A 112,313-nucleotide genomic window follows, 5' to 3' on the forward strand; every position below is an offset into this window, starting at 1 on the left:
ACCCTCCTCTCCTTCTTAGAACAAATACCTCGGGGGTCCGGGGGCAGCGCCCCCGGCCGTCGCGGGACGCAAATAACCGGCATCGCCACCTCAATGCGGCGCTCTGAAATGGCGATGATTGCCCGATCCGGTCAACAGCCGGGCAGTCATCGGAAAGATGGTGGCACAGGGCGATTTTCGGCGGCTATTCCGCGATTGCCCAGCCGGTCGCGGCTAGCGGGCCAGTCCAAGATTGCTCAGGTAAGCGACCGCGGGCAAAATCCCCGCCTTGTCGCGCAACTCCAGAATAAGCCGCGGGTTGGATGTCAGTTCGGCAAGGCTACGGAAGACCTCGTGCCACCGGATCGTTCCCTCGCCGATGGTCCAGTGCCGGTCGGCGTAACCATCCGCATCCTGAAGATGGATATGCTCCAGCCGGTTGCCCGCCCGCCGGATATAGTAATCGACCGGAGGCGCACCGGTCGAGCCATGGGCGTAATGCGCATGCCCGGTATCGATGGACACGGCCATGGCGCGCGAATTGAAGCTGTCGGCAAGGATGCGGCGGATATCGGGATCCTTGTCCTCGATATTCTCGATCACCATCGTGACGCCAATCGACTCGGCGCGGTGAACCACCTCACCCATGGTCTTGTGGCAGTTCTCCAATACGCGGTCATAGGCGCCACGCGCCGGGAAATTGTCGAGATTGTTGTAATCCCATGTCGTATAGGGCGAATGGATCACCATCTGCGTCGCGCCCAGATATTCGCAGACTTCCAATCCCTGCAAGAACCGGCGGGTCACGACGGCGCGGATATCATAGTCGGGATTCGCGATATTCAATCCCCAGAACGGCCCGTGAATACCCAGACGGCCGGTATGACCGTCAAGCAGTTTCCGGGTCTGATCGGCGACGGATTTCCAGTCGCCGTCCAGAAGTTCGGCCTCGATGAAATCCTGAATCTCAAGGTCACGATTCTCGCCAAGGATGAAGTCCTGCATCCCGGCAAGATCCCGGGTCATCATGGCTGCGCCAAGCAAGGGAAGATCGGGCATTTTCAGGTTCCTTATGTCAGGCTGCGGCAGGCAGCGAAAGTTTCGTCAGAAGCGCGTGAAGCTCGGTCATGCCGTGAACGACGTGATCCGCTCCGGCATCCCGCAGAGCGCTGGCATGATCCTTGCGCCGCTCGGACGGGCCGATGAACCCTATGGAAAGGCAGCCCGCATCAAGCCCGCAGCGGAGGCCATGAGGATTATCATCGATGAAGATCGCCTCACCCGGGGAAACGCCCAGCTGGGCCGCGGCAAAGAATGCGAGATCCGGCGCGGGTTTCGCGGCGGGCACATGTTCGGCCGAGTAGATATGCCCGTCAAAACGTTTGGCCAGCGGGCTGCGCGCGATCGAACGGTCAAGGCGGCGGATCATCGAATTCGAACAGACCGCCATCGGCACGTCGAAATCCCACAGGACCCGCTCGATCCCATCGATCAGCGGAATGTGCTGATCGAACATCTCGAAAAGGATCCGGTCCGCATGTTCGAAAACCGTATAGGCATCCAGCCCCGCCCGTTCCATGACGGTAAAGCTTGCTTCGGCAGAGCTGCCGCAAAAGAGCGTGACGGCCTCGTCCACGGTTATGTCCACCCCGGCGGCGGTCATTGCCCTCGCGACGGCGGCGCAACCAAGAGGTTCGCTGTCAAGAAGCACGCCATCGCAGTCGAAAAGGATCGCTTTGAACCGGCTCATGCGGTGACACCTTCGTCCATCAGCTGGCGGAGGAGCACAGGATTATCCGAGACGAGGTAACCCGGCGCGCGGGCAATCCAGTGGCGCATCATCTCGGGCTCGTTGATCGTCCAGACCGAGCAGCACTCGCGTAATCCGAGACCTTCAATCAGGCCGAGTTCCGCTTCGAAAAGCTCGTGATGAATGCCGATGATATCGACCAGATCCCTGACTTCCGACAGGAATGGCTCAAACCCGCCCTGCTTGTCGGCCCAATCCCGGTTGACGGAGATGAGGCGACGAAATTCGGGGGCGAGGTCGCGTATCCGGCGGAGGACATCGATATCGAAGGCGTGGAGAACGGACCGGTCTTCAAGCCCGCGGCGACGCAGGGCATCGGCGGTCATCGCGATCATGCGCGGATCGGTGAAGCCGGTTTCGTCCGATTTCAGTTCGACATAAAGATCGGCCTTGCCCGGTGCGAGAATGTCCAGCGCTTCGTCAAGACTTGGGACGCCTTCGTCGATCAGCGTATCGTCGGGCGCTTTCAGGCGCAGCGCCTTGCGGCTTTCGGGGGTCAGGTCACGAACCCGCCCCGCGCCATTCGTCGTCCGTTCAAGGGTCGGGTCATGGATCACCACCAATTCGCCCGCATCGGTCAGATGCAGGTCGAATTCGATCCCGTGGAAATCGTGTTTTGCCGTTTCCCGAAAACCTGGAAGCGAATTTTCCGCCCAGATATTGCGTGCGCCGCGATGGGCGATGATCTGTGTCATGGTCTTCCTTTTTCAGGTTAGCGAATTGTCGGGTCCAGCCTGTCGCGCAGCCAGTCTCCGAGAAGCGAGATGGAAAGCGTGGTCAGAACAATGACGAGCGAGGGGGCAAGCATGATCCAGGGCGCGCGGGTCAGGTATTCGCGGCCGAAACCAACCATATTGCCAAGCGAGGATTCCGGCGGCTGGACACCAAGTCCAAGGAAGCTGAGGCCGGATTCCATCAGGATGATTTCCGGGAAGGTCAGCGTCATCGAGACGATCAGTGTCGAGGCGACATTTGGCAGGATATGCCGCAGATAAACGCGCGACGGCCTTGCCCCGAGTTGCACCACCGCCGCGGCATAGCCCTGCGCCGAGGCGGAAATGGCGAGTCCGCGGGCGATCCGCGCATAGCGTTCCCATCCGTAAAACCCCATGAGACAGACCAGCAGCCAGATGGAGGTGCCAAAGAAGGCCAGCACCGCCAGCGACATGATCATGAAAGGCAGCGCCGCCTGAAAATCGGCAAGCGCGACGACCAGATGTTCGACCCATCCACGGAATTGCGCGGCAAGGAAGCCCAGCGTGGTCCCGAAGACGGCCGAGATGATGGTTGCGCAGAAGGCAATGACCAGCGATACGCGGATCGATTGCAGCAGGCGCGAGAAAACGTCGCGCCCGAGTTCGTCGGTGCCAAGCAGATGACCCGGCGTTCCCATGGGAACCAGACGCGCGCCGAGATCCATCGCCGTGATGTCATAGGGGCGCAGCAGGTCGGCGAAGATTGCGACGAAGATCATCAGACCCAGCCAGCTCATGGCAAGCATGACCAGAAATGGCGCTTTCAGGCGAATGCGGCTGATGAAGTGCTGCGCGGGAATCGTTGCGGTGTCCGACATGATCGCCTCTCTAATGCGCCCCGTGGCCGTGACGCAGGCGGGGGTCCAGCACGCCATAGGCGAAATCCACCAGCAGATTTGCCATGACCATGCTTGCGGCGATGACCAGAAGAACACACTGGACCACCGCAAGATCGCGGTTCGCCACCGAAACCACGATCAGCCGTCCTATTCCGGGCCAAGAAAAGATGCTTTCGACAACGATCGCGCCGGCGATCAATGCACCGACCATGAAGCCGAGAAGCGTGACGATGGGAACAGCGGCATTTGGCAAGGCGTGCTTCCAGACCACCTCGCGCCACGGTAGTCCCTTGGCCATGGCGGTGCGGATATAGGGCTGGCCCAGCACCTCGATCATCGCTGATCGGGTAAACCGTGCGAAAATGCCGATCCCGCCGATGGACATCGTGGCTATGGGCAGGATCGCATATTCCCATCCGTCCTGTCCGCCCGCGGGCAGCCAGCCAAGATTCACCGCGAAGATCAGGACCAGCACCAGCCCAAGCACGAAAGAGGGAATCGTGAACCCGAAAATCGCGAACATGATCACACCCCGGTCCGCGATCGATTCCCGGTGCAGCGCGGCATAGATACCCGCCGGGATCCCGATGGCGATCTTCAGCAGCAGCGCCGGGATCGTCAGGGCCAGCGTCGCCGGAACCCGCTCCAGCACAAGATCGATGGCGGGGGACTGGTCGCGCATCGAAATACCGAAATCGAAGGTCATGATCTGCTTGAGATAGGCCAGATATTGCTGCCAGAGAGGATCATCGAGACCCCAGCGGGCGCGGAAGGCGTCAACGGCATCCTGGGGCGCATCCGGGCCAAGCATGATCTGCGCGGGATCCCCCGAGAGCCGCAGGACGATGAAGGCGAAGCTCATGACCAGCAGGATGGTCAGCAGGGCCCTTGCAAGTTTTGCCAGCGTGAATTTCAGCATCGGGACCTCAGGCGGCGGAGCGCAGCGTGTGACGCAGCTTCCGGCAGGCGGCCAACCGCCCGTCATGGAGTTCAAGTTCGGGAATCGTGGCAGCGCAATCGGCATCGGCAAAGCGGCAGCGCGGATGGAAGGCACAGCCCGATGGCCGCGCGGCAGGGTTCGGGGGCTCGCCCTGCAGGATGATGCGCCCATGAAGCCCGGCGCCGATTTTCGGAACCGAGGACACCAGCGCCCGTGTATAGGGATGCCGGGGATCCGAGAAAATCGCGTCCGACGACGCTTCTTCGACGATCCGGCCCAGATACATGACAGCGACCCGGTCGCAGATGTTCCGCACGACCTTGAGGTCATGGCTGATGAAGACCATCGTCAGTCCCTCGCGGTCCTGCAGGTCGCGCAACAGGTTTACGACCTGCGCCTGAATCGAGACGTCGAGAGCGGAAACCGGCTCGTCGCAAACCAGAAAACGCGGGTTGCTTGCCAGTGCCCGCGCGATGACCACGCGCTGCCGCTGGCCGCCCGAAAGCTCATGCGGGTAACTTCCCGCCTGATCCTGACGAAGCCCGACCTTCGCGATCAGTTCGGCGACGCGTTCGTCCCGTTCGGATCCTGCTGCTGCCAGACCATGGATTTCCAACGGCTCGCCAATCTGCGCCGAGACGGTCAGGCGGCGGTCAAGCGCGGAGAGCGGATCCTGAAAGATCAGCTGCATCTCGGCCCGAAGCCTGCGCCAGGCCGGGGTGCGCGGTTCGGGCATGGGATGGCCGCGATAAAGTATTTCCCCCGCGAAAGGGGGTTCTAGCCCAAGAAGCAGACGGCCAAGCGTGGATTTTCCCGAACCGGATTCACCCACGATGCCAAGGATCTCACCCTCGCGGACGGTCAGGTCTATCCCGTCCACCGCCCGCATGGTGCTGGTCTTGCCAAGGAAAGTTTTCGCGGTTCTGTATTGCTGGATCAGCCCTTTGGCCTGCAAAAGCGTGCTCATGCGAAAACCTCCTGCCGGTTGGCCGACCCGATCGGGATCGGGTGGAAACAGGCGGTCAGCCCGGTGCTTGTCTGTTCTTTCAGCTCTGGCTGGTATTCCCGGCACAGATCACCTGCCCTTGCGCAGCGCGGTGCAAAGGCGCAGCCTTGGGGCAAACGTTTCGGATCGGGAACCGTGCCCGGGATCAGACTCAGCCGGGCGCGTCCGGCATCAAGATCGGGGATCGCGTCGAAAAGTCCGCGCGTATAGGGGTGGCGGGGTGCGGCGAAAAGCTGCTTGATATCGTTGGCCTCGATAATCCTGCCCGCATACATCACCGCCGCGCGGTCGCAGACTGTCGAGACTGCGCCGAGATCGTGGCTGATAAAGACCATCGCCATGCCGGTCTGGCGACGCAGATTGGACAGCAGGTCCAGAATTTGCGCCTGTATCGTGGCATCCAGCGCCGTGGTCGGTTCATCGGCGATCAGCAGATCCGGCGCGCCCGCCAGCGCCATCGCGATCAGCACCCGCTGGCATTGCCCGCCCGAGAATTCATGCGGATAAAGATCGAAGCGCGTATTGGCCGAGGGAATGCCGACGATGTCCATCAGGCGGATGGCCTCGGTGCGGGCGGCATCTCCGCGCAAGCCGCGATGCAGGCGCAGGTTTTCGCAAATCTGACGGCCGACGCGATGGACCGGATTGAGAGCGGAGGACGGATCCTGAAAGATCATCGCGATCTTCGCGCCGCGCACGGCCTCGATCCTTCGCGGCGAGGCGCCGATCAGTTCCTGACCGTCGACGGTCACGGAGCCCGAAACCTTTGCCTTGCCCGGCAACAGCCCAAGCGCGGCAAGCCAGGTCACGGATTTTCCGCAGCCGCTTTCGCCGACAAGGCCGACAGCCTCGCCGCGCCTGACATCCAGATTTATCCCGTGGAGCACCTGCACGCCGTCAAAGGCGACTTTCAGGTCACGGACGGAGACAAAGGACATATGCCATTTCTCCTTTCATTGGTGGGTGAGGGCGAACCCATGCAGTTCGCCCCGCCTTTCATCAGGCCGTCCAGTTGGAGGCGCGGAAATCCATGGCGAATGCCGGAGCGGCTTTCCATTTCAGGTCGGATTTCAGTCCGGTGAAGACAGCGTTCTGGTGCAGTACCGTATAGGCCGGGTCTTCGCGTTCGGTGATCTCCAGAAGGCGGGTGATGGCGCGCTTGCGCTCGGCCTTGTCGACCGAGGTTTCCATGACCGAACAGAGCTGGTTGACCTCGTCATTCGCGTAATCGCGTTTCTGTTGCGCTTCGCCATTCGGGCCGAACTGCACGACCAGCGGGGTGATCGGATCGTTGATAAGGTTCGAGGCCGACCAGTCGCGCACGCCCTTGTCGCCTTCGGGGTCGTGGATCTGATCCCAGTTTTCCTTCATCTGGATCTCGACATTCAGCCCGACCTGCTTCCACATTTCGACCAGCACCTGCGCCGTCGGAGTCTGGTTGGTGTAGTAATTGTTAAGCAGTCGATAAGGGATCGCGTCGCCCTTGTAATTGGCCTGCGCCAGAAGATCGCGGGCAAGGTCGGGATCGTATTCCGGGACATTCCAGCCCTCGACGAACATGTCCGAGGCACTGAAGCTGTCGAATTGGAGCCCGGCCGGTATCGCGGTTTCACCTCCCCACAAAGCCTCGACAATCGCCTGGCGGTCGATCGCATGGGAAAAGGCGCGACGGACCAGCGGGTCGGCGAGTATCTCGTTTTGCGTGTTGAAGACGGTAATGCGGTGGTTCCAGATGGTCGAGCTTTGAACCTCGAGACCCGGGGTGCCGTTGACCGCGCCGATCTGATCGGGGGGCAGGTCGCAGGCAAAGTCATATTCGCCCGACAAAAGCCCGTTCACGCGGCTGGCCACTTCCGGAACCTCGACAAAGCGGATGCGTTCCAGCGGAGGCCGGCCATTCCAGTAGTCGTCATAGGCGACAAGCGTCAGCGAAACGTCCGGGCGGAAATCCTCGACCATATAGGGATCGGTGGTGATCGGCTTGGCCGCCCATTCGGCATAGCTTGCAGCCTCATCCCAGGCGCGTCTGTTGGCTATCTGAGAGCCGAATGCGTAAAGGCGTCCTTCCAGCGTGATATCCGGCGTGGCGTTGTGGAACCGGACGGTGTATTTGTCGACGGCTTCGACCCCGCGCAATGCCGGCCAGAGGCGGCGGGCAACGCCCGGAATGCCCGCCGGCAATTCCTTGGCGTTCTGCGGCTTGAAATCTTCCGCATACAGCGTCTTGCCGCCTGCCGGTTCGGTCCCTGCGAACAGCCGCTCATCCGAGAAGGAGAAGACGACATCATCGGCGGTCAACTCGTCGCCATTGTGGAACTTCACTCCCTGACGGAGTTTCAGCTCGATGGTTTTATCGTCGAGACGCTGCCATTCTGTCGCAAGTCCCGGCACGGGTCCCTGATTGCCCATCCAGTCGCGCAGGATCAGCCCCTCCCACAAATTCGGGAAAAAGACCCGCTCGCCGACATTCGACTGTTCGTTCCAGATGTCGAGCGTATTGTTGTTGGTGATCTTCTGCACCGCAATGGTGACGGAACGGCGCTTCCCCTGCGCCATGATATGCCGCGGCAGGATCAACGACCCCGCCGTGGCGCCGAAAAGGCCAAGTGTGTGACGACGTGTGATGGGCATTTCCGTCTCCTGTCAGCTCGGGCATCGCTTTGATCCGTTTGGACCGCGTTGTGATCCCGCGATGTGACTGATGGGTGTCGGATCGATGAAGGAAACGTAAATTCCCACTCCGTGATGAAGTGGCGCCTGCTTGGCGGAAAACGGGAAGGAATTCCGGTTTTCGGGCAGATTTTTCGTTGTAAATAGAAGTGGTTGCCGGTGAGGGTGCAATTGCCTTGACCGGCAACCGGCGCAAGTCGGGCGGTTCTCTGCGCCTCGCCTCGCCTGGCGGCGACGGCTTCATCTTCCGCCCCCTGTATCCGGGACGGATCATACCGATAGAAATCAAGGAATATCCGGGGCTCAGACCCCCGGCTGGCAACCGGTTTCTACAGGATAAGGAAAGCGCTTTGACCGTCCTGATAGGTGTCGACGACGGGGGAGGTCTGTCCTGGTCCCACGATCACGCCGAAATTCAGCACGGTCCACATGTCATTGGCCTTGACCGTTATCAGATGGTGCTGAAACGACCTGCCCATGCCACCGCCATCTTTCGGATCGCATCGCGACGAACCTACGCCGCGGGTCATGTAATTGGCTGGCGTCAGTTCAAGGAGGGTCTTTCCGGTAACCTTGTTCTGCCCGACAAGACTGGCGCAATTCGCGTCATGGTGGAAATTCAGGAAATTTTTGTCCTGACCGTTATTGTCGGGAGCCTGAGTCTCGTTGACGACAAGACCGCACCCGTTCATCGCGCCGGTGACCACGATCGTGCCGTTGGGCGCATCCTTGGGCACCGTGACCGAACCTACGCCGTTGGGCTGGAACGGGAAATAATAGTCGGGATTGGCACCCTCCTGAACCGCGCCCCAGTTCAAACGGATCACACCATCTTCCCGGCTGGTCGAGAAAAGCCTGCATGGGCCGGCGGACTGGCCAGCGAATGAAAGCGCATCAACCACGAATTTGGTTGAAGATAAAACCTGTGCAGGATTGGCACGCAATGAAGCCAGATTGGTCATGTGGGATTTCCTGAAGCAATAAGGTCAATAATGATTCCGGCGCGAGCCGCAGCAACAGAAAACACCTTTTACGGATTCGGGACAACCGCGAAATCCGCGCTTTGCAAGACGCTTTCGATCCGGTTCCGGTCTTGTGGAACCGGCAATACCGATTGCGGGTGCCGACGAGGAATTCGCGGGCGGATCGGAGCAGGCCCGGGAGCGCAAACTGTCGCGGGGGGTAATGTGATGGCGGTCGGCCGGGGCCGCTTTCCTGCAGACCCGGCCGCTGTCCTGATCCCTCAGGTCTGCCGCTGGCCGGAGGTGGTTTCGCGCATCAGCAGGGCATGGAATCCTCCGCCCAGCACCGCGCCGATGATCCATCCAAAGCCGGACAGGCTTGCGAGGGCGGGCACCCAGACCGTCGCGACCGAGAAGAGCGCGGCGACAGCGAAGGCGATGATGGCTTTGCGATTCCATCCGCCTTCGTAGTGATAGACCGCATTCGGATCGGTGCTGAACAATGCGTTCACGTCCAGCTTCTGCTTATGGATCAGATAGTAATCGGCAATCAGGATGCCATAAAGCGGCGCCAGCACCGCGCCCAGCGTATCGACGAAAGCCGCAATCCCGACATTCGAGATGAAGGACACCCACAGCGCGCCGATGAAGAACGCAATCACCGCGGTGATGATCCCGCCCGTCCTGGCCGAGATCAGCTTGGGGGCGAGATTGGCGATATCATAGGCGGGCGGGATGAAATTGGCGACCAGATTGATGCCGACCGTGGCGGCAAAAAAGGTGATCGCGGCAATCAGCGTCAACCAGGTATTGCCCACGCGATCCACGATATCGGCCGGGTTGATCAGCTTCTCGCCGAACAGCACCACGGTCCCCGCCGTCACGAACAGGGCAATGAACGAGAACAGCGCGATCGAGACCGGCAGGCCCCAGAAATTGCCGCGCCGCATCGCATGCTCATTCGAGACAAAACGCGAGAAGTCGCCGAAATTGATCACCACGGCGGCGAAATAGGCGATCATCGTCCCGACCACGGTGATAAAGCCGATGACAGGGCCACGCGGATCGGTCGCGTCATCGCCCTCGAAGATCGATCCAAGCGCCGTAAAGATGCCATTCCCGGCTTTCCACCAGATCACGAACATCAATGCGATCATCACCGCATAGACGAAGGGACCGGCCCAGTTCAGGAACCGCCCGACCCATTCGATGCCCATCATGAACAACCCAAGCTGGAAGACACAGACGATGACATAGGACAGCCAGTCGATGCCGTTCATCCCCAGAAAGCCCGGCCCGCTTTCGCCTCCGAACAATGTATGCAGCAGAAGCGCGACAGCCGTCGAGGCGAAATAGGTCTGGACGCCATACCAGAAGATCGCGACGATCCCCCGGATCGTTGCCGGGAAACGCGCGCCGTAAATCCCCATCGCCGCGCGCGCGATGACGGGATAGGGCACACCGTAGCGCACCGAGGGGCGACCACTGAGATTGACCAGCCCCATGACGATGAACCCTGCCAGAACGATGCCGGCAAACACGGCCCAGCCGTTGAGCCCATAGGTGATGAAAAGCGATGCGGCGAGCGTATAGCCGAACAGGCTCTGGATGTCGTTGTTCCAGACGTTGAAAATCTCGAACGCGCCCCATTGCCGCTTATCCGCGGGAATAGGGGCCAGATCCTCGTTGTAAAGCGCGCCGTCCAGCGGCGGCTGGCTGTGTGATTGTGCCAAGGCAAACCTCCTTCTGCGTGGTAGGGGCCGCTTCGCCATCAACATGACCGCGCCGGCCTTCTGGATTGTTTCGTAACATGTTAGTAGATATTTTAGATATTAACGTAGATATCGTATCAGAAAACACGTTACGGGATATACTGAAAATTCGCTGGCCGTGATTCGTATCAGGTTGGATCCGGGAAGGGGTGCCATGAGTGACGACAAGATGCTGAACAGGCGGGCACAAGTGTCTTTGACCGAGGCATTGCGGCGCGGCGATCTGCGCTCGGGTCAGTTCCTCTCCATGCCGCAGCTTGTGCAGATCCTCGGTTATCCCATGGCCGCTGTGCGCGATGCCGCGCGCTATGCGAGCGTGTCCGGCTGGATGGATATCATTCCCAAGCGCGGGGTGCAGGTGCTGGAGGCGCGTTCCGATACGATCAGGGAAAGTCTGGACGCGCGGATGGTGCTGGATCAGGAAGGCGCGCGACGGCGGATCCGCCTGGATCTGCTTGCGGAACTGCCGGAATTGCGTCACCGGCACGAACAGATGCTGGCCGAGGCGTCGCGCGAAAGCACACCGGATTTCTCGGCGCGGGCGGTGGCGGTCGATTTGTCACTGCATGACTATCTGGCCGAGGGGCTGGGCAACTCGGTCCTACGCAGCGGCTATGATGCGAATCGGGTCCGCATCGCCATCATCCAGCGCGTCCGCCCCTTCGTACAAGAGCGGATCCGGTCTTCGATGCAGGAACATCTGCGCATTATCGAGGCAATGGAACGCCGCGACCTGCGCGCCGCCATTGACGCGATCTCGCTTCATTGCGAGCGGACGCAATACTGGTGGGGCGCCAAGACCTGACACCGTTACCGATCAAAGCCTGTCGCGCCCGCCCAGCTCCCCCTCCCTCTGCTTCTTCTTTGTCCAAATACCTCGGGGGTCGCCGGCGGGTCGCGCCATTGGCTCAAAAGACCTGCCGGCGACGGGCAGCGCCCCGGCCATCGCGGGACGCAAATGACCGGCGGCTCCGGTTCAATGCAACACGCTCCAGGCTCGATTGCCATTCCCTGCATCGTCGAACCACGCGATCAGTATGATCTGCAAATCGCGTGGATTTCAAGTGAAGGAGCCAGTCAGATCAGGCTCTCCGGATGGATCGGAAAGCGCTTTGGCCGTATGCCGGTGGCGTGCCAGACGGCATTGGCGATCGCGCCGACGGTTCCCGTAACGCCCAGCTCTCCCACGCCCTTGATGCCAAGCGAGTTCACGAAGGGATCGTCCTCATGCACCGTCAGGGCTTCGATCATGGGCACATCGGCATTGACGGGGATATGGTAGCCGGCAAGATCGGCATTGGTGAAACGCCCGGTCCGGACGTCGTGGATCGCCTCTTCCTGCAGGGCGAAGCCGATGCCCCAGATCATGCCGCCCAAAAGCTGACTGCGGGCCAGATGCGGGTTGACGATCCGTCCCGCCGCAAAGGCCCCGATCAGGCGGCTTACGCGGACCTGTCCCAGATCCGGATCGACCAGCACTTCGGCAAAGACACCGCCATGCGAGAACATGGCCCGTTCCGGCTCGCCTTCCCGTGCGCCCTTGCCTTCGCCCCGCAGAAGGTCAAGACCCGCGCGGGCCAGGATGTCTTCATAGGCTTCGGATCGGGTATCGTCGTCGTTGCGGTAAAGCCTGCCGCCGCGTGCCGTTACGCCTGCGTTATCCGCGCCGAACAGGGGCGAGGCGGGATCGTTTAACGCAAGCTCTGCCAGTTGGCGTATCGTGTCGGCGCCCGCATTGAACAGCGCGGTTCCCGCCGTGGCGGTATGCCCCGAGCCTCCTGCCACTCCGGCATCCGGCAGATTGGACTGCCCCGAGCGGAATTCCAGCCGGTCGATATCGATGCCAAGCCCGTCCGCCGCAATCTGCGCCAGCGAGGTCCATGCGCCCTGACCCATATCCGCGGCAGATGTCTCGACCACGGCGGAACCGTCGGCGCGCAATGTCGCATGGGCCGCGGCCTGAAACATCGGGCACGGGAATTGTGCCGTGCCCATGCCCCAGCCTTTCAGCAATCGGCCCTGTTTCATACTGCCGGGTTCCAGCGGCCGGTCCTGCCATCCGAACGCCTCGGCGGCCTGTGCGTAGCATTCGCGCAAAGCCTTCGACGAGAATTGCATGCCGGTCGCGGGGTCCGTCTCGGCGTAGTTCCTAAGCCGGAATTCCAGCGGGTCGAAACCCAAGGCATAGGCAGCATCATCGATCGCCACCTCCAGCGCGGCTGATCCGGTCGCTTCACCCGGTGCACGCATCGGGCCGGGCGTGCCGGTATCTGCGCGGATGCCCGCATGGGTGGTGCGAAGTGCGGTTGTGGCATAGACGCTGTGCGAGGCATTCGAGGCGTTTTCGATGAAGTCATCGAAACTGGAGGCCACAGCAATGGTGTGATGTTCCAATGCCGCGATATGTCCCCTGGTATCCACATCCAGTTTCAATGTCTGGCGCGTCGCAGGACGGTGGCCGACCGGCCCATACATCTGATCGCGACGCAGGGCGAGTTTGATGGGACGATCCAGATCCTTCGCCGCAAGCGCGACCAGAAGTTGCGCGCCGAACAGGATCGCTTTTGACCCAAAGCCGCCACCCAGAAACGGGCTGCGGATCAGGATATGCGCGGGATTGACCCCCAGATAGGCGGCGAAGCTTTGCTTTGCCAGACCGATCGCCTGGTTCGGGGTATCGATTTCAAGCCTGTCCCCGGTCCATTGGGCCGTGATTGCGTGGGGCTCAAGCGCATTGTGATACTGGGCGGGCGTTTCGATCACCGTTTCGAAATGCCGCGCCGCACCGGTACGGGCAGCATCGATATCGCCGACCTCCAGCGATGGCGGGCGGCCTATACTGATCGTTTCGGGCTGGAACGGAACCCCGCCATCAAGACCGATGCGCGGAGTGTCGGCGTCATAGCGCGGCGCAAGCAGATGCGAGCCTTCGGTTGCCGCCTCCAGCGTTTCGGCCACGACAAGCGCGATCGGCTGCCCGGCATAGCGGACGGTATCATCCTGAAGCGCCTCGGTCCGCCATGCGAAACCGTGGATCTTCTCGTCCGGGCTGACGGCAAGGTCGGGGCGGTTCGCGGGCGTATAGACCTTTACCACGCCGGGATGCGCTTCCGCCGCCGCCGTGTCCAGATGCGTCACGCGGCCCCGCGCGATGCCTGCTGTGGCGGTGACGGCATGCAGCACGCCCTCGGGGCGATTGTCGGCGGCATAGGTCGCGCGGCCCGTGACCTTCAGCACCCCGTCGCGGCGGGTCATGGACTGCCCGGCATTGGAGCCAAGGCGAACATGGCCCTGAATATTCATGACATCAGCCATTGCAATCTCCTTCGAAAACCGAGGCGGGCAAAGCGGGCAGCCGGTCCGGCGTGCCTGCCGCCGCGCGGGTCAATGCGCGGATTGCGATACGGCGGGCCAGCGTGATCTTGGCGCGATTGTCGCCAGAGGGTGCAGCGCCTTCGAGAGCAAGATCGGCAGCGCGGGCAAAGGCTTCCTCGGTCGGGGATTGGTCCGCCAGCGCTTTTTCCGCAGTGCGGGCGCGCCACGGACGGGCGGCGACACCGCCAAGCGCCAGACGGGCCTGCACGATCCTGCCATCCTGTATTTCCAGCGCCGCTGCGGCGGAGACGATGGCAAAGGCGAAAGAGGTCCGTTCCCGCAGTTTCACGTAACGGGCGTTGCGCGCCATGCCGCCGGAATCCGGCAGGCGGATATGGGTGATGATTTCACCCGATTGCAGGGGCGCCGGACCCGTGCCATTTGCGTCGGGCAGGGGATGAAAGCTTTCCATTGGCACTTCGCGCAGGCCATCGGGGCCGGTGATCTCGACCACCGCGTCATAGGCCGCCAGCGCCACGCACAGATCCGACGGATGCGTGGCGATGCAGGCTTCTGTCCAGCCCAGAACCGCGTGATTGCGCGTTTCGCCGCCGATGGCAGCGCAGCCGCTGCCGGGCTCGCGCCGGTTGCAGGGCGACAGCGGATCCTGAAAATAGCTGCACCGCGTCTGCTGCATGATGTTGCCGCCGGTGCTGGCCGCGTTCCGAAGCTGCGCCGAAGCGCCGGACAGCAGCGCCTCGGCCACTGCCGGGAATCGCGACAGGATAACAGGGTGCCGCGCCAGATCGGCGTTGCGGACCATCGCGCCGATCCGCAACCCGCCGTCATGTTCCTCGATATCATGAAGGGGCAGGCGCGTGATGTCGATCAACCGGGTGGGATTGACCACCCCGATCTTCATCAGATCCAGCAGATTCGTGCCTCCGGCGAGGATCGCGCCATCCTCGGTTGCGGCGCTCATCGCGGCATCCAGCGTCTCGGCCCGCGTATATTCGAACAGATTCATGCCGCGTCCTCCCGGTTCATGGCACGGGTGGCCTTTAACACCGCCTCGGTGATGCCGGCATAGGCGGCGCAGCGGCAAAGATTCCCGCTCATGCCTTCGCGCACGCGTTCGGGGTCAAGGCCGGCTTCGCCTTCGGCGATCAGTGCCACGGCCGACATGATCTGACCGGGCGTGCAATAACCGCATTGGAAACCGTCGGCTTCGATGAAGGCGGCCTGCACGGGATGCAGAAGCTCGCCCTGTGCCAGCCCTTCCACTGTGGTGATTTCGGCCCCGTCATAGGACAACGCCAGGGCGAGGCAGGAATTGATGCGCCGGCCGTCGATCAGCACGGTGCAGGCGCCGCATTGACCGCGATCGCAGCCCTTCTTCGTGCCGGTAAGACCGATCCGTTCTCTCAGGACATCCAGAAGTGTGGCGCGGGGGTCGTCTATCGGAATATCCTGCGATGTTCCGTTTATGGTCAGGTTCAGTATTTGTGTCATCTTTCCCTCTTTGGCGATAAGCTGGTGGGGAAGTCCGGCCGGTACGGCCACGGAGATGAATATACGGAGGGAGCCTCCGTTTTGCAAGAACGAAGGAAGCGCAGACGAGAAAATGTGCAAGCTGACGCCGAAACCAAGGAAACCACGTGCCGATCAGATTCGCAATCGCGAGCGGTTGCTGGAGGCCGCGCGCAAGGTATTCCGTTCCGACAACGGCAGCCTTGAGGCCGTGGCGCGGCAGGCAGAGGTCGGCATCGGCACGCTTTATCGTCATTTCCCGACGCGCGAGGCACTGTTCCAGGCCGTCTATGCCCGCGAGGTCGCGGCGCTGGAGGCGCAGGCGCAGCTGGGCGAACTGGCGGCCTGGATGAAGGCGGCGCTAGAGATGATGGCGACCAAGGGCGGCATGGTCGCGGCGCTTGAACCCGTGCTGGACAAGGACGCGCCGTTTTTTACCGAGCAATCGGCACGGATGGGCGCCGCAGTGGGCCGTCTGCGCGATCAGGCGGTGGCGGCCGGAGAATTACGGCCCGATGTCACTGCCGAGGATCTGATGCGCGTGCTTCTTGGCCTCAGCTATGGCCCCGGTGCGGATGCATCGCGTTCGGGGCTGCTGCTGGAGGTGTTTCTCGACGGGCTCAAACCGGAGTGAAAGCCTGGAAAATTGGCAGCTTGAAACCTCATGCCCTCTGGGCCGCTGTGGATTTTTAATCCGATCATGGATGTGATCCGAAACCCGACAGCAGCAGGTGATTTTTCCGAAGTGAACAAGTTTTCGGCGCAGTGCCCGATATTTCGGCAGCAGCTCAAGTTCTGACAGAAAAGGATATTTACTGTCACGAAAGTTTTTAGCGGAACGGGCTTTCCATAGGATGGTCTGGCGACAGCTTCCAACAAGGATGACGCCATGAACCTCATGAAAGCCTCTGCGGCCGTCTTGCTCGCAATGCTTCCCGCCGCTGTGCAGGCTCAGGAAGCCGCGCCCGATCTGAGCGCCGGCGATACGGCATTTGTCGCCACCTGCGCTCTGATCGTCATGCTGATGATGCTGCCGGGGCTTGGACTTTTTTATGCCGGAATGACGCGCAGCAAGAATGTGCTGTCCGTATTGACCCAGATATTCGCTACGATCGCATTGGTTTGTGTGCTGTGGATCGTCTTTGGCTATTCGCTTGCCTTTGACACCGACACCTCGTTGAACCCGGTGATAGGCGGTACGGCCAAGCTGTTTCTGGCGGCAGTGACTCAGAACGATATGGTGGGTACAATCCCCGAATATCTTTACATCCTGTTCATGATGATGTTCGCGGCCATCACACCGGCGATCATTGTCGGCGCTTTCGCCGAACGGATGAAATTTTCGGCCGTTCTGATCTTCATGGCTCTCTGGCTGACGATTAACTACGTTCCCATGGCCCATATGGCATGGGGTGGCGGATGGGTGTTCGATATTGGCGTCCAGGATTTCGCGGGCGGCAATGTGGTGCATCTGAACGCCGGCATGGCGGCCCTTGTCTGCGCATTGATCATCGGCCCGCGCAAGGGTTACGGCACAGCGATGATGGCGCCTCACAACATGACGATGACCTATGCCGGCGGCGCGATGCTATGGGTCGGCTGGCTTGCCTTTTGCGGCGGTTGCGCATTGGCGGCGAATGGCTACAGCACGCTGATCATGCTGAATACGATGCTGGGTGGCGCAGGTGGCGCGCTTGGATGGATGGCGGTCGAATGGGTTCACCGCAGGAAGCCAAGCACTTTCGGCCTGCTGTCCGGCTGTATCAGCGGATTGGTGGCCATCACGCCGGCCTGTGGTTTCGTCGGCCCCGCGGGTGCCGTCGCCGTCGGCTTGCTGGCCGCGCCGGTCTGTGTCTATGCGGTTGAAAGCGTCAAGCATCGTTTCGGCTATGACGATTCCTTCGATGTCTTTGGCGTGCATGGTGTCGCCGCGGTGGTCGGAGGCGTCCTGACCGTGATTTTCGCCGCCCCCGGCCTTGGCGGTCTCGGCTATCCCGAGGGTCGCGGCATGATGACCCAGATGGTGCCGCAGGTGCTGATCATGGGCTTCAGTATCCTGTTTTCACTGATGACGACATGGGTCGCGCTGAAGATTGCCGATGCGCTGGTCGGTTTGCGTGTCAGCGAAGATGACGAACTCGAAGGTCTGGATACGGCTACCCACGGAGAGGTCGGTTACCGGCTGGGCGATGGCGTCTATGCGGGTGCGGCTGTTCAGCCTTTGACTGATGATCATAGCCGCGTGACGACTTCCTCGGTGGTTACGCAGACCGTCTGATCCGGGTTGCAGACAGAGAGGCAGGGCCGGGCGGTTACCGTCCGGCCCTTCGGTATTCATAAGGCTTTTTCCGACCTTGCAGGCTGAACGCGGATCTGCCGCGGGGCCTGATCTTTCTTGCGGATATCGTGCCGGTTTTCGATATCTCGCACCGCCGGGATTTCCACCTGCCCGACGCCACGCAGGCATGATCCGGGTCATCCTGAAAAATCGCATCCACTGTTTTTCTGACGCGCCATAGGAAAAACTTCTCTCCGTGTCGTGATCTTTAGAATGGTCAGTCCCGGATCGATGGACAATAATAACGACCAATTTAGTCGTGATATATTTCACTCGAATAAACCCCATTGAAAGGAGAAGCGATGACCATCGAATTGCTGAACCGGGAAGCCCTGAAGCCTGCCGTTCAGGAGCATATTCCGCGCCCGGCAGCAACGGAAGCGCAGCTTCAACTGTTATCCTGGGCCGCGCCGGTGGCGATTCTGCTGGCGTGGGAAGTGGCAAGCCGGGCGGGGCTGATCGCACCGCAGGTATTGCCCGCCCCCAGTTCTGTCGCTGGAACCGCGTGGCGGCTGACCGTATCGGGCGATCTTTTCAAGCATCTGGGGGCCAGCCTTCTGCGCGCGGCCATCGGGTTTGCAATCGGGGGCGCGATCGGCTTTGCGCTGGGGGTTCTTGTCGGCTTCTCACGCGTGGCCGAGGCGTCGCTTGACAGATCCATCCAGATGATCCGGGCGATTCCGTTTCTGGCGCTGCTGCCTCTGGTAATCGTCTGGTTCGGAGTGGACGAAAGCGGCAAGATCTTCCTTGTCTCGCTGGCAGTGCTGTTTCCCATCTATATCAATACCGTGCTGGGCATACGGCAGGTGGATCCAAAACTGCTGGAACTTGGCCGCGTGACCGGGCTTTCCCGGATGAAAACCATCCGCAAGATCATCCTGCCGGGCGCGATGCCGTCGATTCTGACCGGTGTGCGCTATGCGCTGGCAACCGCGTGGCTGGCGCTGGTCGTCGCGGAAACGGTGGCGACAACAAGCGGCATCGGCTTTCTGGCCATGGACGCGCGGGAGTTTCTGCAAACCGACGTCATCGTTCTGGCCATTCTGATCTATGCGGTGATCGGCATCAGTGCCGACGGGCTGGCCCGGTTTCTGGAGCGGAAGCTGCTTGCCTGGCATCCCAATTATGCGAAAGAGGGCCGAAAATGACTACCGACACCGCTGTGATCGTCCGCAACCTGCGCCGCAGCTATGGCGAGCGTGTGGTGATCGACGGATTGGATCTGACGATCCGCAAAGGCGAGTTCGTGGCGCTTCTGGGCGAAAGCGGCTGCGGGAAAACGACATTGCTTCGCGCCCTGGCGGGCCTTGATCCCGTGAATGGCGGGCAAATCGACGGGCCGAAGCAGCCGGCGGTCGTTTTTCAGGAACACAGGCTGCTGCCCTGGGCCAGCCTGTGGGAGAATGTCACGCTTGGGGTGGATACCGCACAGGGCCGCAAACAGGCCGAGGCTGCGCTGGGCGAGGTGGGTCTTGCGGGCCGCGAAGAGGATTGGCCGCGCAACCTGTCGGGCGGTCAGGCGCAGCGGGTGGCGCTGGCCCGCGCTTTGGTGCGGGAGCCGCAGTTGATGCTGCTGGACGAACCCTTCGCCGCCTTGGACGCACTGACCCGGATCAAGATGCATGTCCTGATCCGCGAACTGGTCGCCCGGCACAGGCCCGGGGTGTTGCTGGTCACGCATGACGTGGATGAGGCCATCGCGATCGCCGACCGGATTCTTGTCATGCGGAACGGCGGTATCGCGGCCAGCTATCTGACCGCGGATATTGCTCCGCCGAAGCTGCGTGAAACATTGCTGCAGGAACTTGGCGTCGAAAGCGATAGCCGTGCGGCCTGATTTGAACCGGATTCATTGAATAATTGCAGGACGCCCCCGGGGCGTTTGCCTGCAGTTCGCCAAAACTCAAGGAGACTGACATGGCCTTCACCCTGAACCGCCGTCACCTGATCGGGGCCGGTGCTGCGCTTGGCGCGGCCTCGGTCCTGCCCGGCTTATCCCTTGCCCGCGCCACCGACACGGTCCGGGTGGGCTGGGGCAAGGGCAGCATCACCCAGATTTCCCTTCAACGGGGCGAGTTCGAGAAGAACCTGAAGGACAAGGGGATCAAAGTGGAATGGGTCGGCCCCTTTCCAAACCACGCCCCATCCCTGCAGGCCGTAGTCGGCGGCAGTGCCGATTTTGGCTTCTGGGGATCCACCACGCCCGCGCTTGCCGCGATCATCGCGGGTTCGCCGCTGGTTTTCACCCAATTCCTGGTTTACGGGCCGCGTTCGACCGCGATCATCGTGAAAAAGGACAGCGGCATCGACAATGTTCAGGATCTGGCGGGCAAGCGCATTGCCGTCAATCGCTCGGGGCTGGGCGAATTCCTTGCGGTCGCGGCACTGGAGCAGAACAACGTTCCGCGCGACAGCGTCGAGTTCGTCTATCTGAACCCGCCGGATGCCGCGCCTGCTTTTGGGCAGGGAAAGGTTGACGCCTGGTCGATGTGGTCGCCCGGCGTCGATATCGCGCGGGATAAATTCGACGCCAAGGATATCTTCTTTGAAGGAACCGATCTCGATTACCTGATCGACTATTCGTCGCTCGTGTCGCTGCGCAGCTTTGCCGAGGAGAATGGCGAACTGGTCCGCGAAGTCATCGATGCCTTCAAGATCGAAGGCGATTGGATGTCCGAGAACCCCGAGGAATCCGAAAAGATGATCCAGAAAGAGGCGGGCTATAACGACGCCGTGCGCGATCACCTTGCCGCGCTGAAGCGTCGCAATGTCTTTTACGAAGCCGACGACCCGGCCTTTCTGAGCGATTTCCAACGCGCCGCGGATTGGCTGGTCGAGCGTAAAATTCTGCCGCAACCGATTTCCGTCGCCGATCATGTCGTGCGCGTTCCAGGAGTGTGAACCATGAAAAAACATGTCCGACTGGGCGTAAACGTGCTGGCCTCGGGCAGGCATGACGCCGCATGGAAGAAACTGCCCGATGCGGCGCAGCTTTCCACCGATATCGACACATTCGCCCGCATCGCAAAGATCGCCGAGCGGGGCAGGATCGATGCGCTGTTCCTTGCGGATGGCCCCGGCGGGCTGGTCGAGGAAAGCTTCACCCGCCCCTGGCGCGCGCTGGATCCGGTGGCGCTGCTTTCGGCGCTTAGTCAGCAGACACAGTCTATCGGGCTGGTCGCGACCACATCAACCATTTTCGGCCATCCCTATGTGGTTGCGCGTCAGATCGCTTCACTCGATCATGTCTCCAGAGGGCGGGCGGCCTGGAACATCATCACCAGCCAGACGCCCGTGGCGCTCGCGGCTTATGGGATAGACAAGGGCTTCGGTCAGGATGAGCGCTATATCCGCGCCGATGAATTCGCGCAGATCGTCACCGGCCTCTGGTCCTCGCTTCCGCAAGAGGCGATCCTGTGCGATGCCGACCGCAATATCTTTGTTGATGTGGACCGAACGCGGCCCATCGATGTGCAGGGGCGGCACTTCCGCAGCCGCGGCAGCCTGTCGGCGCCGGTGGGGCCGCAGGGGCGGCCGGTCATTTTTCAGGCCGGGCAATCCGAAGACAGCAAAGCCTTCGGGGCAAAATGGGCCGACGCCCTGTTCACCGGGCAGCGGACCATCGACGGCGCGCAGAAATTCTATGGCGATGTCAAGGCGCTGGCGCGGGCAAACGGCCGCGATCCATCGCAGCTTCTGGTGATGCCCGGGCTGTTTCCGATCCTTGGCGGCACCGAGGAAGAGGCGCTTCGCCGCAAGGATGATCTTGATGCGGGGCTGGATATCGCCTTTCTGCATAGTGAACTTGCGCGTCACTTCGCGCTGGATCCCGATGATCTTCCGCTGGACCGGGTTCTGCCTTTCCACCTGATCGATACGCGCGAACCGCATGTCCCCATCGCGTCGCGCTGGCCGCGCAAGCAGATCCTGTCCGAAGCCCGCCCTGCCAACTGGACGGCGCGGCAGGCAGCATTGTCGAACATTATCGGCGGGCACCGAATGATCGTCGGCACGCCCGAGCAGGTGGCCGAAAATATTCTGCATTGGATCGACAATGGCGCGGCGGACGGGTTCAATCTGAACATAGATATCCAGACCTCGGGCCTTGAAGACCTTGTGGACGGGCTGATTCCCGTGCTGCAGCGCGCGGGCCGCTTCCGCACCGAATATGAAGGGCAGACCCTGCGGGATCACCTTGGCCTTGCGCCATTTGTCGACCAGCGCGACCTGCCCCCCATCCGCGTCAGAACGGAGGTCTGAGATGCTGCGCGAAACCTTCCCCCGAACCGAGGCCGTGCCTGCCTCTGTGCCTGACTGGTCATCGGTGACCCATCATCTGGGATTCGCACCGGTCTTTGACCGCTTCGCCGCAGGCGCGGCAGAGCGCGATACCGGTCGTCATCTGATCTTCGACGAAACGAAAGAGCTGAAACGTCTGGGCTTCGGCGCTTTGCGGATCGATCTGGAGGACCGCGCTTCCCTGACGCTGCCCGAATTTTTCCCTGTCGTGCGCGATCTCGCGGCGGCCGATCCGAATATCGCCCATGTGTTCCGCAATCACTTCTTTGCCGTCGAAACCCATCGCCGGACCCCTCGCGCGCGGTTTTCCAACCGGGTTCTGGGACTGGCTCGCGAAGGTGCGATGTTCGGTGTGGCCTTTAACGAGGTCAGCAAGAATCCGGCAGGAGGCGTGAACTATCTTCCATCTGCCGGGCTTGAACCGGATGGCGACGGTTTCCGCATTTCGGGCACCAAGATCTATTCGACCGGCAATATCTATGCCGATTTCCTGTTCGCATCGGCGGTCGATGCCGATGGCGAGGCCCGGCAATTCTTCATTCCAACCAGTGCGGAAGGTGTGCTGCTGGAAGATGACTGGGATGGTTTCGGCCAGAAGCTGACCGGGTCGGGCAAGACGGTGTTCGACCGGGTCCGGGTCGACAGCTCTGATCTTTACGACCTTTCGCAGCGTGGCCCCGATGAACCGTTTCTTTACGGCTATACGTTCCATCAGATCTATCTGACCACGATCATCTCGGGGATCGTCGACCGTATCCTGCGTGACGCGGTGGACCTGATCCGGGCCCGCAAGCGGAATTTCTATCATGCGCTGCACGACCATCCTTCGGAAGAGCCCGAATTGCAGTCCGTCGTCGGCCGGATCGCGGCATACCGGGCGGCCATCGGTGCAGTAACCGAGCGTGCCGCCGCTGCGTTGGACCGCGCATGGGCAGGGGCCGAGGGGCCGGATGCCGGGGAGCTGTCGATATCCGCCTCGATCGCCGCTGCCGAAGCCAAGGTCGTCACCGATGAGACCGCGGCGGTGCTGGCCAGCCTGCTGATCGATGTGTCCAGCGGAAGCGGAGTCAGCGCTTCACGCGCGCTGGACCGGCACTGGCGCAATATCAAGGTCATCTCGGCGCATAATCCGCGTGTCTATAAAGAGCGTATTCTCGGAGACCATTACCTGAACGGCACGGCACCCCCGACCGGGGCCTTCTTCTGAGAAATTGCAGATCGCATGATGCCCCTCGCTGCAGCATCACCTTGCCGGGGCGAGGGGATCGGATTTGCACCGCCCATCCGCACGCGGTAAGCACTTGTGCCGATATGCCTTTCGTCATTCGCCGGATCGCCCCGGCGGATGAGGTTTCCGTAACTCCAGCCAGATCACGAGCCGTTCATGACCAGAACAATCACTCCCGAAGCCCTGCGTTCCCATTGGTTGAACAACCGCGAGATCGCTCTGATCGATGTCCGGGAGGAATATCCCTATTCGCGGGGCCATGCTTTTTTCGCCCTTTCCGTTCCTCTGAGCGAAATCGAAACCCGGTTGCCTGCCTTGATTCCGCGTCTCGCGGCGCCGGTCGCGGTCATCGACAATGGCGAAGGTTACGCGGAACCCGCCGCCGCGCGGATCGAGGCCCTGGGATATGAGGATGTCGCCATAGTCGACGGCGGGTTGGCCGCTTATGCTGAGCTGGGCGAGATATATATCGACGTGAACGTGCCGTCCAAAGCCTTTGGCGAGCTGGTCGAAACCATCCGGCACACGCCATCGCTTCCCGCCGAAGAGGTCAAACGCATTCTCGAAACCGAAAAGGATATCGTCGTCCTGGATGTCCGGCGGTTCGAGGAGTTCAATACCATGTCGATTCCCGGCGGACAGAGCGCGCCGGGCGGGGAACTGGTCTATCGGGTGAATGATCTGGTCGCGTCGGATGATACCACGGTGATCGTCAACTGCGCGGGACGGACGCGATCGATTATCGGGACCCAAAGTCTGATCAATTCCGGATTGAAGAACCCTGTATATGCATTGCGCAATGGCACGATCGGCTGGACCCTGGCCGGGCAGGAGCTTGCGCATGGCCGGACGGAACGTGCCCGCGCCCCGTCGGCGGCCGGACATGACGTGGCCCGGCGGCAGGCCCGGCAATGGGCGGCGCATGTCGGCGTTCCCGAAATCCCGGCGGCGACGCTTCTGTCCTATCGGGCCGAGGCGGAAAGCCGCACGCTTTATCAGTTCGATGTCCGCACCCCGGAAGAATATGCCGAAGGCCATCCGGCCGGGTTTGCGTCGGCGCCGGGCGGGCAGCTTGTGCAGGCGACGGATGAATGGGTCGGCGTGCGTGGCGCGCGTATCGTGCTTTACGATTCCGATGGGGTCCGCGCGCGCATGACCGCAAGCTGGTTGCATCAGATGGGTTGGGACGTATCGGTTCTGGCGGAAGGCGAAACCCCACCCGCCACCGATGACAGGCCGGTTGTGCCGGATTGGTCGCCTGTCCTGGCGGCGGGGGATCTTGTGACCGCCGACACGGATCTGACGGATGCGGTTTTTGCCGATCTGGCGCGATATGCGGTTTATTCGCGCGGTCATGTTCCCGGAGCCTGGTACATCTCGGGTAATGAACTGGCACGGGATCTGGCGCGGCTGCCGGGGACGGGGCCGATTATCCTGACCTCGCCGGATGGAAACAAGGCCGCCGCCAATCTGGCGGCCGCCCGCGCGGTCACGTCGCGCCCCGTACGGGTTCTGAAAGGTGGAACCGCTGCGTGGAAAGCGCAGGGGTATCCGTTCGAGACCGAAGCCCGGCATGCCTCGGATCCCATCGATGCCTATACGCGCCCCTATGAGGGAACCGATAGTCCCAAAGAGAATATGCGGGCCTATATCGAGTGGGAATTACAGCTGAACGCCCAGATGGCGAATGATGGCGGAATTTCGCGCTTCCGCGTGGTGCGAGGCGAGCCGTCCGATCAGGGCGGGATTGCCGGATAAGCTTTGACGGATCGCACCCTCTGCTGCCTGTTGGCGACATTCCGCAAGGCGATGACGTAAGGTGAGCGGCGTATGGTTGAAATTGCATTTCCTGTGTAGGGGTCATAATGCAGATCGTGGAACTCGATCTTGCCATGCCTCCTCACAGGTTGTTGGCGCTTGTGCAAAAGCCGGCAGCCGGAAAGCGTCGCCATGCATATGAACAGCTCATCTCTCAATGCTCCCCGGATCCATGCGACGGCGGGGTCATCCGGGCGGGCGTGGAAAGCGGTCATCGTCCTCTTGATGGTCCTGTCGGCCTGCGGAGGGCGTCCGGGGCCAGAGACACTTATCCCTGTTGCCAATCCCGGCGCGGGAACCCAGCGCATAACGCTGCTTGCAGTGACGAACCGGACAAAATCCGCCTCGGTGCCCCCTGTTGTCGGCAATGGACGAGGCGTGCCAAGCTACGAGGAATTCACGCTTCAGAACCGTGCTTCGGCTCAGCCCAGCGAAGACGAGCTCCGTCATCCCTCCAAGGACCCGTCCGAGGATTTCGTTACGGTCGGCCGCCGGCTGATGGACAAGCCGCGATTCGAAGCCGAGGTTGCGCAAATGGCCGGCACGGATGACCGGATGATCGCCGTCTTCGTGCATGGTTATAATTACAGCTATCAGGAAGCGGTGTTTCGCCTTGCCCAGTTAAGCGCCGACAGTGACGGCACATCCGTGCCCATCCTCTTTTCCTGGCCATCCGACGGCCGGACGGCCGGCTATCTTTCAGATCGTGATGCCGCCACCTATGCGCGAGACGATCTTGCCGGGCTTCTGACCTCGCTGACCGGCGTCGATCCGGGCCGGCGGGTCGTTGTCATCGGCCACAGCATGGGCGCATGGCTGGTGATGGAGACGCTTCGGCAGTTACGGCTAAAGGGCAGCAACGGCGTGCTTGGACAATTGGAGGTCGTGCTGGCGGCGCCCGATATCGATATGGATGTGTTCCGCAAACAGGCCGATATCGTCGGCCCCATGTCCGCCCCTCTGACTTTGCTCGTTTCGCCCGATGATCGCGTTCTTGCCGCGTCGGGCAGATTGTCGGGCAATCGCATGCGGCTGGGGCGGGCGTCGCTGAACGACCCGGAACTGATTGCGCTTGCCGAGCGGAACGGGATGCGGGTCATGGATATCTCTGCCGCGCCGGGCAGCGATGGGCTGAACCATGATCGCTATGTCGGCTTCGCCGCACGTTATGCGCGACTGGAACAGGATCAGCAGCAGGGGGATGAATTGCGCCGTGCGGGGGTCTATGTTCTGGATACCACGGGCAAGATCCTGTCCGCGCCGTTCAGTGCGGCGGCTACTGTGCTGGGCGGACCATGAAGCCCCGGCGACCGATCGCCCGGCGCGGCTAGGCCAGCGTCACCCTGTAGCTCAGCCTGTCTGTCCGGTAGATGCTGTGGCGTCGTTCGATGGGCCGGCCAAGGATGTCATGCGCAAGCCGTTCCACCTGCAGAAGTGGTGTGCCTTCCACGACCCCGAGGATTTTTGCCTCTTCAGGACCGGCCGGGACGGCGATGATCGTCTCGTCGGCATGCAGCACGATGCAGCCATAAGCCTGCTGGTACAGAACGTATAATGCGCTTGGTAAAGGCGCGCGGCGTTCGAGCCCGGAAAACAGATCCGCCGGCACGACCGCAGTCTCGATTGCGCTGGCGACGCCCTGAAGGCTGCGCACACGGTTGATTTCGATCACCGTCAGGGGTGCGCCCTGCAATGTCTCGCGCTCGACATCGGTTGCCGGACGTTCAAGAAGCCGCTCATCGATCAGTTCGGGCCGGATGACGTCGCCGTTCCGGTTGCGCAGGCGGAAAAAGTTGAACAGCGAACTGTCCGGCGTCCGTGCCGTGACGAAGGTGCCGCGGCCCTGTTCGCGACGCACGATGCCATGCTGCTCCAGCATCATCAGTGCCTTGCGCGCCGTTCCCTGCGAGACGCCGGTTTCGCTGGCAAGCTGGGTTTCGCTTGGAAGCATGCCCCCCGGAAGCACCTCTCCCGAAGCGATTCGCGCGACGATCGTATCGATGACTTTCTGATAGAGCGGAGAACCCATTGGCGATGCCGTCCTTTGTCATTTTTTCCAGTCTAGCATGAGCCTGCCCGGCAGGAAATAACATATATAATTATTCTTGTATAAGACTTAATATATATGTTATCTCGGCTCCAAGGATTTCATGCCATCATCGAAAGGGAGGATCCTTTGAGCATTCCGCAACTTCTGGTCCACGATCACGAGGACAATGTCGGCGTTGTCGTCGTCGAAAATCTTGGCGCGGGCACCGATATGCTATGTGTCGTTACGGCCGATAATTCCGATTTCCGGCTGACTGCGAAGGCCGATATTCCGATCGGTCACAAGGTCGCGCTCAAGCCGCTGAAGGCGGGCGATACCGTGATCAAATATGGCGAGGATATCGGCAAGATGGTCGGCGACGCCGAGGTCGGCGGCCATGTCCACGTCCACAACTGCAAAACGAAACGGTGGTAAGTCATGGCTCTTGATTTCAGCAATATGACCGTAAAGGCATGGCGTCGCGAGAACGGCCGGGTCGGCGTGCGCAACCATGTCCTGATCCTGCCGGTTGACGATATCTCGAATGCGGCCTGCGAGGCGGTGGCCAATAACGTCAAGGGAACGCTGGCCATCCCGCATGCATATGGGCGCCTGCAATTCGGCGAGGATCTGGAACTGCATTTCCGCACCATGATCGGCACGGGCGCGAATCCCAATGTCGCGGCGGTCGTCGTCATCGGGATCGAGCCGGAATGGACTCAGGTGATCGTCGATGGCATCGCAAAGACCGGCAAGCCCGTCACCGGTTTCTCGATCGAACAGAAGGGCGATTTCGAGACCATCCGGCAGGCAAGCTGGAAGGCCAAGGAATATGTCCATTGGTCGACCGAATTGCAGAAAGAGGATTGTCCGCTTTCGGATCTGTGGGTTTCGACGAAATGCGGCGAAAGCGATACCACGACCGGCCTGTCCTCCTGTCCGACGGTCGGAAACATGTATGACAAGCTGCTGCCGCATGGCCTGTATGGCTGCTTCGGCGAAACATCCGAGATCACCGGGGCCGAGCATATCTGCGAAAAACGCGCCGCGAATCCCGAGACTGCGGCCAAGTTCAGGAAGATCTGGCAGGCCTATCAGGATGATGTGATCGAAGCCTACAAGACCTCGGACCTGTCGGACAGCCAGCCGACCAAGGGCAATATCCTTGGCGGGCTGACGACGATCGAGGAAAAGGCGCTTGGGAACCTTGAAAAGATCGGCCGCACCTCGACCTATATCGATGCGGTCGGCCCTGCGGAATCCCCCGAAAAGGGGCCGGGGCTGTATTTCATGGACAGTTCCTCGGCGGCTGCGGAATGCGTGACGCTGATGGCGGCGGGTGGCTTTGTCATCCACACTTTCCCGACCGGACAGGGCAATGTGGTTGGCAATCCGATCGTGCCGGTCATCAAGATCTCGGGGAACCCGCGCACCCTGCGCACCATGTCCGAACATATCGACGTGGATGTGACCGGCGTGCTGACCCGTGAAATGACCATCGACGAGGCCGGCGATTCCCTGATCGACATGATCGTCCGCACCGCCAATGGCCGCGCGACAGCAGCCGAGGCCCTTGGTCACCGCGAATTCTCGATGACCAAACTCTATCGCAGCGCCTGATCGCGCTGCCGTTCCGCCGCCCTCTCTGAAGGAGAAGGCGGCGGGCGGGATCGCACCCGGGGCTGCAAGGCAAAACGGGCGGGAAGACGACATGTCCGGCGCCATCCTCCTTGCTGGTGGTGCGGGTGCTGAATCTTCCCGTGCCCGCCGGCCTGCTGTTCTGACTTATGGAAAGGAAGCGGATGTCACGCGTCGTCATCACCGAATTCATGGATGAAAGCGCCGTTCAGCGGCTGTCTGCGGTCGCCCCGACACGATACGAACCCGATCTGGTCGACCGTCGCGACGATCTGCTTGCAGCGGTGGCCGATGCCGAGGTGCTGGTGGTTCGCAACCGCACCCGTGTTGACGCGGCGCTGCTGGAGGCCGGAAGCGGGCTGCGCGTCGTCGGGCGATTGGGGGTCGGGCTGGACAATATCGATCTGGATGCCTGCAAGGCCCGGGACGTGCAGGTCTGGCCCGCAACCGGGGCGAATGATCTGGCGGTGGCGGAATATGTCATCACCACCGCCCTGATGCTGCTTCGGGGCGCTTATCTGAGTTCGCATCAGGTGGCGGCGGGCGACTGGCCGCGGCAGCGACTTATCGGCGGGGAACTGTCGGGCCGCGTGATGGGGCTGCTTGGCTTCGGCGCCATCGCGCGTGAAGTTGCGGCAAGAGCCGGGGCGCTTGGCATGACGATCATCGCGCATGATCCTCATCTCGATGCGTCCGATCCGGCATGGACCATGGCGGAACCTGTCTCTCTGGATGATCTTCTGGCGCGATCTGACGTGCTTAGCCTGCATGTTCCGCTGACATCGCAAACGCGGCATGTCATCAATGCCGAATCCCTGTCGGGGATGCGGGCATCTGCGGTGCTGATCAACGCGGCGCGTGGCGGCGTGGTGGATGAGGATGCGCTGGCCGATGCACTGAAAGCCGGTCGGCTCGCCGGTGCCGCGCTGGACGTCTTCGAGGCAGAGCCGCTGACGGCCGAGGCAGGCGCACGGTTTGCCGGGCTTGCGAATGTCATCCTCACGCCGCATATCGCCGGGGTTACCGAGGAATCGAATATCCGCGTCAGCAGTCTGATCGCGGACAAGGTACTGGATTATCTGAAGGAAAAGGTTTCGTAGATGCCGCGTCTTACCCTGCCGCAAACCCATCGGCTTGTCACCGAAACCCTGATGCGCTGCCGGACTTCGGGGCCGAATGCCGAAGCCGTGGCCGACGCGCTTGTCGCCGCGGAACAGGTCGGCCAGGCCGGTCACGGGCTGCGGCGCGTACCCTCTTATGCCGCGCAGGCGCTGAGCGGCAAGGTTGACGGACATGCAACCCCCGTCACCCGACAGGGACGGCCGGGCCTGCTGACCGTGGATGCCTGTCACGGCTTCGCCTATCCGGCAATCGATCTGGCCGTGGACTGGCTGACTACCGCGACCCGGCAACAGGGCATCGCCGTCGCCGGTATCACCCGTTCGCATCATTGCGGGGTTGCGGGTGTTACGGTGGAGCGTCTGGCCGATGCCGGGCTTGTCGGGATCATGTTCGCGAATTCCCCGGCTGCGATGGCGCCCTGGGGTGGGCGCAGGGCGTTGTTCGGCACCAATCCGATCGCCTTCGCCGCGCCTCGTCCGGATGGGCATCCTGCCATCGTGGTCGATGTGTCGCTGTCGAAGGTAGCACGAGGCAAGATCATGGCAGCCGAGCAGCGGGGCGATATGATCCCGGCAGGCTGGGCCCTTGACGCCGAGGGACAGGAGACCACCGATCCCAGGGCCGCTTTGGCGGGAACCATGGTCCCGATGGGGGATGCCAAGGGCACGGCGCTTGCGCTGATGGTCGAGTTGCTGTCCGCGGGGCTGGTTGGTGCGCATTTCGGTTATGAGGCCTCGTCCTTCTTCAGTGCCGAGGGGCCCGCCCCCGGAGTCGGACAGATGATCCTTGCCATTGATCCGGCCGCCTTTGCCGGGCCGGGGGAGGGTCAAGGTTCGGCTGCGGCGCTGGACCGTATCGATGAACTGGCAAAAGCAATCGAGGCGGAATCCGGTGCGCGCGTACCCGGCGCCCGCCGGGCCGAGCTGAAACGGCAGGCAGCGGCGGAAGGAATATCCGTCGACGACGCCCTGCTATCCGAAATCGAGGCCCTTGGGGCGTCATGACTCCGCATAGGGCGAAAAACCGGTACTGAATCAGTCTTTCGCAGGTGGGGCGGTGGACTCGCGGATGATGAAAGAGAAATTCACCTGCTGATGTTTTATCGGCGTCTGCCCGGCAAGAAGATCGACCAGATAGCGTCCCGCGCGCACCCAGATCTCGTTGGTCGGGATCTGGATTGTGGTCAGGCTGGGAATCAGATGGCGGCTCCAGTCCAGATCGTCAAAGCCGACTACGGACAGATCACGCGGCACGTCGCATCCCATACGGATCGCTGCAAGCATGACACCATAGGCGATGACGTCATTGCCGCAGATGATCGCGGTCGGCCGGGATTCCCCCTGCAGCAAGGTTCTGGCGGCATCTCCGGCATCCGCCAGACTGTAATCGACCTGCAGCAGCCAGTCTGGCCCCGGTGCGCATCCCTGCTGATCGAGGATCTCCATGATTCCCCTTAACCGGGCCTGTGCGCGGTCGTTATTGCGCTGATGCGCCGCCACTACCGCGATCTTCCTGTGACCAAGCCCGGCGATATAGCGGGCAACCACGCGCCCCGCCTCGTAATTGTCCACGCCGACAGAGGGGTAGGGCTTGGCCGGTTCGCAAAGGCCGACATTCACGAATGGGATACCGTTGGTCTCAAGCAGACGGCGCAGGATCGCGTGACGTTCATCACCGCGCAGGATCAGGGCATCAATCCCCCGCGCCACGAGATTCCGGGCCTGCTGCAACTCGACATCGATATCATATTCGTTCGTCGCAAGAAGCAGAAGATAATCCTTCGTCGCCAGATAGCTTTGCAATGCCTGAAGTCCCTGGGCGAACATCGCGTTGTCCACGGTAGGAACGATGGCCCCGATCGTGCGCGTGCGCCGCGACGACAATGCCCGCGCCGAAGCGTGCGGTATGTAACCGGTTTCATCTATCACCCGACTGATCTTGTCGCGCAGATCCGCGCCAACCGATTCGGGCTTGTTCAGGAAACGCGATACCGTAGCGGTAGAGACCCCGGCGCGGCGTGCGATGTCCCGAATGCCTATGGAGCGCGCCTGAACAGCCGATTTATCGGGATTTTCTTTTCTCATTTATACCTCCAGGACCTTTCTACCCGGCATTTTGCCGGCAAGACAACACTGATTGCCGAGATCCGGCCGGCGGGAATCGTTGACGCCTCAATTCACAGATGATATGTAACCGGTTACAGGCTTCGAGAGAAGCAGGCAGGGAGGAGAACCGATGTATATCACGCGCAGGGGAGTCGCCTGTCTGACGGCGGCACTGGCCACGGTCTGGGTGACTTCCGCGGCCGCCCAGGAATTCGACTGGAAGGCGCATTCGGGCGAGACGATCACATTTCTCGCCAACAGCAACCCATTGGGGCAATTGCTGATCGATCATGCCGATGAATTCGAGGAGTTGACCGGCATCACACTTGAGGTCGACAGCTATCAGGAACAGCAAATGCGCCAGCGCCTGATGACGGTCATGAATGCGCGCAGCGATGAGGTGGATGTCTTCATGACACTTCCGTCGCGCGAGGGGATGCAGTTCGCCTCAGCGGGCTGGTATGCGGATCTGACGCCGTATATTCAGGACAGCGTTTCGCCAGATTACGACGCAGACGGTTTCGGCAAGGCGCTTATGGACGCGGCGACCTTTGACGGGCAATTGACCGCGGTGCCGCTGAATATCGAGGGGCCGCTGCTTTATTACAGAACGGATGTCTTCGAGGAATGCGGTCTCGATGCGCCCTCTTCGCTGGAAGGGCTTGCGGATACCGCTGCCAAGCTGAAGGAATGCACCGATCTTACGCCTTTCGCATCCCGCGGCCTTGCTCCGGCGGCACCTTATTCTTTCTCGGCCTTCATGCATAACATGGGCGGCCAGTATATCGTCGACGGCGAATCCGCGATGTGCTCGCCCGAGGCAAAACAGGCGCTGACTCTCTATTCCGATCTTCTGAAGAATTATGGACCTCCGGGTGTGGTCAATTACAGCTTCCAGCAACTGACCGCGCTGTATAGCGCCGGGCGTTCGGCGATGTCTTTCGAATCCTCGAATGAATTCGGCCTGATCATGGAAAGCGGCGACCGGCTGGAAGATACCGCCATCGTTCCGTTGCCCGAGGGTCCGGGCGGATCGCATCCCACAGTGATCGGCTGGGGGATGGCGATCTCGGCCAATTCGGCCAATCCCGATGCCGCATGGTATTTCCTGCAATGGGCGTCCAGCCCCGAGATGCAGGCCAAATTCGCGCTGGAGGGTATCGCCCCCCCGCGCGCAGCCGTCGCGGATTCCGCCGATTACAAGGCCTGGCTGGAAGAAAGCCCGGTGCGCCAGCAATGGCATGATGCGCTGGCCATTCTGGCGGAAACCGGCACGTCGGAAATCGGCTATCCGATCATCGCAAATCCGGAATCGCGGGAACATATCGGTCAGGCGATTGGCGATATGCTGCTTGGGACCGCCTCGGTCGATCAGGCCTGCGCCAAGGCGGATACGGCGTTGAACGAATTGATCGCCCGCGACTGAACGACCTGTGAATGCAGATGCGACCGGCGGGGTGCCGCCGGTCGATCCCGAGGCCATGACCGAATGAGGGGATCAGCTCCGTGTCATCGGAATCTTTCCAATTGCCATCGTCTTTCCGGGTTGCCGTGATCGGTGGAACCGGCGGTATCGGATCCGCCATTACCAGCGAATTTCTTGACCTTGGTGTGAATGTCACTGCCACGGGCGCGACCGAGGCCGAACTGGCCCAATGCCCGCTGGCCGGTCACGACCGCCTGACGCTTGCTGCAGTTGACGTGACGGACGCGTCGTCGGTGCAGGCATTCGCCGCGGGTTTCGACCGGCTGGATGCATTGATCAACGCCGCCGGCATCCTGCGGCGCGACGCCGAATTCGATCTGGAGGTCTTCCAGAAGGTGATCGATGTCAATCTGACAGGCGTCATGCGCTGTTGCACGGCATTCCGGGGGGCGTTGGCCGCTGCGGGTGGAAGTATCGTCAATATCGCCTCGATGAATGCGTTCGCGGCCCTGCCGCGGCTGCCCGCCTATTGCGCCTCGAAGGGTGGGGTGGTGATGCTGACCCGCGCGCTGGCCCATGCCTGGGCGGCCGATGGGATCCGCGTTAACGCCGTGGCGCCCGGCTATATCGAGACGCCGCTGAATGCCGAGGGCCGCAAGGATCGCGCCCATTACGACCGGATCGCCGGGCGAACCGCGTTCAAACGCTGGGGCCAGCCGGAAGAAGTCGCCGGAACCGTCGCCTATCTGTGCATGCCCGCCGCCCGCTATGTGACGGGCAGCGTGGCGGCGGTTGATGGCGGCTTTCTGGCGGGCTGAGGGGAGATGTCATGAGGGTCGAACAAAATCATCGCGGACAGATGGCGGCGATGTCGATGCCGGCGCTGGTCTTCACGGTCGGCATGATCGCGTTTCCGTTCCTTTACACGATCTGGATGAGCTTTCAGACTTACTCTTCGACCGGGCAGGTCACCGGATGGGGCGGCGACAATTATCTGCGCATGGCCGTGGACGGGCAATTCTGGAACGGTATCTGGATCACCCTTTATCTTTACGTGCTGTCGCTGGTCATGCAGCTTGTGCTGGGCACCGGGCTTGCGCTTTTGCTGTTCCGGGCCAAGCGTTTGCCCGGCATCGTCCGGTCGCTGTTCATCTCGCCCTTCATGATGCCGCCGGTGGTGGCGGGGATGATGTGGCTGGTGATCCTCGATCCGTCCCTTGGTGCGGCGAACTGGATCCTTACATCGCTGGGGCTGCCGCCATCGGCATGGCTTGCCTCGCCTGTTCTGGTGGTGCCGACGCTGGCGATGATCGATACATGGCAATGGACGCCCTATGTCGCATTGATCGTGCTGGGCGGGCTGCAATCCCTGCCGCCCTCGGTCTATGAGGCCGCCGAGATCGACGGCGCCTCGCGCAGGGCGGTGTTTTTCCGGATCACCCTGCCGCTGCTGTTGCCTACGCTGGTGACGGCGATGATCCTGCGCTCGGTCGATCTGCTGCGCTTCTTCGATCTGATCTACATCACCACGCAGGGCGGGCCGTCGAACCATTCGATGACGCTGAACATCTATGGTTTCCGCGTCGGTTTCGAGTTCTTCCAGCTGGGCTATGCCGGCGCATTGATGGTCACCCTGTCGGTTCTTGTTCTGGGCGCGGTGATGGCCTTCAACCGCCTGCGCGCCGCGGTGGAGTGGTAATATGGCGATGAAACCTTCGGATTCCCGCTGGCTCGACTGGATCAATGTGGTTTTGCTGGTGCTGGCCGGCATGATCGTGATGACGCCGACCGCCTGGATGATCCTGTCATCGTTCAAGCCGTCCTATGAAGTCATCGCCTTTCCGCCGAAGCTGGTCTTCACTCCGGTGATCGAGAACTATGTGACGCTAAGCAAGCAGACACCGTTCCTCAGCTATGGGATCAACTCTCTGATCGTCACCTTCGGCTCGACAGTGTTCGGTCTGCTGCTGGGTGCGCCCGCGGCCTTCGTTGCGTCATGGACGCGGATCACATGGCCCGCCGTGGTTGCCCTGATGGCGCGGATGGCGCCGGGCACGCTGTTCCTGTTGCCGTGGTATGTGATGTTCCGGCAGGTGGACATGATCGGCAGCTACTGGGCCCTGATCCTGACCCATGCGGTCATCACCCTGCCGATCGTGATCTGGGTCCTGCTGCCCTATTTCGACAATATTCCACGCTCGATCTTCGAGGCGGCGCAGGTCGATGGCTGTTCGCCCTTCCGCATTTTCCGGCGGATCGCCCTTCCGCTGGTGTCGTCGGGGCTGGCCGTATCGGCGATTCTGGCCTTTGTCTTTTCGTGGAATTTCTTTCTGTTTTCGCTGGTGCTCAGCAACTCGCAGACAAAAACGCTGATCGCGGCCTCGTTCAATTTCATCGGCGAGGGCTCGACCAATTGGGGTGGCCTGATGGCCGCGGCGACGATCATCGCGCTGCCGCCGCTGATTCTGGCGGCTATCGTGCAGCGCTGGCTGATTTCGGGCCTGACCCTGGGGGCGGTGAAAGGATGAACATGATACTGAACGAGAAAACCATGCAGGCCGCCGATTTTCTGGGTGAAGACCGGATCGAGATCGTCTCGCGCCCCTTGCCGGAACCCGCTGAAGGCGAAGTTCTGCTGCGGGTCGCGGCGAATGCCCTTTGCGGCTCGGATCTGAAATTGTGGCATGCGGGTGCGCAGCACATTGCCGGGCACGAGATCGCGGGATGGGTTCAGCAGCCGGGACATCCGCTGAACGGGCAGCTTTGCGCCGTCTATATTCCGCTGCATTGCGGTGAATGCGCGGTCTGTCTGCGGGGCGATACGCAAAGCTGCGTCACCGTCTCGTCGCTGATCGGCTGGAACCGGGATGGCGGCTATGCGCAATATCTGACCGTGCCGGAAAACTGCCTTCTGCCGGTGCCGGGTGATATAGATGCCGCGCTGGCCCCGCTGTTGCTGGATACGATCGGCACATCCGCCCATGCCCTGCGCGAGGCGGCGCGCCATCTTGCCACTGACGCGCCCTCGGTTCTGGTGACCGGGGCGGGGCCGGTCGGTCTGGGCGTGGTGCTGGCCGCTGCGGCGCTGGGGCATGCGCAGGTGGATGTGGCCGAGCCGAATCCCGCCCGTGCCGCGATTGCCCGGGAATTCGGCGCGAATATCGTGCCGGTGGGCAGCCATGACCGCCGCTATGATCTGATCGTCGAATGTTCCGGCAATCACGCGGCGCGTGATCTGGCCATTCATCTGGTTCTGCCGAAAGGCGTCATCGTTCTTGTCGGCGAAAACGCAGCGCCGTGGAGTGTCACCGAAGACAAGGTGTTCCGGCGCAAGGATTTCGCCCTGCTGCGGACATTCTATTTCCCCAAGGACGATTTCGCCGCGAATGTCGAATTGCTGCGTGCCAACCGCGAGAAATATGCCCGGCTGGTCGATGACGCATTCCCGATAGCGGAACTGCCGCAGAAATTCGCGGATTTCGCGGAAGGCAAATCCATCAAACCCATTCTGTCTTTCATCGGAGAGCAATGATGGCGTCCATCACCATACGCAATCTGGTCAAGAATTACGGCGGTGTGACGGTCATTCCCGGTCTCGATCTGGAAATCGCGGACGAGGAATTCATCGTTCTGGTCGGCCCGTCCGGCTGCGGCAAATCCACCCTGCTGCGCGTTCTTGCCGGGCTGGAGGCGATCGACGGCGGCGAGTTGATGATCGGTGACCGGCGGGTGAACGAGGTTCCCGCCGCAAAGCGCGACATCGCCATGGTGTTTCAGGATTATGCGCTTTACCCGCATATGACCGTGCGCCAGAACATGGCGTTTGCATTGGAGATGCGCGGCGCCGAGTCCGCCGAGATCGCCTCGAAGATCGAGGAAGCCGCGAGGTTGCTGGACATTCAACCCTATCTGGACCGGCGTCCCAAGGCGTTGTCGGGCGGTCAAAGGCAGCGGGTCGCGATGGGCCGGGCCATCGTGCGCGACCCTCAGGTGTTCCTGTTCGACGAGCCGCTGTCGAATCTGGATGCGAAGCTGCGCGGGCAGGTTCGCGCCGAGATCAAGATGTTGTCGAAGAAGCTGAAGACAACGATGGTCTTCGTGACCCATGACCAGATCGAGGCGATGACCATGGCCGACCGGATCGTGGTGATGAAAGCGGGGGTCATCCAACAGGTCGGCACGCCCGAACAGGTTTACGAGAATCCGGCCAATCTGTTCGTCGCCAGCTTCATCGGCTCGCCATCGATGAATTTCCTGCCCGTCGATATTCAGGCGGACGGGCTTCGTCTGGCCGATGGCAGCCTGCTGCCGGAATCGCTGATCGCCCGGCCCTCCGGCGATCATGGCAAGCTGACACTGGGCATCCGGCCGGAGCATTTCGAACTGGTGCAGGAAGGTCAGGGTTTGGCCGCCGATATCGAACTGGTCGAGCCGCTGGGATCGGACACGCTGGTTCACGTCTCTGCCGCCGGGCAAGAGGTGATCGTGCGGGTATCGCCCGACCTTCGCCCGAAGGCCGGCCAGCGGATCTGGCTCTCGCCTGCCGCGGGAAAGGCGCATCTCTTTGATCCGGAAACCGAAATCCGGATTGACGGAACTGGAAAGGCTGATTGAATGGAATGTGCCCGGATAAAGACGCGCCACGGCACGGCGGAACATGCGGGGACCATGCGTCTCTGCATCTCAGGGTTATGACCGCGCTTCCCCCGGGCTGGACCCGGAAAGACCCGGTGGTGATCTGTCTTGGCCTGACCGCGATGGATCACGTCTGGATGGTCGAAAGCCTGCCTCATCAGGCAGGTAAGACCCGCGCCGGCGATTATGGTTCGGGTGGCGGCGGGATGGCCGCGACGGCCGCTGTCGCAGTTTCGCAGCTGGGCGGTCAGGCGCGGTTCTGGGGCCGGGCGGGCAAGGATGCGGCGGGGCTGGCCATGCGCCGGGAACTGGCGCTGGAAGGGGTGGATGCCGAGCATTTGCGCCTGTTCCCCCACGCCCGGTCCTCGGTGTCCTGCGTACTGGTCGATCCCGCCGGTGAGCGCCTGATCGTCAATTTCCGCGGCGCGGATCTGCCGGAAAAGGCCGATTGGCTGCCGCTGGATCAGGTCGCCGGTGCAGGGGCCGTGCTGGCCGATCCGCGTTGGGTCGAGGGCGCCGCGACCGCCTTTGAGGCGGCGCGCAAGGTAGGGGTGCCGACGGTTCTGGATGCGGATGTGGCCGAGGCCGCCGTGTTCGAAAAGCTGTTGCCGCTGACCGATCACGCGATCTTTTCCGAACAGGCGCTGCAGGCCTTTGCCGGTTCCGGAAACGGCTTGGAGCGTGTTGCCGAATATGGATGTGCGGTTTCGGCGGTCACGCGCGGCGGCGATGGGGTCGACTGGATCGAGAACGGCAACCATCACCACCGCCCGGCCTTCCCGGTCGAGACCGTCGACACCAATGGCGCGGGCGATGTTTTTCACGGCGCATGGGCCATGGCGGTCGCGGCTGGCGCGGATACAGGATCAGCCGCCGAATTCGCGTCCGCAGCCGCCGCCCTGAAATGCACCCGCCGCAATGGCCGTGCCGGAATCCCCGATTTTACCGAGACCTTGGAACTATGGAGACCTACAGGATGACAAGCATTGGAAAACAGCGTGGATTGGCTCGTCTCGCCGATGAGGACGGGCATTTCACCATGGTCGCTCTGGATCAGCGGCCGCCCTTGCTGCAGGCGCTTGCCAAGGCGCGGGGGATACCGGCTGATCAGGTGAAGTTCGCCGATATGCTTGCCGCGAAGCGTCTGCTGGTCGAGGCATTGGCGCATGATGCATCGTCAATGCTGCTGGACCCGAATTTCGCCATGCCGGCGGCGATCGACGTGCTGCCTGCCCGGACCGGGCTGATCGTGACGCTGGAAGAGCATCGCTTTCAGGATACGCCGGGTGGCCGCAAATCGCGTTCCATCGACAATTGGAGCGTCGAGAAGATCCGCCGCGTGGGCGGGGATGCCGTCAAGGTGCTGGCATGGTATCGCCCGGATGCCTCGGACGAGGTCTTGCAGCATCAGAAGGATTACGTCCGCACCATTGGCGCGGAATGCCGCCGCCACGATATCCCCTATGTTCTGGAATTGCTGGTCTACCCCTTCCCGGACAGCGACCGGCATACGACCGATTACGTCGAAAGCGCCGACAAACGTGCCGATCTGGTGATCGAGAGCGTCCGCGAATTCGCCAAGCCGGAATATGGCGTCGATCTTTACAAGCTTGAAACGCCGCTGCCTGCCGCCTCTCTGCCGCCAATGGATGACAGCGCCGAATCCCGGGCCGCCGCCGCTCAATTCGCCGAACTGGGCAGCATTTGCGCGGATGCCGGGATTCCGTGGGTGCTGTTGTCGGGCGGTGCCGCGCCTGAACAGTTCGAACGCGTGCTAAGCTATTCCTATGCCGCGGGCGCGCAGGGCTTTCTGGCCGGGCGGACGATCTGGCTGGATGCGGTCCAGAACCATTTCCCCGACCGCGACGCCGTGCTGACGGCCCTGAAGGGCGACGGGATGAAAATCCTGAAGGATCTTGGCCGTCTGACCCGTGAAAAAGCGCAGCCGTGGAAACCGGATTTCAGGCTGGAGCAGGTCGACCGCGAGGGCGCATTCTCCTGCGCCTATGCCTGAGACCGCGATGCCCTTTCGCATCGCCCGCATTCAGGCATGGTCGCTTCGGGTTCCGGTCAGGACGCCGGTCGCCACCTCTTTCGGGGTGATGCATAACCGGCCTGCGGTTTTCCTGCGCATCGAGGATGCCGCCGGAGCCGCCGGCTGGGGAGAGGTCTTCGCCAACTGGCCCGCAGCGGGCGCCGAGCATCGCGTCAATCTGCTGATCGACGATATCGCCGATCTGGTTCTTGGCCGCGAATGGAACGATCCCGCAGAGATGTTCGGCGAATTAAGCCGGGCGACCCATATCCGCGCGCTTCAATGCGGCGAGCCCGGGCCGTTCCGGCAGGTGATCGCCGGGCTGGATATCGCGGCATGGGACATGGCGGCGCGGCGACACGGTCTGCCTCTGGCGAAGCTTCTGTCGTCAGAGGCAGCTGACCGGGTGCCGGTCTATGCCAGCGGGATTCACATCGATGCCGCCGCCGCTGTGATTGCTGCGGCGCGGGCTGCCGGGTTTCGGGGCTTCAAGGTGAAGGTCGGTTTCGATCGGACGTCGGATCCGGCCAAGGTGATCGAATGTTCGCGGCAATTGCTGCCCGGAGAAAGCCTTTACGCCGACGCGAATCAGGCCTGGACCCGCGAAGAGGCGAGGCACTTCCTGAAAGCGGTCACCGAAGCCGGCCTTGGCTGGATCGAGGAGCCGATCGCCTGCGATGCCCCGGATGGCGACTGGATCGATCTCGCCCGTCTGAACGTGCCGCTTGCGGCGGGCGAGAATATCGCCGGAACGGATGATTTCGACCACGTTCTGTCGCTTGGCGCCCTGCGTTTCGTGCAGCCGGATGTCTGCAAATGGGGCGGTGTTTCGGGCAATCTTGCAGTGGCGCGCGATACCCTGCGGCGGGGCCATATTTATTGCCCGCATTTTCTGGGCGGAGGAATCGGGCTGATCGCATCTGCCCATGTCCTTGCCGCGGCGGGCGGGGCCGGGTTGCTGGAGGTGGATGTGAACCCGAACCCCCTTCGCGATGCGCTGGCCAGCAGCAGTGATTTCGTCCGGGACGGATATTGGCACCTGTCTCCCAGGCCGGGCCTTGGAATAGACGGCATTCCGGCAGAGCTGCATGATCATGTGACTCTGTGGCGCGAGACGGGCTGAAACGCCGGTTATTTATCTCTCGCGACGGCTGGGAGCGATACGCCTTGTTTCCGATGGGCGGATCGGTTCAGTCGGCGGGACTAAGCGTTGCCAGCCATGCTTCATAGTCTTTCTGGCTGTTCTGGATATGGGTCGTCAGTGCGGCGCGGAATTCTTCCGCTTCCGCGTTTTCTAGAAGTGCGAGCAATCTCTGATGAAAGGCGAATGACTTGTGGACGACATAAGGATCCAGAAGTCCACGGTTGCGCAAGACATTGATCTTGGATGATAACGGCCGGTAGGTTTCGGAAATCAGCCCGTTGCCCGCGCCATCGATGATGGTCTGGTGGAAGTCGGAATCCAGCGCGCGATAGCCCCTGTAATCTTCGCGCTCGACGGCGCGCTGCATGCGCTCGACCACGGCGCGCATCAGGCCGGCGGATTGCTCTCTGTTCCTTTGATACATGCGTTCGGCGGCGCCGGTCTCAAGCAGGACACGCATATCGAACAATTCCGAAAGTTGTTGTGAATCGGGTTTGAACACCGTGGTTCTTTTTCTGGGGTCGATCTGAACCAGACCTTCGCGCCGCAATTCCTGCAATGCTTCGCGTACCGGTGTCTTGCTGATGCCCAGCTGTTCCGAGATCCGGGTTTCGGAAATCTGCTCGCCGATCTCGATCGTGCCGTCGACGATGGAAGAGCGGATGCCGTCCAGAGCCATGTCGAATAATGAGACGGGACGTTTAAGTTTTTGAAGTGTCATGATTATTCGCCAGAGTCCCAAATAGATACGAATATATTGTGAACCACAACTTCAGGTGAGTGTAAAGAATTGACATCTAAGATATGATGTTCAATATATCAGATCTGAGTCTCTGAAACTTGCAATCGGCTTGGAGGGCAGCATGGGGAAGAGAATGGATTTCCGGAAAAGACTCGCATCTGCGGCAATGGTTGCTTTCGTCGGGCTTTCCGGCCCGGTGCATGCAGAGCAGGTCACATTGACCTTTGCCAACTGGGCAACGGCGGAAGGTGCGACGCGCGACGGGATGGAAAAGGTGATCAGTGCCTTCGAGGCGGAGAACCCGGATATCAAGATCGAAAGCGAAAGCATCGCCTTTGCGGAAATGGCGCGCCAACTGGTCCTGCGGCTGAGATCCGGCAATCCGCCCGATGTCGCGCAGGTCGCGGGCAACGATACTTTCGCGCTGGCCCTGACCAAGGGGCTGGAGCCGTTGCAGGGCTATGCCGATGCGGAATTTCTCGGCACGCTGACGCCGGGTGCCTACGAACCGCTGATGATGGGCGAGGATCTGATCGCCTTTCCCTGGAACCAGGCGCCGGCCGGGCTTTGGTATAACAAGAAACTGATGGCCGATGCAGGGCTTGATCCCGAAAATCCGCCCAAGACCATCGACGAATTGAACAGCGCCATGGCCGCTATCAAGGAGGCCAATCCCCAGGTGATCGTTCTGGGGATCGACACCACCAACCGCGCTTTCGCGCTTCAGTCGAACTGGCCGTGGATTCGGGCTTTCGGCGCGGATCCGGTTGCCGAAGGCGGTGCGGAAGGCGAGGAGATGCAAGCCTATCTGGGGTGGCTGCGGGATATCTCGGAAAAAGGCTATGTCGATCCGGGCCGCAAGATCGGCGAGTTCCGGCCGCTATTCGCGCAGGATCAGGTCGCGTTCCTGTGGGATCAGGTGCTGGTTCAGGGGGTGATCCAGTCGACAAACGGCATGAGCGCCGAGGAATTCAACCAGAATTACGGTGTTATCCCGATGCCGGCGGGGCCGGGGGGTGAAGGATATTCATTCGACGGCGGGCACCAGCTGGTGATGTTCGGGGATTCCGAACACAAGGAGGCCGCCTGGAAATTCATGGAATATCTCGGCACCAACGAAGCCGCGATCAAGACCTACACGATCGAGACCAATCGCTCGATCCCTCCGGTCAAATCCATCGAGGATCCCGCCGTGGCCGAACTGCTTGATACGCCGGTCATCGAAACCTTCAAGAACGATATCATACCAACCATCTCGCCCATGCCATTCGGTCCCGAATTCGCCGAATATGCGACGGTGATCATGGCCGGCGTTCAGGAGGCGGTCACCAGCGATCGTCCGGTCGCGGATATTGCAGCGGAAATCCAGAACCAGATCGGCAACTGATCCATGCCGGCGCTTTCGAAACCATTCCTGCACTGGATGGTCCTTCCGACCCTGCTGGTTCTTCTGGCCATTATCGGCTATCCGGTGGTTTCGACGGTCTATCTGTCGTTTTTCGGCTATAATCTGCTTGATTTCACGCCGCCGGAATATCTGGGGCTGGGCAATTTCAAGGATATGGCGAATGACCGGATATTCTGGATTTCGCTGAAGAATACCCTTTACTACACCGGCGGAACGGTTCTCGTCTCGATGCTGATCGGGACCGCTGTCGCCCTGCTTCTGGAAAACCTGAAAGGCCCTGTCTGGTCCTGTGTCCGCGCGCTTGTCGTGTCGCCCTGGGCGGTGCCATTCGTGGTCGTCGCGTTTCTGTTCCGCTTCATGTATATGCAGAACGGCGGCATCGTGAACGATATCCTGCTTGATCTGGGCGTGATCGCCAGTCCGGTTTCATGGCTGAACCGGGCCGATATCTCGCTTGGCGCGATCATCGTTGCGAATATCTGGGCGACGATACCGTTCTTCTTCCTTCTGGTGTCATCCGCGCTGTCCGGTATCCCGGATGCGGTTCTGGAAAGCGCACGGGTGGATCGCGCCGGCCTGTGGTCGACCATCTTTCACATCAAGCTGCCATTCCTGCGAAACCCGCTGGTGGTCGGCAGCCTGCTGATGGTGATCTCGAATTTCAACGATTTCGCCAAGGTCTGGGTGATGACCCAGGGCGGCCCCGGATATGCGACGACCACGCTCGTCGTCTATGTCTACCGGGTGGCCTTCGAGCGTTTCGAGATCGGATATGCCTCGGCGCTGGGGCTGATCTGGTTGCTGTTGCTGCTGCTGGTTTCGGTCTTTTACATCCGCTTGCTGTGGAACAGGCAAAATGACTGACAGATCGCACCACGCCCGCGGGAACAGCAACGCGACCCGCAGAATCCTTGGCAAGGCGTTTCAATACGTGTTCATCGCCATCGCGCTGTTCTGGACCATTGCGCCGATATACTGGATGCTCAGCACCTCGCTCAAGACCGAGCTGGAAGCGACCCGGCTTGATCCGAGCCTTGTCCCCGAGAACGTGACCCTCGACAATTACGTCAGGCTGTTTCAGGGCGATCTGCCTTTCGTCTCGTTTTTCGTGAATTCGGTGATCACCTGTTTTCTGGCCGCGATCGTTTCGGTGGTGATCGCGGTTCCGGCGGCCTATGCGCTGTCGCGCCGGAATTTCCGCACTGCCGAGCAGACGGGCTATCTGGTCCTTGTGGTGCGGATGTTTCCGATGATCGTCCTGCTGGCTCCGCTTTATCTGGTTCTGATGAATACCGGCCTGCTGGATACGATGTTCGGCCTGATCCTTGGCTACACGACCTTCGGCCTGCCTTTCGCCGTCTGGATGCTGAAGGGCTTCATCGATGCGGTGCCCGTCGAGATCGAAGAGGCCGCGCGCGTTGATGGCTACCCGCAATGGGAAATCCTGCTGAAGATCATCGTTCCGCTGATCTATCCGGGCGTCGTGACCACCGGCATCTTCGTGCTGATGGAGGCATGGAACAACCTGATCTACCCGCTGACCTTCATCACCAGCATCGAGAAGCAATCGCTGCCCGCCGCATTGGTGCTGACCTTCACCGGCCAGTTCAAGACCGATTGGGGAGGGATGATGGCCGCATCCGCCATCACGACGCTACCGCTGATGATCGCATTCTTTGCCGTTCAAAGATCGATGGTGCGGGGATTGACGGCCGGATCGGTGACGGGGACCTGAGCATGACGGATATCATCACGGAACCCGGCGTGCTTGTCACCGGTGCCGCCGGTGGGATCGGAAGGGCCGTCGCCGGGCTTTTCGCCGATCAGGGTCATGCGGTCACGCTGACCGACCGGGACGCCACCGGTCTGGAGGATATCGGCGGCCGGTTGCGTCATCGCGGCTGCAAGGTGGATATGATCGCACAGGATCTTGCGGATCCGGACGCGCCCGCGATGCTTGTTGCCCGCACGGTCGAGAAATGGGGCGGGATCGGGGTCCTTGTGAACAATGCCGCGCATCACGGCAAGCGCCAGTCGGTGCTGTCCTCGGAACCCGATGAATGGCGGCAGGTTTTCGAGGTCAATGTGATCGCCGCCGCTGCCCTGGCGCGGCATGCCGCGCTGGACATGGCCCGCCGCAAGACGGGGGCAATCGTCAATGTCGGCTCGATTCAACAGGCGCTGCCGGTTTCCAGCTATGCCGCCTATGTCGCAAGCAAAGGGGCGGTCGCGGGCATGACGCGCGCGCTTGCCGTTGAACTCGGCTTGCTGGGCATCCGCGTGAACAGCGTTTCTCCAGGGGTCATCGGTACCGAGAATTTCCGCCGGGAACTGGAAACGCGGCACGATGGAGCATCGGCGATTTCCTATCCGTCGCTTCTGGGGCGGCTTGGAACGCCCGAGGATGTGGCCCATGTCATCGCGTTTCTGGCGGGTCCGCATTCGTCTCATGTGACCGGGGCGGATTACGTGGTGGATGGCGGTAGAGGCATCAGCCGCCGCACCGACCCTTTCCATGCCGAAATCACTCATCCAGTTTCAGGGAAATAGCCGCATGGCACGCATCCAGATCTCCAATGTCGAAAAAGATTACGGCAATGTCACGGTATTGAAGGATTGCAACCTGGACATCGCGCATGGCGAATTTATCGTCCTCGTCGGTCCTTCGGGTTCGGGCAAGACGACGCTTCTGCGCATGATCGCGGGTCTGGAGTCGATCTCGCGCGGGGATATGATGTTTGACGACCGGCGGGTCAACGATGTCGATGTGGGCGACCGCAATATCGCGATGGTCTTCCAGAATTACGGGCTTTATCCGCATATGTCGGTCTATGACAACATGGCGTTCGGCCTCAGGCGCCGCAAGCTGTCGAAAACCGAGATCGACGGGAAGGTGAAACGGATCGCCACGCTTCTCAGCCTTGACGGACTGCTGGAGCGGCGGCCCAAACAGCTTTCGGGCGGTCAGCGGCAGCGGGTTGCGCTTGGCCGCGCAATCATCCGCGACCCCGAGGTTTTCCTGCTGGACGAGCCGCTGTCGAATCTGGATGCGCAGTTGCGGGTGCAGATGCGGTCCGAGATCATGAATGTGCATCGCAGCGTGGATGCGACGGCCGTCTATGTGACCCATGATCAGGTCGAGGCAATGACCATGGGCGACAGGATCGCGGTCATGAACAATGGCGAGATCCAGCAGATCGGCACGCCCGAGGATCTGTATGACCGGCCACAGAACCTGTTCGTGGCGACATTCATCGGCACGCCGTCGATGGGCATCCTGCGTTGCGATGTGGACCGCGATGGCTCCTTGCTGCTTGTCCGGGACACCGAAGACAGAATCGCCATATCCCGCGGCCAGCTTGACCGGATCGGCGACCGCCGCGAGGTTCTGGCCGGCATCCGCCCGGAACATCTGCATCTGCCGCGCAATGGCGCTCCGGCTGTCATCAGGGGTGAGATCGACGTGGTCGAGATGCTGGGATCCGAGCAATATCTTTATCTCAGGAATGGCGCCGCGAATTTTATCGCACGGATGGAGCGGGGGCATCATTTCCGCCCCGGTGAAACGGTCGGCCTGGATATCGACACGGAGGCGCTTCACCTCTTCGACAGCGACACGGAAGAGGCGCTTTGAGATGGACAGGATCGCCGAAATCACAAGCTTCACCGTGCCGCCGCGCTGGATTTTCGTTCGTGTCCGGACCGCCGAAGGTCTGACCGGTTGGGGCGAGGCCATCATCCCGAAGCGCAGGAATGCCGTCATCGGAGCCATCCGGGATCTGACGGAGGTCGTGCTGGGCATGGATCCCGCGCGGATCGAGGATATCGCCTCCTCATTGCGCAAGGGCAGCTTTTTCAGAAACGGCCCGATCCTTGGAACGGCCATTGCCGCGATCGAAATCGCCTTGTGGGATATCAAGGGTCAGCGGGCGGGAATGCCGGTATTCGAGTTTCTGGGCGGCAGGGTGCGCGACAATATCCGGTCCTATACATGGATCGGCGGAGACAGCCCCGCCAATGTGGTGAGCCATGCGAAAGAGCGGGTCGAACAGGGCTTCGATGCCGTCAAGATGAACGCGACCCCTGCTGTCGCGCATCTGGAATGGCGCGAGGCAACCGAAAACCTTGTTCAACGCATGGGCAGCCTGCGGGATGCGTTCGGCGGCAGTATCGATATCGCTCTGGATTTCCATGGCCGCGTGCCGCGTTCCGTGCTGAAACAGATGGTGAAGGAAATCGAGCCGTTCGATCCTCTGTGGATCGAAGAGCCGTTCCTGCCCGAACATGTCGGGGCCGATGAGCTGATGGCGCGGATATGCCCGCATATCCCCGTCGCCACCGGTGAACGGCTGCTGCATCGCTGGGATTTCCAGCGTCTTCTGGCGCGTGGCGGCGTGGATGTCATCCAGCCCGACATTTCCATCACGGGCCTGTTCGAGATGGAAAAGATCGCCCGTCTGGCCGAGATTTACGATGTGGGCGTCGCGCCGCATTGTCCCAATGGTCCGATCTCTCTTGCCGCTTCGCTTCAGGTGGATTTCTGTTGCGCCAATACGGTCATTCAGGAGCAAAGCCTTGGGCTTCACTACAATCAGGGCTATGCCGGACTGCCCCCCGCCGACATTCTGGATTATATCGGGGATCCCGATGTCCTGACGACCAGAAACGGCAGATTCGACTGCCCGGCCGCTCCGGGCCTTGGGCTGATCCTGAAAGGCGATACGATCAAGGCGGCGCATACGGACTGGTCCCTGCCCGATCCCGACTGGCGCCATCGCGACGGGGTTTATGCCGAATGGTGATCCGTGCCGCAGAGCCCCGGCTGGCCGTGGCCTGCCCGGCGATGGTTATCCCCGAACAGATTGGAAAAGACTTATGACAACCCGAAACGATTTCGAAAATCCGTTCCGCCGGGCATTGGCCGGGAAGAAGGTCCTGACCGGTATCTGGTCGATGCTGAATTCCACCAATGCCATCGAGGGCCTTGGCTGGGCCGGCTTCGACTGGCTTGTGATCGATGCCGAACATTCGCCGGTCAGCCTGCATGACGCGATGGCGCATCTGCGTGCGCTAAGCGCGACACCGACGATTCCGGTGGTGCGGCTGCCGTGGAACGATAACGTGCTGATCAAGCATTATCTCGATATCGGAGCACAGACGATCATGCTGCCTCTGATCCAGAACGCCAGCGAAGCGCAGGCCGCGGTCCGCGCCATGCGCTATCCGCCGGGCGGGATGCGCGGCTTCGCGGCCATGCATCGCGCCAGCCGCTACGGTCATCTTCCGCAATATGTGGAACGCGCCGAGGAAACCCTGTTCATGATCGTGCAGGTAGAGACCGTCGAGGCGCTGGAACGGCTGGACGAGATCGCATCCGTCGAAGGGGTGGACGCCGTGTTCTTCGGCCCGGGGGATTTGTCCGCAAGCATGGGTTTGCTGGGCAAGCCGGGGCAGACCGAAGTGTTCGACAGAATCGTCGAGGCCTCGAAGACCGTGCAGAGGCTTGGCAAGAGTACCGGGGTTCTGGCGCCAAGCATCGATCACGCCAAAAGCTATTGCAGCGCGGGCGTGAATTTCGTGTCGGTGATAACGGATTGCGCCCTTCTGTTTCGCAATGCCGACGCATTGGCCGCCGATTTCTCGGCCTTCACGGCCACATAGGCCGGGGTCCGGTGGTGCGCATCATCGATATCTGGCAGGTCGAAAGGCCCGAATTGCCGTGCAGCCTTCTGGGCGAAACTGTCCGGTGGCATGCGCGGTCGGGGCGGGTGATCTATGCCGATATCATGGGTCGGAAACTGCTTGCCTATGATCCGCTGACCGGCCAGCAGGATGATTGGAGCTTCGAGGCCCCCGTGGGCGGCTGGTTTCCGGCCACTTGCGATGAGATCATCATCGCAGTCGGGCAGAATCTCGACTGGTTCGACATGAAAACGGGCGCGCGCCGTCCCATCGCTTCGCTTGTCGGCGAGGATGCCGATATCCGTTTCAATGACGGCCGGTGCGATCCCGCCGGACGGCTGTGGATCTCGACGATGAGCATGTCGGGAAATCCGCCTCCGCCCAGGGGCCGGTTGTTCCGTCTGGACCCGCCCGGCATATTGACCCCGGTCATCGACGGGCTGCGCATTCCCAATACGCTGGCATGGTCGCCGGATGGAAACAGCATGTATTTCGCGGATTCACCGACCCGCGAAACCGGCCGATACGATTATGATCCGCAAAGCGGAGAGTTGGGTACCCGTTCTGTTCTGTTCCGGTTTTCCGATGCGGTAAGCGGCATTCCCGACGGTGCCTGCGTGGATGAGGAAGGGGGGATCTGGATTGCCGTACCTCGCGGATCGCGGGTCGAAAGGCGAATGCCCGACGGTTCTCTGGACACGGTTATCCTGCTGCCCGCCGAAAGACCGACCATGTGCGCTTTTGGCGGCGCTGACCGGGATATCCTGTTCATCACCAGCCAGTCCCTTTTCCTGTCGGAGGAAGAGCGGCGGTTCCGGGTGAATGACGGTGCATTTTTCGCCGTCCGGCCCGGAGTCACCGGATTGCCGGAAGCGCAATTCGACCCCGACACGATCAGGAACTGACCGCCTGAAGCCTGTCGCGCCCGCCCGGATTCGTGTCCTCCCCTTCTTCTTTGCGGTAAATACCTCGGGGGTCCGGGGGCAGCGCCCCCGGCCATCGCGGGACGCAAATAACCGGCGTTTCCGATTCAACACGACAGGCCCTAGAGAAGCCCGCCATCCGCCCGGATGGTTCGTCCGGTAATCCACCCGGCATCGTCAGAGGCAAGAAAGGCCACCAATCCGCTGATATCGCCCGGTTGCCCGATCCGGCGAAGCGGCGTCCGGCTGCGCATCGCATCTCCGCGTTCCCTGACGGCGGCGGCGGTCATGTCGGTTTCGATCAGGCCCGGCGCGATTGCATTGATGGTGATGCCGCGCGGACCCAGTTCCTGGCTCAGGGCAAGCGTCAGTGCCGATACGGCCGCCTTCGAGGCGGCATAGACCGAAGTGCCAGGCATCGGGGATTCAGCGAGCCGGGACGAGAAATGGACGATCCGCCCGGGGGTTTCCATGACGGTTGCGACGGCGCGGGTCACGGACAGGGCGCCGAGGACGTTGGTTGCGAACATCGCATGATAATGATCGGCGTCGGCCTGCTCCAGAGGCCGGTATGTGGCGACCCCGGCCGCATTGACCAGAATATCGAGCCGGCCGAATATCTCGATGCATTCGCGGACAAGCCGTTCGCAATCTTCCGGGCAAGAGATATCCGCCGCGAAGGCACAAGCCCTTGCCCCGGCCGCCTTCAGGTCCTCGACGACCCTGTCGGCAGAAGCCTTGTCGCTGCGATAAGCGATCGCGATTGCTGCGTCCTCAGCCCCAAGACGACGGGCCACTTCCGCGCCGATTCCGCGCGACCCGCCGGTGACCAAAGCCGTTTTTCCAGAAAGCGCCGGCTTGCCGTTCATGTCCTGTCTCCTTGTTCCTGCGCGTAGGCCGGTGTCAGCCCGGCCGCGCCCATGCGGCTTCGGGCGCGGTATCGAGTGCATGCAGGTAATCATTGGTTCGGGTCACGGGTTGCCTTGCCAAAGCAAGCGCGGCGCTGGAAAATCCGGCAAGATGATCCCGCCGCGCGGCCTCGTCGGATCTTGGCACGCCATGCGCGACATAGGGGGGCGCCACCTCGAACCCCATATATTCAAGCGCCAGCTTTTGCAGTGGCATCAGGATGGGACCGATCGGGCCGTAAACGCCAGTTTCGGCGAAACGCTCTGGCGTTCCTCCGGTCGTTACGGAAAGCATCGCGCGGCGTCCCTGAAACAGCCCGCTGTCAAACCGCCGCCCGTCGACATAACCGAACCCATAGGCCAGAACCCGGTCGATCCAGCCCTTGAGGATCGCCGGCGGGCCGCCCCACCATAACGGAAATTGCAGTATGATATTGTCAGCCCTTGCGACCCGCGCCTGTTCCCGGGCGATATCGGGGGCGAAGGCCCCTGCGCGTACCGCCTCTGCCTGCTCGGCCTGAACATGGAAGCGCCCGGCATCCGCGATGCTGGTCATGTCATGGCGCCCGATATCGGCGCGGAAACCCTCGGCGCAGAGATCGGATATGACGACGCTGTGGCCCGCCTGCCGAAGCGCCTGCGCCGCGGCATTGGCCATGGCGTGGTTGAAGGATTGCGGCTCCGGATGGGCGACAACGACAAGGATATGGCGGCGCTCTGTCATGATCAGAAATTCACCTTGTCGCCGCCCTTGAGGTTCAGGATCTCGCGGGCCTCATCGGGAGTCGCGACTTCGAACCCCATATGCTCGACCAGTTCGCGTGCCAGCGTCACCTGTTCCGCATTGCTTTTCGCAAGCCTGCCACGGCCCGCGTAAAGCGAATCCTCAAGACCGACGCGAAGATGACCGCCAAGCAGGATGGACTGCATCGCCACCGGCATCTGGTGCCGGCCTGCGCCCAGAACGGACCAGCGGTATTCATCCCCGAACAGCCGGTTTGCCGTTCGGCGCATGTGCAGTACATCTTCGGAATGCGGGCCGATCCCGCCAAGGATGCCGAAGACCGATTGCACGAAGAAAGGCGGTTTCACGTAACCGCGCCGCACGAAATGTTCCAGCGTGTAAAGATGACCGATATCGTAGCACTCGATCTCGAAACGCGTGTCATTATCGGCGCAGGTCGTAAGAATCCCTTCGATATCGGCGAAGGTGTTGCGGAAAACCCGGTCGCGGGAGCCTTCGATATAGGGTTTCTCCCAATCGTGTTTGAACTCTGTCATCTTGTCGAGGATCGGATAGATGCCGAAATTCATGGACCCCATGTTGAGCGAGGCGACCTCGGGCTTGAAGATGGCGGCGGGTTGCAGTCTTTCCTCGACCCGCATCGTCGGCGCGCCGCCGGTCGTGATATTGACCACCACATCGGAGCGCTGCTTGATGACCCCCAGAAAGGGCTCATAGGCTTCCGGGGTCTGGTCGGGCTGGCCGGTCCGGGGGTCGCGGGCGTGCAGATGAACGATCGCCGCGCCTGCCTCGCGGGCACCAAGAGCGGCGTCGGCGATCTCGGACGGAGTCACGGGAAGGTAGGGCGACATCGACGGCGTGTGTATCGAGCCGGTGACGGCGCATGTGATGATGATCTTGCGAGACATGGATTTCCTCAGAGCAGCATTTTCGGCACAAACAGCGACAGCGCCGGGACAAGTGCGACCAGCGCAAGGATCGCGATGCAGATCGCGATCAGCGGCAACGCCTCGCGGATCACCCGTGTCACCGGCTCGCCCGATATGGCCGATGCGATGAACAGCAGGATCCCGACGGGCGGCGTGGCCATCCCGATCACCACGTTCAGAACCACGACCATCCCGAACTGTACCGGATCCATCCCGATCATTGCCTGGAATTTCAGCAGGATCGGCATTGTCAGGATCAGGATCGAGATGGGTTCAAGGAACATGCCCAGGATCAGCAGAAAGATGTTCAGCAACAGAAGGATCAGAAAGGGATGCTCGGTGATTGTCAGCACCATGTCGCCGATATGCTGCGGCACCTGTTCCAGCGTGAAGACGAAGGACACGATGGAAGCCATCGAGGTGATGAACAGGATCGAGGCCGATACAAGCGTCGTGGCGATCAACGCTTCCCAGACGCGGCGCAGGCTAAGGTCGCGATAGGCGAAACCGATCACCAGCGCATAGGCGACCGCGACCGCCGCCGCTTCGGTCGGGGTGAATATCCCGGCCTTGATGCCGATAAGGATGATCGCGGGCAGAAGCAGCGCGGGCAGGGTGCGCCCCGTTGCCGTCCACCGGTCGCGGCCGCCCATTCGTTCGGTCACCGGGAACCCGTCGCGCTTCGCTCGCCACGACGCATAGATCAGCAAGCCGACGGCAATCGCGATTCCCGGAACGATGCCGGCCAGAAAAAGCTGCCCGATCGAGGTTCCCGACAGAACGCCATAGATGATCATCGTGATCGATGGCGGAATGATCGGCCCCATGATCGATGACACGGCGATCAGGGCTGCGGCATAGGCCGGCGGCATCCCCTGTCTGCTCATCGTCGGAATCAGGATCGAACCAAGCGCGGAGGCCTCTGCCGTCGCGCTTCCCGAAATGCCCGCAAAAAAGCCCGAGGACAGGATCGAGACAGAGGACATGCCGCCGCGGCGATGCCCTACCATGGCGCGGGCGAAATGAACGATCCGGTCGGTGATGCCGCCGACATTCATCAGGGCTCCGGCCAGAAGAAACAGCGGAATGGTCATCAGGACAAACTGGTCGATACCCGCCATCATGCGCTGCGGCAGCATCAGGACCATCATGCCATTGCCCGACAGATACAGGTAAGCGGTTCCCGCGATGCCGAGTGTCAGGGCGATCGGAATGCCGCTGGCCAGCAGACCGGCGAATATAACGAAAAATGCACCCATCAGCCTTGCCGCCCCCCGGTTCCGGTCAGATCTCCGGTGTCATCCATCCCGTCCTGCTGCGCGCCTTTTGTCCGGGTGGCGAAACCTGTCACCAGATCTGCGATGATATGAAGGATCATCAGGGCCGACCCGACAGAGACGGAGATATAGACATATCCGATCGGCAGCCCCAAAGGCCGCCCGAACAGCGAGCCCCAGATGAAATCCAGCGCCGGGATCGTCTGGCTTGAAAAGCGGGAGGCATAATCCGCACCATACACCGCGATAAGAGCGAGAAAGGCGATGACGGGAATGGCGGTTATGACCTTCAGCACCCATTTGCCCCGGTCGGACAGCGCAGCCGGCAGGAAGTCCAGCGCCACGAATTCGCCCTTGGAATAGGCAAGCCCCAGCACCAGGAATGTCTGCCAGATCAACAGATAGCGGCAAAGCTCCTCGGCCCAGATCAGCGATCCGCCCAGCACATATCGCGACCAGACCTGAGCGATCATGACCATGACGATAATCGCCATCGAGACCCCCGCGGCAAAGCGCAGGAGCAGAAGGTAGATCGAAATGATCCGGGACAGGGTGGGAGGCAGTCGCATGGTGTTCTTCATGTTGATCGTGGGAGGGCTTCACCATCGGGGGCAACGCGAAGCCGATGCATCAGCTTGCCGCCTGCGCGGCTTCGACGAATTCCGCGATAAGCGGGTCTTTTTTGGCCCATTCCGCTGTCAGGGGCGCGACGGTTTCCTGCATCTCGGCAAGGTTGTCGAGTTCGATGATCTCGACGCCCTTGTCGCGCAATTCGTCCCGGCCCGTCAGATCCTGCTCTTTCGCATAGGCAAGCGTAGCTGATGTGGCCTGCCGTCCCGCTTCGCGCATCGCGTCCTTTTCCTCGTCGGACAGGGTATTCCAGAAGCCGGTCGAAACCACGTTCGAGGCGTGCCAGGGATAATGTCCGGTAAGGGTAAGGTTCTTGCCGATCTCCCACAGGTTTTCACCGAGCATGGACGACACGTTGATCTCAACCGCATCGATCACACCGGTTTCGAGCGCGCCGTAAACCTCGCCATAAGGAAGACCGACCGGCGAGGCGCCAAGCGCTTCCCAGATCGACTTGTGCAGCGGCACCGGGACGATCCGGGTCTTCAGCCCCTTCATGTCGGCGATAGTCCGGACCTGCGTATTGATCGAAAGGAAGTTCCGCTGCCCGATATCCGCGGTCGACAGGCCGATGATTCCCGCAGGCTCCAGATCGTCCTGAAGCTTCTGGCCTATCGGACTCAGCGCGAGTTTCTCGAAATGATCGTAATCGCGGACAAGGAAGGGCAGCTGCCACGCGTCATAGGCCGGACGGCCGGTGACCATCGGAATCAGCACGCCCGAAATCATGGCCATTTCCAGCGTTCCCGCCACGGCGGATTCAAGGTTCTGCTTGTCGTCTCCCAACTGCCGGTTCGGGAAAATCTGCACCTCGAACGCACCGGGCAGGATTTCGTCCAGCGCCTCCTTGAAACTGATCGCCAGCTTGTGTCCCGGATGGATCTCGTTCGAGGCATGCGCCAGCCGCACCATCTTGCCTTCGGCGCGGGCAAGATGAGGCATGGCAAGCGTCGCCCCAAGCGCAGCACCCGTCTGCATCAGAGTTCTTCTGGTAATCATGTGGTTCTCCTCCCTTGATTGGGGCCGGTCTGCGCCGCCCTGAGAATCCGGTGCCGTCCTCCGCGGTTCTTCAGCGTCGAGTACAGGCCTGCCCTGCCATGCAGCGGCCTGGCGACTTCCTTGGTCCAGCGGCACTTATGGCAGTCATCTCGTGAACCTCTCCGCGATGGCGGTCAGGACGGCATCGGATAATCGTCGGCATTCAGCACCCAGCCCGGCTTTTCGGAAAAATCGATGCGCGGGGGACAGAAGATGTCGACAAGCTGATTGCGCTGTGGACCCACGGCCCGGGTCGTGTGAATGACCGGCGGCGGAATGACGAGGGCAGAGGGCGACCCCATGGTGACAGTCCGGTCTTCCCGCCAATCGGCCATATCCGTCGTCCATGGCCAGCGAAGATAGTGGCTGAACTCTCCGCCGATCGCCAGCGAACATTGTTCGAAATCGTCATGATGATGCGGTGACATCTTCGACGAATCGCGCGGCCCGTCGAACGGGTCCAGCACGTTCACCATCATTGTCGTACAGCGAAAGATGCGGCCGAACCGGCCTTCTTCTTTCGGGATGTCCAGACTGTAATGCCGGATTTTCCATCCGCCCCTGGGTTCGGGCCAAGGGGAAAATTCCGGAATATGCGACCGTGGCACATCATAGCCCCGCGCGTTCGAGCATTGCTTCGCCAGATCGTCCGAGCGCGTTGTGAAAAGCCGCGCCATCAACCCGCCCGCCGGCAGCGTCACGGTACTGTCTCCCGCGGGCACGAAGGCAATTGACCAGCCCGGCACATCGGCCTTCTGGCCGTTCCATTCGATGACGGCGCCTGTTTCCGGCAGCAGAACGGCATATTCATCCACATGGCCGGAGCGTGGGAAACTTGCGCCCTTGCGCGCCTGCGACCATGCCAATACGAAGTTATGCCCGCGCAGCAGCCAGGTCTTTCCGGTCGCGTCATCGATCTGCGGCGCCTCATCGTAGAAATGCGCTTCCTGAGATTCGGCGACCAGACCCGTTCGCGGACCGGCAGCCGCATCTTTCGGGGCCAGGGCAGAGCGTGGATCGGATTTGTCATACATCGGTCAGCCTTTCCTTGCATGTGTCACGGCATCGGACATCATGTCCTGTGCCTGCATGGCGGCATTTCTCAGAAATCCCTGATCGGAAGAGAGGATGAATGCCGTCGATCCCGCCCGGGCCTGCGCTGCCGCATCCTCGGGCGTGCCGGGAAGGATCGCGACCGTGCGGCCCGCCTTGCCGGCGGCGGCATGCACCGCTTCCGTCGCTGCGCGCACCATCGCCGCCGCGTCGTCGGAACCCGCATAGGCAGCGGCAAGATCGCCACGGCCGACAAACACCCCATCCAACCCGTCTACCGCCACGATATCGTCGATATTGTCGATGGCTTCCGGATCCTCGATCATGGCGATGATCGTGACGCGGCGGTCTTCGGCCGCCATATGCTCTGCCTGACCGGCGCGGCCGAAACCTCCGGCGCGGGTGGTCGGGGCGAAACCGCGCTTTCCGCCGCGATACCGCCCCGCAGCAACGATGTCGCGTGCCGTGGCGGCATCTGTCACATGCGGAACAAGCACGCCGTCCGCCCCGCAGTCGAGTACCGAAAGAATCTGTGCGGGATCCTTGCTTTGCACCCGGACGATGGCCGCGATTCCAGCCGCCTTGCAGGCCAGTACGATCCGGTCCGTCGTCTCGCGATTGAAGGGGGAGTGCTCTTCATCCACGACAACGAAATCATATCCGATGCCGCCAAGGATCTCGGCTGGCATCGTGGCGGGGATCTTCAGGAACGTGCCGTAAAGCGTCTCGCCCGCCAGAAACCGGGCGCGGAAGCCGTGCTGGTCGCCTGTCACTCTTTTCCTCCCTTGTGTTCCCTCTATCAGAACGCTATCATTCACAACGGAACATTGAGTGAGACTGCGCTTAAAGTCAACCCATAGGAATCTGCAAAACAGGTCGCGTGTAATGCCGAAGATTGCTTCTGAAAAAACCACTGGAATTCAAAGCGTAATGCTTGCCCTTTCGATTCTGGAAACCTTGGGGCGGGTGCGCAGCCCGTTAGGCGTGACCGCGCTGGCTGAGTCGCTTGGCACGACGAAAAGCCGGATTCACCGCCATCTTCAGACGCTGGTACACCAAGGCTACATCGTGCAGTCGCCGCTCACCGAACGATATCGGCTGGGCTCGCGGCTGATCGAGTTGGGCAATGCGGCGGCGAATGCCTCGGACATCGCCAGCGTTGCGGCACAGCCCATGCGGACCCTTCGCGACAAATCGGAACAGGCGGTCATCCTTGGACAGATCGAGGACGAGGGCATCCGGATCCTGACAACCCTCAGCGGCAAGATGGCTGTTGAAGTCGGCGTCAGGCCCGGATCGATTCTGGGTTTCAACACCTCGGCGCAAGGAAAGATGGCGCTGGCCTTCATGCCCGAAAGCGCACGGGAGCGCATTCTGGCCGGGCCGCTGGCAGAAGAAACGCCATATTCGATTACCAGACGCGATGTTCTGATGCAGCATCTTGAAGATATCCGGAATCGCGGCTGGGCGGATGCCCCTAACGAAGCGGCCATAGGTTTGAACGCATTGTCGTTCCCATTGCTTGGCGCGTCCGGGGAACTGGTCGGAAGTCTGGCCATTGTCAGCCTGACGCAGTTCATCGGCTCGCCGCCCTCTGCCGATCAGATCAGGGCTGTCGGCACCGCGGCAGAGGAAATTTCAAATGCCCTGGGATATATGGGAAACCTGCCGGGCCAATGGCGTTGATCATTTGAGGCGGGCGAGGCGTGGAGCGGCTGGCAGTTCCCGTGATTGACGCGGAACCGCCTTGCGATACGTTCAGTCTTCGAGTCCGATGACCGAGGCGGCATTGGTCGCGACCATCGCATGGGTCTGCGCATCCGAATAGCCAAGCGACAAACAGGTAGCGACGCCGCGCCGCAGACCTTCAAGCGGGGCAATCGTGCCGACCTGACCGAGATCAGAGCAAAGGATGGTCCGCTCGGAACCCACGCATTCGATGAATTCGCGCAGCTCTTCATTGCTGCGGTTCCGAAATTTCGAGCCTTCGATGAAGAATCCCAGCGAATGCTCCACATAGGCGCCGAGCGCCGCGATTTCCCTTGTGTCTTCAAGTGATGCGCCCACGATATCCTCGGGATGGGTGAAGATCAGCCGTTCGATCCCGCGCTTTCTGGCTTCGGCGAAGACAATCCTGGTCTCGGATACGTGGATATGGCCACTTGCCAAAGCCATGCCGGTCGCGGCGACGATGTCGAGCACATCCAGAACTTCGGGGCGCAGTTTGCCGTTCTCGAACAGCGGAACCGGCGAAGCAGGCCGGATTTTCTGGGTCGAGGCCGGATGCGCCCAATCCGATGTCTTTTCCCACTCCAGATGGTTTTCGGCAGCAAGGGTCGGCAGCCAGACGATCCGGCCGTCCATGGCTGCGGTATGCTCTACCGCATAGGGATTGAACCCGCCCACGACATTGTTCAGCACAATCCCCGAGAAGATCCGTGTTTTCAGCTCTGGATGATGATTGCGGATCAACTGGGCGCACATGACGCCCGAATAATCGTGATCCTTGGTGACGACCGCGGCGAAACCCGCATCGGACAGCTCTTTCACCAGTTCGAGGTGATCCACCGCGCGTGGCGCGATAGAGGGACCGCTATGCACATGCGGATCGACCGCACCATGCAGGATCTCGCTGATCCTTGCGGCTTGCTCACGCTCGAACATTTCGATTTCGGTCATCGTTTTTCCTCCGGTATCTCGGTTCAATCCACGGTATTGTTACGCAGTGCAGATCATGGTTCTGTTGATCAGAACGTTCGCAATAGATATTTTTGCCGGATCGCGGTGTCAAGTGACCTTGGTGGAATGGTATCCGGCGGCTGAAGCAAACTTTGTCGCAGAATCTTCAGAATGCTGGTGTCTCTACCTGGAGCAGCGGGCCGACAGGATTGCCGGAGGCGTTGCAGGCCGGGCGGGACCCGCTTGGCTTGACAGGGGATATGCTGATGATAGGGCTGGATAAAAAGGTGGGATATTCCGTGGCGACTGGATTTGCGCAGGCCGAACTGATTGCCGCGCTTGCAGCGGTAACTGCGAACGAGCCTCGGGTCATGACGGTCCGGGCGGGCAAGGCGCTGCCGTCCGGGCCTTTCGAATCCTCTCATCGCAGCCTTCAGGCCGGGTTGCGCGACTGGGTCGAAAGCCAGACCGGCCATCCCGTAGGGTTTCTGGAACAGCTTTACACCTTTGCCGATGGCGATCGTGATCCGGGTGCCGGAACGGGAATGCGGCGGATCTCGATCAGCTATCTGGGGCTGGTGCGCGAACAGGCCGCGCCGGGCGCGGGTCAGCCGGAATGGCATGGCTGGTACGAATATTTCCCGTGGGAGGATCGCCGCGACGGGGCCGACGACCGGGCCGGAGGGCTGGATCAGATCGCCGCAAGCCTGTCCGCATGGGCCGGCAGCGATCCGCATCTATCCGCAGAACGGCGCCAGCGCGTCGATTTCACCTTTGGCCTGAACGGCATGAACTGGAATGAGGATCTGGTGCTGCAGCGCTATGAGCTGATGTATGAGGCCGCATTGATTCCCGAGGCCGGGGGAAGCCCGGGCTTTGGCCAGCCGATGCAGGGCGATCACCGCCGCATTCTGGCCACCGGCATCGCCCGGCTGCGGGCCAAGATCAAATACCGCCCCGTCGCCTTCGAGATCATGCCCGCCAGTTTCACCCTGCTGCAATTGCAACGCACGGTCGAGGCTCTGGTGGGTCTGAACCTGCACAAATCCAACTTCCGCCGCCAGATCGACCAGCAGGAACTGATCGAGGAAACCGGCGAAACCACCGCCGAAACCCGGGGCCGCCCTGCCATGCTGTTCCGCTATCGCCCCTCGGTACTGGAGGCGCGGCAGATGGCCGGAACCCGTCTGCCGATTTCACGGACTTGACATAAACTCACTATGAGCATAATCCTGTCTAAATATACTCGAATCGAGTATAAAAGAGGAGGAATGCCAGATGACCACCGCACTGCGGCTGCCCGAGCTTTTTGACCGCGTCCGTCAGGTCATTCCCGAACCGGACTGGATGCTGTTCGAGGATGATATCGCCGCGATCCTGCGCCTTAAACAGGAACGTAACGCGGTCATTCTGGCCCATAATTATCAGACGCCCGAGATCTTTCACGGTGTGGCCGATATCGTCGGCGACAGTCTGGCGCTGGCCCGCAAGGCGATCGGGGTTGATGCCGATGTGATCGTGCTGGCGGGCGTGCATTTCATGGCCGAAACCGCCAAGCTGCTGAACCCGGACAAGACAGTGCTGATCCCCGATATGGGCGCAGGCTGTTCTCTGGCGGATTCGATCACGTCCGACGATATCATGGGACTGCGCGCGGCCCATCCCGGCGTGCCGGTCGTGACCTATGTGAACACCTCGGCCGCGGTAAAGGCGGCGTCGGATATCTGCTGCACCTCGGGCAATGCGCTGCAGGTGGTGGAATCGCTGGGGGTGCCCCGCGTATTGATGCTGCCCGATGAATATCTGGCCCGGAACATCGCCAGCCAGACACAGGTCGAACTGATCACATGGCATGGCTATTGCGAAGTGCATGAGCGTTTCACCCCCGGCGAAGTGCGCGGGTTTCGCGATGCCTATCCGGGGGTGACGATCCTTGGCCATCCCGAATGCCCGCCCGAGGTGATTGCCGAAACCGACTATTCCGGTTCGACCGCGGGCATGTCGGAATTCGTCGCCCGGCAGCGGCCCGAGCGGGTGCTGTTGCTGACCGAATGCTCGATGAGCGATAATGTCGCCATTCACCATCCCGAAACCGAATTCATCCGCCCCTGCAATCTGTGCCCGCATATGAAGCGGATCAGCCTGTCGAATATCCGTCAGGCGCTTGAGGAAAACCGTCACGAAGTCACCGTCGATCCTGCCATCGCCGCCCCGGCACGCCGCGCGGTGGAACGGATGCTGGCCGTATGAGGCCCGCGCCGCCGGATCTGACCGGGCGGGTCGTCATCATCGGTGACGGCATTGCCGGGCTGGTGGCCGCGCTGGCGCTGGCGCCGCAGCCGGTCGTGCTGGTGACGCAGGCCGGTCCTGGGCAGGGCGGCTCGACCGCGCTGGCGCAGGGTGGGATCGCGGCGGCCATCGAAGCGGATGACAGTCCGGAACTGCATCTGGCCGATACGCTGGCGGCAGGCGCCGGGCTGTGCGATGCCAACATCGCCGAAACCATCCTGCGGCAGGCGGGTGAGGCGATTGATTTTCTGGAACGTCACGGCACGCGTTTCGATCGCGATGCCTCTGGCGCGCCGGTTCTTGGGTTGGAGGCCGCGCATGGCCGCCGCCGGATCCTTCATGCTGCGGGGGACGGCTCTGGCGGCGAGATCGTGCGGGCATTGGTGGCGGCGCTGCGCCGTTGTGCCTCTGTTGCGGTGTTGGAAGGCAGGGTTGCCCGCCGGCTGCTGACCCATGACGGCGCGATTGCGGGCGTATTGTTGCAGCGTGAAGGGGCGGGCATGGTCCTGCCCGCCCGGCAGGTGGTCATGGCCACGGGCGGCATCGGCGGGCTTTATGACGCGACCACCAATCCCGTCGGCAACTGGGGGCAGGGGATCATGCTGGCGGCGCGCGCTGGCGCTGCGCTGGCGGATATGGAATTCGTGCAGTTTCATCCCACCGCGCTGGCGGTGGGGCAGGGCAGGCTGCCCCTGATCAGCGAGGCCGTGCGCGGCGAGGGGGCGATTCTGATCAATGACCGTGGGGAACGTTTTCTTGCCGGTCATCCCGGAGGCGAGCTTGCCCCAAGGGACATCGTCGCCCGTGCCATCCATGCTGAAATGACGTCGGGGCGGCGGGTGTTTCTGAAGGCTGATAATATCGATTTCCCGACCCGGTTCCCGGCCATTACGGCGCTGTGCCGCAGCGCGGGGATTGATCCGGCGCGGGCTCCGATCCCGGTTCGTCCCGCCCAGCATTATCATATGGGTGGAATCCATACGGATGCGTTCGGGCGCAGCACGCTTCCGGGATTGTGGGCCATTGGCGAATGCGCGGCGACCGGCCTGCACGGTGCCAATCGGCTGGCCAGCAATTCGCTGCTGGAGGCGGCGGTGATGGGCCTGAATGCCGCGCGTGATATCGCCGCCAGTCCCGGCTCGTATCCTGTCATGCCCGCAATGCCGGACCTGCCGCCCGAAGCCGATCCCGGGCAGGTCCGCGCCATCACCTCACGCCATCTGGGCATTCTGCGGGACGGGGCGTCGCTTCACGCGGCCATCGCCGGATTGCTGCCCTTGGCGCTTGGCGGGGGCGAGGCGAGTGATCCCGCCATCACCGCCCTTTCCATCGCCGTTTTTGCCGCTTTGCGACAGGAATCGCGCGGCGCCCATGCCCGCACCGATTTTCCCGCCCAAGCCGCCCATTCCGTCAGCCGGAGGATGACACTGGATCAGATCATCCAGTCCGCCCGACTGATCCTGTCCGATGATCTTGCCCGGAGTGCCTGATATGACCCTTTCCCCCCTGCCGCGCCTGATGATGGAAGGCCCCATCCGTATCGCCCTGACCGAGGATCTGGGCCTTGCGGGCGATCTGACCTCGGCTGCGGTGATCCCCGCCGGCCACCGCTCGACCGTGACGGCAGTGGCTCGGCGCGATGGGATCGTGGCGGGGCTGGATCTGGCGGCGCTTGCGTTCGAGCTGGTTGATCAGGCCTGCCGCATGACGCGCCATCTTGCCGATGGCGATCCCGTGGCGGCGGGCGGGCGGATATTCACCGTCGAGGGACCCTCTGCCAGCCTGCTGACGGCCGAGCGCACGGCACTGAATTTCCTGTGCCATCTGTCGGGCATCGCCACCGTGACCAACGACATCGTCCGCGCCGTGACTGGCACAAGCGCCGCCATTGCCTGCACCCGCAAGACCACGCCCGGATTACGGGCGCTGGAGAAATATGCGGTCAGGGCCGGGGGCGGGATGAACCACCGCTTTGCGCTGTCGGATGCGGTGCTGATCAAGGACAACCATATCGCCATGACCGGCGGCATCCGCCCTGCCATCAAGGCCGCCCGCAGCAATTCCGGCCATATGGTCAAGATCGAGGTCGAGGTCGATACGCTGGCGCAGCTGCGCGAGGCGATGGAGGTCGGTGTGGACGCCGTGCTGCTGGACAACATGACGCTGGCCGAATTGCGCGAGGCCGTGGATATCGTCGCCGGGCGCGCCCTGACCGAGGCATCCGGAGGCGTCACGCTTGACAGCGCCGCCGCGATCGCCGCGACCGGGGTCGATCTGATCTCTGTCGGCTGGATCACCCATAGCGCGCCGATTCTGGATATCGGTCTGGATTACGTTGCCGAAAATACACCTGTCTCCGAACCGTTGTCGAACAGGCCATCGGCGCATTTTCCCGTCGCTTCTCTTCCGTAACCGTCTGGAGGCTGGACAGGTCCGTTCGCATCTTCGTATTCTTGCTGTCCAGGATGGAAACGGTGACGCCCGATCATCGAAACAGGGAGATGGAAGCATGGTTCGCAGGGATTTCGACCCGGACACGGTGCAACCCGATGGCCGTTCTGCGGTCAAGGAAACGCTTTTTCCCCGTGACGCCGCCGGTCCCTGGCGTGGCTCCTGTCCGGGCGAAGCTTTGGGCGGGCAGATCACGGTTCTGGCCTATGGCAACGAAACCCCCGGAGAAGGCCCAAGGCTGCATGTCCATCCCTATGATGAAACATTCATCGTCATTGCGGGCCGGGCGCGTTTCTTCGTCGGCGACGACGTCATCGAGGCCATTGCAGGAGAGGTTGTTCTTGGCCCCAAGGGCGTGCCTCACAGGTTCGAAAATATCGGACCGGGAAGGTTGCAGACAATCGACATCCATCATTCACCTGTCTGGCTGCAAACGGATCTGGAATAATCTGCATCTGATGGAACGGTTGCCCTGATCGGCATCATCCGCAATGCGAACACGCAGCCGGCGGCATGCCGGAATATGGGGCCGGGCGGCGGACGGAAGTATCAGATCGTGGATAGCAGCATGCTGGTTTCGCTGTTGCGGATGCCGTCTACGATGCGCACCTCGCGCAGGATGCGATCGAATTCGGCAAGGTTCTCGACCACGATTTCCGCCACCAGATCCCATTTGCCGCTTGTCGTATGGAGGCGGTGAAGCTCTGGCAGGCCGCGCAGGCTGTTGATGACATGGGTCGTATTGCGGCCCTCGACCTCGATCATCATCACGGCGCGCACCGCACTGTCTTCGTGATCGTCGCGCACTCGTGCGGTGAAGCCCAAAAGCGCGCCCGCATCAAGCAGCCGGTCGATCCGGGCCTGCACGGTTCCCCGCGCGACTCCAAGGATATCGGCAAGTTTCGACACCGGTGCCCGTCCATCCGCGCGCAGCAGGCTGACAAGCCTGCGGTCAAGATCGTCAAGGCTGTATTTGGCGGCGTGGCGTTTCATCGGCTGGCTATTTGTTCGATTGTTCTGCACAATTTGTTCAGAACTACCGAAAATGTCCAGCAACTTCGCCATTTTGCCAGCATTCTGCACAGCGGATACTCTTGGTAAACCGTATGTCCACAGGAATCGCCATGTCCGCCCCAAAACCTTCCGATCTTGCCTTCGTGCCGTTTGTCAGTGTCGAGAACATGATGCGGCTTCTGCACCGGATCGGCATCCCTGACGCCCTGACCGGCCTTGCCGCCTATATCGAAGAGGATTTCCGGCGATGGGAGCTTTTCGACAAGACGCCGCGGGTGGCTGCGCATTCCAGCGATGGCGTCATTGAACTGATGCCGACCTCTGACGGAACGAGCTATGCGTTCAAATATGTCAACGGGCATCCAAAGAATACGCGTGACGGGTTGCAGACCGTCACTGCATTCGGCCTGCTGGCCGAAGTCGCGACGGGCTATCCGCTGCTGCTGTCGGAAATGACCTTACTGACGGCGCTGCGCACGGCGGCAAGTTCGGCACTGGTGGCCAAATATCTTGCGCCCGATGGGGCGGACACGATGGCCCTGATCGGCAATGGCGCGCAATCCGAGTTTCAGGCGCTTGCCATGAAGGCGGTTTGCGGCATCACGCATCTGCGCCTTTACGACATCGACCCGAAGGCCACCGAAAAAGCGATGCGCAATCTTGCTGGTCATGGCTTCACGCTGACGGCCTGCGCGTCGGTGCAGGAGGCGGTCGAGGGCGCGCAGATCATCACCACCTGCACCGCCGACAAGCAATTCGCGACGATCCTGACAGACAATCTGGTTGGCGCGGGCGTTCATATCAACGCCATCGGCGGCGATTGCCCGGGCAAGACCGAGTTGCACAGGGATATCCTGAGCCGCGCCGATGTCTTTGTGGAATATCCCCCGCAGACCCGGATCGAGGGCGAGATCCAGCAGATGCCAGAGGATTTCCCGGTCACCGAATTCTGGCAGGTCGTGACCGGCACCGCAGCCGGCCGCCGCAATGACCGCCAGATCACGCTTTTCGACGGGGTGGGCTTTGCGACCGAGGATTTCTCCGCCCTGCGCTATATCCGCGACCGGCTTGAGGGCACCGGGTTTTATCAGGAGCTTGATCTGCTTGCCGACCCTGACGATCCGCGCGATCTTTTCGGCATGCTCCAGCGCGCGAATGATGGCGCAGCATGAGCCGGCCCTCTGTTCAGGCTCCGGCTGCCATTGTCATGGTGCGCCCTCACCATTTCTCGGTGAATACGGAAACCGCGCAGGATAATGCTTTTCAGGCGAGTCATGGCGATGCCGACAGCGCCCTGCTTGCCCGCCGCGCCTATGATGAGCACAGCGCCGCCGTCGCCGAACTGGAACGTCATGGCGTCCGGGTACATGTCTTCGAGGGCGAGGATCCCGCCACGCCGGATTGCGTCTTTCCGAATAACTGGTTCTCGACCCATGCAGGCGGGCATGTCGCCATCTACCCGATGAAGGCGATGAACCGCAGGCGCGAAAGGCGCAGCGACATCATCGAGATGCTGAAGGCCAGATATCGGGTGCAGGATGTGATCGATTATTCGGGGCTGGAGCCTGACGGCCTGTTCCTTGAGGGAACCGGGGCGATGGTGCTGGACCATATCGAGCGGATCGCCTATGCGGTCGCGTCCGAGCGGACCAATCCGATCGCGCTGGAACGGTTCTGCACACATTTCGGCTTCGAGCCGATGGTCTTTCCGGCTACGGATTCGCGGAGCAAGCCGATCTATCACACAAATGTCCTGATGTGCATCGGCACGGATTTCGCACTGATCGGCGACGGGATGATCACGGATCGTGCGCGCCGGGAAGAGGTGGTCGCGCGACTTGAAGAATCGGGGCGCGTGGTGATCCGGCTGAACGAGGCGCAGATCGGCGCCTTTGCCGGCAACGCCATCGAATTGCAGGGGCGGGATGCGCGGTTGCTGGCATTGTCGCGAACCGCGTTTGACGCGTTGACGGAGAGCCAGCGGGAAATGATTGCAGAAAGCGCGACACTGGTACCGCTGTCGATCCCCACGCTGGAAATGGCGGGCGGATCGGTTCGTTGCACGATGGCCGGTATTCATCTGGCACCGCGCCGCTGATTGCGGGTGGTGAAGATTTGCTTCTGGGTGGGTATGGCGGCGGCGGTTTGTCAGCGTTCCGATTGCGTTGAATGCGAACACCGCGTCAGACCAGAAAAACATTCCGGAACTGCCGTAACCGCATATCGGAATTCAAATCTGGTCGGGACGAAAATTCGTCCCGACCAAGGCAGATGTCAGGATTTGTCGCGTATGAAATCGTCGATATGACGCTCGGCATCGTCTTTTGCCCAGCCGTATTTCTCTTGCAGCTTTCCGGAAAGCTGGTCCCGGTTGCCGTCGATCTGATCGATCTCGTCCTCGGTCAGATCTCCCCATTTCTCCTTGACCGACCCTTTGAACTGTTGCCATTTACCTTGAATGATATCCCAATTCATCTCGCACTGCTCCTTTCAGCATATGTGGTGACGAAATCGGACGCGCGTCCACTCTCTCGACTCGCAATTGCAGGGTTAAAACGTCCGGCGGGCAGGAAAGTTCCGGGATTTTGCCGCGCCGATAGCCGCCATACCCCGGGCGGACGGGTTTTCACGCATGGCAGGGGCGCTTTTCGGGGGGCGGATTCGCTTCCCCTCCCTCTGCTTCTTCTTTGTCCAAATACCTCGGGGGTCGCCGACGGGTCGCGCCACAGGTTCAAGAGACCTGCCGGCGACGGGGCAGCCCCCCGGCCATCGCGGGACGCAAATTACGGGCATTTCCGATTCGGCAAACCGCGTTCTATGGCACCAACCATTCCGGATGCCGCTTTTGCCCTGTCGTCGTTTCCGACGTCCAAAGTCGATTTCCGGCCCCTTGGAAGGGCCGGAAATCCATAGGTAAAGCAGGCTTATGCCAAAGCAAGATTGACGGCGGATTCCCGGCCGTCGCGACCAGCTTCGATGTCATAGGTGACGGCTTGACCGTCATTCAGCTGGCTCAGGCCCGACCGTTCCACGGCCGAGATATGCACAAAAACATCACGTCCGCCATCTGCGGGAGCGATAAAGCCGAAGCCTTTAGTTGAGTTGAACCATTTCACGGTGCCATTGGCCATCGTGTCGTCTCCTGTAATATTTGCTGCCCACAACATGCGGCAGCCCGGCTCAGCGTCGTCATTGGAACGTCTGAAGCCGAATGGAGACAGAGGGTCGAAAGAAGAACGTTTGCAGGGTCTGTATAAGTATTTTAGCCACGAATGCAAGCCATTCCGAATTCAGACCCGCATATGTGACATATCACCCATCTGCCGGAACCGCCGATCGGAAAATACATGCCGGGGATTTAGCGATCCGCGATCCTGCCATATGCGAACTGGCGTACCAGAAAATCCAGAAAAGCACGGATTTTAGGCGCGAGATGCTGGCGCGACGGATAGACCGCGTAATGCGTGACTTCCGCTGTCCGCCATGTGTCCAGCGCGGTTTCCAGCCGCCCCTCCTGCAGATCCTTTTCCACATATTGATGCGGGATCAGGCTGACCCCGAAGCCCGCGCGCAACGCGTCACGGACCGCCAGGCTTGACGACACCGAATAGCGCGTCGCGACCGCTATACGTTCTATCTGCCCGTCTTTTCTGAATTCCCAGATATCGGCATTCGGACCATGCGGAAAGCGGATATGATCCAGCTTTGCCAGATCGGACGGGGTTTGCGGCTTTCCATGCGTCGCGAAATAAGAGGGGGTTGCGCAAAGCACATGTGACATCACCCCCAGTTTTCGCGCAATCAGACTTGAATCCTCCAGATTGCTATACCCCCGGATGGCAAGATCGAACCCTTCCCGGATGATATCCACGCGGCGGTCGTCAAGATGCAATTCAAGGCGCAAATCGGGATGGCGCGACAGGAATTCCGGTATCGCCTCGGACAGCCGGATAAGCGCGACTGTCATCGGCGCGCTTACCCTGAGCGTGCCGACCGGCGATGATCTGGCCGAGGAAAGCGCCGTTTCGCCTTCGATCAGGGCATCAAGGCCGCGCGAGACATGTTCAAGATAGGTCTTGCCCTCTTCGGTCAACGCCATGCGCCGCGTTGTCCGGTTGATCAGGCGCACGCCCAGATGGGCTTCAAGTTCCGCGATGTTCTTGCTGATGGCCGGCGGCGACAGGCCAAGCTTTCTTCCGGCTTCGGCAAAGCTGCCTTGCTCGGCCACCTGCCGGAAAACCCGCAATGCTGTGAAGCGATCCATTTTATTATTCTCTGACAGTAAATGATTTCTTATAATATTACCATATTATCGAATTTTGGTAAATTCTTTATCTCTGCTGTCATCAATTACAGCCAAGAGTGAGCCAGATGACCCATCCGACAATCGATCTTATCGAAAAGCGTGTTTCCGCCAATCGCTTCGATCCCTCGCATCTTCTGACCGATGCCGAGATCGCGGAACTCGTCCGCCTCGCGACCTGCGCGCCGACGGCCTACAATCTTCAGAACTGGCGGTTCATCGCGGTCCGCAGGTCAGAGGCGAAAGCGAAACTATGCGAACTCGCCTATGGTCAGGCCAAGGTCGCCGATGCGGCCGTGACCTTCATCATCTGCGGTCAGAAGCCCGATCATATCAGCCTGGCGGAACGGTTGCAGCCATTCGTCGCATCCGGTCACATGCCACCGGACATGGCGGCGGCATGGCAGGAAAACGTGCGCGCGACCTATGCCGGCGATCCCGAGGCAGCCCGCGATGAAGCGATCCGTTCCGCCACATTCGGCGTGGCGACCCTGATCCATGCGGCCGAGGCGATGGATCTCGTCTCTGGCCCGATGGTCGGGTTCGATGCAGACGCAGTGGCCCGCGAATTCGGGCTTATGCAGGACGAAATGCCTGTCATGCTTCTTCCTGTCGGCCGTGCCGCGCCGGGCAACTGGCCGCAGAAGCCGCGCCGCCCGCTTTCCGAGGTTCTTCAGCTATCATGAAAACCAATCTCTCGGATCTGTCGCTGACCGCTATAGCGCCGATTGTCTGGGGCAGCACCTATCTTGTCACGACCCAGTTCCTGCCCGGCTTTTCGCCGATGACCGTCGCCATGCTGCGCGCGCTGCCGGCCGGGCTTCTGCTGCTGGTGATCATGCGTCAGTTGCCAGCCGGGATCTGGTGGCTGCGGGCCTTTGTCCTTGGCGCTCTCAACATCTCGATCTTTCTCACCATGCTATTCGTCGCGGCATACAGGCTTCCCGGCGGTGTGGCGGGCACGGTGCTGTCCGCCCAGCCATTGATCGTGGTCTTCCTCGCCGCGGTCCTGTTGTCGGGCAGGCTGCGGCCCCTGACAGTCCTGGCCGCGCTGATTGGCATGGGCGGCGTTGCCTTGCTGGTGCTGACCCCAAACGCCTCGCTTGACGCAATCGGCATCGCGGCTGGTCTGGCGGGGGCGACATCCATGGCGCTGGGAAGCATCCTGGCGCGCAAATGGCAGCCTCCGGTATCGCCGCTTACCTTTACGGCTTGGCAACTGACCTCTGGCGGGTTGCTGCTGCTGCCGGTCGTTCTGTTTGTCGATCGTGCCATTCCTGTTCCGACGGTTTCCAACCTGCTGGGCCTTGTCTGGCTGGGCCTGATCGGAGCGGCCGTGACCTATGCGCTCTGGTTCCGCGGAATCGGGCGGCTGGCGCCTTCGGTCGTGTCCTCGCTGCTATTCCTCAGCCCGCTGACCGCTGTGCTGCTTGGATGGGTTTTTCTGGGACAGACGCTGAGCATATTGCAGATAACCGGAATCGCGCTTGTTGTCGGAAGCATCTGGCTTAGCCAGCGGGCGAATGACTAGGCCGGGACGCAGAAGCATCTTTGCCCGGATGCGCAAGGGCCGGTTTCAAGGTAAACGGCAAGACGGTCATGCCACTCGTCCCGTCCATAATCTGCCCAAGTGATCGGCAGGCTGCCTAAAATTTCCCCTGTCGCCGGACGGGCTTCGTTTCTGTTATCGCGCAGAGACGATGCGTGGTTGCAGCCGCAGGGTCATGGTTTTCATTGACGCCATGCTCGACTCGACAGGTCCAACAGTTTTGCAGCGAAGCCACGGTCTGGCCCGGATCATGCTGGGATCCAGGGGGCTGATCGATCTTGCGCAAGCGGGTTCGGCCAAGGTCATGATGCCGCATGTCGTGGGAAAATGCCCCGAGATCGTTTTTCTGAACACCTCGGGCGGAATGGCCTCCGGCGACCGGCTGGAATATCATGTCGGGATGCAGGCCGGTTGTCGTGCCGTGGCGACCACCCAGACCGCCGAACGCGCCTATCGCGCGAATGATTGTCCTGCGCGGGCGCAGATCCGGTTGACGCTGGGCGCGGGAAGCTGGCTCGATTGGCTGCCGCAGGAAACCATCCTCTTCGATGGTGCAAGGCTGGAGCGGATGACCCGCGTCGATCTGGGGCCGGGGGCAGGCTGCATGTTGCTGGAGATGATCGTGCTGGGCCGTCAGGCGATGGGCGAGCGGTTGTCGCATCTGCATCTGCACGATCGTCGCGAAATATGGCAGGGGGGGCGGATCATTCACCATGACGCGCTGTCGCTGAGTGACGCGGCACTGCCGCGCTTGCAGGATCCGGCCGTACTGAATGGCGCGAAGGCGATGGCGACTTTGGCGGTGATCGCCTCGCATGCGCCGGATTTGCTGGGCTGCGCCCGCGCGGTTCTGGATGAACCCGGCGTCACTGCGGCGGCAAGCGCACCACCCGGACGGCTGATCTTACGGCTGCTTGCCTCTGACGGCTGGCCTTTGCGGCGGCAGATCAACCGGCTGCTCGGGGCGCTTCGTCCTGATCCCTTACCACGTATCTGGCAGGTCTGATCCATGAATCTTTCTCCTCGTGAACGCGAGAAACTGTTGGTCTCACTCGCCGCGATGGTTGCCCGGGGGCGATTGCAGCGCGGCGTCAGGCTGAACCATCCCGAGGCCATCGCCCTGATCACCGATTTCGTCGTCGAGGGTGCCCGCGACGGGCGCAGCGTCGCCGATCTGATGCAGGCGGGCGCGCATGTGATCACGGCGGATCAATGCATGCAGGGCGTGCCCGAGATGATCGAGGCGGTGCAGGTCGAAGCCACTTTCCCCGACGGCACCAAGCTGGTCACCGTCCATCATCCGATCCGTCAGGAGGCTTGAATGAAAAGATTTTCCATCCATATCGCCGCGATCTTCTTCCTGCCCGGATCGGCATTCGCGCATCCCGGCCATGAAAGCGGGCAGTTCATCGGCGGGCTGTCCCATCCCGTCGCCGGGGCCGATCACCTGCTGGCCATGATCGCGCTTGGCCTGCTGGCGGCGCAGCTTGGCGGTCGGGCGCTTTGGGCGCTGCCTGCCGGATTCGTCGCCACGATGATCGCGGGCGGTCTATGGGGCTGGGCGGGGCTGCCCTTCCCCGGCGCCGAGCCGATGATCCTTGCCTCGGTGGTTATCCTTGGCGCATTGGTTGCCATGGTCATGCGCCTGCCTCTGACGGTGCTGCTTCCCGGCGTCGCGCTGTTCGGCTTTGCTCATGGTTGGGCGCATGGTGCGGAAGGCCCGGCGCAGGGGATGATCCCCTATGCCATCGGCTTCGCTGCCGCGACCATGGGATTGCATCTGCTGGGGATCGCGATGGGCAGATTGATCGGGCGTGGCGCGCTTTTGCGGGGGCTTGGGGGTGGCACGGCGCTGGCCGGTCTGGCTCTGGCGGTTGCGGGCTAGGCCATGATCCCCGGTGAAATCTTTCCCGCGAAAGGCGCCATCGTGCTGAACGAGGACCGCGAAGCGATTGTTCTGCTGGTCGCCAATTCAGGAGACCGCCCGATTCAGGTCGGCAGCCATTATCACTTCGCGGAAACCAATCCGGCGCTGCAATTCGACCGCACCACCGCACGCGGCATGCGTCTGTCCATTCCCGCCGGCACTGCCGTCCGGTTCGAGCCGGGGCAGTCGCGCGAGGTCCGCTTGATCCCTTATGCCGGGCAGCGGATCGTGCAGGGGTTCCGCAAAGAGATCATGGGGGCGCTGTGATGGTGAGCCTTTCCCGCGCCGATTACGCGGCAATGTATGGCCCGACCACGGGCGACCGGATCCGGCTGGCCGATACGGAACTGGTGATCGAGGTCGAGCGCGATCTGACCATTCCCGGAGAAGAGGTCAAGTTCGGCGGCGGCAAGGTGGTGCGCGACGGCATGGGGCAAAGCCAGGTCACGCGCGAGGGCGGCGCGATGGATACCGTCATCACCGGCGTCGTCCTGTTCGATCATCAGGGCATCACCAAGGCGGATATCGGATTGAAGGATGGCCTCATCGCCGGGATCGGCAAGGCGGGCAATCCCGACACGCAGCCCGGCGTCACGCTGATCATCGGCCCGGGAACCGAGATCATCGCGGGCGAGGGGCGTATCCTGACCCCCGGCGGCTTCGATTGCCATATCCACTATATCTGCCCGCAACAGGTCGATCACGCGCTGCATTCCGGCGTGACCACACTGCTGGGCGGCGGCACCGGCCCCGCGCATGGGACTCTGGCCACGACCTGCACTCCCGGCCCGTGGCATATTGCCCGGATGCTGGAAGCCTGCGCCGATCTGCCGGTGAATATCGGCGTGGCGGGCAAGGGCAATGCCTCTCGCCCCGAACCGCTGGAGGAACAGATCCGCGCCGGGGCCTGCGCGTTGAAACTGCACGAGGACTGGGGCACCACCCCTGCCGCCATCGACAACTGCCTGAGCGTGGCGGATCGGATGGATGTGCAGGTGATGATCCATACCGACACGCTGAACGAATCCGGCTTTGTCGAGGATACGATGGCCGCCATCGCAGGCCGCACGATCCACGCCTATCACACCGAGGGCGCGGGCGGCGGCCATGCCCCCGATATCATCCGCATGGTGGGGATGGGCAATGTGCTGCCCTCATCCACCAATCCGACGCGGCCCTATACCGCCAACACGATCGAAGAGCATCTGGATATGCTGATGGTCTGTCATCACCTTGACCGCCGGGTGCCCGAGGATGTCGCCTTCGCCGAAAGCCGCATCCGGCGCGAGACCATCGCCGCCGAGGATATCCTGCACGATCTGGGCGCCTTCAGCGTGATCTCATCGGATAGTCAGGCGATGGGGCGGATCGGCGAGGTCATCATCCGCACATGGCAGACCGCCGACAAGATGCGCCGCCAGCGCGGGCGATTGCCGGGCGAACAGGGGCAGAACGACAACCTTCGCGCCCGCCGCTACATCGCCAAATATACGATCAATCCGGCCATCGTGCATGGCGTCAGCAGCCATATCGGCAGCATCACTCCCGGCAAGCGCGCCGATCTGGTGCTGTGGTCGCCTGCATTCTTTGGCGTCAAGCCCGAGATGGTGCTGGTCGGCGGTCAGATCAGCGTGGCGCAGATGGGCGATCCGAACGGTTCGATCCCGGTTCAGCCGGTCTTCAGCCGGCCGATGTGGGGGCATAGCGGGCGGGCTTCGGCACTGTTCGTCTCGGGCGCGGGACTGGAGGCCGGAGCGGGCGATGGCTTGGACAAAACGCTGATCGCGGTCGCGAATACGCGTGGCATCGGCAAGGCGGATATGGTGCTGAACGATTCCATGCCCGAAATCGAGGTCGATCCCGAAACATACGAGGTGCGGGCGAATGGCGAATTGCTGAGCTGCGAGCCCGCGACCGAGTTGCCGATGGCGCAACGCTATTTCCTGTATTGAGACGAACATGATCCCCCATTGCCACCACATCACCCGCGATGCCGCCTCGTCCTCCGACACGCCTTCCGATGGCGAGGTCACGCTTGATTACGACGCCCGCCTGCTGCGTCGAAAACGGCTGGTCTGCGATAGCGGCGATTTCCTTGTCGATCTGCCGGAGGTCACCAGCCTTGACGATGGCGATGCCTTCGAATTGTCGGATGGGCGGCGCATCACCGTTCGCGCGGCGGCGGAGCCGGTGCTGGTGATCCGGGGCGCGTTGGCGCGGCTTGCCTGGCATATCGGAAATCGTCATACGCCCTGCCGGATCGAACCGGACAGGCTGATCATTCGCGCCGATCATGTGCTGGAAGCCATGCTGCGCAAGCTGGGTGCGCAGATCGAACATGCCATGCTGCCCTTTGCCCCGGAAGGCGGCGCCTATGGTCATGGCCGCACTTTCGGCCATGATCACGGTCACACACATGACCATCATCACGATCACGCCTGAAGCCGCCCGCCTGCGACTGGCGCAATATCTGTCACCGGCTTTCCCGGTCGGCGGCTTTGCATGGTCGCAGGGGCTGGAATGGGCGATGGATCAGGGAATCGTGACCCGCGCCACCTTGGCCCAATGGCTGGCCGATTGGCTGGATCACGGCTGTGGCTGGACCGATGCCGTACTGGTCGCCCTGTCGCTGCGCCCCGGTGCCGAATACCCGGCGCTGGACGATCTTGCCCGCGCCGCCTGCATGAGCGCGCAACGCCTGATGGAGACGGTCGAGCAGGGCGCGGCCTTTGCCGCCAATCTCACCGCGATGACCGGCAGAGCTCATCCCGCCGCCGCCCTGCCGGTCGCGTTCGGGCGTGCCTGCGCGGGATTTCCATTGCCCGCGCCTGAAATGATCGCGGCATTCCTGCAAGCGCAGGCCGGTTCACTGGTGTCCGCCGCGATACGTTTCATGCCGCTTGGACCTGTCGAGGGCCAGCGGATGATCTCGGGCCTGCAGCCGGCGCTGCTTGCGACTGCTGCTCGCACGATATCGGCCAGCGAAGCCGAACTGACCAGCGCGACATGGGGGGCCGATATCGCCGCCATGTCGCATGAAACCATGAGCACAAGGATATTCCGGTCATGAGCCAAAACGGCCCCCTTCGCGTCGGTATCGGCGGTCCCGTCGGGGCAGGGAAGACCACCCTGACCGAGCAAATCGCCCGCGCGCTTGCGCCGCGCCTGTCGATGGCCGTCATCACCAATGACATCTACACGCGTGAGGATGCCGAGGCCCTTATGCGCGCGCAGGTGCTGCCGGACGAACGGATCCGGGGCGTCGAGACCGGCGGCTGCCCGCATACCGCGATCCGCGAAGATGCCAGCATCAATCTTGCGGCGATCGCCGATCTGAACGCCGCCTTTCCCGATCTGGAACTGGTGCTGATCGAATCGGGTGGCGATAATCTGGCGGCGACATTTTCGCCCGAGCTGGCGGATCTGACCATCTATGTCATCGATACCGCTGCCGGTCAGGACATTCCCCGCAAACGCGGCCCCGGCCTTGCCCGTTCGGATCTGCTGGTGGTGAACAAGACCGATCTTGCGCCGCATGTGGGCGTCGATGCCGGGTTGCTGGAAACCGATTCCCGCCATGCCCGGGGATCGCGGCCGGTCGTGATGGCATCGCTGCGTGCCGGCAGGGGCGTCGATCCGATCGTCGATTTCCTGATCCGCGAAGGCGGGCTGCAGCCACGGCAATCACCTTCCCGCTAAAGCATGCCGCGCCTGTCTCGCGTCCTCCCCTTCTTCTTTGTCCAAATACCTTGGGGGTCGCCGGCGGGTCGCGCCACTGGTCCGAGAGACCTGCCGGCGACGGGGCACCGCCCCCGGCCATCGCGGGACGCAAATAACCGGCGTTTCCGATTCCACGCGACAGGCTCTAGGATGCGATCCTGCGCCTGTGGTTTCCCGGCGAGACGCCGATCACCCGTTTGAAGGCCCGGGTGAAAGCGGCTTGCGAGCCATAACCCATCTTATGCGCCACGGCCGCCACCGAGCTGCCTTCCTGTTCCAGCCATTGCGCGGCAATCCGCATCCGCAGGTCGGTGACATAGCGCAGCGGACTTACACCCACGACCGTCACGAAGCGATCCGAAAATACCGATCGCGAAGCGCCCATCAGGCCCGCCATCGTCGGAATATCCCAGTCGCGGCCGGGATCCTTGTGCAATTCGGCCAATACCCGGGCAAGGCGGGGATCGCGCAGCCCGGTGATCACGCCCGACAGGTTGTCACAGCCGCATTCCACCCATCCGCGAACGATCAATGCGGCGATGACATCCGCAAGCCGGGCAAGGATACCCGCCGAGCCGGGGCGGTCCTGTGCCATCTCGCTTTCCATTGCGGCAAGGATCGCATGCATCTCGGGCTGACGGTCAAGAAGTGCGCCGACGGACATCGCATCCGGCATCAGGCCGACCAGAGGATGCATCGTGACCAGATCAAGCTCCATCGCGCCGGTCAGGACGATCGTGTCTCTGGTTCTGCAGGCGGCCGCGTCACAGGCTTTGACCTCGCAGAACGCCTGACAGACCCGTTCCGGTTCGTAACTGCCGAAATCCCGCGCCGCCACCCGGGGGCCTGACAGCAATCGATGCGGTTGCGCGCGCGGGATCAGCACCGCATCCCCGGCCTGCATCAGGCGGGGCGCTGCATCGGGCAGAAGCAGCAGCGCCTCTCCCTGGCCGATGAAGTGGAACCGTGCCCCGTCATCGGCGCGGAAATTGATTCCGAAAGGCGGCGACAGGCGCAGACGCCAATAGCTTGCCCCGCGCAGGCGCATTCCAAGAAGCACCTCGCTGATGGCGTCGGGTTTATTTTGCGTTTCGGTGTTTCGATCAAACATGCCGGATAAACTGGCATGGTTTGTCCGGATTTCCAAGCCAATTTCTGTCCGGGGAGCGCTTAGGACAAAGGGACAGAATATGGCTACGGATATATCGCTGATCGATGCGCCGGACCGGGCAACCGCGGAAAGGCCGCAGGCGGAGGATCGCCCGGCCTGGGGCGCGGTCTTTTCAATGTCGCTGGGCGTGTTTGCGCTGGTGACTGCAGAATTTCTTCCTGCAAGCCTTCTGACGCCTTTGGCCGAGGGATTGCAGATCAGCAAGGGCGCGGCCGGGCAGGCGGTCACGGCGACGGCACTGGTCGCCCTGATAACCAGCCTGTTCATCTCGGTCGCCACGCGCGGCCTCGATCGAAGATGGGTGCTGATGGGATTTTCGGTTCTGCTGGTGATATCGAACCTGATCGTTGCCGGCGCGCCGGGTCTTGTCATGCTGCTGGTCGGGCGGATCCTGATGGGCATCGCCCTGGGCGGATTCTGGAGCTTGTCTGTCGCGACCGTCATGCGGCTGGTCCCCGAGCAGGCGATCCCGCGCGCGCTTGCGATCATGTTCATGGGCGTTTCCGCAGCAACCGTGTTTGCGGTGCCTGTCGGCAGCTATCTGGGCGCGTTGATCGGCTGGCGCGGGGTGTTCGTCGCGGCGACCGGGCTGGCGCTGCTGGCATTGCTTGTTCAATATCTGACGCTGCCGGCACTTCCTGCGCGCGGCAATAACCGGATGGGCGCGTTGGTCCAGGTTCTTGGCCGCCCGGGCATCGGCATCGGTATGCTTGCGGTGCTTCTGGTTTTTGCGGGGCATTTCACCTTTTTCACCTATATCCGCCCGTTTCTGGAAAATGTCACCTCGGTCGGGATTGAAGGCGTGACGGTCATCCTGTTCGGATTCGGCCTGGCGAATTTCGCCGGAACCTATCTGGTTGCCTTCGTGATCGAGCGTTCCTTGCGTCTGGCGCTGCTGATGATGCCGCTGGTCATGGCCGTTATCGCCCTGTTGCTGACAACGATCGGAGGGGTCGCGGTCGTGGATGCTTCGCTGATCGCGCTTTGGGGACTGGTCTTTGCCGGCGTGCCGGTATCCTGGTCGACATGGATCACCCGCGCATTGCCCGATGAGGCCGAGGCCGGCGGCGGTCTTATCGTCGCCGCGATCAACTTCGCCATTGCCACAGGGGCCGGAATCGGCGGCGCATTGCTGGAATTCACGGGGCCCAGAGGCGTCTTTCTTGCAAGCGGCGTCATATTGGTCGTGGCGGTGGTCACCATCGCGGGCCGGGTCAGACCGGAATGACAACCGCGCGGGCCCGGCAGGGATCGGGCCTGCGCTTTCCGGCCATGCCCGGAATGCGGGTGACGATATCACCCCGCCGCCGGCGGTATTTCCGGGTTCCAGACGATTTCCCACAGATGCCCGTCAGGATCACGAAAATACCCGGCGTAACCGCCATAGAATGTGTCCTGCGGCGTCTTGATGATCTCTGCGCCCGCGCGTCTTGCGGTCTCCATCACCTCGTCGACCTCTTCGCGGCGCAGGACATTATGCCCGATGGTGACGGCGGTGGAACTGACGGGCTGTTTCGGCAGGCCGGTATCGTGGGAAATATCGTCTTGCGCCCAAAGCGCGAGTATCAGCCCGCCCGACAATTCGAAAAAGACCACCGCGCCATGCGCGAACTCCTGCCCCATGATGCCCCTGGTCGGCAGGCCAAGACCGTCGCGATAGAAGATCAGCGATTGTTCAAGATCGGCAACGCCAAGCGTGAGAACGGAAATTACAGGTTTCATGTCCATACCCTTTCTATCGGCACCTGCAAGATGCAGGCACCCTGATAGTCCTGGGCCGTCATCAAAGTAACGGAAGGACCCGCCACGCGGGGGCCGGGCCAACCTTCCCGAGCCTAACCTGTTTCGGACGGATAAAAGGTTAGGTCGGCAGGCGCGGGGTGTCAATCTTGCCCCGCGTGGCACCCGGATGCCGTTACCAATCGCTGACAATCGCCGCGCCGATTCGTGCGATCTGTTCGTTCCGTTCATCCAGTGTGGCCTCTGTTTCGGTCATGTAGACCACGACGATACGCCCCGGCTGGCCATCCGGCCCCAATGCCGCCACGATCCCGCGCGCGCCGCGGGCACCCGCGCCGGATTTATCGGCGATATACCAGCCCTGCGGAAGCGCCGCACGGATCAGGGCATCGGCCACGCGATCATTCTCCATCCATGTCAGAAGCTGCTGGCGCGATTCCGGGGAAAGCGCCTCACCGAACAACAGCCGGTTCAGCGTTTCCGCCATCGCGCCCGGCGTGGTCGTGTCGCGCGGGTCGCCGGGATCGGCGCTGTTCAGCTCGGTTTCCCAGCGATCCAGCCGGCTTGTGTCGTCCCCGATCGCGCGTAGGAAATCCGTCAGCCCCTGCGGGCCGTCCACCGCCGCAAGCAGCAGGTTGCCGGCGGTGTTGTCGCTCATGGTGATCGCCGCCTCGCACAGCGCATCAAGCGTCATGCCGGCGCCGACATGTTTTTCGGTGACGGGGGAATATTCCACAAGCTGCGAAGCCTGATAGCCGACGTGGCGATCAAGCCGATCCTCGCCCGCATCGACACGGGCAAGCACCGCAGCACAGACAAGAACCTTGAAGGTGCTAAGCATCGGGAAGCGCTCATCGATGCGGTAGCCCTGAATGCGGCCCGAGGCCAGATCCAGAGACGCATAGCCGGCGCGGGCATCAAGGGTGGCCTCGGCCTGCCGGACAGCGGCGAGGGTCGCATCCTCGGCATCCCCGGCATTGGCGGGGCCACCCGACAGCGCCAGCATGGCAATCACGGCAAGGCGTATGAACTTCATTGCTTCATCTCCAATACGGATTCGATCAGCGTCAGCCCGGCATCCACGCGGGCAGGAAGCGGAACATTGCGGTTGGACATGATGACAAGGCCAAGATCCTCATCCGGGATGAAGGCGACGTAGCCGCCGAAGCCATTGGTCGATCCGGTTTTGCTGAACAGAACCCCTTGGCCGGAGGTCTCGGGTTCCGCAAGCCTTGTCGCGGGCTGGCTTTCGGTGACCATCTCGGGCGCATTTCCGGCAAGCAGCTGCTCACGCTGCACCGGCCAGGGATAGCGTTCCCAGATCATGGCCTGATCGAAATGCCGGGTCCGGGTCTGGCCCGCATGGGTTTTGATCACCGCGTCCTGCAATTCCGGCAGGATCTTCACATCGCCCAGATTGATCTGCAGGAAGCGCAGCATGTCGCGCAGATCCGATTTGAGGCCATAAGCCTCGGAATCCAGCACACCGGGGTTCACCCGGACCGGACTGTCATCCGTGCGCGAATAGCCAAAGGCATATTGCGGCATCTGTGCCTGAGGCACATCGACATAAGTGTTTTCCAGCCCCATCGGATGCAGGACATGATCCCGAAGAACCGTGGCATAGTCACCGCCAAAGGCTTCGGCGGAAGCGCGGCCCAGCAGGCCGATGCTGATATTCGAATAAGAGCGTTCACCCGCGCCGGGAACGGGTTGCCAGGTTTGAAGCCAGCGCATAAGGGCGCTGTCGTCCCGTGCCTCGTCCGGTACCTGCAAAGGCAGACCGCCGGTCTGATGGGTGGCAAGATCCATCAAAGTCACGGCACCAAGCCCGCTATCCTTCAGATCCGGCAGTTGAACCGAGGCCGGGTCCGAAAGCGACAGGTGCCCCTGTTGTTCCGCCAGCGCGGCAAGCGCCACGTTGAAGGTCTTGCTGATCGAGCCCAGTTCGAACAGCGTCTTGTCCGTGACCGGTTTATCTGCCGCACGGTCGGCCATGCCTGTGGTGTAAACGTAATCCCGGCCCTGCCATGTCAGACCGACGGCCAGTCCCGGAACCTCATATTCCGCAATGACGGGCGCAAATATCTCGGCGGCCGCCTTCTGGAACTCTGTTTCAGTCATTGCCGATACCGGCATCGCCGATAGGGGCATTACAAAACCTGTTGCGAACAGGCCAAGGCCCGCGCATCCATAAATCATTCTCATCTTTTCGCTCTGCTCATTTGGACACGGCGATTGCTTCGCCGGCAAGGACAGGGTTACGGTGAAAGCTGCCGGATGCACAAACGATCATATTTCACTTGAGCCATAAGATAATCTAATCTCGATACGATGGATCGCCCACAACTCCCCCTGAATGCTCTGCGCGCTTTCGAAGCCGCTTCGCGTCATCTTAACCTGACCCGCGCCGCTATCGAGCTTTGCGTAACCCAGGCGGCACTGAGCCATCAGATCCGGGGGCTGGAAGAGCGTCTGGGCGTCAGGCTGTTCCGCCGCGTTCCACGGGGGCTTGTGCTGACTGAGGAAGGGATCATGCTGGCCCCGGTCCTGACCCGGAGTTTCGACGAGATGTCCGACACGCTGGACCGTTTCGCCGCAGGTCATTATCACGAAACGATCAATCTGGGCGTCGTCAACAGTTTTGCGACCGAATGGCTGATTCCGCGCATCGCGGATTTTCACCGCCTTCACCCCTCGATCGATCTGCGTATCCACACGAATAACAACCGTGTCGATCTGGCTGGAGAGGGACTTGATCTGGCAATCCGTTTCGGCGACGGAAGCTGGCATGGCGCCGCGGCAATCAGATTGATGAGTGGCGCGATGACGGCTGTCTGCAGTCCCGAACTGGCGACCCGGCTGCGCAGGGTCGAAGATCTGTTATCCGCGTCCTTGTTGCGATCCTATCGCGCCAGCGAATGGGAACGGTGGTTCAGCATGCACGATCTGCCCGCGCCACAATTGCGCGGGCCGGTCTTCGATACCTCTCTGGCCATCGCAGAGATGGCTGCGCGCGGGAATGGCGTCGGGCTTGTGCCAGCCGCGCTGTTCTCTGCCTGGGTGGAGACGGGCCGGCTGGTAAGGCCATTCCGGGCCGAGCTTGCGGCGGGGGATTACTGGCTGACACGTTTGCATGCCAATCCTGACACGGCGGGGCAAGTCGCTTTCGCGGATTGGATCGCCGCGACCGTATCAGGGTCGGAGTAAGACGTTTCGCCGCCGGTCGCCGTGCCGCCTGATCACACCGATGGGCTGTTGCGGGGTGGGGGCGCTTTCGCCGCGGCAGAGCTGTTCCGTCCGCCGGGTTGCGCCAGGTCGCCAAGGATCGGGCAATCGGGCCGATGATCGCCCGCGCAGGCATCCGCCAGCGTCTCAAGCGTGGTCATCATGCTTTCCATTTCAGCGATCCGGCTTCGCAATTCCTCGATATGCTGGAGTGCGACGCGCTTCACATCGCCGCTTTGGCGGTCGCGGTCGCGCCAAAGGCTCAGCAGTTCCTCTATCTCGGAGACCGAGAAGCCAAGATCCCGCGCGCGGCGGATAAAGCACAGCGTGTGGACATCGGTATCCGAGTAATCGCGGTAGCCCGATGCCGTCCTGTCGGCCGCCGGGATCAGGCCGATCTGTTCGTAATAGCGGATCATCTTCGCCGAGATGCCCGAGGCTTTGGCGGCTATTCCGATATTCATGCGTGGCTCCTCTGGTTAAGCGGCAGGGCAGGCATTTTGACGGCGGGGGGGATTGCCACTGTGCTTGCCGGCGGCACGAAACGGCGCAACCGCAGGGCATTGCCAAGCACGAATACCGATGAAAGCGCCATCGCTCCCGCTGCAAAGACGGGCGACAGGAGCGTTCCGTAAAACGGATAAAGCACACCCGCTGCAACCGGGATCAGGGCGGCATTATAGGCGAAAGCCCAGAACAGGTTCTGACGAATATTTCCGATCGTCGCCTTTGACAGCGCAATCGCGTTCGGCACGCCCTGCAAGCTGCCCGACATCAGCACCACATCCGCCGCCTCGATGGCGATATCGGTGCCGGTGCCGATGGCAAGCCCGATATCCGCCTGAGCCAGCGCGGGCGCGTCGTTGATGCCATCGCCGACGAAGGCAAGCGTGCCATGCGCATCTTTCAGACGCCGCACCGCATCGACCTTGCCGTCCGGCAGCACCTCGGCCACGACCTCGTCGATCCCCAGATGCTGCGCGATGGCCTGCGCGGTCCGCGCGTTATCCCCGGTGATCATCGCGACCTTCAGGCCCAGATCATGCAGCGCCCGGATCGCCTGCGGGGTGGTTTCCTTGACCGGATCCGACACCGCGACGATGGCGGCGAGTTTTCCGTCGATGGCGGCGTAAAGCGGTGATTTTCCTTCGGTCGCCAGCCGTTCGGCGATCGCGGCAAAGGGCAGCACGTCCAGCCCCAAACGGGTCATGTAACGGTCGGCCCCGATCTCGACCCGCTGACCATCCGCGACGGCCGTCACGCCAAAGCCGGTAACGGACTGGAACTCCGCGACCTGTGGCAATTCCGTGTCCTCGGCCCTTGCGGCATCTACGATGGACTGGGCGATCGGATGTTCGGATTTCGCCTCTGTGGCGGCGATCAGCCCCAGAACCGTCGCCCGGTCAAAGCCTTCGGCCAGTTCCAGATCCGTCAGTGACGGTTTGCCCTCGGTCAGGGTGCCGGTCTTGTCCAGCGCGACGACCTGCGCATCACGAAGAAGCTGTAACGCTTCACCCTTGCGGAACAATACGCCCAGCTCTGCCCCGCGACCGGTTCCGACCATGATCGAGGTGGGCGTCGCCAGACCCATGGCGCATGGGCAGGCGATGATCAGCACGGCAACGGCGTTCACCAGCGCGAAGGTCAGGGCTGGCGACGGGCCGAAGAAAAGCCATCCGGCGAATGTCAGCACCGCGATCCCCATGACGACCGGCACGAACCACATCGTCACCCGGTCCACCGCCGCTTGTATCGGCAATTTGGACGCCTGCGCCTGTTCCACCATCCGGATAATCTGCGACAGGACCGTATTGCCGCCGACTGCCGTTGCGCGGAACGCCAAGGCGCCCTTTTGGTTGACCGTGCCGCCGACCAATTCGCTGTCGGGTTTTTTGGCAACCGGGACCGGCTCGCCCGAGATCATGGATTCATCGACATAGCTTTCGCCTTCGATGACCCTGCCATCGACCGGGATCCGTTCTCCGGGACGCAGTTCGATCACATCGCCCGAGACGACCAGATCGATGGGAACCTCTTCCACCCGCCCGTCGCGGCGGACCCGCGCGGTCTTTGCCTGAAGCCCGACAAGGCGCTTGATCGCCTGAGAGGTGCGGCCTTTGGCGCGTGCTTCCAGCAAGCGGCCAAGCAGGATCAGGGTGACGATGACGGCGGCGGCCTCGTAATAGACATTGACCGTGCCTGCAGGCAGAAGACCCGGCGCGAATGTTGCCGCAAGCGAATATCCATAAGCCGCAAGCGTTCCGACCGCGACCAGTGAATTCATGTCCGGGGCCAGCCGGGCAAGCGCCGGAAGCCCTTTTCTGTAGAACCGGAGTCCCGGCCCGAACAGGATAAGCGTGGTCAGGGCGAACTGGATATACCAGCTTGCCTGCATCCCGATCGTTGCCGCAATCAGGCGATGGATGCCGGGAACAAGATGCGCCCCCATCTCCAGCACGGCGACCGGTAATGTCAGGACCAGTGCCAGCGTGAAATCTCGTTTGAGTTCGCGTTGTTCGGTCTCTTTCCGCTCTTCCGCGCCGGTATCGCCGCCGGTCTGCGTGCCCAGCAGGGTGGCGTCATAGCCAGCCTTCCGAATGGCCGCGATCAGGCTGTCCGGAGCGGCGGCCCCCTCCACAGTGGCGCGTTCGGTGGCAAGGTTCACGGCAGCGCGCGTCACCCCCGGCACGGCGGTCAGGGCGCGTTCCACCCGTCCCACGCAGGAAGCGCAGCTCATGCCCTGAACCGACAGTTCGACCGGCGCGGCGGGCACGGCATAACCCGCTTTCTCGATAGCCTGCACAAGCATCGGACGGTCCACGCCGTTTCCGGCGGCGATATCCGCGCGCTCGGTGGCAAGGTTGACGATGGCGGAATCAACTCCGGCAACGGATTTCAACGCCTTTTCGACACGACCGACGCAAGAGGCGCAGGACATGCCCTCAATCGGAATGCTGAAGGTTTCGGTCTTTTTCGGGGAAGCGGGCATCGCTGACTCCTTTGCATCAGAACCAAGGTCAGCAAGACATATAATGGTTCCAACGATGGGAAGGTCAAGGGCAGGAATCAGGAAAATTGCCAACGATTCTGTTGCGCCATGCCGGTATCGCGGATGCGCTATCGCTTTTCGGGTCCACCTCCACCGATCGCCGAGGGCGCGACGGATACGGTTTTGATGATCGCATGGACCTGCGCGCCCGGCACAAGCTCCAGCGCCTGCACCGAACGGCGCGTGATCCGCGCAAGCAGCCGGCCCGCTTGCGTCTCGATTGCGATGATTGCGCCGGGACCTTCGCCAAGATGGATCTCCTGCGCCACGCCCGGCAGGATATTGAGCGCCGACAGTCCTTCGGGCCGGTTGCGGGAAAGCATGACATCATGCGCGGCGATGCGCACCCGGACCATCTCGCCCGGTTTCCGGTCTATATGAGGCAGGAAAAGCGGCACATTCTTCGCATCCAGTTCGGTCAGCCCGTCTGAATGATGGGCAACGACCCTTGCGGTCAGGATCGCGCCTGCCTCGCGGGCGCCCATCGGCAGCACCGCAGGGTCGCCCAGAACCTCCGCAGCCTGACCCTGCCGGACCACCTGTCCCGATTCCAGCACCGCAACGGTCGTCGCCAGCCGCGCAACCTCGGTTGCCGAATGGCTCACGTAAAGGATGGGAATGGAAACCTCGTCGCGCAGCCGCTCGAAATAAGGCAGGATCTCGGCCTTGCGCTCTTCGTCCAATGCGGCAAGCGGCTCGTCGGCAAGGATCAGGCGCGGCGCCGAAAGAAGTGCCCGCCCGATGGCGACGCGCTGTTTCTCTCCGCCGGAAAGCGCGGCGGGGCGGCGGTCGAGAAGCGGGCCGATGCCAAGCATGTCCACCACATGGTCCATCTTCTCGCGCGGGGCATCTTTGGGGGCGAACCACGCGCCGTAACCCAGATTCTGGCGCACGGTCATATGCGGAAACAGCCGGCCTTCCTGAAAGATATAGCCAAGACGACGCTGATATGGCCGCAGACGGATGCCGCGCCCGGTGTCCAGAAGCACCCAGTCCCCCGATGCGATCCGGCCCTCATCCGGGATCAGAAGTCCCGCCACCGCATTCACGATAGTCGTCTTGCCGGCGCCCGAGCGGCCAAACAAGACCGTCACGCCCGGAGGGGCCTTGATGGCCGCATTCAGCATAAAGCCGGGAAATGCGTGGCGTAGGGTGATTTCAAGCATCATCTGCCCTCCAGCCGGGCCGCCACGCGACGACTGACGATCTCGGAAAGAAGCAATGCGCTCATCGCGATCACGATCGAGACGATCACCAGCTTCAACGCCGAATCCTCACCCCCCGGAACCTGAAGGAACGCGTAGATCGCCGAGGGAATGGTGCGGGTCTGGCCGGGGATGTTCGAAACGAAGGTTATCGTTGCGCCGAACTCGCCCATTGCCTTGGCGAAGGCAAGGATGGCCCCGACGAGGATTCCGGGCAAGGTCATGGGCAGGGTCACCGTCAGAAAAACCCAAAGCGGCGAGGCGCCCAGCGTGGCGCTTGCCTGTTCCAGTCTGGGATCCACCGCCTCGATGGACAGCCGGATCGCGCGCACCATAAGCGGGAAAGCCATGACGCCCGCCGCCAGCGCGGCACCTGTCCAGCGGAAGGCGAAGACAATCCCCAACTCGGCCAGAAAACCGCCTATCGGTCCCTTTGTGCCCATCGTCAGCAACAGGAGATAGCCCGTGACCACCGGCGGCAGGATCAGCGGCAGATGGACAAGACCATTCAGCAACTGCTTGCCCGGGAAGTTCCAACGGGCCAGCGCATAGGCGACGAAAACGCCCAGCGGCAAACTGACAAGCGTTGCCCAGAAAGAAACCTGCAGGGAAAGCGCGACCGCGCTCCATTCGTCGGGGCCAAGCCAGTTCGTCATTCCGGTTTATTGAGGAATGACGACAAAGCCCTGACCCTCGAAGGCTGCTTTTGCTTCAGGACCGCGAAGATATTCAAGAAACTCGGTCTCTCCGGGAATGTCGCGGGTATTGAGATCGGCCACCGGGTAGACGATGGGCGGATGACTGTCGGTGGGAAAGGTGCCTACGACCGTCACATCGTCTTCGGCCACGGCATCCGTAGCATAGACGATGCCATAGGGGGCTTCGCCCGTCGCCACCAGTTGCAGTGCCGCGCGCACATTATCGGCCTGCGCCACCTGATCCTCGACATCTTCCCACAGGCCAAGGCTTTCCAGCGATGCCTTGCCATAGACGCCCGCCGGCACCGCATCGACCAGCGCCATGGCAAGCTTGCCGCCGTCAAGCAGACCCGGCAGGTCGATATCGGGCGTGATCTCGACCGGCGCGGCATCGGTGCCGGAAGCAATCAGCACGATGGAGTTTTCCAGAAGGTCAAAGCGCGTATCCGCTTCCAGCAGGTCGTCCTCTTCCACGGCATCCATCCATTCCGGGCTGGCCGAGATGAAAATATCGGCGGGCGCACCCTCCTGGATCTGACGCGCCAGAGCCGAGGAGCCGGCAAGCGAGACCACGACATCATGATCGGTTTCGGCCTCGAAACTCTCTTCGATTTCGGCAAGGGCATTGGTCAGGCTTGCAGCCGCGAAAACGGTGATTTCATCTGCCTCCGCCGCTGCCGGAAGAATTGCGGGGAGGGATAGCAAGAATACGGCGATGCCGGCGGTCGGGCGAAGGCGGAGTTTGACGGACATGCGAATCTTCCTGCGTTTGATATAGCCAGGAAAACATATCGCAACCCCGGTCAGATCGATCAAGCGTTATTTTCCTTCGGGAATATCCCGCAGCATCGCGCGGATACTGCTGATCCGCGCCGCTCCGGCCTCTGCCATGATTTCTTCGAGCTTGCGGTAATTCACCAGCACCTCTTCCCCGGCCTCGGTCAGAGACGCGCCGCCTCCCTTTGCGCCGCCACGCGACGAGTCGACCAGAGGCGTCTTGAACGCCCTGTTCATTTCCTCCACCAGAGACCATGCGCGCTTGTAACTCATGCTCATCGAGCGCCCGGCGGCCGCAATCGACCCGAATTGCTGAATCCGTTCCAGAAGATCGACTTTTCCGGGACCAAGCATCAGGGCTTCCCCGAACAGGATCCGGATACGAAGGCGGGGGGCATCGGTGTCGTCTGTTATGTTATTGCGCATGGGCGTGAATATGCCAGCATGGCGACAAGCTGGGCAAGTCATATCCTTCAGCGAATCGCGGACAGGCGGGGATTGATGCGGGAATCCGGCAATTGTGCAGCGTCCTGCCCTGAACCGGCCTTGTTCAGTCCCGCCAGTAAGGCAGGTTCTGCTGGCAGAAATTCGTCGCGGCCATCCCCGCCGACAGAGAGCCGTCCCTTGCTCCGGAACCAAACTGCGACAGCCCCGCGCCTTCCGCTTTCCTGGCGGAATCAAGCGTAAAGATGATGCCCTTTCCTGCCTCGCGCGGTTTGGGCGAGGCCCGCCAGATCCGGGTCTCGCTTGGCAATCCCAGAACACGCCGTGTGAAATCGCCCGCAGCGCACCAATATTCGGTGTCGTCCCGCCGCACTTCATGGTGAACCTCGATCTCGGTGGGGCTGATCTGTGTCGCTATCATGCCATTCTTGGCCATAAAGGCCCCCGCGGGCATCGGCAGCAGCAGAAGGACAAGAAACATCAATCGCATCGCAAGCTCCTGTGCAACTGACACAGGATCGCGCTGTGGCTTATTCTTGGCAAGTGTGAATATCGGGTTCAGATACGGCGAAATGCAGAGTTCGAGTGATGTTCCGCTGTGGTGACGAAGACTATCTGCAACAGCCGGGTATCATATCGGGAGCATTTCACGCCTTCGGGCAGAACCCGCTCCGGTCCGAAATACTCGCGCGGCGGGGCAGGACGAATGCCCCAATGCTCCGGATTCTGCCAACGCGGGCATGTCTTGCCTAATGGCACTTTACATGGGGGATGTTTGGGTGGCATACGATCCTTATTAAATTTGTAGGTTAAGCAAGGTGAGGACGACGTAACCGCCAGTCCGCCCAAGCCAAAACGGGAGCGATTGTAACAATCGCAGATGTTTTGCGCGAAAGGATGGCGACATGTCCCAGACTCCACCGGGGTGGCAGGCTCTCTGCCCATTTTGGCCCGCCGAGCTTGCGGAAACCTATCGCAAGGCCGGGCTTTGGCAGGCCCGAACCTTCAGCGACATTCTGGACGATCTGGCTGCGACTCATGATGACCGGCTGGCAGTAATCGACGGAACGCGCCGCTTTGGCTATGCCGATTTGCGTGATCGCTCGCTGGCGCTTGCCTGCGGGTTGTACAGGCTGGGCCTGCGGCGCGGCGACCGGGTTATCGTCCAGCTTCCCAATTGCGCCGAATTCATCGAGCTGTGTTTTGCGCTGTTCCGATTGGGGGTGGTGCCGGTCCTGGCATTGCCCGCCCATCGCGATCTGGAAATCGGCCAGTTCGCCGCGTTTTCCGAAGCGAAAGCCTGTTTCATTCCCGCCAGTGTCGAGGGATTCGATATGGTGGCGATGGCGCATCGGGTTCAGAAGGCCACGCCCTCGTTGCGCCATATCGTCGTGCTGGGGACGGATCTTGATGCGCTTTACCAGCAGGACGAGTCCCCCGAATGGGAGGCGCCCGACGCCGAGGATGTTGCCTGTTTCCAGATTTCGGGCGGCACAACCGGCGTTCCCAAGCTGATCCCGCGCAGACATATGGAATATATCTACAATGTGCGTTGCGCCGCGCGCGCCAGCGGGTTTTCGCAGGCGACCCGTTATCTGTGCGCATTGCCGATGTCGCATAACTTCCCGATGGCCTGTCCCGGATTTATCGGGACGTTGATGTCGGGCGGCACCGTGGTGATCGCGTCCAATCCATCGCCCGATACCTGTTTCGGGCTGATCGCAGAACATGGCGTTACCGTCACCGCTCTGGTTCCGCCGCTGGTGCTTCTGTGGCTGGAATCGGTGAAAGCGCCCCTGTCGCTGGAGCTTCTGCAGGTCGGCGGCGCCAAGCTCAATCCCTCGACGGCACGGCGGATCCTGCCGGAACTGGGCTGCCGTCTTCAGCAGGTACTGGGCATGGCCGAGGGGCTGATCTGCTATACCGGGCTGGACGACCCGGAACTGCGGGTCATCCAGACCCAGGGCAGGCCCATGTCCGAATGGGACGAATTGCGGGTGATCCGCCCCGACGGGACCGAGGCCGGGCCGGGGCAGACCGGCGAGTTGCAGGTACGCGGTCCCTATACGATCCGTGGTTATTTCAACCGTCCCGATGTCGATCGCGAATCCTTCACGCCGGACGGGTTCTATCGCAGTGGCGATATCGTCAGCCGCAATGAAGACGGCTATCTGACCGTCGAGGGGCGCGACAAGGATCAGATCAATTGCGGCGGTGAAAAGATCGGCGTCGACGAGGTCGAGGATCTGCTGCTTTATCACCCTTCGGTCGTGGATGCCGCAGTGGTGGCCCGCCCTGACGCCAGGATGGGCGAGTGTGCCTGCGCCATCGTCATCCCCCGCGACCCGCGTCCTTCCGCGCTGTCGCTGCGCCGTCATCTGCGCGATGCGGGTCTTGCCGGCTTCAAGATCCCCGACGAGGTGATCTTTGTCGCCTCTTTCCCGCAGACTGGCGTCGGCAAGATCAATAAGCGGCAATTACGCGAAATGCTGCGGCAAGAGCATTTCGGCGGGGAGGTGACAGCATGAGCAGGCTCACGCATGACGAGCCCGGGCTGCATCCGGTTTTGCCGGACGACGCACGTTCCCTTGACGATATCCGCGAGGGAATCGACGGCATTGACCGTCGGATGATCGAATTGCTGGCGTTGCGTCTCGACTATGTCCAGCGCGCAGCCGATTTCAAACCCGATCTCGCCTCGGTCCCCGCGCCCGAGCGGGTTCGCGCGATGCTGGACGACCGCGCCGAATGGGCGGCTTCCCTTGGCCTGTCCTCGGATTTTATCGCTCCGCTTTTCGCACAGGTCAGCGAGTGGTTCATCCGCCAGCAGGTCGCGCATTGGCCCGACCGCAATCCCGTCACCCGCGAAAGCAAGTCCGGCACGACCTCTGCTTCCGGGGTGGATAACTGAAGGAATTCCCCATGACTTCGATGTTGCAAGACTTCATGCCCGACAGGGCAGAAACGACTTTGCCCTATTTCACCTTTGGCGGCGCACGCGGATTTGTCGCCGGCCGCGGCGCGGCGCGCCCGGTCGCGCGTGGGCCGGCGGAAACGCTGGAAGAACGCGTGACCACAGCGCTGTCTTCCGCCGGCGCGGACGCGGCAATCGGCGGCGCGCTGCCCTTTGACCGCGATGCGGATGACTACCTGTGGCTGACTGACCGTCTCAGCTATGAAATCTCACCCGCCACCGACCGGGCGCCCGCATCCACGGTCGGAGTGCAGGCGGAACCTTCGGCAAGGATCTATGCGGAGGCCGTCGCCCGGGCGCTGCGGATCATGGAGGACGAGACAGGAGACGAACGGCTGCGCAAGATCGTGCTTGCCCGCACATTGGCGGTTCAGGCTGAACGCTCCATCTCGTTGCCGGGGCTGCTGTCGCGGCTGACCGAAGACCCGGCGGCTACCGCCTATCAGGTCGCCTTGCCCCATAGCCCCGAACGGCAGGGCAGGTTCCTTGTCGGAGCGACGCCCGAATTGTTGGTGGAGAAATCCGGCTCGCGCGTGTCGTCCTTCCCCCTTGCCGGATCGGCGCGGCGCAGTCGCGATCCACAGGCGGATGCGGCGGCGGCAAGCGGCCTTGCCGCATCGGAAAAGGACCGGCGCGAACATGCGATGGTGGTGGAATATATCCTTGATACATTGTCGCCTTATTGCCGTGAACTCGGCGCGCCCGAAGGCACCGGACTGACCTCGACCCGCAGCATGTGGCATCTGGGCACGCGCCTTGAAGGGGTGCTGAAAGAAAACGACATCCCTTCGGTGGTGCTGGCGGGCTGTCTGCATCCCACCCCTGCCGTCTGCGGACTTCCGCGTGAACGCGCCGCCGGGCTGATCCGCGATCTTGAGCCGGTGGACCGCGATTTCTACGCCGGAGCGGTCGGCTGGAGTACCGCGAACGGTGACGGCTCATGGTATGTCGCCATCCGCTGCGCCGAAATTTGCGGCAGCCGCGCCCGTCTTTACGCAGGGGCGGGCATCGTGCCCGGCTCGGACCCGGCGGCGGAAGCGGCCGAGACCGCCGCCAAATTCGAAGCATTGCTCAGGGCTTTCGGCCTGCCCTCCGCAACCGGCATCGCCCAATAACATCGACCGGAGTATCTTGATGTCTCTTCCTACCATCGCCGCCTATGATCTGCCCACCCCGCGCGAGTTGCCGGACTCGAAAGCGCCGTGGCAGGCGGAATCCGGGCGGATGGCCCTGCTGGTGCATGACATGCAGCGGTATTTCTGCGCCGCCTACAAACAGGATACGGCCCCGCTTTCCGGGGTGATCGCGAATATCGCACGACTGCTGCAATCGGCACGGCAGCATGGTGTGCCGATCTTTTACACGGCGCAGAAAGGCAATCAGCTTCTGGCGGATCGCGGCTTGCAGGCCGATCTTTGGGGGCCGGGGATGAAGGCCGTACCCGAGCATGAAGATATCCTGCCCGAACTCGCCCCTGCGGCGGGCGATATCGTGCTGGTCAAGCATCGTTACAGTGCGTTCCAGCGTTCGAATCTCGAACATCTGATGCGCGCCCGAGGGCGGGATCAGCTGGCGATTGCCGGGATCTATGCGCATATCGGCTGTTTCGCGACCGCGGTCGAGGCATTCCAGCGCGACATCCAGCCATTTGTCATTGCGGATGCCCAGGCCGATTTCGATCGCGCCGGGCATGATATGGCGATGTCGATGGCGGCGGGTTACAGCGGCGTGGTGACCGGAACGGATGCGTTGATCGCGGCATTGGAGGCGACAGCATGAAACTGGAAGGTTTTTCCAATCGGGCCGCTTTCGTAACCGGCGCGGCGGGCGGCATCGGTCTTGCCCTGGTCGCGGCCCTGCATGCGGCGGGCGCAAGAGTATTCGCGACCGATATCCCCGAGGCGCTGGACGGGCTGCTGGAATGGGACAGCAACGAGACCGTTCACTGGCACAGGCTGGATGTCAGCGATCCTGTTGCCGTCGCGGATTGCGTCGCGCTGGCCGAGGAAACCGTGGGGCCGTTATCGCTTGCCGTGCATGCGGCGGGGATATTGTCCACGACGCCCGTTCTTGACCTGACCCCGGCCGAATGGGAACGGGTAATGAGCGTCAATGCCGGAGGCTGTTTCAACGTTCTGCAAGCTTTGGGCCGGGTCATGCTGCCGCGTGGCAAGGGGTCAATCGTCGTGGTCGGCTCGAATGCCGCTGGGGTTCCCCGGCAGAACATGGCGGCCTATGCCGCGTCGAAAGCGGCCATTGCGATGCTGACGCGCTGCGTGGGGCTGGAACTTGCGGGGCACGGCATCCGCTGCAATATCCTTGCCCCCGGATCGACGCTGACGCCGATGCAGACCGGGATGTGGGCCGATGAAAGCGGCGCCGCCAAGGTGATCGCCGGCGACCCGGCCAGCTATCGCACCGGCATTCCGCTGGGCAAGCTGGCCGCGCCCGAGGATATCGCCGCCGCCGCGATGTTCCTGCTATCCGATCAGGCCGGGCAGATCACCATGACCGATCTTTATGTGGATGGCGGGGCGACATTGCGCGCGTGAAGCGCGATCCATGTCAGAACCCGCCCGCGCCCGATCCGGTAATGCACCGCAAAGCGATGGCCCGCAGGCCAGTCGGGCGACAAATCCTGCGTCAGGACAAGCGAGCAGGGGGCGTCGAACCGCGCCGCCTGAAAGCCGAAATAGCCGACATGCGGATACAGCGCCTTGAACAGGCTTTCCTTGGCCGAAAAGGCCAGCGTCAGGCTTAGCGGATCCTTTTCCGCGACCGGACCGATCACCGGGATCACGTCCCGCGCGGCCGAGACATCCATCACCGTTTCGATATCGATCCCGGCTGCGTGATAGCGCCGCGCACAGGCGACCAGCGCCACCGCGTTCCGGCGGTTGTGGCTGATCGAGCCGATGGTGCCCTTGGGCCACAGGGGCAGGCGATCCGGCCCCATGCCGATCAGGGCGGCCTGCCCGGTCAGCCGCCGCAGCGCCGCCCGCGCTGCCAATCGTCCGGCGGCATATTCGGCTCGCCGCCGGGGCCGGGCTGCGGCGATTTCCGCGGGCAGGAGGGGCAGATCCGCCTCATCGCCCACCTGCCGCAGTGCAAAGGCAAGGCCGCCGTCGTTCACCCGGCGCGGCGTTCGCGGATCAGTTCCGACCATGCGTTCAGGGTGGGGTTGCGGGCCAGTTCTTCGAAGCTGACCTGAATGCCCCGCTCTTTCAACTCTCCGGCCAAAGTCATGATGCGGATGGAATCAAGGCCGTAGAAGATCAGGCTTTCCTCGGGGTCGATACTGTCCTCATCCTCGATCAGTTCGGTGACGCGGGCTTGCAGCCAATCGGCATCGGTAAGCGTCTCAGTCATTCCGGAAAATCCTTCCATTCCGATTGTGATTTTGAAATCATGCGCATGCGGCATCTTCCTGCAGAAGCATGTCGCGCAGTCTGACCTTGTCGGTCTTGCCCACCGGAGTCAGCGGCATCTGGTCGATGAAGCGAACCCGGTCGGGCAGTTTGTATTCGGCGATTCCCAGCGTCATCAGATGCCGCCGCAATTCAACCGCCCTCAGCTTCTCGCGCGGGACGATGAAGGCGCAGCTGCGTTCGCCCAGACGTGCATCGCCCATCGCCACAAGCGCGGCGGCATGAACGGCGGGATGACGTTGCAACAGATGCTCGATCTCTTCGGCGGCAATCTTCTCTCCGCCGCGATTGATCTGATCCTTGACCCGGCCGACGACGCGCAGATAGCCCTCGGGTGTGCGCTCGACGATATCGCCGGTGAAATAGAACCCGTCGGCATCGAAGCTGCGGACGTTATGCTCGGGGCTGCGATAATAGCCGCGGAACGTATAGGGTCCCCGCGTCGCCAGCAATCCGGCTTCACCATCCGGCAGGTCCTGACCGTCCGGGCCAACCACGCGAATCTCGTCATCGGGACTGATCGGGCGGCCCTGCGTGGTAAGGATACGCTCCGCGGGATCGTCAAGGCGGGTATAGTTCACCAGACCCTCGGCCATGCCGAAGACCTGCTGCAATGCGCAGCCCAGCGTTTCGGGTAGCCGGCGGGCGGTGGCCTCGGCGAAGCTTGCCCCGCCCACCTGCACCAGTTGCAGCGAGGTCAGGGCGGAATTGTCGCGCTCGGCCGCCTCAAGCCATAACAGCACCGCCGAAGGCACCAGCGCCGCCATCGTCACGCGATGGTGCCGGACCAGATCGAAGCACAGCGCCGGATCCGGGTTTGCCGCCAGAACAACCGTCCCGCCCGCATGAAACACGCCAAGCGCGCCGGGTGAACTCATCAGGTAGTTATGCGGCGCGGGCATGGCGCAGAGATAGCGGGTCTCGGGCGTCAGCCCGCAGATCACGGCGCTTTCGCGGATGCTGTAATCGTAATCGTCATGGGTGCGCGGGATCAGCTTTGGCGTGCCGGTGCTGCCGCCTGACAGCTGAAAGAAGGCCACACCATCCGCAGGGGTCGGCATTTCCGTGAAATCCTGTGGCACCGGCCCCGAAAGCCAGTGTTGCAGCGATCTTTCGGTGGAGTCCTCGCCATGAAACAGCGCCAGCATATCTGGCGCGTTCTGCCGCAATTCCTCGGCAAACCGATCGTCCCCGAACAATTCATGGCTGCGCGAGGCAACCAGCAGGCGTGGCCGGATCTGTTCGGCATAGGCGGAAAGCTCGGCCCGGCGATGGGTGAACAGCGCGTTCAACGGCACGATTCCCGCCTTCATGAGCGCAAGGAACACCATGTAGAATTCCGCGACATTCGGCAGTTGCACCAGGGCGGTATCGCCATGCCGCAATCCGGCCGCCTGCAACCGCGCGGCCAGTGCCGACGAGGCGCGGTCCAGTTCGCGATAGCTGATCTCGCGTCCGTCGCAGATCACCGCAATCGCTTCGGGTCGCTGCCGCGCTTGACGGCTGACTGCATGATGCAGGGGCTTGCCGATCCAGTAACCAAGCTTGCGATAGCGATCGGCAAATGCCTCCGGCCATGGAGTAAACTCTACCATATCTCACCTGACGTGATTTTGTTCGATGTCTGGCTAAGGGCTGAAATCTGCCCGTGGCTTCGGTGCGTGTTGACCGCGGGCTATAACTGAGTATTTTTATCATGATTTGTCAACCATCCCGACAGGACATCATGCAGGACTTGACCGCGATGCAAGCCGCCTACTGGGTCTGGGGCCATTCCCCCCGCGCGACCGAGGGCGTTTCCGCGCATCTTTATGCTGAATTCGACACCGGATTGCTGGATGAAGACCGGTTGCGCGATGCCCTTCGGCAAGTTTTCGCCTGCCATCCGGCCCTGTCGCTTGGCGTAGATGCCGAGGGCATGCCGTTCGATGCGCCGCTGCCGTCGCTGGAGGTCGAGGATCTGCGCGATCAGCCCTCTGCCGCGCAAGAGCGCAGGCTTGCGGAGATCCGGCATGAGAAATCCCATCAGCGGCTTGCTTTGGATCGGGGCGCGGGAATGCAGATCTCGCTTAGCCTTCTGGGGCAGGACCGGGCGCGGCTGCATCTTGATCTGGACATGATCACGGCGGATCCATCCTGTTTCGGACAGATCGTCGAAGATCTCGCGCGTGCCTATGAAGGCGAGGAACTGACATATCTAGCCGCACCTCCGCCACGCCGGATCTGCCCCGAAGATCGGGGCTGGTGGCGCGACCGGCTGGAATCTTTGCCCGCGACGCCGGTTTTACCGGACGGCACGGGCGGCGCGCCGGCCAGCACGCGCCTGTTTGCGATGCTGACCCCGGATGAGGTGCAGGCGCTGCGGCATGTCGCCCGGCAAAGCCGCGTTACATTTTCGGCAATGATGATGACGCTGTTTGCAGCGCATCTGGGGAAGGCCACCGGGCAGCGGCAATTCCGTCTGAACCTGCCGACTTTCCTGCGTGAAAAGGGCGATCCGGCGGCGGTCGGCGATGTGTCCGACCTGACCGTGCTGGGAATCGAGCTTGCCGATCTGCCCTTTGCGGTCCTGTGCCAACGTCAGCAAGAGACCCTGTTCGCGGCATTGTCGCATCATGGCTATTCCGGCACGGCGGTATTGCGCGATCTTTCGCGGCTGCGCGGAACGGTCGAAACTGCTCCGGTGGTGTTTTCCGCCGGGCTGGATCTGCCGGGACGGGTGATCCTTGGGCCTGTGGCCTCGCGGCTGTTCGGGCCGATGGTCTGGGTCATGTCACAGGCGCCGCAGGTCGCGCTGGACGTGCAGTTCGGCATGCTGACTGAGGGTCTTCTGATCAACTGGGACCTGCGGACGGATCGGGTGGACGAGGCATGGGCACGCGATCTCTTCGACCGTTTCACCGCCGATGCCCGCCATCTGGCCGCCAGTCCAGAGGCGGCGGATCTGCCGCTTGCTGTCTGGCATGATGCCGCGCGGCAGCCTTTGACGGTGCTGCAACAGGCCTATCTGATGGGGCGGGGCGCACATTTGCCGCTGGGCGGCGTGGCGATGCAGAAATTCCGCGAATACCGGGGCGATTTCCAGATCGACAGGCTTCGGGCGCGGCTGATCGATATGATGTCGCTTTATCCCGCCCTGCGCAGCCGGATCGATCCGGCCAGCCTGATGTTGTCCGAATTGCCGTCGGCAGGGGCGGCATCGGGCGGGACCGGAACCGGATTGCCGTTCGAGGTAACGGATCTGCGTCATCTGCCGCCCGCCGAAGCCGAGGCGCAGGTGGATGGGCTGCGCGACGATTACGCCCATGCGATGTTCGACCTTGACGGCCCGCTTTGGCATGTCCGGGCATTCCTGATGCCCGAAGAATGTGATCCGGTAGTGATTTTCGCCCGCTTCGATGCCCTGATCCTTGACGGGCAGTCGATCTGTTCCCTGCTGGCCCGGATGTTCGACGAGGCCCCGCTTGCGGCGCAGGCCCCGGTTACCCGGCCGCAACCGGACCCGGTCGCGCGCCGCAAGGCCGCCGCCTACTGGAAAGATTATCTTGCCGGCGTCGAAACCCCGCCACGCCTGCCCTGGCTTGTTCCGCTGGAAAAGATCGGCAGTTCCCGCTATCGCCGCCAGACCCTGCGTCTGCCTCGTGATCTGCTTGGGCAATTGCGGCGTATCGGTGCGGCAGAGGGCCTGTTCCTGAATTCGGTCCTGACCGCGATCCTGCTGGATGTGGTGGCCCGCTGGACGGCTGACGGGCAGCTATGCGTCGCGGTTCCGGTGACACCGCCGGATGCCGCAACGGGAAAGGCGGGAACGCAGAATGCCTCGACCTTCATCCCGCTGCGTTTCGATGCGACCAAAGGCACGCTATCCGAACGGGCCGCGGGTTGTCAGTCGGACATGATGGCCGGGCTGGAACAGACCGCCTTCAGCGGCCCTGAGATCGGGCGGTTGCTGATGAATAACGGCGGCGGCGCATTGCCGCTGCCGGTCGTGTTGACCAATGGCATGGGCTGGGAACGTCCCGCGCCCGCCCCGATGCGCCTGATCCGTGGCCTGACCCAGACTCCGCAGGTCGCGCTGGATTTGCGGCTTGCGCTGGATGCCGAAGGTGGGCTGGAGCTGAATATCGATCATGCCGAACGGGCGGTGGGCGCGCGGCTTGCACAGGATATGCTGGATGCCATGGGCCGGGCGATCCTGGCCATCTGCGACAGGGGCACACTGAAGCTTGAGTCCCATGAGGTTCTGGCACTGGATCATTATCGCCATAATGCCGCGCCGGACATGCTGGCCGAACCGGAGGCGGATTTCCTGACATCCATCGCCCGCAACCTCTTCGAGACGGGCGGCATCCGTCCGGCGCTGCATTTCGGCGAGGAATGCCTGAGCTATGCCGGGCTTGGCCGCATGGTCGCATCGGCAATGACCGGATTGCGGGCGCGGGGATTGGCCGAGGGCGATGTGGTGGCGATCTGCCTGCCGCGCGGGCCCGAACATCTGGCGTTGCAACTCGCCTGCGCGCTGGAGGGGCTGATCTGGGTGCCCATCGACGCCTCGGCCCCGCAGGAACGGCGTTGTTATCTGCTGGAGAATTGCAGCCCCGCCCTGATCGTCGCCGCGATCGGGACAGATGGCTTCCCCTTTGTCCCGGCAGAGACGATATTCGCCGCATCGCCGGATGCCCGCCCCGCCGAACCCGGGACGCTTCGCCGCCGCGGCCTGTCGGAGCAGCCGGGCTATTACCTTTACACCTCTGGCACGACCGGGCGCCCCAAATGCGTGGTGCTGAACAATTGCGCCACCGCCAACACCATCGCCGCGACAAGGCAAAACTGGCGGCTCGGCCCCGAGGATGTGACGATCTCTGTCACGCCGCTGCATCACGACATGTCGGTTTTCGACCTGTTTGGCAGCATGTCCGCCGGCGCGACGCTGGTCATGCCGGATCATGAGAAAGACGCGATCCACTGGTGCCGTCTGGTCCGGCAGCACAGGGTAACGATCTGGTGCTCGGTCCCGGCGATCCTTGAAATGCTGCTGGCCTGCCGCCAGCCCGGCGATCTGGACAGCCTGCGGCTGGTCGCGCAGGGCGGCGATTATATCAAGCCCGCGACAATCGCGACCCTGCGCGGATTACTGCCCCAAGCGCGGCTGATCTCGCTTGGCGGGCCGACCGAAACCACGATCTGGAGCATCTGGCACGAAATCGCCGCCGGCGACACCGGCACCGTCCCCTATGGCCGCCCCCTGCCGGGCAACAGTTATTTCATCTGCACGGATTCAGGCGAACATTGCCCGGCCGGCATTGTCGGGCGCATCCATACCGCCGGGGTGAATCTCGCGCTGGGATATCTGTCCGGCGGGCGGATCGGGGGCGATGATTTCGTGACGCTGAACGACGATCGGGGGCAGCCGGTCCGGGCATTCCGTACCGGTGACCGGGGATATTACCGCGATGATGGCAGCATCATCTTTGCCGAGCGTGTGGGCGGCTATATCAAGATCCGTGGCGTGCGCCTGTCGCTTGCCGATGTCGAGATCGGCCTGATCGGTCACCCGGCCATCCGCCATGTCATTGCGGTGGATTGCGGCGAGGGGGCCGATGTCACGCTGGCGGCGCTTTATGTCGCCGACAGAATGATCCCGGCCGCCGATCTGCGCGCCCATGCCCGCGAGCATCTTCCGGAATCGCATATCCCCTCGCGCTTCCTGCGGGTCGACGCGCTTCCCCTGTCGGCGAATGGCAAATCCGACCGCAACCGGGCGCGGCAGATGCTGACCGAACCCGCGCAACCCGATATCCCGGCCCCGCAATCGGGCGACACGGCGCAGCATGTGCTGGCTATCTGCCTTGGCATCATCGGCCCTGCGCCGGACGCCACCCCCGATCAGCCGCTGCTGTCGCTGGGCTTGCGGCCCGCGCATCTCAAACCCATCGCCGACGGTCTGTCTGCCGCTTATGGAAAGCCGCTCCGTCCCGCCCAGCTCAGTCGATGCCGCACCGCTCGCGACATGTCGCAGCTATGCCTTGAAACCGCCTGACCGGCAAAACCCATCCGCCAGCCCGCATGCCAGCATTCCAAGCTTGAAGGATACCCGATGCCCGATCTGCATGGTGACCAGCATGACGGCTGGATGCCGCTGACCCTCGCGCAACTCGATTTCTGGGAGGAGTTCTGTTTTCACTCCGACAAGCCGATTTCGACCGTTGCCCATTACGTGACCATCGACGGCCCTGCCGATCCGGCGGCACTGGCCGAGGCCATCAGCCGCACCATTGCCGAGGCCGATGCCCTGTCCCTGCGCTTTCAGGAGCTGCCGGACGGTTCTGTCCGCCAGCGGCACGACCCCGGCTATGCGCCCCGGCTGGCGCAGTTCGATCTGCGGGATGAACCCGATCCGGATGGCACGGCCATGGCAAGAATGCGCGGGGATTTCGAAGCGGTTCTGGATCTGCGCCGCGATCCGCTGTCCGCGCAATGGCTGTTCCGCACAGGGGAGGCCCGCTGGATCTGGTATAATCGTGGACATCACGCGGTGCTGGACGGCTATAGCATGCTGCTTTTGGAACAACGCTGCGCCCGGCTTTATCGCCATCTGACCGGCAAGGGGCCGGCGGGCGATCCGTTCCTGCCCTTCGCCCACTTCATCGAGGAAGACCGGGCCTATGCGAAGGGATCCCGTTTCCCGAAAGACCGGGACTATTGGGCCGGCTATCTCAGCGGCGAGCTGTCATTCCCGGTCCTGCAAAAGGGCGGCGAGGATTACGGTATCGACGGTCTGACGGCGTTTTGCGCCTTGCCCGAGGATTTTCCGCAACGGATGAAAAGCTGTGCCGAACGGCTGAAAACCGGCTGGCCCGATCTGCTGGTGCTGTTGGCGGGGGCCTATCTCGCGCGGCGAGTGCCTTATTCCGGCGCCGCCCTGCCATTATGGCTGCCCTATATGAGCAGGCTCGGCAGTGCTGCGGCGATGATCCCCTCGCTTGCGGTGAATATCCTGCCGCTGCTGGTCGATGTCCCGGATACTGAAACGCTGGAAGATCATGTTGCGCGGCTCTCCGGCGATCTGCGCCGCCTTCGGAAACACGGGCGTTACCGGGTCGAGCAGCTTGCCGCCGATCGCGGCATCGGCGAGGGCAGCCGGTTCTTCTTTTCACCGCTGGTCAATCTGCTGCCGTTCGATCCTCCGGAATTCGACGGCTGCATCTGCGAACGTCATGTTCTGTCGAACGGTCCGGCGGACGGGTTCAACATCACCTTCCGCTCGGGCGGCGATGGCGGCGGCATGTCGCTTTATCTTGAAGCCGATCCGACCATGACTTCCGCCACCGAGTTCGACCGGCATTGCCGGGACCTGCCCGCCTTCCTGTCGCGCGCGCTCGATCCCGCCAATGCCACACGCGCTATCGTGGCGCTTCTGGACGAAGAACCCGCGCCGGCGTGAAAGCGCCGTGGGGCCATGCCCTTCTTCTTCACATAAATATCCTGCGGAGGGCCAAGGATATAAAACCCCCGGCCATCGTGGGACGCAAAACCAATCCCGTCATCCTATCGCAATGCGCGCGCAGCCAATTCGCTTAGCGGCAGCGCCGCTTGCGCCGGATCGGCCAGAAGCCGGAAGGTTTCGCCGACGGTCGCGGTGATGCGTTTCACATCCTCCTCTGCATAACGATCCGAACGGTAGCTTATCATCACGCGCAGGCTCCGCTCCTGACCGATGACATCCTCGACGACCTCGAATTGCAGACCAAGGATCGACTCGGCCTTTTCCGGGTCGATCTGACGGAAGCGGATTTGCTTGCCATCGGGCAGGTCAAAGCTGCCATTCATGGGATTGCGGGCATGGATCTGGATGAACGCCTCGAAGATGCGATCCATTGGCTGTGGCTGCCCGGTCAGTCTTTCACTGACCAGATCCAAAGGAATATCGGTCTGCGGCATCGAGCCGTTGATCATGTCGCGGACCTGACCCACCAGCGCCCGGACCGTCACGCCGCTGGCAAAGCGGGTGCGATGGGCGACCATGGTGGTGAAATAACCGATCGTGTCGAAGAATTCCGCCTTCAACCGCCCCGAGGCGGATGTCCCGATCAGCAGGTCGTCAATGCCGCCCAGCCAGTGCAGCGCCGCCGCGATCCCGGCATAGACCACGTTGAAGGGCGAGGCATTCTCGGCCTTGGCAAGCGCGTAAAGCCCTTCGGCAATCGCCGGCTCGACACGCAATTCGACCCATCCGCCCGCCGGAGAGCTGTTGCCCTCGGCGCTACCGAAAAGCGGCGCGGCTTCGGGGGCGCCGCGCAGCATATCGGTCCAGAAACCCAGATGCGCCTCGTTCGGGCCGGCTGCGTCCTGACGTGCCGCGAATTCATGGAACGGTGCCGGGGTTTCGGGCCAGACGGGGGCATTTCCGGCTGCGCGGCTGACATAGGCCCGGGCGAGATCCGCGATCAGCAGGCCCACGGACCATTCGTCCAGCACGACATGGTGGAACAGCATCGACAGGATCTGTTCGCCATTCTCGACAAGAAACCGCAGGCGCAGTGGCAATTCGCGGGAAAGGTCGAAGACATGGGCGGCCTCGCTTGCACGGGTTGCGCCATCCGCCTCGGATGAGGGCCAGAACCAGCGATAGCTGTCCAGATCGGCCATCGGCACGACGGTCTGGCGCGGCTTGCCCTCGTTGTCCGAGAACAGGCTGCGCAGGATGAGGTGACGTTCCAGAACATCGCGAAATGCCTGTGCGAATATTGTTTCGTCCACCGGATCAAGGAAGCGCAGGCCGAAAGGGATATTGAAGATATCGCCATAGCCAAAGCCCGCATAAGCGCGCCACAGCGATGCCTGGGCCAGTGATAAGGGCGCAGAGGCAGGCGCATCAGCCGCCGGTTCCGGTTGCGCCGTGATCTCCCCGCATGGCTCCGGCCCGGTTCTTGTCGCCAGCCCGGCCAGCGCCGCCGCGCTTGAATGGCTGAACAGATCGCAAAGATGGATCTCGATCCCGTGCTTGTCCAGCAGCCGGCCGATAACGCGGGTTGCGGTCAGGGAATGACCGCCGAAATCGAAGAAATCATCCTCCGGTCCCAGATTATCGTCATGTAATGCCGCGCGAAATTCGCTCAGGATGACCTGTTGCAGATCAGGGCTGGCATCGGCGGCAGGAACGGCAGCGGCGCCGGAGGCGATGACAGGAACCGATGCGGCAACCGAAGGAATATCGGCCGTACCCGATTTCAGCCGCGCGGCGCAGCGTTCCAGTACCAATCCCGCGGCCATAGGTGAGATATCGGGCCCGGCCAGCATCTCCAGCCCGGTGTTTTCGCGCAGCCCGACCAGCAATCCCGCGCCGGTGAATGCCGTGCCCAAAGGCTGGTGCGTGACCGTCACCCCGTCAAGCGACAGCGCGGGATGGGTCAGCTGCGCCACCGCGACCGATGACTCCAGCGGCAATGCCAGAGCAAGATCGGGCAGCGGATGCGCGATGGTTTCGATATCGGGGGCGGGCGTGCCGGTAACTTCGGTGAAGGCGGCGGCAAGCTGATTGGCAAGCTCGGCCGTCGAGGCTGTCGTTTTCAGGGCCAGACGGATCGGCTGCGGCAGCGTCACCCTGATGTCAGAGCGCAGCCCTGCCAGCGGATCTGCACCGGAAGGATGTTTTCCTTGTGGCAGCGCAGGCCCCGGCTTGACCGCATATGGAAGCGGGCTGCCGTTATAAAGGGCCGTCAGGGCGCGCAGGCTTGCATTCGCCACCTCTGCCCCGCCAGCAAGCGCGTGAAAGGCCAGCCCCAGCATCGCCCCGTCGGGCAGCAGGACCAATGCGCATCGGAACGGTGCCTTGGATTCCGGATCCCAGGAGGCAGTTTGCAACTCCTGCAGCGACAGGATCGCTTCGGATTCAGAGATGGCGTGATGCAGACGGGCCGATACATGGGCGGGGCGGGCGCAAAGCTCTCCGTCATCGGTCATGACCAGAGAGTGTGCCAATTGCGGTATCGTGGTGGGAAGTTCCTCCAACGCGCGGATCAATCGCGTCGCGTCCAGCTTTCCTGTCAGGCGAAAACCCAGCAACGCGGCCAGAATCGTGCCGGGCTCCTGCTGTTGCCGCAACCAGATATGTTCGTGCCGCTCGGTGATTGAAACCGCGCTTTGCGGCGAAGCGGAATCCCGTGCCGAACCCGGCGCGATTGCAATATCGGAGAAATTATTTGGCATCTTGGTCTTTCGGAATGTCGATTCATGAGGCCCCGAAGGTCAGCGGCCAACCGAAAGCACAGGGGGATACTTGCCCGACCGCGCCACCGGAATGGCTACATGACGCGCCTTGCGGGTCGGGCTGGGGCATCAGGAACAGGCGCAGTCAATGCCCAGACTTGCCTGCTGTCAACCCCGGCGACCAGTCAATTGAAGGAACTGGCAGGATCGCGCGGCAACATCCCTGTTCGTGACGCGCGTGCAAACAGGTTGCGCCGCGCGGTTCCTGTGCCGCGGCGGCATGTAATCCCGGTTTCAGGGGGCGGATACGCAATGCGCCTACCCGTGGTATTGACCGGCTCAGACCTCGGCGAGGATGCGGGATCGCAGCGTCATCGTGGCGGCGTCTCCGATGTCGCGGCGGGAACGCGGAAGCTCTACCTGCACGTCCAGCGCTACGCCCTGATCGCGCAGCACGATCACCCGGTCAGCAAGCCTGAGCGCCTCGGAAACGTCATGGGTGATCAGGACGGTCGTGAAACCATGTTCCTGCCAGATCCGTTCAAGCAGGCGGTGCATCTCGCCACGGGTAAGCGCGTCAAGTGCGCCGAAGGGTTCGTCAAGCAGCAGGACGCCGGGATCGCTGACCAGCGCGCGCGCCAGGGCGACCCGCTGACGCTGGCCGCCCGAAAGCACCGCAGGCCAATCATTCGCCCGGTCTGCCAGCCCGACATCTTCAAGCGCAACCGCCGCCGCCTTGCGCCAACCGTCGTGACGGGCGATGCCGACATTGCCGATCACCCGCTGCCACGGAAGCAGCCGCGCATCCTGAAACAGCAGGCGGGTGCTTGGCTGGAGCGACTCGACGGTCCGGTCACCGACGATGATCTTTCCCGCGGTCGCCTGATCAAGTCCCGCGATCAGGCGCAGAAGCGTCGATTTTCCGCAGCCGGAACGGCCGACGATCGCCACGAATTGCCCCGCCGGAATGGCAAGGTCGATATCCGAAAGCACGCGCCGGTCGCCGAAGGATTTGCTCATGCCGTCGATCACGATCGACTGGGCCTTCGACGGGTGTTTCGATTGCGGTTCCCGGATATCGGTTCTGACCGGTGAAATGGCCGCGCTCATATTCATCCTGTGGTCCTTTCCGTTGCCTGATAGGCCGGGTGCCAGGCGAGTGCCTTTGACTCAAGCGCGCGCGTCGCCGAGTCGGCAAGTTTGCCAAGCAGCGCGTAGACGATGATCCCAAGTACGACGATATCGGTTTGCAGGAATTCGCGGGCATTCATCGTCATATAGCCGATGCCGGAACTGGCCGAGATCGTTTCCGCCACGATCAATGTTAGCCACATGATGCCAAGCGCATAGCGCAATCCGACCAGGATCGAGGGCATCGCCCCGGGCAGGATGACCCGCCAGTACAGTGCGAAACGGCCCAGCCCATATACCCGCGCCATCTCGATCAGGCCGCTATCGACCGTGCGGATGCCGTGGAAGGTATTGAGATAGATCGGAAAGGCGCTGCCAATGGCCACAAGGAAGATTTTCGCCTCCTCGCCGATACCGAACCACATGATCACCAGCGGGATGATCGCCAGATGCGGCACGTTCCGCAGCATCTGCATCGAGGAGTCGAACATCGTTTCGGCAGGACGCGAGATGCCGCACAGAACGCCAAGCACGAAACCGATACCGCCTCCGATGAGAAGGCCCTTGAACGCGCGTTCGGTCGAGATCGCGGTATGGGTCAGCAGCGTGCCGTTCCAGAGGCTTTCCCAGAAGGCCGCGAATACGGCGCTTGGAGCGGGCAGAAGCCGGCTTTCGATAAGCCCGCTTCGGGCCATGATTTCCCATGCGATCAGAAGGACGAGGGGCAGGGCCCAGGGCGCAAGCGTCCGAAGCACCGCCGAACGCCCGCCACGGAACCGATTCAGCATCGCTGCAGTCATGATGTCGCCGCCGCCGGCCGCCGGTCATTCGCGATGGTCTCGCCGAATGGTCCGGTATTGACGCCGACCGCCGGGCGTTCCGGGGCATGCGCCAGCGGCAGCAGCGGAAACACCAGTTCGGCGAAGCGATAGGCTTCTTCGAGATGCGGGTAGCCGGACAGGATGAAGCTGTCGACGCCAACCGCGCGATATTCTTCCATTCTCGCCGCGACCTCCTCGGCCGAGCCGACCAGCGCCGTGCCGGCACCGCCGCGCACAAGGCCAACGCCCGCCCACAGATTGGGGCCGACGACAAGCTTGTCGCGCTTGCCGCCATGCAGCGCGCTCATCCGGCTTTGGCCGACCGAATCCATGCGGGCGAAGATCGATTGCGCCTGCGCAATGGTCCCGTCGTCGAGATTGGCGATAAGCCGGTCTGCCGCCGCCCATGCCTCTTCCGAGGTCTCGCGGACGATGACATGCAGACGAATGCCGAAGCTGACCTTGCGACCAAGTTTGCCTGCCGCGGCTTTGACCTTGGCGATCTTTTCGCCGACCATTGCCGGAGGCTCGCCCCAGGTCAGGTATTTATCGACCGTTTCCGCCGCGACATCGATTGCCGCCTCGGACGAGCCGCCGAAATAAAGCGGCGGGTTAGGTGACTGCACCGGCGGATACAGCAGCTGCCCGTCTTCAATCCGAATATGCCTGCCGCTGGTCGTGACGGTTTCTCCGGCAAGCAACGCCTTGTAGACATGCAGGAATTCCCGCGTGACCTCGTAACGCTCGGCATGGCTCATGAAAATGCCATCGCCCTTGTTCTCGATCGGGTCACCGCCGGTCACGACATTGATCAGCAGCCGTCCACCCGAAAGCCGGTCGAGGGTCGCGGTCATGCGCGCTGCAAGCGTCGGCGGTTGCAGCCCGGGCCGCACGGCCACAAGGAAACGCAGCTGTCTGGTCAGCGGCACCAGCGTCGAGGCGACGATCCAGGCGTCTTCACAGCTTTTCCCGGTCGGCAGAAGCGCACCGTAATAGCCAAGCTGATCGGCAGCACGCGCGATCTGGCTGAGATAATCAAGATCCGTGGCCCGGCCTCCGGTGGCGGTTCCAAGATACCTGCCATCGCCATGAGTCGGGATGAACCAAAAGACATTCACGCTGGACGGGATGTTCTGCGAAATACTCACGACTCGCCCTCCTTGGCGGCGTCCGCGATCGAAATCGCGGTTGGAATGAGCTCAAGTTCAAAGAAAACGTCGGCGATCGCTTGCTGCGCCGCGATTATCTCGGGGGTGATCGGCTCCACCCCATAGGTCCGCCGCTCTACCGCGACGTTCAGAATTTCCGCGGGCATGCCCACAGAGGGCGCGAATTGCTCGGCGACCTCACTGTGATTCTCGTTGATCCAGTCATCAACCTCATCGATCGCTTCAAGGATGGCGTCGACAGCCGCCGGATCGCCATCGACGAAATCACGGGAGGCAAGATAATATTCCCGGTTTTCGACAATATCCGTGCCATCGGTGAGTTGCCGCGCCCCGGTTGCGGCTTCTGCTGCAGCCAGGAACGGCTCCCAGATCACCCAGGCGTCAAGGGCCCCTTTCTCGAAGGCCGCCCGTCCATCCGCAGGGGTCAGGAAGGCAACCTCGACATCCGAATAAGAGAGGCCCGCGGCTTCAAGCGCCTTCACCAGCAGATAGTGAACATTCGACCCCTTGTTCAGCCCCACGGTCTTGCCCTTCAGATCGGCGACCGTCTGAAGGGGGCTGTCTTCGGGAACAAGGATCGCCTCGGCTTTCGGCGCCGGCGGCTCGACCCCGACATAGACGAGCGGCGCACCCGCAGCCTGCGCGAAGATCGGCGGGGCTTCGCCCGTCGTGCCGAAATCGACGGCGCCGACATTCATTGCCTCAAGCAGTTGCGGCCCGGCGGGGAATTCGGTCCATTCGATCGTATAGCCCTGCGGTTCCAGCTTTTCTTCCAGCAGGCCCTGCGCCTTCACAAGGATCAGGGTTCCGTATTTCTGGAAACCGATACGGACTGTCTTATCCTCTGCATGGGCTGCGGAAATCATCATGCCGGCGGCAACCGTGCCGGCAAGCGCGAATTTTGAAATTGCTCCGAGCAAGGAGTTCATATTCTGCGTCCTTCTTGAAGTTGCATTCCGATATGCCGGGAGTCCGGGCAATGTTTGTTCGTTGATAACAGAATCACGATATTCTTGATCGTGATTTTTGAGATAAATTGATTCGAGTCAACTCCGAAGTAAGGCAGCGCGGTTTCCAGCAAATTCGTGCCGAGAAACGCAGGGCGCAGACAGTTCTCAAACTGTCTGATTCAGGCGAAGATATGGGTTGCCTGCTTGCCGTTTCGGGTGGCATTGGTTGGCCGGCACAAATATTTTCTGCACGCATGTCACATCTGCGGATCCTGAATCGTCATCAGTATCGGAACCAACAGAAGGAACCGAACCATGACTGCCAAACTGAACCCCGTAGCCGCGGCACCCGATCTTATGACAAGCTGGTACAAGATTTCGGTCGCCATCAATCAGAGCCTTGAGCCGAGTTTGACCGAACTGGTCAAAATCCGCGCCTCGCAGATCAATGGCTGTGCCAATTGCATCAACATGCATACCATCGAGGCCCGCGAGCAGGGAGAGACCGAACAGCGTATCTACCTGTTGTCGGCATGGCGCGAAGCGCCTTGCTATAGCGATCGCGAACGCGCCGCGCTTGGCTGGACCGAGGCATTGACCCGGCTTTCGGAAGCGCACCGGCATGAAGAGGCCTATGCCGCTCTGGAGGCGCATTTCACCGAAGAGGAGCGCGTGAAGCTGACCCTGATCATCAACATCATCAATGGCTGGAACCGCATATCAGTTGGCTTCGGCGGGTTTATCGACCCGAAGGATGCAAGGACCCTTTGGGCCAAAACCCGGGCGGTCGCCTGATGGCAGAGGCAGGGCAAGAGGGTGCAACGATCCGTTTCGATCCGTTGCGTCCAACGCTCATGCGGGTCGCTTACCGTATGCTTGGCTCTGTCGCCGATGCCGAGGATATGGTGCAGGAGGCCTTCATCCGCTGGATGAAGGCCGACCGCAGCGAGGTGCGCGAGCCCGAGGCCTATCTGCGCCGCATGGTCATGCGGCTTTGCCTGGATCAGCTGAAATCGGCGCGCCGCCAGCGCGAGACCTATATCGGGCCATGGCTTCCCGATCCTGTCCTTGATGAAGAGGACGAAGAGGAGGATATCACCCTGCCGCTGATGCTTGCACTGGAACGCCTTTCGCCTTTGGAACGGGCGGCTTTCCTGCTGCATGACGTGTTCGGGATGGATTTCGAGGAAGTCGCCGCCACCATCCAGCGGGAACCGGCAGCCTGCCGCCAGCTTGCGGTCCGGGCGCGCGGCCATGTCCGCAATGCCCGCCCCCGCTTCCAGATCGGGAAACAGCGCGGGCTTGAGTTCGCGGAAGCCTTTTTCAAGGCCTCGCGCAGCGGCGATATGAAAGTGCTGGGCGATATGCTGGCGGCCGATGTCAGCTTTCATACCGATAGCGGCGGCAAGCGCCCTGCCGCAAAACGGCCCATCTTTGGTTACGATGCCGTGCTGAACCTGCACGAATATCTGGCCACCCATTACCTGCGAAACGGCTCGGCGCTGCTGCGGGTCGGGTTGGTCAACGGGCTGCCGGGTTTCGTCACGAGGGAAGCGGATGGCGAGATTCAGACAACCGCGCTGGAGATCGAAGAGGGCAGGGTGATCGCAATCTATATCATGCGAAATCCCGACAAGTTACGGCATCTGCACTAGCGCCGGGTCGCGTGGAACAGGAAATGCCGGTCATTTGCGTCCCGCGACGGCCGGGGGCACTGCCCCCGGACCCCCGAGGTATTTGGACAAAGAAGAAGGGGAGGAAGCGGGTCCGGCCAGCTGCGACACCTATCGGAAATGCCGCAGCTTGTTCTTTGCGTTCCGCTGCCCTGGGCTTCACCGGCACCGGGTTTATGCCGCCCCGACATGATCGTCCAATTGGACCATATGGCCGGGCGAAACCTCGCGGTATTGCCGGGTCGGGTGGACATAATCCATCGGCCGCACGGGCGAGCGAATTTCGGGGGAATCGGCGGGCTGCATGATCGCCCTGCGCGACGGGTCGGGGATGGGTACGGCGGCGATAAGCCGCTGGGTATAGGGATGCTGCGGGTTGTCGAAGATTGCGGCCCGCGGCCCGATCTCGACGATTTCTCCGAAATACATCACCGCAACCCGGTGGCTGATCCGTTCAACCACCGACATGTCATGCGAGATGAACAGATAGGCCAGATCATGTTCCGCCTGAAGATCCAGAAGCAGGTTCGAGACCTGCGCCTTGACCGATACATCCAGTGCCGAAACCGCCTCATCCGCGACGATCACCTGCGGGCTAAGCGCCAATGCGCGGGCAATCGAGATGCGCTGCCGCTGACCGCCCGAAAATTCATGCGGGAAGCGTTCCGCCATGTCGGGCGACAGGCCAACCTGCGACAACAGGGTCGCCACCCGATCCTTTGCCTCTGATCTGGACATCAGGCGATGCGACAACATCGGTTCTTTGATGGCATCGCCGATCTTGATGCGCGGATTCAGTGACGCGAAGGGATCCTGAAAGATCATCTGCGCGGAACGGCGCAACCGGCGCAGTTCCTGCCCCGAGATATCGGCGATATCCTTGTCGCCGATGAAGATATTCCCCTTGGTCGGCTTTTGCAGACGCATGATCGCGCGGCCGGTGGTGGATTTCCCGCAACCGGATTCACCAACCAGCGCCAGGGT

Annotated in this window: 109 protein-coding genes (1 of these 109 running past the window's edge); 60 read left to right on the top strand and 49 right to left on the bottom strand. The window is 62.0% G+C overall.

Annotated elements, in window-relative coordinates; all coding sequences use genetic code 11:
* Positions 1 to 213: 213 nt before the first annotated feature.
* The 10 genes from D3P04_RS00005 to D3P04_RS00050 form a co-directional block, all read right to left on the bottom strand.
* On the bottom strand, positions 214 to 1,038 hold the full coding sequence (locus tag D3P04_RS00005) for a sugar phosphate isomerase/epimerase family protein (RefSeq protein ID WP_119744684.1): 825 nt from the start codon (positions 1,036 to 1,038) through the stop codon (positions 214 to 216).
* Positions 1,039 to 1,054: 16 nt separating this feature from the next.
* Positions 1,055 to 1,729: an HAD family hydrolase gene (locus tag D3P04_RS00010; protein WP_119744686.1), complete on the bottom strand. Its 675-nt coding sequence runs from the start codon at positions 1,727 to 1,729 to the stop codon at positions 1,055 to 1,057.
* Positions 1,726 to 2,484, bottom strand: a complete 759-nt coding sequence (locus D3P04_RS00015) for a glycerophosphodiester phosphodiesterase family protein (RefSeq protein WP_119744688.1) — start codon at positions 2,482 to 2,484, stop codon at positions 1,726 to 1,728. The genes D3P04_RS00010 and D3P04_RS00015 overlap by 4 nt, the downstream gene beginning before the upstream one ends.
* Before the next feature lie 17 nt (positions 2,485 to 2,501).
* Positions 2,502 to 3,362, bottom strand: coding sequence for an ABC transporter permease (locus D3P04_RS00020; RefSeq protein ID WP_119744690.1), 861 nt, complete (start codon positions 3,360 to 3,362; stop codon positions 2,502 to 2,504).
* A gap of 10 nt (positions 3,363 to 3,372) precedes the next feature.
* The gene (locus D3P04_RS00025) at positions 3,373 to 4,302 is read right to left on the bottom strand and encodes an ABC transporter permease (RefSeq protein ID WP_119744692.1); all 930 of its coding nucleotides are present in this window, start codon (positions 4,300 to 4,302) and stop codon (positions 3,373 to 3,375) included.
* A 7-nt stretch (positions 4,303 to 4,309) separates the two neighbouring features.
* A complete protein-coding gene (locus tag D3P04_RS00030; protein ID WP_119744694.1) occupies positions 4,310 to 5,290 on the bottom strand; it encodes an ABC transporter ATP-binding protein in 981 nt (326 codons plus the stop codon).
* Positions 5,287 to 6,267: an ABC transporter ATP-binding protein gene (locus D3P04_RS00035; RefSeq protein WP_119744696.1), complete on the bottom strand. Its 981-nt coding sequence runs from the start codon at positions 6,265 to 6,267 to the stop codon at positions 5,287 to 5,289. Before D3P04_RS00035 ends, D3P04_RS00030 begins: the two co-directional genes overlap by 4 nt.
* A 61-nt stretch (positions 6,268 to 6,328) precedes the next feature.
* Complete coding sequence (locus tag D3P04_RS00040) at positions 6,329 to 7,960, bottom strand: ABC transporter substrate-binding protein (protein ID WP_119744698.1); 1,632 nt, start codon at positions 7,958 to 7,960, stop codon at positions 6,329 to 6,331.
* Positions 7,961 to 8,328: 368 nt separating this feature from the next.
* Entirely contained in the window at positions 8,329 to 8,961 is a 633-nt protein-coding gene (locus D3P04_RS00045; protein ID WP_119744700.1) for a hypothetical protein, read from the bottom strand.
* A 281-nt stretch (positions 8,962 to 9,242) separates the two neighbouring features.
* Positions 9,243 to 10,694 (bottom strand): NCS1 family nucleobase:cation symporter-1, encoded by a 1,452-nt coding sequence (locus D3P04_RS00050; protein ID WP_232844839.1) that lies wholly within the window; start codon positions 10,692 to 10,694, stop codon positions 9,243 to 9,245.
* A 193-nt stretch (positions 10,695 to 10,887) separates the two neighbouring features.
* Here D3P04_RS00050 and D3P04_RS00055 point away from each other — a divergent pair, with 193 nt between their 5' ends.
* Positions 10,888 to 11,538, top strand: coding sequence for a GntR family transcriptional regulator (locus D3P04_RS00055; RefSeq protein ID WP_232844840.1), 651 nt, complete (start codon positions 10,888 to 10,890; stop codon positions 11,536 to 11,538).
* A gap of 272 nt (positions 11,539 to 11,810) precedes the next feature.
* Here the strand turns inward: D3P04_RS00055 and D3P04_RS00060 are convergent, their stop codons facing one another.
* The 3 genes from D3P04_RS00060 to D3P04_RS00070 are packed head-to-tail and all read right to left on the bottom strand — an operon-like array spanning position 11,811 to position 15,560.
* On the bottom strand, positions 11,811 to 14,048 hold the full coding sequence (locus tag D3P04_RS00060) for a xanthine dehydrogenase family protein molybdopterin-binding subunit (RefSeq protein ID WP_119744702.1): 2,238 nt from the start codon (positions 14,046 to 14,048) through the stop codon (positions 11,811 to 11,813).
* Positions 14,041 to 15,075, bottom strand: a complete 1,035-nt coding sequence (locus tag D3P04_RS00065; protein ID WP_119744703.1) for an FAD binding domain-containing protein — start codon at positions 15,073 to 15,075, stop codon at positions 14,041 to 14,043. Before D3P04_RS00065 ends, D3P04_RS00060 begins: the two co-directional genes overlap by 8 nt.
* Positions 15,072 to 15,560: a (2Fe-2S)-binding protein gene (locus tag D3P04_RS00070; protein ID WP_119744705.1), complete on the bottom strand. Its 489-nt coding sequence runs from the start codon at positions 15,558 to 15,560 to the stop codon at positions 15,072 to 15,074. The genes D3P04_RS00065 and D3P04_RS00070 overlap by 4 nt, the downstream gene beginning before the upstream one ends.
* A gap of 112 nt (positions 15,561 to 15,672) precedes the next feature.
* Between D3P04_RS00070 and D3P04_RS00075 the strand changes: the two genes are divergently transcribed.
* The 9 genes from D3P04_RS00075 to D3P04_RS00115 all read left to right on the top strand — a co-directional run bounded on the left by D3P04_RS00075 (position 15,673) and on the right by D3P04_RS00115 (position 26,560).
* Positions 15,673 to 16,212 carry a TetR/AcrR family transcriptional regulator gene (locus D3P04_RS00075; RefSeq protein ID WP_119744707.1) on the top strand — a complete coding sequence of 180 codons (540 nt, stop codon included), beginning with the start codon at positions 15,673 to 15,675 and terminating at the stop codon, positions 16,210 to 16,212.
* 255 nt (positions 16,213 to 16,467) lie between these two features.
* A complete protein-coding gene (locus tag D3P04_RS00080) occupies positions 16,468 to 17,856 on the top strand; it encodes an ammonium transporter (RefSeq protein WP_119744709.1) in 1,389 nt (462 codons plus the stop codon).
* Between the two features lie 362 nt (positions 17,857 to 18,218).
* Positions 18,219 to 19,064 carry an ABC transporter permease subunit gene (locus D3P04_RS00085; RefSeq protein ID WP_119744711.1) on the top strand — a complete coding sequence of 282 codons (846 nt, stop codon included), beginning with the start codon at positions 18,219 to 18,221 and terminating at the stop codon, positions 19,062 to 19,064.
* Entirely contained in the window at positions 19,061 to 19,753 is a 693-nt protein-coding gene (locus D3P04_RS00090) for an ABC transporter ATP-binding protein (protein ID WP_119744713.1), read from the top strand. Before D3P04_RS00085 ends, D3P04_RS00090 begins: the two co-directional genes overlap by 4 nt.
* An 80-nt stretch (positions 19,754 to 19,833) precedes the next feature.
* Positions 19,834 to 20,817 carry an NrtA/SsuA/CpmA family ABC transporter substrate-binding protein gene (locus D3P04_RS00095; RefSeq protein WP_119744715.1) on the top strand — a complete coding sequence of 328 codons (984 nt, stop codon included), beginning with the start codon at positions 19,834 to 19,836 and terminating at the stop codon, positions 20,815 to 20,817.
* 3 nt (positions 20,818 to 20,820) lie between these two features.
* On the top strand, positions 20,821 to 22,176 hold the full coding sequence (locus D3P04_RS00100; protein WP_119744717.1) for an NtaA/DmoA family FMN-dependent monooxygenase: 1,356 nt from the start codon (positions 20,821 to 20,823) through the stop codon (positions 22,174 to 22,176).
* A gap of 1 nt (position 22,177) precedes the next feature.
* On the top strand, positions 22,178 to 23,422 hold the full coding sequence (locus D3P04_RS00105; protein ID WP_182912677.1) for an acyl-CoA dehydrogenase family protein: 1,245 nt from the start codon (positions 22,178 to 22,180) through the stop codon (positions 23,420 to 23,422).
* 177 nt (positions 23,423 to 23,599) lie between these two features.
* Entirely contained in the window at positions 23,600 to 25,201 is a 1,602-nt protein-coding gene (locus D3P04_RS00110; protein WP_119744721.1) for a rhodanese-like domain-containing protein, read from the top strand.
* Between the two features lie 192 nt (positions 25,202 to 25,393).
* Positions 25,394 to 26,560, top strand: a complete 1,167-nt coding sequence (locus D3P04_RS00115) for an alpha/beta hydrolase (protein ID WP_119744723.1) — start codon at positions 25,394 to 25,396, stop codon at positions 26,558 to 26,560.
* A 28-nt stretch (positions 26,561 to 26,588) separates the two neighbouring features.
* Here the strand turns inward: D3P04_RS00115 and D3P04_RS00120 are convergent, their stop codons facing one another.
* Complete coding sequence (locus tag D3P04_RS00120) at positions 26,589 to 27,290, bottom strand: GntR family transcriptional regulator (RefSeq protein ID WP_119744725.1); 702 nt, start codon at positions 27,288 to 27,290, stop codon at positions 26,589 to 26,591.
* Between the two features lie 147 nt (positions 27,291 to 27,437).
* Here D3P04_RS00120 and D3P04_RS00125 point away from each other — a divergent pair, with 147 nt between their 5' ends.
* The 4 genes from D3P04_RS00125 to D3P04_RS00140 all read left to right on the top strand — a co-directional run bounded on the left by D3P04_RS00125 (position 27,438) and on the right by D3P04_RS00140 (position 31,054).
* A complete protein-coding gene (locus D3P04_RS00125) occupies positions 27,438 to 27,725 on the top strand; it encodes a UxaA family hydrolase (RefSeq protein ID WP_182912678.1) in 288 nt (95 codons plus the stop codon).
* Between the two features lie 3 nt (positions 27,726 to 27,728).
* Positions 27,729 to 28,910 carry a UxaA family hydrolase gene (locus D3P04_RS00130; RefSeq protein ID WP_119744729.1) on the top strand — a complete coding sequence of 394 codons (1,182 nt, stop codon included), beginning with the start codon at positions 27,729 to 27,731 and terminating at the stop codon, positions 28,908 to 28,910.
* A 182-nt stretch (positions 28,911 to 29,092) separates the two neighbouring features.
* Positions 29,093 to 30,028 (top strand): hydroxyacid dehydrogenase, encoded by a 936-nt coding sequence (locus D3P04_RS00135; RefSeq protein WP_119744731.1) that lies wholly within the window; start codon positions 29,093 to 29,095, stop codon positions 30,026 to 30,028.
* Complete coding sequence (locus D3P04_RS00140) at positions 30,029 to 31,054, top strand: Ldh family oxidoreductase (RefSeq protein ID WP_119744733.1); 1,026 nt, start codon at positions 30,029 to 30,031, stop codon at positions 31,052 to 31,054.
* 30 nt (positions 31,055 to 31,084) lie between these two features.
* Here D3P04_RS00140 and D3P04_RS00145 read toward each other — a convergent pair whose 3' ends face one another.
* Positions 31,085 to 32,134, bottom strand: a complete 1,050-nt coding sequence (locus tag D3P04_RS00145; protein WP_119744735.1) for a LacI family DNA-binding transcriptional regulator — start codon at positions 32,132 to 32,134, stop codon at positions 31,085 to 31,087.
* Positions 32,135 to 32,285: 151 nt separating this feature from the next.
* Between D3P04_RS00145 and D3P04_RS00150 the strand changes: the two genes are divergently transcribed.
* The 9 genes from D3P04_RS00150 (at position 32,286) to D3P04_RS00190 (ending at position 41,374) form a co-directional block, all read left to right on the top strand.
* Positions 32,286 to 33,581 carry an ABC transporter substrate-binding protein gene (locus D3P04_RS00150; protein WP_119744737.1) on the top strand — a complete coding sequence of 432 codons (1,296 nt, stop codon included), beginning with the start codon at positions 32,286 to 32,288 and terminating at the stop codon, positions 33,579 to 33,581.
* Between the two features lie 80 nt (positions 33,582 to 33,661).
* Positions 33,662 to 34,399, top strand: a complete 738-nt coding sequence (locus tag D3P04_RS00155) for an SDR family NAD(P)-dependent oxidoreductase (protein WP_119744739.1) — start codon at positions 33,662 to 33,664, stop codon at positions 34,397 to 34,399.
* 11 nt (positions 34,400 to 34,410) lie between these two features.
* The gene (locus D3P04_RS00160; RefSeq protein WP_119744741.1) at positions 34,411 to 35,280 is read left to right on the top strand and encodes a carbohydrate ABC transporter permease; all 870 of its coding nucleotides are present in this window, start codon (positions 34,411 to 34,413) and stop codon (positions 35,278 to 35,280) included.
* Position 35,281: 1 nt separating this feature from the next.
* Entirely contained in the window at positions 35,282 to 36,109 is an 828-nt protein-coding gene (locus D3P04_RS00165) for a carbohydrate ABC transporter permease (protein WP_119744742.1), read from the top strand.
* 2 nt (positions 36,110 to 36,111) lie between these two features.
* The gene (locus D3P04_RS00170; RefSeq protein ID WP_220475218.1) at positions 36,112 to 37,113 is read left to right on the top strand and encodes an alcohol dehydrogenase catalytic domain-containing protein; all 1,002 of its coding nucleotides are present in this window, start codon (positions 36,112 to 36,114) and stop codon (positions 37,111 to 37,113) included.
* A complete protein-coding gene (locus D3P04_RS00175; protein WP_119744746.1) occupies positions 37,113 to 38,195 on the top strand; it encodes an ABC transporter ATP-binding protein in 1,083 nt (360 codons plus the stop codon). Before D3P04_RS00170 ends, D3P04_RS00175 begins: the two co-directional genes overlap by 1 nt.
* A 77-nt stretch (positions 38,196 to 38,272) precedes the next feature.
* Positions 38,273 to 39,196, top strand: coding sequence for a PfkB family carbohydrate kinase (locus tag D3P04_RS00180; protein ID WP_119744748.1), 924 nt, complete (start codon positions 38,273 to 38,275; stop codon positions 39,194 to 39,196).
* On the top strand, positions 39,193 to 40,230 hold the full coding sequence (locus tag D3P04_RS00185) for a tagatose 1,6-diphosphate aldolase (RefSeq protein WP_119745546.1): 1,038 nt from the start codon (positions 39,193 to 39,195) through the stop codon (positions 40,228 to 40,230). Before D3P04_RS00180 ends, D3P04_RS00185 begins: the two co-directional genes overlap by 4 nt.
* Before the next feature lie 7 nt (positions 40,231 to 40,237).
* Positions 40,238 to 41,374 (top strand): mandelate racemase/muconate lactonizing enzyme family protein, encoded by a 1,137-nt coding sequence (locus tag D3P04_RS00190; protein WP_220475219.1) that lies wholly within the window; start codon positions 40,238 to 40,240, stop codon positions 41,372 to 41,374.
* Between the two features lie 67 nt (positions 41,375 to 41,441).
* On the opposite strand, the gene D3P04_RS00195 is transcribed toward D3P04_RS00190, so the two are convergent.
* Positions 41,442 to 42,116, bottom strand: coding sequence for a GntR family transcriptional regulator (locus tag D3P04_RS00195; RefSeq protein ID WP_119744752.1), 675 nt, complete (start codon positions 42,114 to 42,116; stop codon positions 41,442 to 41,444).
* Between the two features lie 154 nt (positions 42,117 to 42,270).
* On the opposite strand from D3P04_RS00195, the gene D3P04_RS00200 reads away from it, so the two are divergent.
* The 8 genes from D3P04_RS00200 to sfcD all read left to right on the top strand — a co-directional run bounded on the left by D3P04_RS00200 (position 42,271) and on the right by sfcD (position 50,132).
* Entirely contained in the window at positions 42,271 to 43,524 is a 1,254-nt protein-coding gene (locus tag D3P04_RS00200) for an extracellular solute-binding protein (RefSeq protein ID WP_182912679.1), read from the top strand.
* A gap of 3 nt (positions 43,525 to 43,527) precedes the next feature.
* Positions 43,528 to 44,409 carry a carbohydrate ABC transporter permease gene (locus D3P04_RS00205; protein ID WP_119744756.1) on the top strand — a complete coding sequence of 294 codons (882 nt, stop codon included), beginning with the start codon at positions 43,528 to 43,530 and terminating at the stop codon, positions 44,407 to 44,409.
* Positions 44,402 to 45,280, top strand: coding sequence for a carbohydrate ABC transporter permease (locus D3P04_RS00210; protein WP_119744758.1), 879 nt, complete (start codon positions 44,402 to 44,404; stop codon positions 45,278 to 45,280). The genes D3P04_RS00205 and D3P04_RS00210 overlap by 8 nt, the downstream gene beginning before the upstream one ends.
* Positions 45,281 to 45,282: 2 nt before the next feature.
* On the top strand, positions 45,283 to 46,095 hold the full coding sequence (gene sfcH / locus D3P04_RS00215) for a sulfofucose degradation dehydrogenase SfcH (protein ID WP_119744760.1): 813 nt from the start codon (positions 45,283 to 45,285) through the stop codon (positions 46,093 to 46,095).
* A 4-nt stretch (positions 46,096 to 46,099) separates the two neighbouring features.
* On the top strand, positions 46,100 to 47,179 hold the full coding sequence (locus D3P04_RS00220; protein ID WP_119744762.1) for an ABC transporter ATP-binding protein: 1,080 nt from the start codon (positions 46,100 to 46,102) through the stop codon (positions 47,177 to 47,179).
* 1 nt (position 47,180) lies between these two features.
* On the top strand, positions 47,181 to 48,347 hold the full coding sequence (sfcF, locus tag D3P04_RS00225) for a sulfofucose degradation dehydratase SfcF (protein ID WP_119744764.1): 1,167 nt from the start codon (positions 47,181 to 47,183) through the stop codon (positions 48,345 to 48,347).
* Between the two features lie 73 nt (positions 48,348 to 48,420).
* Positions 48,421 to 49,206 (top strand): sulfofucose degradation aldolase SfcE, encoded by a 786-nt coding sequence (gene sfcE / locus D3P04_RS00230; RefSeq protein WP_119744766.1) that lies wholly within the window; start codon positions 48,421 to 48,423, stop codon positions 49,204 to 49,206.
* Positions 49,207 to 49,217: 11 nt separating this feature from the next.
* A complete protein-coding gene (sfcD, locus tag D3P04_RS00235) occupies positions 49,218 to 50,132 on the top strand; it encodes a sulfofucose degradation lactonase SfcD (RefSeq protein WP_456299481.1) in 915 nt (304 codons plus the stop codon).
* Positions 50,133 to 50,272: 140 nt separating this feature from the next.
* Here sfcD and D3P04_RS00240 read toward each other — a convergent pair whose 3' ends face one another.
* The 8 genes from D3P04_RS00240 to D3P04_RS00275 all read right to left on the bottom strand — a co-directional run bounded on the left by D3P04_RS00240 (position 50,273) and on the right by D3P04_RS00275 (position 57,503).
* Positions 50,273 to 51,019 carry an SDR family NAD(P)-dependent oxidoreductase gene (locus D3P04_RS00240; RefSeq protein WP_119744770.1) on the bottom strand — a complete coding sequence of 249 codons (747 nt, stop codon included), beginning with the start codon at positions 51,017 to 51,019 and terminating at the stop codon, positions 50,273 to 50,275.
* 34 nt (positions 51,020 to 51,053) lie between these two features.
* Positions 51,054 to 51,782 (bottom strand): NAD(P)H-dependent oxidoreductase, encoded by a 729-nt coding sequence (locus D3P04_RS00245; RefSeq protein WP_119744772.1) that lies wholly within the window; start codon positions 51,780 to 51,782, stop codon positions 51,054 to 51,056.
* 2 nt (positions 51,783 to 51,784) lie between these two features.
* Positions 51,785 to 52,711, bottom strand: coding sequence for a BKACE family enzyme (locus D3P04_RS00250; protein WP_119744773.1), 927 nt, complete (start codon positions 52,709 to 52,711; stop codon positions 51,785 to 51,787).
* A gap of 8 nt (positions 52,712 to 52,719) precedes the next feature.
* Complete coding sequence (locus D3P04_RS00255; protein WP_119744775.1) at positions 52,720 to 53,991, bottom strand: TRAP transporter large permease; 1,272 nt, start codon at positions 53,989 to 53,991, stop codon at positions 52,720 to 52,722.
* Complete coding sequence (locus D3P04_RS00260; protein WP_182912681.1) at positions 53,991 to 54,578, bottom strand: TRAP transporter small permease; 588 nt, start codon at positions 54,576 to 54,578, stop codon at positions 53,991 to 53,993. The genes D3P04_RS00255 and D3P04_RS00260 overlap by 1 nt, the downstream gene beginning before the upstream one ends.
* A gap of 61 nt (positions 54,579 to 54,639) precedes the next feature.
* Positions 54,640 to 55,638 (bottom strand): TRAP transporter substrate-binding protein, encoded by a 999-nt coding sequence (locus D3P04_RS00265; protein WP_119744779.1) that lies wholly within the window; start codon positions 55,636 to 55,638, stop codon positions 54,640 to 54,642.
* A 173-nt stretch (positions 55,639 to 55,811) separates the two neighbouring features.
* The gene (locus D3P04_RS00270) at positions 55,812 to 56,711 is read right to left on the bottom strand and encodes a cupin domain-containing protein (protein WP_119744781.1); all 900 of its coding nucleotides are present in this window, start codon (positions 56,709 to 56,711) and stop codon (positions 55,812 to 55,814) included.
* A gap of 3 nt (positions 56,712 to 56,714) precedes the next feature.
* On the bottom strand, positions 56,715 to 57,503 hold the full coding sequence (locus D3P04_RS00275) for an HpcH/HpaI aldolase family protein (RefSeq protein ID WP_182912682.1): 789 nt from the start codon (positions 57,501 to 57,503) through the stop codon (positions 56,715 to 56,717).
* Positions 57,504 to 57,660: 157 nt separating this feature from the next.
* Here D3P04_RS00275 and D3P04_RS00280 point away from each other — a divergent pair, with 157 nt between their 5' ends.
* Positions 57,661 to 58,416, top strand: a complete 756-nt coding sequence (locus D3P04_RS00280) for an IclR family transcriptional regulator (RefSeq protein WP_182912683.1) — start codon at positions 57,661 to 57,663, stop codon at positions 58,414 to 58,416.
* A gap of 72 nt (positions 58,417 to 58,488) precedes the next feature.
* Here the strand turns inward: D3P04_RS00280 and D3P04_RS00285 are convergent, their stop codons facing one another.
* Positions 58,489 to 59,409 carry a DUF6282 family protein gene (locus D3P04_RS00285; RefSeq protein WP_232844841.1) on the bottom strand — a complete coding sequence of 307 codons (921 nt, stop codon included), beginning with the start codon at positions 59,407 to 59,409 and terminating at the stop codon, positions 58,489 to 58,491.
* A 266-nt stretch (positions 59,410 to 59,675) separates the two neighbouring features.
* Between D3P04_RS00285 and D3P04_RS00290 the strand changes: the two genes are divergently transcribed.
* From D3P04_RS00290 to D3P04_RS00310, 5 genes are all read left to right on the top strand, one after another.
* A complete protein-coding gene (locus D3P04_RS00290; protein WP_182912684.1) occupies positions 59,676 to 60,617 on the top strand; it encodes an NUDIX hydrolase in 942 nt (313 codons plus the stop codon).
* A 70-nt stretch (positions 60,618 to 60,687) separates the two neighbouring features.
* Positions 60,688 to 61,659, top strand: coding sequence for a quinolinate synthase NadA (gene nadA, locus D3P04_RS00295; protein WP_119744785.1), 972 nt, complete (start codon positions 60,688 to 60,690; stop codon positions 61,657 to 61,659).
* A complete protein-coding gene (locus D3P04_RS00300) occupies positions 61,656 to 63,188 on the top strand; it encodes an L-aspartate oxidase (protein WP_119744787.1) in 1,533 nt (510 codons plus the stop codon). The genes nadA and D3P04_RS00300 overlap by 4 nt, the downstream gene beginning before the upstream one ends.
* A gap of 1 nt (position 63,189) precedes the next feature.
* Complete coding sequence (gene nadC, locus D3P04_RS00305) at positions 63,190 to 64,110, top strand: carboxylating nicotinate-nucleotide diphosphorylase (protein ID WP_119744789.1); 921 nt, start codon at positions 63,190 to 63,192, stop codon at positions 64,108 to 64,110.
* A 97-nt stretch (positions 64,111 to 64,207) separates the two neighbouring features.
* On the top strand, positions 64,208 to 64,597 hold the full coding sequence (locus tag D3P04_RS00310; RefSeq protein WP_119744791.1) for a cupin domain-containing protein: 390 nt from the start codon (positions 64,208 to 64,210) through the stop codon (positions 64,595 to 64,597).
* 101 nt (positions 64,598 to 64,698) lie between these two features.
* On the opposite strand, the gene D3P04_RS00315 is transcribed toward D3P04_RS00310, so the two are convergent.
* Positions 64,699 to 65,142: an Lrp/AsnC family transcriptional regulator gene (locus D3P04_RS00315; RefSeq protein WP_119745554.1), complete on the bottom strand. Its 444-nt coding sequence runs from the start codon at positions 65,140 to 65,142 to the stop codon at positions 64,699 to 64,701.
* A gap of 131 nt (positions 65,143 to 65,273) precedes the next feature.
* On the opposite strand from D3P04_RS00315, the gene D3P04_RS00320 reads away from it, so the two are divergent.
* Together D3P04_RS00320 and ctlX are read left to right on the top strand one after the other, a co-directional pair.
* Positions 65,274 to 66,335, top strand: a complete 1,062-nt coding sequence (locus D3P04_RS00320) for an ornithine cyclodeaminase (protein WP_119744793.1) — start codon at positions 65,274 to 65,276, stop codon at positions 66,333 to 66,335.
* On the top strand, positions 66,332 to 67,261 hold the full coding sequence (ctlX, locus tag D3P04_RS00325; RefSeq protein ID WP_119744795.1) for a citrulline utilization hydrolase CtlX: 930 nt from the start codon (positions 66,332 to 66,334) through the stop codon (positions 67,259 to 67,261). The genes D3P04_RS00320 and ctlX overlap by 4 nt, the downstream gene beginning before the upstream one ends.
* A gap of 176 nt (positions 67,262 to 67,437) precedes the next feature.
* Here ctlX and D3P04_RS00330 read toward each other — a convergent pair whose 3' ends face one another.
* The 3 genes from D3P04_RS00330 to D3P04_RS00340 form a co-directional block, all read right to left on the bottom strand.
* Positions 67,438 to 67,638, bottom strand: coding sequence for a CsbD family protein (locus D3P04_RS00330; RefSeq protein WP_119744797.1), 201 nt, complete (start codon positions 67,636 to 67,638; stop codon positions 67,438 to 67,440).
* Between the two features lie 449 nt (positions 67,639 to 68,087).
* Positions 68,088 to 68,294, bottom strand: a complete 207-nt coding sequence (locus D3P04_RS00335) for a cold-shock protein (protein WP_119744799.1) — start codon at positions 68,292 to 68,294, stop codon at positions 68,088 to 68,090.
* A 227-nt stretch (positions 68,295 to 68,521) separates the two neighbouring features.
* Positions 68,522 to 69,427: a LysR family transcriptional regulator gene (locus D3P04_RS00340; protein WP_119744801.1), complete on the bottom strand. Its 906-nt coding sequence runs from the start codon at positions 69,425 to 69,427 to the stop codon at positions 68,522 to 68,524.
* 107 nt (positions 69,428 to 69,534) lie between these two features.
* Between D3P04_RS00340 and D3P04_RS00345 the strand changes: the two genes are divergently transcribed.
* The 10 genes from D3P04_RS00345 to ureG all read left to right on the top strand — a co-directional run bounded on the left by D3P04_RS00345 (position 69,535) and on the right by ureG (position 76,641).
* Positions 69,535 to 70,152: a nitroreductase family protein gene (locus D3P04_RS00345; RefSeq protein ID WP_119744803.1), complete on the top strand. Its 618-nt coding sequence runs from the start codon at positions 69,535 to 69,537 to the stop codon at positions 70,150 to 70,152.
* The gene (locus D3P04_RS00350; RefSeq protein ID WP_119744805.1) at positions 70,149 to 70,997 is read left to right on the top strand and encodes an EamA family transporter; all 849 of its coding nucleotides are present in this window, start codon (positions 70,149 to 70,151) and stop codon (positions 70,995 to 70,997) included. The genes D3P04_RS00345 and D3P04_RS00350 overlap by 4 nt, the downstream gene beginning before the upstream one ends.
* A gap of 193 nt (positions 70,998 to 71,190) precedes the next feature.
* A complete protein-coding gene (locus tag D3P04_RS00355) occupies positions 71,191 to 72,021 on the top strand; it encodes an urease accessory protein UreD (protein WP_232844842.1) in 831 nt (276 codons plus the stop codon).
* A gap of 3 nt (positions 72,022 to 72,024) precedes the next feature.
* Positions 72,025 to 72,336, top strand: coding sequence for an urease subunit gamma (locus D3P04_RS00360; RefSeq protein WP_119744809.1), 312 nt, complete (start codon positions 72,025 to 72,027; stop codon positions 72,334 to 72,336).
* Positions 72,337 to 72,900, top strand: coding sequence for a HupE/UreJ family protein (locus tag D3P04_RS00365; protein WP_119744811.1), 564 nt, complete (start codon positions 72,337 to 72,339; stop codon positions 72,898 to 72,900).
* Between the two features lie 3 nt (positions 72,901 to 72,903).
* Positions 72,904 to 73,209, top strand: a complete 306-nt coding sequence (locus tag D3P04_RS00370) for an urease subunit beta (RefSeq protein ID WP_119744813.1) — start codon at positions 72,904 to 72,906, stop codon at positions 73,207 to 73,209.
* On the top strand, positions 73,209 to 74,894 hold the full coding sequence (ureC, locus tag D3P04_RS00375; protein WP_408634346.1) for an urease subunit alpha: 1,686 nt from the start codon (positions 73,209 to 73,211) through the stop codon (positions 74,892 to 74,894). Before D3P04_RS00370 ends, ureC begins: the two co-directional genes overlap by 1 nt.
* A 7-nt stretch (positions 74,895 to 74,901) precedes the next feature.
* Positions 74,902 to 75,384, top strand: a complete 483-nt coding sequence (locus D3P04_RS00380; RefSeq protein WP_119744816.1) for an urease accessory protein UreE — start codon at positions 74,902 to 74,904, stop codon at positions 75,382 to 75,384.
* Positions 75,359 to 76,012, top strand: a complete 654-nt coding sequence (locus D3P04_RS00385) for an urease accessory protein UreF (protein ID WP_119744818.1) — start codon at positions 75,359 to 75,361, stop codon at positions 76,010 to 76,012. The genes D3P04_RS00380 and D3P04_RS00385 overlap by 26 nt, the downstream gene beginning before the upstream one ends.
* On the top strand, positions 76,009 to 76,641 hold the full coding sequence (ureG, locus tag D3P04_RS00390; RefSeq protein WP_119744820.1) for an urease accessory protein UreG: 633 nt from the start codon (positions 76,009 to 76,011) through the stop codon (positions 76,639 to 76,641). The genes D3P04_RS00385 and ureG overlap by 4 nt, the downstream gene beginning before the upstream one ends.
* A gap of 166 nt (positions 76,642 to 76,807) precedes the next feature.
* Here ureG and D3P04_RS00395 read toward each other — a convergent pair whose 3' ends face one another.
* Positions 76,808 to 77,773: an AraC family transcriptional regulator gene (locus tag D3P04_RS00395; protein ID WP_119745556.1), complete on the bottom strand. Its 966-nt coding sequence runs from the start codon at positions 77,771 to 77,773 to the stop codon at positions 76,808 to 76,810.
* Positions 77,774 to 77,852: 79 nt separating this feature from the next.
* Between D3P04_RS00395 and D3P04_RS00400 the strand changes: the two genes are divergently transcribed.
* Positions 77,853 to 79,061 carry an MFS transporter gene (locus D3P04_RS00400; RefSeq protein ID WP_119744822.1) on the top strand — a complete coding sequence of 403 codons (1,209 nt, stop codon included), beginning with the start codon at positions 77,853 to 77,855 and terminating at the stop codon, positions 79,059 to 79,061.
* Between the two features lie 68 nt (positions 79,062 to 79,129).
* Here D3P04_RS00400 and D3P04_RS00405 read toward each other — a convergent pair whose 3' ends face one another.
* The 3 genes from D3P04_RS00405 to ampC form a co-directional block, all read right to left on the bottom strand.
* The gene (locus D3P04_RS00405; RefSeq protein WP_119744823.1) at positions 79,130 to 79,555 is read right to left on the bottom strand and encodes a VOC family protein; all 426 of its coding nucleotides are present in this window, start codon (positions 79,553 to 79,555) and stop codon (positions 79,130 to 79,132) included.
* Positions 79,556 to 79,748: 193 nt separating this feature from the next.
* Positions 79,749 to 80,609 (bottom strand): class A beta-lactamase, encoded by an 861-nt coding sequence (gene bla / locus D3P04_RS00410; RefSeq protein WP_119744825.1) that lies wholly within the window; start codon positions 80,607 to 80,609, stop codon positions 79,749 to 79,751.
* The gene (gene ampC, locus D3P04_RS00415) at positions 80,606 to 81,697 is read right to left on the bottom strand and encodes a class C beta-lactamase (protein WP_232844843.1); all 1,092 of its coding nucleotides are present in this window, start codon (positions 81,695 to 81,697) and stop codon (positions 80,606 to 80,608) included. Before ampC ends, bla begins: the two co-directional genes overlap by 4 nt.
* 210 nt (positions 81,698 to 81,907) lie before the next feature.
* Between ampC and D3P04_RS00420 the strand changes: the two genes are divergently transcribed.
* Positions 81,908 to 82,783: a LysR family transcriptional regulator gene (locus D3P04_RS00420; RefSeq protein ID WP_119744829.1), complete on the top strand. Its 876-nt coding sequence runs from the start codon at positions 81,908 to 81,910 to the stop codon at positions 82,781 to 82,783.
* A 32-nt stretch (positions 82,784 to 82,815) separates the two neighbouring features.
* Here D3P04_RS00420 and cueR read toward each other — a convergent pair whose 3' ends face one another.
* From cueR to D3P04_RS00455, 7 genes are all read right to left on the bottom strand, one after another.
* On the bottom strand, positions 82,816 to 83,265 hold the full coding sequence (cueR, locus tag D3P04_RS00425; RefSeq protein WP_119744831.1) for a Cu(I)-responsive transcriptional regulator: 450 nt from the start codon (positions 83,263 to 83,265) through the stop codon (positions 82,816 to 82,818).
* A complete protein-coding gene (locus D3P04_RS00430) occupies positions 83,262 to 85,790 on the bottom strand; it encodes a heavy metal translocating P-type ATPase (protein ID WP_147391857.1) in 2,529 nt (842 codons plus the stop codon). Before D3P04_RS00430 ends, cueR begins: the two co-directional genes overlap by 4 nt.
* A gap of 128 nt (positions 85,791 to 85,918) precedes the next feature.
* A complete protein-coding gene (gene modC / locus D3P04_RS00435; RefSeq protein ID WP_119745560.1) occupies positions 85,919 to 87,016 on the bottom strand; it encodes a molybdenum ABC transporter ATP-binding protein in 1,098 nt (365 codons plus the stop codon).
* Positions 87,016 to 87,711 carry a molybdate ABC transporter permease subunit gene (gene modB, locus D3P04_RS00440; RefSeq protein ID WP_119744833.1) on the bottom strand — a complete coding sequence of 232 codons (696 nt, stop codon included), beginning with the start codon at positions 87,709 to 87,711 and terminating at the stop codon, positions 87,016 to 87,018. Before modB ends, modC begins: the two co-directional genes overlap by 1 nt.
* Before the next feature lie 6 nt (positions 87,712 to 87,717).
* Positions 87,718 to 88,506, bottom strand: coding sequence for a molybdate ABC transporter substrate-binding protein (gene modA / locus D3P04_RS00445; protein ID WP_119745562.1), 789 nt, complete (start codon positions 88,504 to 88,506; stop codon positions 87,718 to 87,720).
* A gap of 66 nt (positions 88,507 to 88,572) precedes the next feature.
* Positions 88,573 to 88,884 carry a winged helix-turn-helix domain-containing protein gene (locus tag D3P04_RS00450; RefSeq protein WP_182912686.1) on the bottom strand — a complete coding sequence of 104 codons (312 nt, stop codon included), beginning with the start codon at positions 88,882 to 88,884 and terminating at the stop codon, positions 88,573 to 88,575.
* 196 nt (positions 88,885 to 89,080) lie between these two features.
* Positions 89,081 to 89,464 carry a hypothetical protein gene (locus D3P04_RS00455; RefSeq protein WP_119744837.1) on the bottom strand — a complete coding sequence of 128 codons (384 nt, stop codon included), beginning with the start codon at positions 89,462 to 89,464 and terminating at the stop codon, positions 89,081 to 89,083.
* Positions 89,465 to 89,879: 415 nt separating this feature from the next.
* Here D3P04_RS00455 and D3P04_RS00460 point away from each other — a divergent pair, with 415 nt between their 5' ends.
* Genes D3P04_RS00460 through D3P04_RS00480 form a run of 5 tightly spaced genes read left to right on the top strand, consistent with a single transcriptional unit; the run spans position 89,880 to position 94,500 of the window.
* Complete coding sequence (locus tag D3P04_RS00460; RefSeq protein ID WP_119744839.1) at positions 89,880 to 91,502, top strand: (2,3-dihydroxybenzoyl)adenylate synthase; 1,623 nt, start codon at positions 89,880 to 89,882, stop codon at positions 91,500 to 91,502.
* On the top strand, positions 91,499 to 91,885 hold the full coding sequence (locus D3P04_RS00465; protein ID WP_119744841.1) for a chorismate mutase family protein: 387 nt from the start codon (positions 91,499 to 91,501) through the stop codon (positions 91,883 to 91,885). The genes D3P04_RS00460 and D3P04_RS00465 overlap by 4 nt, the downstream gene beginning before the upstream one ends.
* Positions 91,886 to 91,896: 11 nt before the next feature.
* Positions 91,897 to 93,063, top strand: a complete 1,167-nt coding sequence (locus D3P04_RS00470; RefSeq protein ID WP_119744843.1) for an isochorismate synthase — start codon at positions 91,897 to 91,899, stop codon at positions 93,061 to 93,063.
* Positions 93,064 to 93,082: 19 nt separating this feature from the next.
* Entirely contained in the window at positions 93,083 to 93,727 is a 645-nt protein-coding gene (locus tag D3P04_RS00475; RefSeq protein WP_119744845.1) for an isochorismatase family protein, read from the top strand.
* Complete coding sequence (locus D3P04_RS00480; RefSeq protein ID WP_119744847.1) at positions 93,724 to 94,500, top strand: 2,3-dihydro-2,3-dihydroxybenzoate dehydrogenase; 777 nt, start codon at positions 93,724 to 93,726, stop codon at positions 94,498 to 94,500. Before D3P04_RS00475 ends, D3P04_RS00480 begins: the two co-directional genes overlap by 4 nt.
* Here D3P04_RS00480 and D3P04_RS00485 read toward each other — a convergent pair.
* From D3P04_RS00485 to D3P04_RS00495, 3 genes are read right to left on the bottom strand one after another with little or no spacing between them, the layout of a single operon-like run.
* Positions 94,467 to 95,114, bottom strand: a complete 648-nt coding sequence (locus tag D3P04_RS00485) for a 4'-phosphopantetheinyl transferase family protein (RefSeq protein WP_119744849.1) — start codon at positions 95,112 to 95,114, stop codon at positions 94,467 to 94,469. The genes D3P04_RS00480 and D3P04_RS00485 overlap by 34 nt on opposite strands.
* Positions 95,078 to 95,317, bottom strand: a complete 240-nt coding sequence (locus D3P04_RS00490) for a phosphopantetheine-binding protein (RefSeq protein WP_269902610.1) — start codon at positions 95,315 to 95,317, stop codon at positions 95,078 to 95,080. Before D3P04_RS00490 ends, D3P04_RS00485 begins: the two co-directional genes overlap by 37 nt.
* Positions 95,318 to 95,354: 37 nt before the next feature.
* Positions 95,355 to 96,971, bottom strand: coding sequence for a (2,3-dihydroxybenzoyl)adenylate synthase (locus D3P04_RS00495; RefSeq protein WP_119744852.1), 1,617 nt, complete (start codon positions 96,969 to 96,971; stop codon positions 95,355 to 95,357).
* Between the two features lie 131 nt (positions 96,972 to 97,102).
* Here D3P04_RS00495 and D3P04_RS00500 point away from each other — a divergent pair, with 131 nt between their 5' ends.
* The gene (locus D3P04_RS00500; protein ID WP_220475220.1) at positions 97,103 to 101,416 is read left to right on the top strand and encodes an AMP-binding protein; all 4,314 of its coding nucleotides are present in this window, start codon (positions 97,103 to 97,105) and stop codon (positions 101,414 to 101,416) included.
* A gap of 57 nt (positions 101,417 to 101,473) precedes the next feature.
* Positions 101,474 to 102,820, top strand: a complete 1,347-nt coding sequence (locus D3P04_RS00505; protein WP_119744854.1) for a condensation domain-containing protein — start codon at positions 101,474 to 101,476, stop codon at positions 102,818 to 102,820.
* 104 nt (positions 102,821 to 102,924) lie between these two features.
* Here D3P04_RS00505 and D3P04_RS00510 read toward each other — a convergent pair whose 3' ends face one another.
* The 5 genes from D3P04_RS00510 to D3P04_RS00530 form a co-directional block, all read right to left on the bottom strand.
* Complete coding sequence (locus D3P04_RS00510) at positions 102,925 to 105,585, bottom strand: condensation domain-containing protein (protein WP_119744856.1); 2,661 nt, start codon at positions 105,583 to 105,585, stop codon at positions 102,925 to 102,927.
* A gap of 339 nt (positions 105,586 to 105,924) precedes the next feature.
* Positions 105,925 to 106,701, bottom strand: coding sequence for an ATP-binding cassette domain-containing protein (locus tag D3P04_RS00515; protein ID WP_220475221.1), 777 nt, complete (start codon positions 106,699 to 106,701; stop codon positions 105,925 to 105,927).
* Positions 106,698 to 107,504, bottom strand: coding sequence for an aliphatic sulfonate ABC transporter permease SsuC (gene ssuC, locus D3P04_RS00520; protein WP_119745566.1), 807 nt, complete (start codon positions 107,502 to 107,504; stop codon positions 106,698 to 106,700). Before ssuC ends, D3P04_RS00515 begins: the two co-directional genes overlap by 4 nt.
* An 8-nt stretch (positions 107,505 to 107,512) precedes the next feature.
* Complete coding sequence (ssuD, locus tag D3P04_RS00525; protein ID WP_232844844.1) at positions 107,513 to 108,685, bottom strand: FMNH2-dependent alkanesulfonate monooxygenase; 1,173 nt, start codon at positions 108,683 to 108,685, stop codon at positions 107,513 to 107,515.
* A complete protein-coding gene (locus D3P04_RS00530) occupies positions 108,682 to 109,635 on the bottom strand; it encodes a sulfonate ABC transporter substrate-binding protein (RefSeq protein WP_119744860.1) in 954 nt (317 codons plus the stop codon). The genes ssuD and D3P04_RS00530 overlap by 4 nt, the downstream gene beginning before the upstream one ends.
* Positions 109,636 to 109,971: 336 nt before the next feature.
* On the opposite strand from D3P04_RS00530, the gene D3P04_RS00535 reads away from it, so the two are divergent.
* Both D3P04_RS00535 and D3P04_RS00540 read left to right on the top strand, forming a co-directional pair.
* Positions 109,972 to 110,451, top strand: a complete 480-nt coding sequence (locus tag D3P04_RS00535) for a carboxymuconolactone decarboxylase family protein (protein ID WP_119744862.1) — start codon at positions 109,972 to 109,974, stop codon at positions 110,449 to 110,451.
* Positions 110,451 to 111,311 carry a sigma-70 family RNA polymerase sigma factor gene (locus tag D3P04_RS00540; RefSeq protein WP_119744864.1) on the top strand — a complete coding sequence of 287 codons (861 nt, stop codon included), beginning with the start codon at positions 110,451 to 110,453 and terminating at the stop codon, positions 111,309 to 111,311. Before D3P04_RS00535 ends, D3P04_RS00540 begins: the two co-directional genes overlap by 1 nt.
* A gap of 192 nt (positions 111,312 to 111,503) precedes the next feature.
* On the opposite strand, the gene D3P04_RS00545 is transcribed toward D3P04_RS00540, so the two are convergent.
* Positions 111,504 to 112,313 carry the final stretch of an ABC transporter ATP-binding protein gene (locus D3P04_RS00545; RefSeq protein WP_119744866.1) on the bottom strand. It continues 1,005 nt past the right edge of the window, so only the last 810 of its 1,815 coding nucleotides appear in the window; its start codon lies off the right edge, out of view; the stop codon is at positions 111,504 to 111,506.

The organism is Paracoccus onubensis (assembly GCF_003591515.1).
GTDB classification, from domain to species: domain Bacteria; phylum Pseudomonadota; class Alphaproteobacteria; order Rhodobacterales; family Rhodobacteraceae; genus Paracoccus; species Paracoccus onubensis.

What these genes read in the sequence shown, in the direction of transcription:
- D3P04_RS00365 (WP_119744811.1), top strand. Translation starts at nt 72,337, where the DNA reads ATGAAAAGATTTTCCATCCATATCGCCGCGATCTTCTTCCTGCCCGGA.
- D3P04_RS00340 (WP_119744801.1), bottom strand. Translation starts at nt 69,427, where the DNA reads ATGGATCGCTTCACAGCATTGCGGGTTTTCCGGCAGGTGGCCGAGCAA.
- D3P04_RS00350 (WP_119744805.1), top strand. Translation starts at nt 70,149, where the DNA reads ATGAAAACCAATCTCTCGGATCTGTCGCTGACCGCTATAGCGCCGATT.
- ctlX (WP_119744795.1), top strand. Translation starts at nt 66,332, where the DNA reads ATGAGCCGGCCCTCTGTTCAGGCTCCGGCTGCCATTGTCATGGTGCGC.
- D3P04_RS00150 (WP_119744737.1), top strand. Translation starts at nt 32,286, where the DNA reads ATGTATATCACGCGCAGGGGAGTCGCCTGTCTGACGGCGGCACTGGCC.
- bla (WP_119744825.1), bottom strand. Translation starts at nt 80,609, where the DNA reads ATGAAGTTCATACGCCTTGCCGTGATTGCCATGCTGGCGCTGTCGGGT.
- D3P04_RS00300 (WP_119744787.1), top strand. Translation starts at nt 61,656, where the DNA reads ATGAGGCCCGCGCCGCCGGATCTGACCGGGCGGGTCGTCATCATCGGT.
- D3P04_RS00385 (WP_119744818.1), top strand. Translation starts at nt 75,359, where the DNA reads ATGACCATCATCACGATCACGCCTGAAGCCGCCCGCCTGCGACTGGCG.
- D3P04_RS00505 (WP_119744854.1), top strand. Translation starts at nt 101,474, where the DNA reads ATGCCCGATCTGCATGGTGACCAGCATGACGGCTGGATGCCGCTGACC.
- D3P04_RS00395 (WP_119745556.1), bottom strand. Translation starts at nt 77,773, where the DNA reads ATGTTTGATCGAAACACCGAAACGCAAAATAAACCCGACGCCATCAGC.
- D3P04_RS00250 (WP_119744773.1), bottom strand. Translation starts at nt 52,711, where the DNA reads ATGTCTCGCAAGATCATCATCACATGCGCCGTCACCGGCTCGATACAC.
- D3P04_RS00540 (WP_119744864.1), top strand. Translation starts at nt 110,451, where the DNA reads ATGGCAGAGGCAGGGCAAGAGGGTGCAACGATCCGTTTCGATCCGTTG.
- ampC (WP_232844843.1), bottom strand. Translation starts at nt 81,697, where the DNA reads ATGACTGAAACAGAGTTCCAGAAGGCGGCCGCCGAGATATTTGCGCCC.
- D3P04_RS00460 (WP_119744839.1), top strand. Translation starts at nt 89,880, where the DNA reads ATGTCCCAGACTCCACCGGGGTGGCAGGCTCTCTGCCCATTTTGGCCC.
- sfcE (WP_119744766.1), top strand. Translation starts at nt 48,421, where the DNA reads ATGACAACCCGAAACGATTTCGAAAATCCGTTCCGCCGGGCATTGGCC.
- ureC (WP_408634346.1), top strand. Translation starts at nt 73,209, where the DNA reads ATGGTGAGCCTTTCCCGCGCCGATTACGCGGCAATGTATGGCCCGACC.
- D3P04_RS00535 (WP_119744862.1), top strand. Translation starts at nt 109,972, where the DNA reads ATGACTGCCAAACTGAACCCCGTAGCCGCGGCACCCGATCTTATGACA.
- modB (WP_119744833.1), bottom strand. Translation starts at nt 87,711, where the DNA reads ATGACGAACTGGCTTGGCCCCGACGAATGGAGCGCGGTCGCGCTTTCC.
- D3P04_RS00165 (WP_119744742.1), top strand. Translation starts at nt 35,282, where the DNA reads ATGGCGATGAAACCTTCGGATTCCCGCTGGCTCGACTGGATCAATGTG.
- D3P04_RS00020 (WP_119744690.1), bottom strand. Translation starts at nt 3,362, where the DNA reads ATGTCGGACACCGCAACGATTCCCGCGCAGCACTTCATCAGCCGCATT.
- D3P04_RS00190 (WP_220475219.1), top strand. Translation starts at nt 40,238, where the DNA reads ATGCCCTTTCGCATCGCCCGCATTCAGGCATGGTCGCTTCGGGTTCCG.
- D3P04_RS00210 (WP_119744758.1), top strand. Translation starts at nt 44,402, where the DNA reads ATGACTGACAGATCGCACCACGCCCGCGGGAACAGCAACGCGACCCGC.
- D3P04_RS00470 (WP_119744843.1), top strand. Translation starts at nt 91,897, where the DNA reads ATGACTTCGATGTTGCAAGACTTCATGCCCGACAGGGCAGAAACGACT.
- ssuC (WP_119745566.1), bottom strand. Translation starts at nt 107,504, where the DNA reads ATGCTGAATCGGTTCCGTGGCGGGCGTTCGGCGGTGCTTCGGACGCTT.
- D3P04_RS00070 (WP_119744705.1), bottom strand. Translation starts at nt 15,560, where the DNA reads ATGACACAAATACTGAACCTGACCATAAACGGAACATCGCAGGATATT.
- sfcF (WP_119744764.1), top strand. Translation starts at nt 47,181, where the DNA reads ATGGACAGGATCGCCGAAATCACAAGCTTCACCGTGCCGCCGCGCTGG.
- D3P04_RS00430 (WP_147391857.1), bottom strand. Translation starts at nt 85,790, where the DNA reads ATGCCCGCTTCCCCGAAAAAGACCGAAACCTTCAGCATTCCGATTGAG.
- D3P04_RS00530 (WP_119744860.1), bottom strand. Translation starts at nt 109,635, where the DNA reads ATGAACTCCTTGCTCGGAGCAATTTCAAAATTCGCGCTTGCCGGCACG.
- D3P04_RS00200 (WP_182912679.1), top strand. Translation starts at nt 42,271, where the DNA reads ATGGATTTCCGGAAAAGACTCGCATCTGCGGCAATGGTTGCTTTCGTC.
- D3P04_RS00355 (WP_232844842.1), top strand. Translation starts at nt 71,191, where the DNA reads ATGGTTTTCATTGACGCCATGCTCGACTCGACAGGTCCAACAGTTTTG.
- D3P04_RS00110 (WP_119744721.1), top strand. Translation starts at nt 23,600, where the DNA reads ATGACCAGAACAATCACTCCCGAAGCCCTGCGTTCCCATTGGTTGAAC.
- D3P04_RS00055 (WP_232844840.1), top strand. Translation starts at nt 10,888, where the DNA reads ATGAGTGACGACAAGATGCTGAACAGGCGGGCACAAGTGTCTTTGACC.
- D3P04_RS00455 (WP_119744837.1), bottom strand. Translation starts at nt 89,464, where the DNA reads ATGCGATTGATGTTTCTTGTCCTTCTGCTGCTGCCGATGCCCGCGGGG.
- D3P04_RS00105 (WP_182912677.1), top strand. Translation starts at nt 22,178, where the DNA reads ATGCTGCGCGAAACCTTCCCCCGAACCGAGGCCGTGCCTGCCTCTGTG.
- D3P04_RS00205 (WP_119744756.1), top strand. Translation starts at nt 43,528, where the DNA reads ATGCCGGCGCTTTCGAAACCATTCCTGCACTGGATGGTCCTTCCGACC.
- nadA (WP_119744785.1), top strand. Translation starts at nt 60,688, where the DNA reads ATGACCACCGCACTGCGGCTGCCCGAGCTTTTTGACCGCGTCCGTCAG.
- D3P04_RS00360 (WP_119744809.1), top strand. Translation starts at nt 72,025, where the DNA reads ATGAATCTTTCTCCTCGTGAACGCGAGAAACTGTTGGTCTCACTCGCC.
- D3P04_RS00420 (WP_119744829.1), top strand. Translation starts at nt 81,908, where the DNA reads ATGGATCGCCCACAACTCCCCCTGAATGCTCTGCGCGCTTTCGAAGCC.
- D3P04_RS00510 (WP_119744856.1), bottom strand. Translation starts at nt 105,585, where the DNA reads ATGCCAAATAATTTCTCCGATATTGCAATCGCGCCGGGTTCGGCACGG.
- D3P04_RS00100 (WP_119744717.1), top strand. Translation starts at nt 20,821, where the DNA reads ATGAAAAAACATGTCCGACTGGGCGTAAACGTGCTGGCCTCGGGCAGG.
- D3P04_RS00485 (WP_119744849.1), bottom strand. Translation starts at nt 95,114, where the DNA reads ATGGTCGGAACTGATCCGCGAACGCCGCGCCGGGTGAACGACGGCGGC.
- D3P04_RS00475 (WP_119744845.1), top strand. Translation starts at nt 93,083, where the DNA reads ATGTCTCTTCCTACCATCGCCGCCTATGATCTGCCCACCCCGCGCGAG.
- D3P04_RS00330 (WP_119744797.1), bottom strand. Translation starts at nt 67,638, where the DNA reads ATGAATTGGGATATCATTCAAGGTAAATGGCAACAGTTCAAAGGGTCG.
- D3P04_RS00045 (WP_119744700.1), bottom strand. Translation starts at nt 8,961, where the DNA reads ATGACCAATCTGGCTTCATTGCGTGCCAATCCTGCACAGGTTTTATCT.
- D3P04_RS00450 (WP_182912686.1), bottom strand. Translation starts at nt 88,884, where the DNA reads ATGCTTGGTCCCGGAAAAGTCGATCTTCTGGAACGGATTCAGCAATTC.
- nadC (WP_119744789.1), top strand. Translation starts at nt 63,190, where the DNA reads ATGACCCTTTCCCCCCTGCCGCGCCTGATGATGGAAGGCCCCATCCGT.
- cueR (WP_119744831.1), bottom strand. Translation starts at nt 83,265, where the DNA reads ATGAATATCGGAATAGCCGCCAAAGCCTCGGGCATCTCGGCGAAGATG.
- D3P04_RS00060 (WP_119744702.1), bottom strand. Translation starts at nt 14,048, where the DNA reads ATGGCTGATGTCATGAATATTCAGGGCCATGTTCGCCTTGGCTCCAAT.
- D3P04_RS00220 (WP_119744762.1), top strand. Translation starts at nt 46,100, where the DNA reads ATGGCACGCATCCAGATCTCCAATGTCGAAAAAGATTACGGCAATGTC.
- ureG (WP_119744820.1), top strand. Translation starts at nt 76,009, where the DNA reads ATGAGCCAAAACGGCCCCCTTCGCGTCGGTATCGGCGGTCCCGTCGGG.
- D3P04_RS00240 (WP_119744770.1), bottom strand. Translation starts at nt 51,019, where the DNA reads ATGAACGGCAAGCCGGCGCTTTCTGGAAAAACGGCTTTGGTCACCGGC.
- D3P04_RS00130 (WP_119744729.1), top strand. Translation starts at nt 27,729, where the DNA reads ATGGCTCTTGATTTCAGCAATATGACCGTAAAGGCATGGCGTCGCGAG.
- D3P04_RS00065 (WP_119744703.1), bottom strand. Translation starts at nt 15,075, where the DNA reads ATGAATCTGTTCGAATATACGCGGGCCGAGACGCTGGATGCCGCGATG.
- D3P04_RS00400 (WP_119744822.1), top strand. Translation starts at nt 77,853, where the DNA reads ATGGCTACGGATATATCGCTGATCGATGCGCCGGACCGGGCAACCGCG.
- D3P04_RS00310 (WP_119744791.1), top strand. Translation starts at nt 64,208, where the DNA reads ATGGTTCGCAGGGATTTCGACCCGGACACGGTGCAACCCGATGGCCGT.
- D3P04_RS00380 (WP_119744816.1), top strand. Translation starts at nt 74,902, where the DNA reads ATGATCCCCCATTGCCACCACATCACCCGCGATGCCGCCTCGTCCTCC.
- D3P04_RS00255 (WP_119744775.1), bottom strand. Translation starts at nt 53,991, where the DNA reads ATGGGTGCATTTTTCGTTATATTCGCCGGTCTGCTGGCCAGCGGCATT.
- D3P04_RS00270 (WP_119744781.1), bottom strand. Translation starts at nt 56,711, where the DNA reads ATGTATGACAAATCCGATCCACGCTCTGCCCTGGCCCCGAAAGATGCG.
- D3P04_RS00245 (WP_119744772.1), bottom strand. Translation starts at nt 51,782, where the DNA reads ATGACAGAGCGCCGCCATATCCTTGTCGTTGTCGCCCATCCGGAGCCG.
- sfcH (WP_119744760.1), top strand. Translation starts at nt 45,283, where the DNA reads ATGACGGATATCATCACGGAACCCGGCGTGCTTGTCACCGGTGCCGCC.
- D3P04_RS00490 (WP_269902610.1), bottom strand. Translation starts at nt 95,317, where the DNA reads ATGACTGAGACGCTTACCGATGCCGATTGGCTGCAAGCCCGCGTCACC.
- D3P04_RS00095 (WP_119744715.1), top strand. Translation starts at nt 19,834, where the DNA reads ATGGCCTTCACCCTGAACCGCCGTCACCTGATCGGGGCCGGTGCTGCG.
- D3P04_RS00090 (WP_119744713.1), top strand. Translation starts at nt 19,061, where the DNA reads ATGACTACCGACACCGCTGTGATCGTCCGCAACCTGCGCCGCAGCTAT.
- D3P04_RS00315 (WP_119745554.1), bottom strand. Translation starts at nt 65,142, where the DNA reads ATGAAACGCCACGCCGCCAAATACAGCCTTGACGATCTTGACCGCAGG.
- D3P04_RS00025 (WP_119744692.1), bottom strand. Translation starts at nt 4,302, where the DNA reads ATGCTGAAATTCACGCTGGCAAAACTTGCAAGGGCCCTGCTGACCATC.
- D3P04_RS00085 (WP_119744711.1), top strand. Translation starts at nt 18,219, where the DNA reads ATGACCATCGAATTGCTGAACCGGGAAGCCCTGAAGCCTGCCGTTCAG.
- D3P04_RS00285 (WP_232844841.1), bottom strand. Translation starts at nt 59,409, where the DNA reads ATGACCGAAATCGAAATGTTCGAGCGTGAGCAAGCCGCAAGGATCAGC.
- D3P04_RS00175 (WP_119744746.1), top strand. Translation starts at nt 37,113, where the DNA reads ATGGCGTCCATCACCATACGCAATCTGGTCAAGAATTACGGCGGTGTG.
- modC (WP_119745560.1), bottom strand. Translation starts at nt 87,016, where the DNA reads ATGCTTGAAATCACCCTACGCCACGCATTTCCCGGCTTTATGCTGAAT.
- D3P04_RS00005 (WP_119744684.1), bottom strand. Translation starts at nt 1,038, where the DNA reads ATGCCCGATCTTCCCTTGCTTGGCGCAGCCATGATGACCCGGGATCTT.
- D3P04_RS00120 (WP_119744725.1), bottom strand. Translation starts at nt 27,290, where the DNA reads ATGGGTTCTCCGCTCTATCAGAAAGTCATCGATACGATCGTCGCGCGA.
- D3P04_RS00500 (WP_220475220.1), top strand. Translation starts at nt 97,103, where the DNA reads ATGCAGGACTTGACCGCGATGCAAGCCGCCTACTGGGTCTGGGGCCAT.
- D3P04_RS00145 (WP_119744735.1), bottom strand. Translation starts at nt 32,134, where the DNA reads ATGAGAAAAGAAAATCCCGATAAATCGGCTGTTCAGGCGCGCTCCATA.
- D3P04_RS00140 (WP_119744733.1), top strand. Translation starts at nt 30,029, where the DNA reads ATGCCGCGTCTTACCCTGCCGCAAACCCATCGGCTTGTCACCGAAACC.
- D3P04_RS00185 (WP_119745546.1), top strand. Translation starts at nt 39,193, where the DNA reads ATGACAAGCATTGGAAAACAGCGTGGATTGGCTCGTCTCGCCGATGAG.
- D3P04_RS00345 (WP_119744803.1), top strand. Translation starts at nt 69,535, where the DNA reads ATGACCCATCCGACAATCGATCTTATCGAAAAGCGTGTTTCCGCCAAT.
- D3P04_RS00495 (WP_119744852.1), bottom strand. Translation starts at nt 96,971, where the DNA reads ATGGTAGAGTTTACTCCATGGCCGGAGGCATTTGCCGATCGCTATCGC.
- D3P04_RS00265 (WP_119744779.1), bottom strand. Translation starts at nt 55,638, where the DNA reads ATGATTACCAGAAGAACTCTGATGCAGACGGGTGCTGCGCTTGGGGCG.
- D3P04_RS00135 (WP_119744731.1), top strand. Translation starts at nt 29,093, where the DNA reads ATGTCACGCGTCGTCATCACCGAATTCATGGATGAAAGCGCCGTTCAG.
- D3P04_RS00010 (WP_119744686.1), bottom strand. Translation starts at nt 1,729, where the DNA reads ATGAGCCGGTTCAAAGCGATCCTTTTCGACTGCGATGGCGTGCTTCTT.
- D3P04_RS00280 (WP_182912683.1), top strand. Translation starts at nt 57,661, where the DNA reads ATGCTTGCCCTTTCGATTCTGGAAACCTTGGGGCGGGTGCGCAGCCCG.
- D3P04_RS00335 (WP_119744799.1), bottom strand. Translation starts at nt 68,294, where the DNA reads ATGGCCAATGGCACCGTGAAATGGTTCAACTCAACTAAAGGCTTCGGC.
- D3P04_RS00465 (WP_119744841.1), top strand. Translation starts at nt 91,499, where the DNA reads ATGAGCAGGCTCACGCATGACGAGCCCGGGCTGCATCCGGTTTTGCCG.
- D3P04_RS00075 (WP_119744707.1), top strand. Translation starts at nt 15,673, where the DNA reads ATGTGCAAGCTGACGCCGAAACCAAGGAAACCACGTGCCGATCAGATT.
- D3P04_RS00170 (WP_220475218.1), top strand. Translation starts at nt 36,112, where the DNA reads ATGATACTGAACGAGAAAACCATGCAGGCCGCCGATTTTCTGGGTGAA.
- D3P04_RS00080 (WP_119744709.1), top strand. Translation starts at nt 16,468, where the DNA reads ATGAACCTCATGAAAGCCTCTGCGGCCGTCTTGCTCGCAATGCTTCCC.
- D3P04_RS00040 (WP_119744698.1), bottom strand. Translation starts at nt 7,960, where the DNA reads ATGCCCATCACACGTCGTCACACACTTGGCCTTTTCGGCGCCACGGCG.
- D3P04_RS00115 (WP_119744723.1), top strand. Translation starts at nt 25,394, where the DNA reads ATGCATATGAACAGCTCATCTCTCAATGCTCCCCGGATCCATGCGACG.
- D3P04_RS00370 (WP_119744813.1), top strand. Translation starts at nt 72,904, where the DNA reads ATGATCCCCGGTGAAATCTTTCCCGCGAAAGGCGCCATCGTGCTGAAC.
- D3P04_RS00290 (WP_182912684.1), top strand. Translation starts at nt 59,676, where the DNA reads ATGATAGGGCTGGATAAAAAGGTGGGATATTCCGTGGCGACTGGATTT.
- D3P04_RS00015 (WP_119744688.1), bottom strand. Translation starts at nt 2,484, where the DNA reads ATGACACAGATCATCGCCCATCGCGGCGCACGCAATATCTGGGCGGAA.
- D3P04_RS00480 (WP_119744847.1), top strand. Translation starts at nt 93,724, where the DNA reads ATGAAACTGGAAGGTTTTTCCAATCGGGCCGCTTTCGTAACCGGCGCG.
- D3P04_RS00515 (WP_220475221.1), bottom strand. Translation starts at nt 106,701, where the DNA reads ATGAATATGAGCGCGGCCATTTCACCGGTCAGAACCGATATCCGGGAA.
- D3P04_RS00160 (WP_119744741.1), top strand. Translation starts at nt 34,411, where the DNA reads ATGAGGGTCGAACAAAATCATCGCGGACAGATGGCGGCGATGTCGATG.
- modA (WP_119745562.1), bottom strand. Translation starts at nt 88,506, where the DNA reads ATGTCCGTCAAACTCCGCCTTCGCCCGACCGCCGGCATCGCCGTATTC.
- D3P04_RS00180 (WP_119744748.1), top strand. Translation starts at nt 38,273, where the DNA reads ATGACCGCGCTTCCCCCGGGCTGGACCCGGAAAGACCCGGTGGTGATC.
- D3P04_RS00035 (WP_119744696.1), bottom strand. Translation starts at nt 6,267, where the DNA reads ATGTCCTTTGTCTCCGTCCGTGACCTGAAAGTCGCCTTTGACGGCGTG.
- D3P04_RS00030 (WP_119744694.1), bottom strand. Translation starts at nt 5,290, where the DNA reads ATGAGCACGCTTTTGCAGGCCAAAGGGCTGATCCAGCAATACAGAACC.
- D3P04_RS00195 (WP_119744752.1), bottom strand. Translation starts at nt 42,116, where the DNA reads ATGACACTTCAAAAACTTAAACGTCCCGTCTCATTATTCGACATGGCT.
- D3P04_RS00260 (WP_182912681.1), bottom strand. Translation starts at nt 54,578, where the DNA reads ATGCGACTGCCTCCCACCCTGTCCCGGATCATTTCGATCTACCTTCTG.
- D3P04_RS00405 (WP_119744823.1), bottom strand. Translation starts at nt 79,555, where the DNA reads ATGAAACCTGTAATTTCCGTTCTCACGCTTGGCGTTGCCGATCTTGAA.
- D3P04_RS00320 (WP_119744793.1), top strand. Translation starts at nt 65,274, where the DNA reads ATGTCCGCCCCAAAACCTTCCGATCTTGCCTTCGTGCCGTTTGTCAGT.